This is a genomic window from Agrobacterium sp. 22-210-1 (genome assembly GCF_053522525.1).
Genome location: NZ_JBNWCI010000002.1, coordinates 286,419 through 401,761 on the forward strand (window position 1 = coordinate 286,419; position 115,343 = coordinate 401,761).

Here is a 115,343-nt window from a genome sequence, read left to right on the forward strand (position 1 = left end):
TTCTGGCTTCGTTTCTGGCCTCGATTGCCGCCTCGCTCTATCTGTTCGAGACCCTGCCCTCCAGCTTCTTCCCGCAGGAGGATATTGGCCGCCTTTCCGTGTCGACGCAGGCACGCGAAGACATTTCCTATACTGCGATGCGTGACCTTCAGGCTCAGGTCGCGGACCAGATCCGCAAAAATCCGGCCGTTGTGCATGTCACGTCCATCGTCGGTGGCAATTCCCGCAATCCGCTGAACAACGGTTCGATGTTCGTGGAACTGAAGCCCAAGGAACAACGCGCGCCGCTCAGCCAGGTACTGACGGAACTGGGGCAGGCCACATCGAAAGTCGCCGGCATCCGCACCTATATCAATCCGCAGCAGAGCCTGCGTTTTGGCGGGCGCAGCTCCGCCAGCCAGTACCAGCTCGTCGTTCAGGGCCTGAACGCCGACACCACCAATGACTGGTCGAACAAGCTGATGGAAGCGATGCGCCGCGACCACACCTTCACGTCAGTCACCTCAGATGCCCAGAACGGCGCGATCGCCGCAACGATTTCCGTCGACCCGGAAAAGGCGGCCGCCTTCGGCATCACCAACGACCAACTGCGCAAGACGCTGGAAATGTCCTTCGGCGGTTATACGGCGGCGCAAATCCAGTCGACCGGCGACAGCTATGATGTGATCGTGGAATTCGACAGCTCCAAACAGTGGAATGACGATTTCCTCAGCGATATCAATATTCTCTCGGCCAAGTCTGGCGTTCTTGTTCCGCTGTCCAATTTCGCCACCCTCACCCGCACCCAAGCACCGGTCACCATCAACCAAACCGGCCAGCTCGTCTCCACCACAATTTCCTTCAACTTGCCGGATGGGGTGGCGCTTTCCGATGCCACCAGCCAGATCGATCAGCTCAAGAGCACGATCGGTCTGCCACAGGACGTTTTCACCAGCTATGGCGGCACGGCGGCGATCTTCCAGCAGAGCCAGGGCAATACCGGCATCCTCATTCTGGCGGCGGTGCTGACCATTTATGTGGTTCTCGGCGTTCTCTACGAAAGCTTCATCCACCCGCTGACCATCTTGTCCGGCCTGCCGGCGGCCGCCTTCGGCGCGCTGGTGGCATTGAAGGTGATGGGCATGGATTTTTCGATCATCGCGCTTATCGGCCTGTTGATGCTGATCGGTATCGTCAAGAAAAACGCGATCATGATGATCGACGTTGCGGTGGAGCTGATGCGCGAAAAGGCGGAACCGCCCGTCACCGCCATCCACGAAGCCTGCGTTCGCCGGTTCCGGCCTATCATGATGACGACCTTCTGCGCCCTGCTGGGCGCGCTTCCCATCGCACTCGGCTCGGGCGCGAGTTCGGAGCTGCGCCAGCCGCTCGGCGTTGCCGTGGTTGGCGGCCTCATCGTCTCGCAATTGCTGACGCTGTTCATCACGCCTGTCATCTTCGTGGAGATGGACCGGTTCGGCCATTTTCTCACCGGCCTGTTTTCCCGGAAAAAACCAGCCGGAAAACATGCCGAGCCGCAAAAACCGGAAAGCAAAGGTCAGCCCGATTCCGTTGCTGCCTAACCTCTTTTTCCGAGGCGCTTCAGCGCCTCGGAAAAACCTGCCGTCTGCAGTCGTGGATAAATACGGAGTGCGGCGGGCGCACTCCGTTAAAAATTAACCGGGCGACAGCGGCATCGCCGAGTTTTTCCTACTGCCTGGAGAACCGGCCGAAGGCGCCGCCCGAAAAGCAAAGGGGATCACCATCGCGGTGGGCTGCGCGCAGCACTTCGCCGACGATGATCGTGTGATCTCCCGCATCATGGGCGGCGGCCTGCCGGCATTCAAACCGGGCGAGTGTTCCGGGAATGACCGGCACACCCTCATCGTTCATTTCCCAGTCCAGATCGTCAAAGGCACGGCCGTTGCGGGTGAAGCGGGCGCTCAGCACATCCTGATCGGCGCTCAGCACATGAATGGCGAAATGGGTGGCGCCGCTGAAGGCCGGATAACGCGACGAATTTTTGGCAGGCGACCACAGCACCAGCGGCGGATCGAGCGACACGGACGCAAAGCTGTTGACCGTCATGCCGATCGGGCCTTCCGGGGTTGTGGCCGTCACCACCGTAACCCCCGTCGTGAAGGCGCCAAGCGCGTTGCGAAAACTGCGGCTGTTTTCGCCGCCGGGAACGAATACATGCTCATTGGGCATTTTGATCGCCTCTGCCATTGCCACTGTCATCACGGCACCTCGTTTCCGATTGCGAGTGTATAAAGCTCAAACCATGTCTGGCGGTCGATTGTGACACGCAGGGCGTCAGCCGCCGTTTTGATGCGTTCGATATTGTTGGTGCCGAGCACCGGCACGATCTTCGACGGATGGCGCAAAAGCCAGGCGATGGCGACAGCGGTGGCATCCACGCCCTGCTCCTTGCCGATGCGCTGCAGCGCCGCCATTGTTCCACCATGGGCCCCGGAAAACAGCGAACCGCCGCCAAGCGGCGACCAGGCCATCGGCGAAACCCGCTTTTCCTGCAGGAAGGCGAGATCGCCATTGGTGAAACTATCCGTGGCAAGCAGGCTCATTTCGATCTGGTTCGTCACCAGCTGGTTTTTCATGGCCGATTGCAGCAGCGAGAAGTCCCATGGGCGGAAGTTGGAGACGCCAACGGCCTTCACCTTGCCCGACGCCACCAGTGCGTCGAGCGCCTTGCCGGTTTCCTCCGCATCGATCAGCGGATCAGGGCGATGAATGAGCAGGAGATCGACATAGTCGGTTCCCATGTCGCGCAGGGATGCCTCGACCGAAGCATTGATATGGCCAGCCGTCGTATCGTAATGCTTGACGCGGGCGGCGGAGTGACGGCCGGCAGGCGCGACGATGCCGCATTTGGTGACGATTTCGATCTTGTCACGCAGTCCCGGAGCAGCCTTCAGGCCTCTACCCAGAATGGCTTCCGCCGTGTATCCGCCGTAAATATCGGCCTGATCCATGGTGGTGATGCCCTGCGCCAGGCAGGCTTCGATCTTGGCCTGCACATGGGCGGTCGAGGTGTCCTTATCGTCACCGATGCGCCACATGCCGTAAACGATGCGGCTGAGTTCCAATGTTTCAGAAAGAGCGATGCGTTCCATCAGTGGCGTTCCCCGTTGCCGAGCGGCGTGGCAGGCGTTTCAGAAGGCACCCGGCCATAAGCATGCGGCAGGGAGCAGGTTTTCATCTGCGGCAGAACCTTGCTGCCGAAGTGTTCCGCCTCGTCAATATGCGGATAGCCGGAAAGAATGAAGGCGCGAATGCCCATCTTCTGGTATTCTTCCAGCGTCGACAGAACCTGATCCGTCGAACCGACGAGAGCCGCGCCGCAGCCGGAGCGCGCCCGGCCGATGCCGGTCCACAGATTGGGTTCGACATAACCGAACTTGTCAGCCAGTTCGCGGGCACGCGCCTGATGCGACACACCGAGTGAGCCGCTGTCATGGGCGCGGTTGCGGATCAGCTGGCCATATTCGTCATCGAGCTTCGAGACAAGATGTTCGGCATATTCGCGGGCTTCCTGTTCGGTATCGCGCACCACCATATGGACCCGCAGGCCGTAATCCAGCGTGCGGCCATGGGCGGCAGCGCGTTCATTGGCGGCGCGCATGCGGTCCGCCAGTTGGTCCTTCGTCTCCGGCCACATCAGATAGACGTCGCATTGCGCGCCACAGAGTTCGAGCGCATCCGGCGAATATCCGCCGAAATAAAGCAGCGGTCCGCCATTCTGCTGGTAGGGTCGTGCCGGCTCGGTGGAGACGCCCTTGAACTGGTAGATTTCGCCGTCATGGTCGATGGTGTCACGTGTCCATGCCTGACGCAGTATCTCAACGACCTCATGGCTGCGCTTATAGCGAAACGCGCTGTCGGCCACTTCACCGGGAAAGTCGGAACTGATGACGTTGAGCGTCAGGCGGCCTTTCAGCATGTGGTCGAGCGTAGCCACCGTGCGTGCGAGCATGATCGGCTGCATCTCGCCGCAGCGTATCGCCGCGAGGAAATTGATACGGTCGCTGATCGGCGCGCAGCCGGCGACGAAGCTCAGCGTATCCTGCCCGACCTGATAGGATGAGGGGCAGAGGATGTTGCGGAAACCGAGTTCCTCGGCCTTTTTGACGATATCGGAACAATGCTCAAAACTGGAGCGCAGGTTACCGTCAGGCACGCCCAGATAGGCGTAATCATCGGAGCACAAAGCGGAAAACCAGGAGACCTCGGCAGCATCGAGATCAGCGGATGTAACGGGTACGACGGTCATGCAATTCCTCCTCAGGGCCGCTCTTGTTTTTCTTGCATAACATCAAGAAATATGTAAATCAATGATGTATCAATTTTTGTTTCGGGGAGGAAACGGCATCATGAAACACACTGGCGGCAGCCTGCCCATGTATCTGCAGATCGCTGAAATGCTGGTGCGCGAGGTGGCGGCGGGCCGGCTGATCGACGGCGAAAAGCTGGCGCCGGAACGGGATATGGCTGCCGATCTCGGCATCGCCGTCGGCACGCTTCGCAAGTCGCTCGCAGAACTGCAGGAGCGCGGGTTGCTGGAACGCGTGCAGGGTTCGGGCAATTACATCCGTGCCGTCAGCGATCCGCAAAGCGTTTACGCCTTCTTCCGTCTTGAGATGATCGAGGGCGGCGGCCTGCCGACGGCGGAGGTTCTGGATGTGGCGCGGCTTGCCAAGCCCCCCGCCCTGCCCGCTTTCGGCACCTCAGCGGAAGGACATCGCATCCGCCGCCTCCGGCGCATTGCCGGAAAGCCGGCGGCAATCGAGGAAATCTGGCTTGATGGTTCTTATGTCGACACGATCGCCATCGAGCACATGTCGGAATCCCTCTATCTCTATTACCGCACCCGTCTCAATCTCTGGATATCGAAGGCGGAAGACCGCATCGACCTAGGCGATGTACCCGAATGGGCACCCGAGGCCTTCGGTCAGAAGCCGGGCGCGCCGGTGCCGCGCGTGCTGCGTCTCAGCCAGGCGCAGGATTCCGCGGTGGCTGAAGTTTCATGGACCTGGTTCGACCATACGGTTGCCCGCTACGTTTCTCGCATACGTTGAGATCACCGCATATTCGCGTGATCCACATGGAGGCAAGAATTTGACGGGAGGCAAGGAAGCGACAACCTGCCTTGCGGCGAGTTTCGCCACTATATTTCTTTAAATCAACAACTTAATAGTTTTTGATTTCTGTCAGAAATAAAATTGATACACTATTGATTTCCTTTTTGTGAAAGGTAATATCACGGAATTAGGGAGACAGGCGTTTCGCCATCCCACGCTATCACCTGATAATCGGGACAGATTTTCGACAGAGCGATGCGTGGAACTTGAAGGTTGATACCGGCTTTTGCGTCCATCCGGATTTTGGACGCGCCGGTTGTGAGGAGGAAAATATGGCTTCAGTCAGCCTGCGCAAGCTGGACAAGAGTTACGGTGCCCTGCGCATCGTCAAGGGCATCGACCTTGAAATCAACGATGGCGAATTCGTGGTTTTCGTCGGGCCTTCCGGCTGCGGCAAATCCACGACACTGCGCATGGTCGCGGGGCTGGAGAGCATCAGCGGTGGTGAGGTCATGATCGGCGATCGCGTCGTCAACCGGCTGCCGCCGCGTGAGCGTGACATCGCCATGGTGTTTCAGGACTATGCGCTTTATCCGCACAAGACCGTGCGCGAAAACATGGGGTTCAGCCTGAAAGTGCGCGGTGTGAGCGCCTCGCAGGCCAATGCCAGCATCGATGAGGCGGCGAAGATGCTCGGCATCGAGCATCTGCTTGACCGCCGCCCCGGCCAGCTTTCCGGCGGCCAGCGCCAGCGTGTGGCCATGGGCCGTGCCATCGTGCGCCGTCCCCAGGTCTTTTTGTTCGACGAGCCGCTTTCCAACCTCGACGCCAAGCTGCGCGGGCAGGTTCGCACGGAAATCAAGCGCCTGCACCAGCAGCTCGGCACGACAATCATCTATGTCACCCATGATCAGGTTGAGGCCATGACGCTGGCCGACCGCATCGTTATCCTGCGCGGCGGCGATATCGAGCAGGTCGGCACGCCGGACGAGGTCTATAACCGTCCGGAAAGCGTCTTCGTCGGCGGTTTTGTCGGTGCACCCGCCATGAATTTCGCCCGCGCCAGGGTGAACGGCGACCGGCTGACATTTTCCGACGGCAATTCCCTGCCGATGGGGGCCATCCGGCCAGCGCGCGAAACGGGCCTCGAAGGCCGCGAAGTCATCGTCGGCATTCGCCCCGAACATTTCGGCCCCGCCGAGGGCTTCGATACGCAGCTTGCGGTCAAGGTGCAGGTGGTGGAGCCGCTGGGTTCAGACACACTCGTCCATTTCAGCCTCGGAGATGCGGCGCTGACCGCAAGGATGCCGCCGCAGCTTCGCCCGGCACCGAACGAGGAGCTTAAGATCGGGCTCGATCCGTCCAAGGTTCATCTTTTCGACGCCGCGACGGAACGCTCAATCCACTGATTGCCGGGCGTGGAAACGCTGCGGCCAACGGGTTTAATAACGGGAGGAACACATGAAATTCAAAGCCATAACCGGGGCAGCGCTCTGCGCGACCATGCTCACTTTTTCGGGACAGGCGTTTGCCGATGCCGAACTGAAGATCTTCGTTTCCAGCCAGCACCAGCCGGATGTCTGGCGCAAGGCGCTCGATCAATATGAGGCGAAGACGCCGGGCGTGAAAGTCGTCATCGAGACCGGCGGCAACACCTCGGAAATGCAGGCGCAATATCTCAATACTGTGATGTCGGCCAAGGATTCCAGCCTCGACGTGCTGATGCTCGACGTCATCCGCCCCGCGCAATTCGCCACCGCCGGCTGGACCAGCGATTTCTCCGGCAAGGACATGTCCGCCTATCTGCCGACCTATGCCGAAGCCAACACCGTGGACGGCAAGATCGTGGCGCTGCCGGCCTTTGCCGACTCCATGTTCCTCTATTACCGCAAGGACCTGCTCGACAAATACGGCATCCAGCCGCCGACCACCTGGGACGAGCTGAAAGAAGCCTCCAAGAAGGTGATGGAGGGTGAAAAGAACCCCGAGCTTCAGGGCCTGTCCTTCCAGGGCAAGGCAATCGAAGGCGCGGTCTGCACCTTCCTCCTGCCCTATTGGAGCGAAGGCAAGTCACTGGTCGAAAACGGCAAGCTGAACTTCGACAACAAGGCGGCCGTGGATTCGCTGAAGCTCTGGAAGAGCTTCGTCGATGAAGGCATTTCCAAGAAGAACATCTCCGAAGTGGCGACCGACGACACCCGCAAGGAATTCCAGGCCGGCAAGGTTCTCTTCGCCGTCAACTGGTCCTATGCCTGGACCCATTTCCAGGGCAAGGAATCGCAGGTGAACGACAAGGTCGGCGTCGCCCGCCTGCCGGCCGTCAAGGGCGGTGAGCAGACGACCTGCCTCGGCGGCTGGGAATTCGGCGTTTCGGCCTATTCCAAGCAACAGGATGAAGCCAAGAAGCTGGTGGAATATCTCTCCGGTCAGGATGTGTCGAAGTTCATGGCCATCAACGCCACGCTGCTGCCGACCTATGCCGCGCTTTACAAGGATGCCGACGTGACGAAGGCAATCCCGTGGTTCGCCGATGCGCTGCCCGTGGTGGAAACCGCCAAGGCCCGCCCCGTGACGCCGCGTTACAACGAGGTCAGCGAGACGATCCGCACCACCGTCAACGGCGTGCTTGCAGGTGTCATGACGCCGGAAGACGGCGCAAAGCAGATGGAAAGCCGTCTGCGGCGCGTTCTGCGCTAAGCTTCAAGGCCGGAAAGCGGCATGGTTTCATGCCCTTTCCGGCTGCTTCGACGGACAGGAAAAAACGCGCCCGGGCGGTGCGATAAACGGGCCGGATATGAACCGGTCCGATCGGGAGACGATGACGTGAATCCAGTTGCGGGAGTGGCAGGTGTGACAATGCCGGAAAGAACCATGGTCCGGGTGGACGAAAAGCAGCTGCCGCGCTGGACGCGGTGGCTCGATCTCGGCGACCGGTCGCTTGCCGTGCTTCTGCTGGCGCCTGCCGCCATTCTTCTGTCGCTGATCATCGTCTATCCGGTGGCACGGCTCGTCTATACCTCGTTTTTCAGCCTGTCGCTGACATCGGGCCTGCCGGCGGAATTTATCGGCTTTGAAAACTATACGGCGATGTTCGACGATCCGATCTTCTGGGAAACGACCTGGAACACGGTGCTGATAACGCTGATTACCGTGCCCGGCGCCCTGTTCATGGGCCTCGGCCTCGCGCTCCTCGCCAACTTGCCCTTTTCCATGCAATGGCCGATGCGCCTGTCGCTGCTCATCCCGTGGGCGCTGCCGCTCTCCTTTGCCGGCCTGATCTTTGCGTGGTTTTTCCACTACGAATATGGCGTGGTCAATGATGTGCTGAACCGGCTGGGCTTTGAAGGCGTCATCTGGTTCAACTCCCCCAACTGGGCCTTTGCGGCCATCTGCCTGACGATCATCTGGAAGACATCCTCCTTCATGGCGCTGATGATCCTTGCCGGCCTGCAGACCATTCCGCGCTCGCTTTATGAGGCGGCGGATGTGGATGGTGCCGGCAAAATCCGGCAATTCTTCGAAATCACCCTGCCGCTTCTGAAACCCTCGATCGTCGTCGCGCTCATCTTCCGCACGATCACGGCGCTGCAGACCTTTGATATTCCTTACATGATGACCGGCGGCGGGCCGGGCACATCCACCACGACGCTTGCCATGTATATCCACCAGAACACCGTTTCCTTCCTCGACCTCGGTTACGGTTCGGCCTTGGCGGTCATGATGTTTGCGCTTTCCATGTGCGTCACCGCCGTTTACCTCCGCATCATCAGGACGAAGGACTAAAGCCATGAGCACCGTTGCAAATTCCGGCCTGTCCTCCTTCTTTTCCGGCAAGCCGCTGCGCTTCATCGCGGCCTCCATCCTTCTGGTCAACGGACTGTTTCCGGCAATCTGGATCCTCTTCACCTCGCTGAAGACGGAAGCGGAACTGACGGCGAAACCAATCACCTGGTTTCCGCACGCGCCGACGCTGGCCAACTACATGCAGGCCTTTTCCGACCAGCCGCTGCATCTCTTCCTGTTCAACAGCTTCATGGTGGCGCTGCTTTCGACCGCGCTCACCATTCTGATTTCGGTGCTGGCGGCTTACGCGCTGGCGCGGCTCAACCTCAAATACCGGGCGCTGATCCTCTCGCTCATCATCGCCGTTTCCACTTTTCCGCTCGTGACGCTGCTGGTGCCGCTGTTCGAGATCATGCGGGCGCTCAACCTGCTCAACAGCTGGACGGCGTTGATCCTGCCCTACACCGTGCTGTCGCTGCCGGTCTGCACCCTGATGCTGGTATCCTTCTTCGAAAGCATCCCGCGCGATCTCGAAAACGCCGCCATGATCGATGGCTGCACCCGCATCGGCGCGTTGTTCAAGGTCGTGGTACCGCTCTGCGCACCGGGCGTTTTCACCGCCGGCATTCTCGCCTTCGTTAATGCCTGGGATGAATTCCTGCTGGCGCTGTCCTTCAATTCCAACCCGGCGCTCCGCACCCTGCCCGTCGGCATCCAGCTTTACCAGGGTGAATTCGCCTTCCCCTGGCCGGTCATTTCGGCGGCGCTGGTGGTTGGCATCGTGCCGGTCGCCATCCTGATCGTCATCTTTCAGGAACGGGTTGTCTCCGGCCTCACCGCCGGCGGTCTCAAGGGCTAAACAGGTACAGTCATGCATTTCGAAAAGACCAAAGACGGCTTCACGCTCGCAATCGACGGCCGCACCATCCTGTCCCATTCGCCCGAAAACCCGGCCGTCTTCGCCGGTTTTGGCAAGGAGCGGATGGATATGTATCGCGGCAATTTCGATATCGAGGACTATGTCATCGAACGAACCGCCCTGCGCCACGCCGAGTTCAGCGGCGACGGCGTCACGCTCTCCTCCGCACCCGGACAGGCACCGCGCCTTCGCCTGACGCTGGACGGCAACGCTATCCGGCTGACGGCGCTGGATGAAAGCGTCAACCGCCTCTGGCTGCGCATTGTCGCGGAAATGGATGAGCACATCTGGGGCGGCGGCGAGCAGATGTCCTATTTCGACATGCGCGGACGGCGTTTCCCGCTCTGGACGTCAGAACCCGGGGTCGGCCGCGACAAGACCAGCGAAATCACCTTCAAATCCGACGTCAGCGGCAAGGCAGGCGGCGATTATTACAACACCAACTATCCGCAGCCCACCTATCTGTCATCGCGCAGATATGCGTTGCATATTGAAACCAGCGCCTATTCAGTCTTCGATTTCCGCAATGGCGATTTCCACGAAATCGAGATCTGGGCGATCCCCGAAAAGATCGAGTTCTTCAGCGGCGAGAGTTTCGCCGAGATCGTTTCCGCCCTTTCGCTGCGGTTCGGACGCCAGCCGGAATTGCCGGAATGGGTCTATAATGGCGCGATCATCGGATTAAAGGACGGCGTCAACTCCTTTGCCCGATTGGAGAAAATTCGCGCAGCCGGCACGAAGGTTTCCGGCCTCTGGTGCGAGGACTGGGTTGGACTTCGCCAGACATCCTTCGGCGCGCGCCTCTTCTGGGACTGGCAGGCCAATGAGACCCGCTACCCGCATCTGCGCCAGAAGATCGCCGAGCTTGCCGATCACAACATTCGCTTTCTCGGTTATGTGAACCCTTACCTCTGCGTCGATGGACCGCTTTTCCCTGTCGCGGAAGAGGCCGGTTATTTCGCCACCGGTGCGGACGGCAAGACGGCGCTGGTGGATTTCGGCGAATTCGACTGCGGCGTGGTCGATTTCACCAATCCCGCCGCCGCCGAGTGGTTTGCCGAAGAGATCATCGGCAGGAACATGCTGGATTTCGGCCTCTCCGGCTGGATGGCCGATTTCGGCGAATATCTGCCGATCGACATCAACCTCTCCAACGGCGTCGATGCCAAGCTGATGCACAATGCCTGGCCCACCCTCTGGGCCGAGGTTAACGCGAAGGCCGTCGAAAGCCGGGGCAAGACGGGTGAGGCGCTGTTTTTCATGCGCGCAGGCTTCACCGGTGTGCAGGCCCATTGCCCGCTCATCTGGGGCGGCGATCAGTCGGTGGATTTCTCCCGCCACGACGGGCTTGTCACCGTCATCTGCGGCGCGCTCTCCTCCGGCCTCATGGGCAACGCCTATCACCATTCGGATATTGGCGGATACACCAGCCTGTTCGGTAATGTGAGGACGGCGGAACTCATCATGCGCTGGACGGAGATGGCCGCCTTCACCCCCGTCATGCGCACGCATGAGGGCAACCGCCCGCGCGACAATCTCCAGATCGACCAGGACGAAACGGTGCTTGGCCATTTCGCCCGCATGACGGCGATCTATGTCGCGCTCGCCCCCTATCTGAAATCGCTCTCCGCCGAGGCGGCCAGAACCGGTCTGCCGGTGCAGCGGCCGCTTTTCCTGCATTACGAGGATGACCGGCAGACCTACGCCATTCAGGACTGCTATCTCTATGGAGCCGACATGCTGGTCGCACCGGTCTGGAAAGCCGGCGAAACGCAACGCACGCTCTATCTTCCCGGCAACGAAGAATGGGTGCACCTGTGGAGCGGCGCACGTCATTCCGGCGGGCGTGAGATCACCATCGAAGCGCCACTCGGCCAGCCTGCTGTGTTCTATCGTGCCGAGAGCGGTCACGTCTCCTTGTTTGAACAGCTTCGCAGCATCTGAGCCGTTGACAGCCAGCTAAAAAAGCGACAGTTTCCGACCCATTCCGAGGGGAGCACCTGACGGTGCTGAGATGGCGATGAGCCGGACCCTTGAACCTGATCCGGGTCATGCCGGCGTAGGAACGGAAACTGTTGCACCCTTCAGGCGCTGCCCTTTCTCTTCTCCGCTTGGCCATGATCTCCGTGATTGTCACATCTGGAGACCGAATGATGATGCTGAAACCTTCTGTCCTTCGCACATGGTGCGTTTGCGTCTGAGGTCCGGCTCATGCGTGCCACCCATGCATTGAACGGTATCGGCCTTCTGCTGCTTCTCTGGCAGGCAGGCACGTGGCTGTTTGCGCCGCCGCGCTATATCCTGCCGTCGCCAGCCGATGTCGCCGCCGCCTTCTGGCGCCAGCCCGGCTTCCTGTTCGGGCAGGCCATGGTGACATCAGGCGAAATGGCGTTCGGGCTTGCGGCAGGCATCGCCGCCGGCATCCTCGTTGCCTTTACAGTCGCCGCCATCCCGCGTCTTGGCCGTCTCGTCTGGCCCATGGTTCTCGTGCTGCAGGCGTTTCCGGTTTTCGTGCTCGCCCCCATCCTCGTGCTCTGGTTCGGTTTCGGCATGGCCTCGAAAGTGGTGATGACCGCGATCATCATCTTCTTTCCGGTCGCCTCCTCCTTCACCGATGGCCTGAACCGCACGGATCGCGCCATTCTCGATGCCGCCTCGCTGACGGAGGCGAGCCACTGGCAGATCCTCACGCGGCTGCGCGTGCCGCTGGCGTTGCCATCGCTCATTTCCGGGCTGAGGGTGGCCGCCCCGCTCGCCCCGCTTGGCGCCGTCATTGGCGAGTGGGTGGGCGCATCAGCCGGGCTCGGTTTCGTCATGATCCAGTCCAATGCCCGTATGCAGACCGACACGATGTTTGCCGCCATGGCCATTCTCGCCGTCATGGCGGTGCTGCTGCGGCTCATCGTCGACTGGGCGACCGCCAATCTGGCCCCCTGGGCCAAGGAAACAGAACATACCATTCCTCTCAGATATTTACGGAGACTTTCGGCACCATGAAACGAACGCTTCTTTCCCTCATCATCGCCGCAACAACCGCGCTTGCCCCCATGCAATCGCAGGCAGCCGACAAGCTTACCGTGTTGCTCGAATGGTTCGTAAACCCTGATCATGCGCCGATGGTGATCGCGAAAGAGCGCGGCCTGTTTACCGAGGCTGGGCTGGAAGTCGAGCTGGTGCCGCCGGCCGATCCTTCCGCCGTGCCTCGTCTCGTCTCGGCGAAACAGGCCGATATCGGCGTGCATTACCAGCCGAACCTCTATCTCGATCACGATGCCGGCCTGCCGCTCGTGCGTTTCGGCACGCTGGTCGAAACCCCGCTCAACACCGTCACGGTTCTGGCCGACGGGCCGATCAAAAGCCTGAAAGACCTGAAGGGCAAGAAGGTCGGTTTTTCCGTTTCCGGTTTTGAAGATGCGATGCTGAAGCGCATGCTGGAAAAGGACGGGCTGACGAAGGATGACGTCGAACTCATCAACGTCAATTTCTCGCTCTCGCCATCGCTTATCGCCGGCAAAGTGGATGCGACGCTCGGTGGTTTCCGTAATTTCGAACTGACGCAGATGAAGCTCGAAGGCCATGAAGGCCGCTCGTTCTTCCCGGAGGAGCATGGCGTGCCGGCCTATGACGAGCTGATCTTCGTCACCCATCGCGATCTCGCAAAAGACAGCCGCCTGCCGCGTTTCCTCTCTGCCGTGGAGCAGGCCGCGATCTTCATCACCAACCACCCGCAGGAATCCTGGCAGCTTTTCATCAGGGCCTATCCGAACCTTGACGATGCGCTGAACAAGCAGGCTTTCTTCGACACGTTGCCGCGTTTCGCCAAGCGCCCCGCCGCACTCGACCGCAGCCGTTATGTCCGTTTCGGTGAGTTCATGCGGGATATGCAACTGATCAAACAGGCACCGAAGGCAGACGATATCGCCGTGGAGCTGCAACAGCCATGACTGGCACTTTTCCGACAGCGGCAAAAGCCGCCGACATTCTGGAGCGGGTGCGCAAGACGCGCCCGCGCGTGCATTGCCTGATGAACACCGTGGTGCAAAAATTCACCGCCGACGGCATCACCGTCGTCGGTGGCATTCCCTCGATGACCACTTCTCTGGAAGAAATAGAGAGCTTCGTCACCAAGGCCGATGCACTGACCGTCAATCTCGGCACGCTGGATGCCGAGCGGCGCAAGGTCATCCGGCTGGCAATCGAGATCGCCAATGCATCCGGCAAGCCGTGGATCGTCGACCCGGTACATTGCGACTACTCGCCGTCCCGTCTGGAATTTGCCCGCGAACTCATCGCCCTTTCCCCCACCATCGTGCGCGGTAACCGCGCCGAGATGAGCCTGATCGGCAATGTGCCTGACGCGGTGCGGATCGAAACCGGACCGGTCGATCATCTCCGCGACACGACCCGTCGCGTCAGGATCGTCAACGGTCATCCATGGATGGCGAAGGTGACCGGCACAGGTTGCCTCTCGGGCGGCATCATCGCCGCTTTCATGGCCGTGGAGAAGGATGCGCTGACGGCTGCGGCCGCAGCCCTTGCTGTCACAGGCGTTTCCGCCGAATTGGCTGCAAAACAGGCCAGAGGCCCCGGCACCTTCGAACCGGCATTTCTGGATGCGCTTTCCGAAATCTCGGGGGAAGACATCATCAATCACGCGAGGATAGAGCATGAACAAGGTTGATTACCGCCTCAACGCATTGGTCGATGCCAGCCTTGCCAATGTCGCGCCCTTGGCCGAGCTTGCGTTGGCCGCCGCACTCAACGGCGCGACCATTCTGCAATATCGCGACAAGCACGGCTCGACGCGCGAAATGATCGACAACGCCCGCGCCATTCATGAAGCCATCGCCGGCACCGGCGTCCCGCTTGTTATCAATGACCGCATCGATGTGGCACTCGCCTCCGGCGCGGATGGCGTGCATCTCGGCGCAGATGACATGGATGCAAAGACCGCAAGGCGTATTCTCGGCGAAAAGGCGATCATCGGCCTCACCGTCAAGAACCGCGCCGATGCCGAACGGGCGGCCTCCATGCCCGCCGATTACGCCTGCATCGGCGGCGTTTTCGAGACGGTCTCCAAGGTGAACCCCGACAAGCCGGTCGGTATCGATGGTTTTGCGACGCTTCGCGCCCTTTTGAAGGAATGGCGGCCTGATATGCCTGTTGGCGCCATCGCCGGTATCGACCTTGCCCGCGTGCCATCTGTCATCGAGGCCGGCGCGGACGGTGTCGCAGTCATTTCCGCCATCTTCCGGGCAGGTGATATTGCCAGCGCAACCAGGGGCTTCCGCTCTGCAATTGACGCGGCGCTGAAAGCGAGACAACCATGACATCAATTGCATTGACCATTGCCGGCTCCGACAGCGGTGGCGGCGCAGGCATTCAGGCCGACATCAAGACCTTTTCCGCGCTTGGCGCCTATGCTGCCAGCGTCATCACCGCCATCACCGCCCAGAACACGAAGGGCGTGACGACGGTGGAGGATATTTCGGTCGCCACCATCGTTGCGCAGATGGATGCGGTTTTTTCCGATCTTGCCGTCAATGCGGTGAAGATCGGCATGGTATCGCGGATAGAGACAATCGCCGCCATCGCGGAGCGGCTTCGGCGGCAATCGCAACCGGTGGTGCTTGACCCTGTCATGGTGGCGACATCAGGCGACCGGCTGCTGCATGAGGACGCCATCGAGACATTGCGGCGTGAGCTTTTGCCACTGGCCGCCATCGTCACGCCAAACCTGCCCGAAGCGGCGCTGCTGACCGGCACGCCGATTGCGGAGGCACAGACGGACATCAACCGCCAGGCCGAGACGATCCTCAAGGCCGGTGCAAAAGCCGTGCTCATCAAGGGTGGGCATGGCGATGGGCCTGAGAGCACGGATTATCTGTTTGCTGATGGCACCATGTTGGCGCTTGCCGCACCGCGGGTGGATACGAAGAACGACCACGGCACCGGCTGCACATTGGCGGCGGCGATTACGGCTCATCTTGCCAAGGGTTGTGAGCTGCGAGAGGCGGTAGGGCTGGCGAAGGAGTATCTGAACGGGGCGCTTGAGGCTGGGCGGGGACTTGCCGTTGGGAATGGGCGGGGGCCGGTGCATCATTTTTATCGGTGGTGGTGATGGATAGCGCAGAGGGTGCGGCCACCCCCCTCTGTCCTGCCGGACATCTCCCCCTCAAGGGGGGAGATCGACAAGCGGCTTGCTCACCACATTCCGTAAGCCACGGGATCATTAGTGAGACGGTCGCATGGGACCGAGCGACTGCCGCACCCAATCTCCCCCCTTGAGGGGGAGATGTCCGGCAGGACAGAGGGGGGTAAGCCCCACACTCGACGCTATTTCGCCTTCGGCGTCGCCAACACATTCCGGATCGCAAAACTCGAATGAATCCGCGAAACCCCCGGCAATTTCGACAAAATCTCCTTATGAATTCGCTCGAAATCCCCCGCACTTTCCGCCTCGCAGCGCAGGAAATAATCCGAGCCGCCCGTCATCAGGTAACATTCGCGGATTTCCGGATACCGCCGCACCGCATTTTCGAAACGGTTGAGAAAATCCTCCGTCTGGCGGTCGAGCGTGATCTGCACGATGACCGAGATGACCTCACCACCCGCAAGGCCGCTGGTCAGCGCCGTATATCCGCGAATAATGCCTTCCCGTTCGAGGATATCGACCCGGCGCAGGCAGGCCGAGGCCGAAAGCCCGACTTCCGCTGCCAGTTTTGCATTGCTGATGCGGGCGTTGAGCCGAAGCAGGCGAATGATGTGACGGTCGGTCGCATCAAGTGACGACATAGAAAATTCCAATCAGACAAAGAAAATTGCGCGATTTTGAATTCTATCGCATTTTCTTCGAACAATCGCCAAGAAATTCGATAATCGTTGCAATACTCTCATGGGATAAAAATGAGGGTGAACGACCATGGACATGCAGATCAGCCGCCAGCAGGCAGCCGGTGGTGCAAGCGGCCATCTGACTATCGATCTTGGTGCATTGCGCGACAATTACCTGACGCTTGCGGCGATGGCCCCGGCCTCGCAGACGGCAGCGGTCGTCAAGGCAGACGCTTATGGCCTCGGCGCAGATATCGTCTCGCAAACCCTGTTCGAGGCGGGATGTCGCAATTTCTTCGTTGCCCATATCGATGAAGCGCTGGCGCTCCGGCTTCGTCTGTCGGCGCAGGCGCGGATTTTCGTGCTCAACGGTCTTCAGCCCGGCAATGAGACCTCCTGCGCCGCCATGGCCGTCACCCCGGTTCTGAACTCGCTGGAGCAGATTGCACAATGGTCGGCCCATGCGCGCCATCTCGGCAAGACGCTGCCGGCAGCGGTGCAGATCGATACCGGCATGTGCCGTCTCGGTCTCTCCCCCGCAGAGCTGGAAGTCCTCGCCTCCCAGCCGCAATTGCTCGAAGGTCTCGATATCGCCTTCGTGATGAGCCACCTCGCCTGCGCCGACGAGCCGGAACACCTCTCCAATGCCGCGCAGCTTGCGGTGATGCGAAAGGCCGCCACCGCTTTCCCCGATGCGCCCCTGTGCTTTTCCAATTCCGGCGGCATCTTTCTGGGCAATGATTACCACAATCATCTGCTGCGCCCCGGCATCGCGCTTTATGGCGGCGCGCCGTCCGTTGCCCGCCCCAACCCGATGAAACCGGTCGTGCGTCTCGATCTCGCCGTTATCCAGACCCGCACCGTGCCCGCCGGTTCATTGGTCGGTTATGGCGGTTCTTTCGAAGCCCCAGGCCCTACACGTCTTGCGACAATCGCCGCCGGTTATGCCGATGGTCTGCCCCGCTCACTCAGCAATCGTGGGGCGGCGTGGTATAATGGCATTCGCCTGCCGATTGCCGGGCGCGTTTCGATGGACAGCATCATTCTCGACATATCGGCCCTGCCCGAGGGAACATTAACCCAGGGCAGCCTCGTTCAGATGATCGGGCCTGACCAGACTTTGGAAGACATTGCAAACGACGCGGGCACGATTGCCTATGAAATCCTGACCGGCCTCGGACGCCGTTACCGCCGCAGCTATATCCAACCGGGAGAAACCCCGGCGACCGCTTCAACATCAGTCAATCACAAGTGAGACGATCATGAACGTCACTATCCTCGGAGCCGGCGTCGTCGGCGTGACCTCCGCCTGGTATCTGGCCAAAGCCGGACACAAGGTGACGGTGATCGACCGCCAGCCGGCCGCAGCGCTCGAAACCAGCTTCGCCAATGCCGGTGAGGTTTCTCCCGGCTACTCCTCGCCATGGGCAGCGCCCGGCATTCCAGTGAAGGCGATGAAATGGCTGTTCATGAAACATGCGCCGCTGATCATTCGCCCGACGGCCGATCCGGCGGCCTGGCGCTGGATGAGCCAGATGCTGCGCAACTGCACCTCGGCACGTTATGCCATCAACAAAAGCCGCATGGTGCGCATCGCCGAATATAGCCGCGATTGCCTGATGGCGCTGCGCGACGAAACCGGCATTCAATATGACCAGCGCATGCAGGGCACGCTGGAGGTCTTTCGTACCCAGAAGCAGTTCGACGCCATCGGCAAGGATGTCGACGTGCTGACGGCCGGCGGTGTGCCCTTCGAGATTCTCGACCGCGACGGCTGCGCTGCCATTGAACCCGGTCTGGCGCCCGCCAAGGAGAAGATTGTCGGGGGCCTGCGCCTGCCCGGCGACGAGACCGGTGACTGCTTCATGTTTACCACCGAGCTTGCCCGCATGGCGGAAGAGGCCGGCGTCACCTTCATTTACGATACCGGCATCATGCGTCCCATCGTTGAAGCCGGCCGCATCAAGGCCGTGGAAACCACCAAAGGGCTGGTGGAAGCTGATGTTTTCGTCGCTGCACTGGGCAGCTATTCTCCGCAATTCGTACGCCAGCTCGGCCTTAACCTGCCGGTCTACCCGGTCAAGGGTTATTCCATCACCGTTCCGGTGGTGAAGGAGGAGCGCGCGCCCGTCTCCACCGTGATGGACGAGGCCTACAAGGTGGCAATCACCCGGCTGGGTTCGCGTATCCGCGTCGGCGGCATGGCGGAGATCGCCGGTTTCAGCAAGGATTTGCCGGCCGCACGGCAGGGAACGCTGACCCATTCGGTGGAAGACCTGTTCGGTGGCGCGGGAGATCAGACCCAGGCGAAATTCTGGTGCGGCCTGCGCCCGATGACGCCTGACGGCACGCCTGTCATCGGCGCCACCCGCTACAGCAATCTTTACCTCAACACCGGCCATGGCACGCTTGGCTGGACCATGTCCTGTGGTTCCGCCCGCGTGCTGGCCGATCTCATCAGCGGGACCAAGCCGCAGATCGACACGCACGATCTGGCGATCAGCCGTTACGCCGCATGATCAACGCTTGCCGCGCCGCCACCCGGCGGCGCGGCTTTCGAAAATCGGGACGCGCTCGAATTTCGGCCGTTAACCCGCCACAATTCATTCAGCACCCGTTCAGCAGCGGCGCTATATTTCTTTAACCATCGAATTTGCAACTGGCAGCGCCCCTGCCGTTCTGGATGGAAAAAGACCATGTCGTCCTTTGCAGCTAAAACCGTTCTGGCCGTCGCCGTTGCCGCCGCGACCATCGTTCCTTTCAACACCGCGTCTGCCGACGACTGGGGCCGCCGTGACCGCCGCGACGCCGCCATTCTGGGTGGCGTACTCGGCCTTGCCGCCGGTGTCGCCGTCGGCTCCGCCCTTTCCCGACCGGCACCGGTGGATGATGAGCGCGTCTATATCGACCCGCCGCGCCGTTATGAGCCGAGCTATGTCTATGATGAGCCGGATTACCAGGAATACCGCCCGGCTCCTGTCTACCGCCCCGCGCCCGTCTATCGTCCGGCACCGGTCTATCGCCCGCAGCCGGTTTATGACAGCCGCCCGGTCTATGGCCAGCGCGCCACCTATCGCACCATCGAGCCGTGGACCAACGCCTGGTACGACTATTGCTCGCAGCGCTACCGGAGCTTCAACACACGCACCGGCACCTACACGGATTATGACGGCCAGCGTCATTTCTGCGTCGCGGGCTGAGTGGAAATAAACGCAGCCTCCGGCTTGTTTGCGAGTATAACCTCAAACTCTCCGTCATCCTCGGCCTTGTGCCGAGGATCCATCCACGTATCGTAACTTGATAGGTAGCAGATGCTCGGGACAGGCCCGAGCATGACGGAGGAGAGGTTTTCGGACCTCGCCATAGGCGTTGATGCCTAACGGCCTTTTTTATGCCGCTCCGCTCTTCACATACTCCGCCCGGTTGATACCGTGGCGTTGCAGCTTGTCGTAAAAGGTTTTGCGGGCAATGCCGAGCGTCGCGATTGTCTCCGCCACATCCCCATTCGACTGCACCAGCGTTTCGCGAATGATCCGCGCCTCGATCGCATCCATACGCTCGGGCAAGGTGCCGGACGCGGGAATGGCAGTCTGCGCAACAGGTGCGGCGGCCGCTTCCGTTTCCAGCCCCAGAACCACTCTTTCGGCGAAATGCCCGAGTTCGCGTACATTGCCCGGCCAGTCATGCTCCTGAAGCCGGCGGGAAATGCCGGCGCTGATCTGCGGCACGGCCATGTTGAAACGGTTGGCGGCCTTGGTGACGAAGTGGGAAAACAGCAGCGGAATATCCGCCTTGCGCTCCCGCAACGGCGGGATCGACAGCGTCACCACATTCAGCCGATAATAAAGATCCTCGCGAAAAGTACCGCGCTCAGTCGGATCACCGAGATCGACCTTGGCCGCCGCCACTACGCGGATATCGACCGGCCGTTCCTCGTTTGAACCCAGTGGCGAGACCTCGCGCATTTCCAGCACGCGCAGCATCTTCACCTGCACGGCAAGCGGCATGCTTTCGATCTCGTCCAGAAACAGCGTGCCGCCGCTCGAATGTTCGATGCGGCCGACGCGCTTCTTCTGGGCGCCGGTAAAAGCGCCCGGCTCATGGCCGAAAAGCTCGCTTTCGATCACCGTTTCCGGTAATGCGCCGCAATTAAGAGCCACGAAATTACCCCTGGAGCGCTTTTTACTCCAGCGGTGAAGCGCCGTTGCCACCACCTCCTTGCCGCTACCCGTCTCGCCTGCCACCAGCACGTCCACATCCGTATCGGCAATGTGCCGAAGCGTGGTGCGCAGGCGCTCCATGGCGGGTGTCTGGCCGATCAGCGGCAGATCGTCCTCCGCCTGTCCCGCAGCGCGGCGAAGCGCACGGTTTTCCAATACCAACCGGCGCTTTTCCAGCGCCCGGCGGGCACTTTCCACCATGCGTTCGGCCGGAAAGGGCTTGGCGATGAAATCATAGGCGCCATTGTGCAGCGCATCGACCGCCATCGGCACATCGCCATGGCCGGTAATGAGGATAACCGGCAGATCCGCATCGATCTTGCGGACATGGTCGAAAAATTCGAGTCCGGTCATGCCGGGCATACGCACATCGGTGATGACGACCCCGTCGAAATCCTCGTTCAATGCCGCAAGCGCCTGCTCGGCACGGGAAAAAGAGGTGACCGGCAATCCGTCGAGTTCCAGCGTCTGCACCATCGCCTTGCGCAGCTGGGAATCGTCGTCCACCAGGAATATGGTTCCATCCACCGTCATGTCATGCTCGCTTCAGATAAACGGAAAAAGACGTGCCCGCTTCGCTGCTCGTTACTTCGATACGTCCGCCATAGTCCGAGGCGATGTCGTTGGAGATGACGAGGCCGAGGCCGAGGCCGCTTTCCTTGGAGGTATTGAAGGGTGAAAAAAGCTGGGCGCGGATGTCTTGCGGAATACCCCCGCCATTGTCGCTGACGGAAAGTATCACCATGCCGCCCTCCTCCCGCACACGCACCTCAACGCGGGCTTCGCCAATCTCTTCCGTGGCTTCCAGCGCATTTTGCAGAAGGTTGATGAGGATTTGCTCCAGCCGGATGCGGCTGCCGAGCACTTTCAAATCCTGATCCGGCACGACGATATCCAGCGCGTCCATCTGCCCGGAAAAACGACTGCGCAACAGCATGACCGCACCTTCGATGACCAGTTTGAGGCTGACCGGCTCGGCGGCGGTGCGGCCCTTGCGGGCCAATATTTTCAGGTCGCCGGTAATCGTACCGATGCGCTCGGTCAGCGCGGCGATGTTTTCGAGATTTTCGGTGGCCTCCGACAGACGGTCGCGTTTCAGCAGGGTGCGGGCATTGTCGGCAAAGGCGCGGATGGTCGCCACGGGCTGGTTGATCTCATGCGCCACACCCGCCGCAACCTGCCCCAGAATGGAAAGGCGGTTAGCCTGCACCAACTCATGCTGCACATTGCGCAACTCGCCTGTTGTCTTTTCATGCAGGGCGATTTCAGCCTGCAGATGGTCGCGGGTCTTCGTCAGGTCGCGGGTCCGCTCCTGCACCTTCATTTCCAGCTCGGTGCGGGCACGCTGCTCCTCTTCCTTTTCCTTCAGCGCCTTGTGTCTGCGCCACAGCCACAGGGCCGAAAGACCCATCAGCGGCATCAGCGTCGCCAGCGCCACCACCCGGCCCTCGCGGATGGCGGCGTTCAACGCAGGGGCTACGGGTTGCAGGTAATGCAGGGTCCAGGAGGTGGTCGGCACCGGCATTTCCAGCTGCAGATAATCACCGCGCTCCCGCCCCGGTTCATCGACATGGATAAGCGGAACATCATCGCCCGATGAGCGGGCTGCGCGGAACGGCAGGATCGCCAGCGCCTCATTGCCGAATTGCAGGCTTTCGGAAATGACCTTTCGCCGCGCCTCGTCAATCGGTGCAACGGTCTTGAAGCGCCATTCCGGCACGCTCGTCATCAGCACGACACCGTTTCTGTCGACCACATAAACCGGCTTGCCGCCAATGTTCCAGTCCGATTCCAGACGGTTGAATTCCACCTTGGCGATGACAACGCCGAGCGGCCTTCCGTCCGCCGCATCGATACGGCGGGAGATATAAAGACCGGGCCGGCGGCTGACATTGCCGAGCGCATAATGTTCGGACATGCCGGTCTTCATCGCCGCCTGAAAATATTCGCGGAACGCGTAGTTGGAACCGACGAAGCTGTCCTCCTCCCGCCAGTTGCTGGAGGCGATGGTCAGACCGGTCGGCCCGGTCACATAGATGACCGACGACTGCGTGCCTTCAATCAGCCCCTCCAGCTTGCGGTTCAGCCGGTCGACGGCGACGGCGTCACCGCCATCCAGCGCGGTAGAAAGGTCGGGATCGCCTGACAGAACCAGTGGAATGGCCCGCGGCCGCTCCAGCGCGACATTCAGCAACGCAATCTTCAATTCGGCATCGGTTGACGCCTCGAAACCCGCCGTTCGCATTGCCTGGTGACGGGCGAATTCATCGGCCACCAGCAGGGCACCAAGACTGACGAGCAGCCACAGGCCAGCCAGCGCCAGCCATTGCGCGCGACGTTTCGCCTGAGAATGAGGTGCCTGATCCTGATAGGTCATGCGCTAATTGTGCGGTTTTACACACAGATCGCAAGAGAATTTGTCCGGAATTCCACACAAATGCCTGTGAGCCGGCAAAGCGTCAATAAAAAGTACTTTTTAAATCAGTCAGTTACATCAAATAAGCAAGTCTGGCATGCGTATTGCACATGACTCCGCAATCGGCGCGAAGCCGTCAACGACACGGCGATCCCGGGAGGCCAATAAAGGCAGGGTGAGGCCGAGGAGGAAAAAACATGATCGATAGCACAGCCGTGGCCGCAGGCCACGCCAAGCAGCCATTTTACAAGCACCTGTATTTCCAGGTTCTGGTCGCCATCATCGCCGGTATTGCGCTTGGCCATTTCTATCCGACCTTCGGTGAGCAGCTGAAGCCGCTCGGCGATGGCTTCATCCGCCTCGTCAAGATGATCATCGCTCCCGTCATCTTCCTCACCGTCGCAACCGGCATTGCCGGCATGAACGACATGAAGAAGGTTGGGCGCGTGGCCGGCAAGGCCATGATCTACTTCCTGGTGTTCTCCACCCTCGCGCTCGTTGTCGGCCTCATCGTCGCCAATACCGTGCAGCCGGGCGCCGGCATGAACATCGATCCTTCCACGCTGGATGCCAAGGCCGTCGCGACCTACGCAGACAAGGCCCATGAGCAGACCATCACCGGCTTCCTGATGAACATCATCCCGACCACCATCGTCGGCGCATTTGCCAGCGGTGACATTCTGCAGGTGCTGTTCTTCTCGGTTCTGTTCGGCATCGCGCTCGGCATCGTCGGCGAAAAGGGCAAGCCCGTCACCGATTTCATGCATGCCATGATGTATCCGATCTTCAAGCTGGTCGCGATCCTGATGAAGGCCGCCCCCATCGGCGCTTTCGGCGCCATGGCATTTACCATCGGCAAATACGGCATCTCGTCCGTCACCAACCTCGCAATGCTGATCGGCACCTTCTACATCACATCGGCCTTGTTCGTGTTCGTGGTTCTGGGCGCCGTCTGCCGCTATAACGGCTTCTCCATCGTCGCGCTCATCCGCTACATCAAGGAAGAACTGCTGCTGGTTCTCGGCACCTCGTCTTCGGAAGCCGCCCTGCCGGGCCTGATGAGCAAGATGGAAAAGGCCGGCTGCAAGCGCTCCGTCGTCGGTCTCGTCATCCCCACCGGTTACTCCTTCAACCTTGACGGCACCAACATCTACATGACGCTGGCGGCGCTCTTCATCGCGCAGGCAACCGGTATCCACCTGTCCTTCGGTGAACAGATCCTGCTGCTGCTCGTCGCCATGCTCTCCTCCAAGGGGGCCGCCGGCATCACCGGCGCGGGCTTCATCACGCTCGCCGCAACGCTCTCGGTCGTGCCTTCCGTTCCGGTCGCCGGCATGGCGCTGATCCTCGGCATCGACCGCTTCATGTCGGAATGCCGCGCGCTCACCAACTTCGTTGGCAACGCCGTCGCCACCATCGTCGTCGCTCGCTGGGAAGGCGAACTGGATCAAGACCAGCTTGCCCGCGTGCTCAGCGGTCAGGAAGAAATCTCCGGCATCGCGGACGTGGATATGGCACTGCCGGCATCGGTTCAGCCCGCCGAATAATACGACCTCCCAAGGTCCGGCCTGTCCCGGCCCCGTCCGGACAGGCTCCTACATGAAGGCCGGCGCATCGTGATCGATGCGCCGGCCTTCCATGTTCAGATACCGCAGTGAAAACAGTTCTTATCGCCGGGCAGATGCTGTAGAGCCAGACGGGACCGAATGGATGAACGGAGTCGGCATCACATGAAGAACCTGTTTCTGGCCTGGCAATTCTGGGCGCTGCTTTCGGCGGCCTTCGCTGCCCTCACCGCCATTTTTGCGAAGATCGGCATCGAAAACGTCAACTCCGATTTCGCCACCTTCATCCGCACCATCGTCATCCTCGCCGCCGCCGGCCTGATGGTTTACATCACCGGCAACTGGCAGCAGCCCTCCACCATTTCCGGGCGCACCTGGTTGTTCCTCGTGCTTTCGGGTTTGGCGACCGGCGCATCGTGGATATGTTATTTCCGGGCACTGAAAATCGGCGATGCCGCCCGCGTCGCCCCCATCGATAAGCTGAGCGTCGTGTTCGTCGCCGTCTTTGCTGTGCTGTTTCTGGGGGAAAGACTGTCGTTGCCCAATTGGCTCGGCGTGGTCCTGATCGCCTGTGGCGCGGTGCTCGTCGCCTACAGGGGATAGGCCAGCCGAGCAGGAACGCTCGGCCAGCACAATCGATAAAGTCGTCAGCCGCGGGCGGCCGCGACCTTGTCGAGTCCGCGTTTCACGCCAGCGAACAGTTCATCCAGCTGCTCCGCCGTGATGATCAGTGGGGGGCAGAAGCAGATGGATTCACCGATCGGCCGAGTGATGACACCCTCCTCTTCGATGGCGGCGGCAATGGCGAGCGTCGTATCCCCGGCCTTCAGGCCTTCCCATGGCTTCACCTCCAGCGCCCCAAGGAGACCGACACCACGCGAGGAATGAATGAGCGGGTGATCGGCAAGCGCCTTCAGATGATCGAGAAATTTGCCCTCCAGCCGGGCGACATTGCCGACCAGATCACGCTCCTGAATGATCTTCAGGTTTTCCAGCCCCACCGCAGTCGCGACCGGATGACCGGAGGCGGTGTAACCATGGCCGAAGGAGCCGATACGATCGGACTCATCGGCAATCGGCTGGTAAAAACTGTCATTCATGATGATTGCCGAAAGCGGCATGTAGGACGACGAAATCTGCTTGGAAACGACCAGCACGTCCGGCTTGATGCCATAGGTCTCGCAGGCAAACATCTTGCCGGTGCGGCCAAAACCGCAGATCACCTCGTCAACGACAAGCAGAATGTCGTATTTCTTCAGGATCGCCTGCACGCCTTCCCAGTATCCTTCCGGCGGCAGGAGAACCCCACCGGCGCCCATCACCGGCTCGCCCCAGAAGGCGGCGACGGTTTCGGGGCCTTCGCGAAGGATCAGGTCTTCCAGCTCCTTCAGGATACGCGCGGTGAAATCCGCCTCGCTTTCGCCATCCTTGCCGAAATGCACATAGGAGGGGCAAGCGGTATGCAGCATACGGTCCAGCGGCAGGTCGAAGCTTTCATGGTTGCGAGGCAGGCCGGTGATCGAAGCGGACGCGATGGTCACGCCATGATAACCCTTGATGCGGCCGATGATCTTTTTCTTGTCCTTTTTGCCCAGCGCGTTCGAGCGATACCACACCATCTTGGCGACCAGATCATTCGCCTCGGAACCGGACGACGTGAAGTGCACCTTCGACATCGGCACCGGCGAAAGCTCGATCAGCAATTCGGCGAGATCAACGGATGGGCCATGCGTCTTGTAGGAGAAGGTGTGGTAATAGGGCAGCTTCTGCATCTGCTTCGTTGCGGCATCCACCAGCCGCTGTTCACCAAAACCGAGCGCCACGGACCACAGCCCCGCCATCGCCTCGATGTAACGCTTGCCGCTACTGTCGGTGACATAGATGCCATCACCGCTTTCGATCACCAGACCGCCGGTCTTTTCGAATTTGCGCAGGTTGACGTTCGGGTGCATCTGATAGGCGATATCGCGTGCCTCGACGGAATTCGGCAGAATGGTCATCGATAAAGGCTCCGTTCGGTTGGATGGGTTTGAAGCGTCAGACGTGCTGGCCGCCATTGATGTGAATTTCCGCGCCGTTAATGTAGCTCGACTGGTCCGAGCAGAGGAAATAGATGGTCTGCGCCACCTCCGCCGTGGTGCCAAGCCGGCCGAGCGGCACCTGGGCTTCAACCAGCTCCGCCGTTCCGGGGGAGAGGATGGCGGTGTTGATCTCGCCCGGCGCAATGGCATTGGCGCGCACGCCGCGCGGGCCGAATTCATGCGCCAGTTCCCGTGTCAGCGCCGCAAGCGCTGCCTTCGAGGTGGCATAGGCCACACCGGCGAAAGGATGCACGCGCGAGCCGACAATCGAGGTGACATTAACGATGGAGCCTTTCGCAGCCTCCAGTTCCGGCAAAAGCGCGCGGGCGAGCAATGCCGTTGAAACGAGGTTGACGTTGAGTACCCGCGTCCAGATGTCAGCCGTGGTATCCGCAACACCAAGTCGGCTGCCGCCTTCGCCTTTCGGCGAAATCCCGGCATTATTGACGAGAGCCGCGAGCTTTCCCTCCGGCAGGCGCGAACGCACCTCGGCCGCCAGATCTTCAATGCCGGATAAATCCTCAAGATCGGCCTGGATATGGCTCTCCCGCGCCGATGGCCAGCGGCATTCCTCCGAGAATGGTTGCCGCGATACCGTGAGGATTCTCCAGCCCTTTTCCTGAAACAACTTGACGGTGGCGTGTCCTATTCCACGGCTGGCGCCGGTCAGAAGCATAAAAGGAACTGCCATATGAGAACTCCCGTGCCATGCGGACCGTTGAGCCGATCGAACATTCAGCCCGCATGTTAGAGAGTTACAACCGGTGGACAAGGGCTTTTTTGTCGCGGCGCACCAGCGGCAAACGCCCCACGGGTTAATCCCATTTGATGGGCGCCTTTCACCCGAAGGGAATATTTGAAGCCAGCCGTTTGCCCATAAAATGAAGCCTCCCGAATGTGTGATCTGTATTGGGAGGGGGCAAGAATGCGTATCGACATCATCGACACCGACGCCGGTTTCGAGGCGATCCGGCAAAACTGGGAAGCGGTGTTCATGGCCGATCCCCATGCGCGGCATTTCCTCTCCTGGGGCTGGCTCAGGGATTATATGCCGCGCCGCAAGCGCTGGTTCATTCTGGCTCTGCGCGAACGCCCGGAAGGCTCGCCCTATGTGGCGTTTTTCCCGCTGCGCATCGTCACCGAGCCGGATAAGAAAACCGGCCGCTTCCACGACAGCATCGTCATGGCTGGCAATGCGGCGGCGGATTACACCGGCTTCATCACCCTGCCGGATTATGAAAATCACGCCGTCGCCGGTTTCTGCTCCTACATTCGCCAACAGAACTGGACCGAACTCAAGCTCGATTACCTCTCCGGCCCGCCGGAACGGCACAGTGCGATGGTCCGTGCGCTTCAGGGGCCGCTTGTCATGTTCCGCGACAACATGCCGACCAACCCCTATAACATCAACAATTGCATCTGCCCGGTCGTCAGCCTGCCGGACACTTTCGACAGCTATCTCGACAGCCATATGAGCAGCCAGACCCGCCAGAAGCTCAGGCGCTTTCTGCGGAAAGTGGAGGGCGATGATGAATATCGCATCACTTTCGCAACGAAAGAAACGATCAAACGGGACATGGACATCCTGTTCGACTTCTGGCGCATCCGCTGGGCGCCGCATAAGGGCAAGGAACGCACGGAACTGCTGATCGGCGCAACACGGCAGATGCTGATGGATGTCTATATCCGTGGCGATCTGGAAGTGCCTGTCCTGTGGTTCGGCGACCAGCCGCTGGGCGCGCTTGCCAATATCATCGACCGGCAGAAGAAGTCGGTGCTGTTCTACATCACCGGCCGCGACGAAAACTGGAAGACGCCCTCGCCCGGCCTCGTGCTGCATGGGCACTGCATCCGCAGGGCCATCGAGCAGGGTTTCAAAACCTATGACTTCCTGCGCGGCAACGAGCCGTATAAATATTTCTTCGGGCCGGAAGAGCAAAAGCTCAGCTGCACGCTGTTCCGCACCCGCTCGGGCGACAATCTCGGCGGCACGCTGCATCCGCGCAGTATCCGTTTCGTCTATGAACAGGGCCTCAAATTTTACAAGTCCGGCAGTAAACCGGCCGCCAACATCGCCTTCACCCAGGTATTGGCGGCAGCGCCCGACCATTCCGGCGCGCAGTTTGGTCTCGCCAACCTGACTTTCGACCGGGGTGAGTTTCGGGAGGCGGAAATCGCCTTTCTGGCGCTTCTTGCCAGCGGTCAGGACCCGGTTCTGCTCTGGATGCGCATCGGTGAGGCGCGGCTGGCGCAACAACATTATCACGAGGCATCCGAGGCCTTCCGGCAGGTGACCAATCGCGCTCCGTTCCACCGCGAGGCGCTCTATAAATGCGCCGTCGCCCTCATCGCCGCCGAAAGAGCGATGGAAGGTGCTGAAATCCTCGACAGGCTGCAGCACTATCATTCGGACGACGCCGCGCATCTGGAATATGCCGAGAAAGCACGCGCGGCCCTTGCACGGCTGGAACTGGCCAAACCAAAGGCCGCTATGCCTGCCGATGTCATCACCCTTGCCGCCAAGCCCAAGACAACGGGCAAACGCTGGCACCCGCCAAAGGTTTTGCATTGAAGGCGATGATCTGTAAGTTGCGGCTGGGAAAGCCGACCGCAACTTACAGGGATTTTTATGTTTCTGACCAATAAGGACATGCTCGATCTCGTCGAGCTTCGCCATGATCTGCATCGCCATCCGGAAATCTCCGGCGAAGAAAAGGAAACGGCGGGGCGCATCCGCGCTTTCCTCGAACAGGCAAAACCCGACCGGCTATATGCCGATCTGGGTGGCCATGGCGTTGCAGCCGTCTATGACAGCGGCAAAAGCGGCCCGGCGATCCTGATCCGGTCCGAACTCGATGCGCTGCCCATTCACGAAAAAAGCGAGGCCGACCACCGCTCCGGCACCGACGGCAAGGGCCATCTTTGCGGCCATGACGGACATTCGACCATTTTGACGGCGCTGGCGCTTGGCCTTTCCCGCAACCGACCGCAAACCGGCAGCGTCATTCTCCTTTACCAGCCGGCGGAAGAAACCGGCGCGGGGGCGGCGGCCGTCATCGCCGATCCGCGCTTTGGCGAGATAAAGCCGGATTATTCTTTCTCGCTGCACAATCTCCCCGGCCTGCCATTCGGCCATGTCAGCGTCGTGGAAGGGCCGGTCAACTGCGCCTCACGCGGCATCAAGATCCGTCTTTCCGGCAAGACCGCGCATGCCTCCTCCCCGGAGCACGGCGTCTCGCCGATGCGGGCAATATCAGAACTGATGCCGGCTTTGACCGATCTCGGTTTCGGTTTTCCACCACAGCCCGATTTTTCGATGGTGACGATCACTCATGCCGCCATGGGAGAAGCCGCCTTCGGCATTTCCCCGGCTGATGCGGAAATCTGGGCGACGCTCAGGACGCTGACCGACGACCGAATGGAAAAGCTTTGCGCGGACGCGGAATTGCTGGCGAAGAAGATCGCGGATGATCAGAAGCTGACCCTCGACATCAGCTATGACGATATTTTCCTGCATTGCGAGAATGCACCGGAAGCCGTCGCCTATATCCTGCAGGCGCTGCTGGAAGAGAAAGTTTCAAGCAGCTCGGAAGGTCTGCCCATGCGGGCTTCGGAGGATTTCGGCCGCTTCCGCGCCGTCTCGTCATCGGCAATGTTCTTTTTGGGTGCTGGCAGGGACTACCCCAATCTGCACAATCCCGACTATGACTTTCCGGATGGGCTGATCGATATCGGCGCACGCATCTTCATGCGCATCATCCGCAATCTCACCGACGCGGAATAAGCAGCGGCCACTCTTGGCCGCCGCCGTCAGCCGCCGCCCTGCGGCCCATTGCTTGGTCTGGCCGCGCGGACCGCGGCCAGTCCCCTGATGCCTTCCTTATCGCCGATTGACGTCAGGCTTTCGAAAATCTGCGCAGCATCGGCATAGCGGCGCATGGCAAGGTAGGAATATCCGCGCAGCACCATCAAATCGGTTCGTTCATCGGCAAGCCGCGCCCGTTGATCGAGCAGGAGAAGCGTTTCCGCATAACGTTTCGACTGGAAGGCTGAAACCGCCCTGTCCGCCAGGATCGAGACCTGCAATTCCGTCGCCCGTGGACGCTCCATCTGGGATTTCGTCGCCGAAACGGCCGCATGGTCCGTCAGCCCCATGCGCAGATAGGCAAGACTCTGGCCATAGGCTGCATCGCTTTTGACCGTCGACTGGCCACCTTCAATGGCGGATTCGAAAGCTTTCAGGGCCTCCGCCGGCCGGTTGGTCTCCATCAGGCACCAACCAAGATCGAGTGCCTGCTGCGGCGGCAATCGCTGCGGATCAGGATAGGCTGCGCAGGAACGGGAGCGCGATGCGGCGCTGGCTTCCCGCTGCGCCTGCGCCGGGCGGCGTGCCTGCTTGCGCGAAGGCTCCGGAGCCGATTGCTGAACGGCTGTCTGGCTGTAGACCACCCCCGTCTCCGCCTGCGGCGCATAGGGCGCGGGCGCTGTCATCGGAGAGGTTGCGGCAACAGGCGGTGCGGTTACCGGCGCCATCGGCTGGCCGGACTGGTCCACCATGCGTGCGGTTCCCACATCGGTGATGCGCTGCGAGCGGCTTGCCCATTGCTGCTGGATGCCGCGCAGACCGGCAAGATTGCGCAGGTCATGATAGCTGAGCGCCACACCATAAGCCGAAGGTTCGTCATCCGGTTTCCAGCCTAGCGCCGTACTGAACCATTGCAAGGCAAGCGGCGTCTGCCGGAAGGCGAGCGAATACCAGCCGAATTGCTGTGCCGTTGCCGCATCCTTGCGCGCTACCGTTTCGGCGGCGATGCGTTGCAGCACATCCGGCGGCAGCACGACAGGCGGCTCCAGCGCCAGAAGATTGGCCGTTGCGGCAAGATAGGTGGCGAGCGCGTCATCGGAGGAGGTGCGCCATTTATACATGACGTCCTCGGCCTCACGCGGCTCGTTGCGGTCGATCAAAGCCAGCGCCAACCCTTGCGAGGCAGAAGCGCTGTCTTCTTCCTCCCGCGCCTTGCGGAACCATTTTTCCGCCTCTGTCATGTTCTTCTGGCGAATATTGTACCAGCCGAGCAGCAGAGCGTCGCTGGCCAGCTTGTCGGTCTCGGCAAGTCTTTCAAGCCGCATCAGGTAAGCGGAAGGAACGGAAATGCCTTCCTTCTCCCCCGCCTTTGCCACGAACTGGCGGGCGAGATCGTTCTTGACCGGTTCGAATTCCAGCTGGCCGTCGGCGCCGGGCTTTTCCTTGGCCAGCAGCTCGCTCATCATCTCCGCTGGCAAAAGCGCGGATGCCTTCTGCACCGTGGCGAGCCTGTCGCTTGGCATCGTGCAATTGTTGAGAATGTAGAGATAGGCGTCCCGCGCCCGCCCCATGCGGTCGGTATTGGCAAATGCATCGGCCACCCGCCATAAAACATCGACTTCGCTGCAGGTCAGCAGGCCGGGATTGTTTGCCGCCGCATCAACCACCGTCGCATATTGCTTGAGATCAGACGCATTGACGAGCCGCTGGCGGGCCTCGGCAAGGGAAAGCATGCCCGTCAGATTGTCTGGTGGCTGCCAGCCGGGTTCCGCCTGCTGGCGGTCGGCGATCGCCTTTCTCACTTCGGCGTAGCGACCATCGGTATAAAGCTGCCACATGGCATCGAGTTTCGGATCGCCATTTTCTGGAATGGCGAGAGGATCGGCCGGTGGCGTCCAGTTCGGATAAAGCGTGCGCAGCCGGGCAATTTCGGCCTGAAGGCGCTGGGTATCGCCCCTGGCTGCGAAATAACGCAATGCGCTGAGATCGACTTCAGGCATATCCGCCGAGGCCGGCTGGGCCGCGCGGGATGCGGGTGCCTGCGCCGTCAGTGTCTGCGGTGTCTGCCCACCGGTCTGTGTCATCGGCGGCGGATCGGTCGCCGGCACGGTCACGGGTGGCGTGGCAGGCTGTGTCAGCTGCGCCATCTCTCGGTTTTTGACGAAAGCGTTGATTTGCGCCGGATTGGCCGCTGCTGGAGATATGCGCGGCACCGCGCGGTTGTCGCCCACCGCCGAGGTGTGCACATCAGACACTCGTCCAAGAATGCTGTCGCGCCAGTGGAAGGCGGCAAGCGCAATCAGAAGCAGGATGAGAGCCGAGGTCGACAGTGGCTTGTTCATCGGCATTCCCCGTTATTTCTTGCCAGAAACGACAATGCCAGAAGATGCAATGTGGAAGGATAATAAAGTGTTGGCTGGAAGCTTTTAAGTTCGGCGGGAATGGCCGGGCCACCGGCAACGCAGGCCGCCAGCGCCGGAATGACCCGATAACCGGCATCCGACAGCACATCCTTGACCGCTCCGCTCTTCAAGTCGAAAGTCCCTGCGGCACCGCTTTCCACCGTCATGCCGTCCTTCAGCCGCGCAAGCAGTTCCGGCGCTCCCATTTTTGCCCTTGAGAGGTAAAGCGGTATGCGCACCGCATTATAACCGAATTCCGGAGGAAAACCCGCCGCCGGCTGCGGCTTCGTCTTCACCGATACCCAGTCGGCCGGCAGCTTTCTGTCGCTGAAGGCGAAAGCGCCGACCTGCGCCACGCCGTCATCGGCAAGCGCTTTCCACAGCGGTGATGGCGCAACCAGATCAAGGACCGGAAACGCCTCGAAAATGAGATAGGAGGGGTTGACCACCGGGCCATCGCCTCGGTCATCCTCACCAAAACCGCTGGCAGCCGGCAAAAGCAGCGTTCGCCCGCCGCGCTGCACCACGGTCTTCTTGAGGATGGCGGATGCGATGGCTGCGGATGCCTCGGCATAGTCCTGCCGGTTCCACTGGCCGGCGGCGAGCGCCAGCGCATAGGCGATCAGGATATCGCCATCGGTCGCGTTGTTGATGTCAGTGACGTGCGGCCGGGTGCGCGGATCCCATTTCCAGGCGGAAAGCCCATCGTCGCGCACCAGCAGTTCGGTGCGGGTGAAGCTCCAGATCAGTTCGAAATCGGCAAGGTTGTCGGAGAGCACGGCGAGCCACATGCCGTAACCCTGCCCTTCGCTGTGGCTGATATTGCCGTTGCCGGTATCGATGATGCGCCCGCCGGGATCAAGGAAGGCATTTTTATACGCGGACCACGCCTCCGGCGACACCGACGCGGCGCGGCCGGCGGAGATGCCGGCCGCCAACGCCATCACGGACAGGCAGATAATGCGGGCAAATTTCGAAATCCGGCCCATCATCGATGTCGTCCCATCAGGCGCAGCATCACGAACGTGGCGAAGCCCAGAAGCGACACGAAGCCAATGAATGCCAGCGAATAGGAAAGCACATTGGAGGACAGCCAGTTGGCAGCGATCAATCTCCAGTTCCAGAGCGAAAACGCCCCGGTAATATAGAAATACGGCCGTTCCACCTCGACTGTCTCAACCTTTTCCGCAGCCACGTCGTAAGCGGCGACCCGTCCGGTGACGTCACCCCAGCGGTTCTCGCGCGTCATCGCCGACATGCCGTCGAGAAGCTCTGCCGACGTCGGCGCGGTGGCTAGCGTCCAGACGCCTTCCCCGGAAGGGCTGAGCCCCTGCGCCAGCATGAAGGAGGCGCTGGCAGGCGGGGCATAGGGCTGCTCGGCGGCCGGCAGGAAACGCAGCGTATCCGAACTCAGATCGAAATTCCGCTTCATCCAGTCCTCAAAGGACGAGACCTGCCCCTCCCAGACGCCGCCATCGACCCTCTCCCGCCAGTCGTTGAACAGGGTTTCGCTGTTTTGCGCGGAGGGCTGGACGCCGGTTCCCACTTTCCAGGATATCTGGCTGGAGGGAACGAGATTGAACTGGCTGATCAACGCTTGCGGGAATTGCGAAATCGTTCCCACAAACAGCGCATCCCGGTCGCCGATGACCAAAGGCGAGGCAACGGTCTCGACGTCGATCGGATGTCCCGCAACACTCGCAAGCCGGCTGACGAGAGTTGCCGCCGCAGACATGGTGTCAGTATCGAACCGGTCGAGGGAAAGCGCGACCGGGCCTCCAGCAGCCCTGTAAGGCTGACCAGTGCCGGCCATCGCCGCGAGATCCGGCTTGCGACCGATGCGGGCATAATCCGGAATATGGATTTCGGTGGTGTCGAACAGGGCAAAACGGGGGGTCGTGCTGGCCGGCGCACCCGGCGCGCAGGCCTGATCCTGCGCCGTCATCAACACCGCCTCGATCGTTATCTTGTTTGGTCCCGGCTTCAGGTGGCGCATCGTGACTTTGATGGGCAGATGCCGGAAAATGCCGCCGCCATTGTTGGAGATCGGCACGGTCGAAGCGATCTCGTTATTAACGTAGATGTCGATATGGCTGCCGGGCAAGACCTGCGAGGAATAAGCGGCGTCGAGCAGCAGCGATGCCTCGCCATAGGCTGACGCATAAAAATCGGCTGGCATGCCGATATAAAACTCGTTGCGGAAACGGCGTCCGCCGAATTCGCTGCTCTCAAGGCCGAGTTCGGAAAGCGCGATACGGCGGGCCGAGGTGATGAGCGGAACATCCGGCGCATGCCAGCTGCGGGTCGAAAAAGCCGTTCTCTGGGCGCCGGGGGCGCGCGAGATCGAAGAAAACAGTGTCTCTATCGCCGCCTGCACCGCCTGCGGAGTGGGACCGCTGACGAAAAGCGGCGAGAAACCGCCCGGCGCAGCACTGCCAAATCCGGCGAAGGCGCCTGCCGACGCTTCGGACGGTAACGCGCCGGAGATACCCGCAATCTCACGGGCGGTGCCCACCAGAACCGTCAGTGTTCCGGGCTTGCGCTCGGTGGAAGGGGCTGTCACGAAGCGGATCGACTGGTTCGGCATCAGGGTTCGGAGCGCCAGCGCCTGCGAGAGGCGCAGGAGTGAATCTGCAAATGCCGGATTACCGAGCGACGGCGCGACGATCTCGATCGAGGTCGTGGCTTTACCATCAGGTCCAGTCGCCTGGATGTCGTCTATATTGGCGAAAGCGCCGGCAACATCGGCATTAAAGCCGATATAGGTGTTGGCCGGGTTGACGTCGGTCCACAGATCGTAGGTGGACTGGATCGTGCAATCGGTCCTGTGTCGCTGCTGCACACCGAGCGTCACGACATTTGAGCCGACCTGCAGCACGCCGGGCGGGATTTTCAGGGAGACATTGCCCTCGCCGTCAGGCGCTTCAATGCGCGCCACATCCAGTGGAACATTGTTCAGGCTGACCTGAAAGTTCGAGCTTTCAGGCGCGACCACGATGGCGTTCTGATAACCGATATTAAGTGAAACGGCGGCATTGGCTTGCTCGGGCGTCAGATAGATGCCCCATTGCCGCCGGTCCATCTCACCGGAAAGGCTGAGCTTCTCGTAGGGCAAAATGTAACGGCGGCGGCTATCAGCAGCGGATAAGGGGGTCTGCACCGTGGCTGATCCTGCTCCCTCCTGACGCGGAGGAACGGTAACGGGCGGAGTTAATGCCGGCGGAACGACGGGAGGCTGCTTCGGTTGCGACACGGGTGCCGGTTGAACCACGAAGGGCGGCTGCGCCGGTGGTATGGCCGGAGGCTGGACCGGCGGCGGCTGGCGGGGCGCTGGTGGAATGGCGGGCGGCGGCACTGGTGCGGGGGCAGTCTGCGCCGGCCTTTCGGGCGACATATCAAAGGGTGAGGACTGTGCCATGGCACCGGTTGCGACGGCACCCCACATCAATGCTGTCAGAGAACCCCTGATCGTTTTACCGCCGGTCATTTTACAGCTCCGGCAGGTTTGACGCTTTTGGCGGCGGGCCGGAGCGCCTTGGCCAGATAAAAAAGGCCGCGCTGCGTCTGAAACAGCGATATTGCCAGAAAGATCGCTGTACCGCGAATGAGGCCGGGGTTCCTGCGGCGCACGCGCTGGAACTCGCTCCACTGTTCGGAATTGGCAAAGATCAGGTCGGCGATCAGGCGGTGATCGACGGCACGCTGCGGTGAGAAGGTGCAGCCGATGGACACCAGTCCTTCGCCGCGAACCGTCCGGACCACCTTGACGGGCATGGTTTCCGGCACGCCTTCGCTGTGTGGCTTGACCTTCACGATCGCTGTCGTGTCCTTTTCGACGGTCGTGGCACTGTCGAACAGATTGATCAGCAGCCCATGCACAGACACGTTGTCGATGGAGGCCGGCACCCATGCGTCGCTTCCCTCCAGCTTGACCTCGCAGCGCCGCTTGACGGTGATGCGTCGCGATGCCGACTTGTCACCGCGTTCGGAAACGACACCGAGCGCACAGCCTGCGAAGATGAGGTTGAGCAGGTTCCAGCCGCCGACAACGAGCGTCACATCGGCCTTGTAGGGCTCGCTGTAGATGCGCCAGATGGCAAAGGCCATCGCCACCACCAGAAGCGCGAAAATCACGAAGAACGGGCGGCTGATTTCCGATAGCCGCGCCTCGGCGATGGATTCGTCCTTGGCTGTCACCTTGAAGGTCGGTTTGCCGGGATTGAAGATCACGGACACAACCGCAGGCAGAAGGTGGACCGTCTGCACATATTCATAAAGTTCCGAAATCCACGGCCAGCGGAAGCTGCCATAGAGATAGTTCTGCATCATCAGGTTAACGAGCATGTAGGCCGCCGTATAGGCGAGGAATTCGCCACCCGAAGCCACGAAAATCTGAAGGTCGAAGAACAGGTAGAACAACGGCGCGAACAGGAAGATCGTGCGCGGGAACGGAAACAGCCAGAACAGCGTCGACGACATGTAACAAAGACGCTGTGTGAAGGAGAGGCCACGCTTGAACAAAGGCTGGCGAAAGATGAGGATCTGCATCATGCCCTGCGCCCAGCGGCTGCGCTGGCCGATAAAGCTTGCAAACGTGGCCGGCTGAAGGCCGGCGATCAGCGGCTTGTCGACATAGATACTGTTCCAGCCGCGCGAATGCAGCGCCAACGCAGTTTCGCAATCCTCGGTGATGCTGACACCGCTGAAGCCTTCGGTATCCTGCAGTGCCTCGCGCCGCAGCACGGCGGCGGAACCGCAGAAAAATGCGCCATTCCACTTGTCGAGACCGCGCTGGATGATGCCGTAAAACATCTCGTTTTCGCTCGGCATCGTTTCGAAGGTGCGCAGGTTGCGCTCGATGGGATCGGGATTGACGAAGAAATGCGGTGTCTGCACGAGGAAGAGCCGGGGGTCTTCCTCGAAATAACCAACCGTCTCCAGAAGGAAGTCGCGGGCGGGCGCATGGTCGGCGTCAAACACCGTCACCAGTTCGCCGGTCGAATGGGCAAGACCGTTGTTGAGATTTCCGGCCTTGGCGTGGACATTGCGCTCGCGCGTCAGATAACGCACGTCGAGGTCCTCACAAAGCTTCTTCAGCTCCTCGTGACGACGCTGCGCCGCCTGCGCCTCGACGATGTTGCTGGCATTGCGCTTCTGCACCGAGCCGCCATCGTCCAGCAGCCAGACGGTGAACCGGTCGGCCGGATAATCCATGTTCTTGGCCGCCGCCAGCGTGTTGGCCAGAAGCTCCGCATCCTCATTGTAGCTCGGCACGAAGACATCGACCGTCGGCCGATAATCCGGCGAGCCGGGCCGCGTCTTGCGCGACGGCAGCGGCATGGAGACGATGACCAGGCTGAGGCCCAGCATCAAAACGCTGTACATTTCCGCGAGATAGAGCAGAAAGCCCGGGATGAAGTTCTCGAGCTGGTTGACGGGCGGCAGCGTGCTGGTGGTGCGCCAGTAGACGTAACGCAGAACGATGGCCGTGCCGAAACCCAGCGCCACCAGACGCCAGGCCCCCTGCCCGTTGAACCCTTTGATGGTCGCCAGAAGAACGAGCGAGATCGCGGTCGCGACCAGATGCGTCTGCAGACTGACCGGCATCGTGATGATGGCCAGAACGCAAAGCGACACAAGCAACCAGACAATGACTGTGATGGCCTTGTTCATCCAGAAACTTTCCGTTCTCGTCCCCATCCGGAATTTCGGCCCGGAATTTCCGCTTTATTCCCGGTGATCATCTGCATCCCTGGGCCGCCCCCGAACCAGCCAGGCATGCTGGCGAGGGAATGGACACCTGCGGAACCTGCGATGGCTGCTCGCCGCTCCTTGCCGTTCCGCTCTCAGCGCGCTGGCCCATTGCTGCCGGTCGTGCAGGCTGAACGGGCGCGCCAGCCGATGCGGGTGACGGAATACTGACAGCAGCAACGGGCGGCAGCGGCTGTGGTTCCGGCTGCACCGGCGGTGCAACGGCAGCCGTGCGGCGAACGGGCCGGGGCGGCACGCTGGCAGTCACTTCGCCGCCGGGCCGCATCGGCACATCATCCGTTTTCATGGGATAGACCGGATGGCCCGGCCGTCCGAGATTTTTATCCACCGCCTGCGGCGTGCCGTAAGGGTTCCAGCTTGGCGAAGCGTAGGTGCCGGTGATCGTGTAATTATACATGACCGCCAGCAGCCGCTCGACGCTTGCGCCCGACTGACAAAGGCGCAGACGCACCTTGATGCGGCCGAGATTGCGGAAATCCTGCCGCATGCTTTCCGGCGAGCGTATATCCTGCCAGCCATAAAGGCAGGTATCTTCGCCACGGCCGCTGCCGGCGGCATAGGAAAACGCGCCATAACCATTCTGCAGGTAATTTGCCGACATGGCGATGTTTTGACCCGGAAACTCGGAACGGATTTCCCGCGCGACGGAGGCCGCCCGGAAACCGCTGAAACCAAGAGCGTCGCGATCGGTATCGCCGGCCTGCTGCGGGCCGAAAAACTCCGCCTTGATGTAGTTCTGCCCGGGCGTGGCAGCCTCCGAGCGCAATATGATCTGCTGCGTCACGGCGTCGGAATAGGTGCGATTGACCACAGTGACGATTTCGGGACCACCGGGCGGCGGGAAAACCAGCGCCTCGGAAGCAGACAACATCTGGGGACCCCCGAACGACCGAACGCCCGCGGGAGTATTGCAGCCCGACAGGGCCGCAATGGAGAACAGCAATGAAGTATAGGCAGAAAATTTCACTGCCCTACGCCCCTTTATTTCCCCAACGCCGCCCAGGTTAAAAGGAGACCGAATCACTAATGACCAGACCATTGCTACGAAATACGTGAGGACTACGAATAAGCAATCTCTAATTTTCGTTGTAATTTCTAATACTTTATGCGCAGACGAATCACCAATGCCACTCCATGCTAGCCATGGAAGAAGGTGGAACCAATCGCGCGGCCGGGGGTTGGCTTCCTGTCGGGCCGTTAATTTTGCGGTTGCAGCGCAATATGTCCCATGGTCTACTTGCCTCCAGAATGACGTATTCTTATTGGTCCGCTTTTTATTCAACTGTAAAAACAGAAAGTTGACGTATGACAGTGCAATTTCCGAGTGCCGCTCAGGCGCTTGCCGAAGAAATCGGGACATTACGGAAATGGCTGGATGAGGATGCACTGCCCTTGTGGTGGGAGGCGGGTTCGGCCCGCCCCGACGGCGGCTTTTACGAACGTCTCGGCCAGGATGCCAAGCCGGTTTTTTCTGATGACCGCCGTGCCCGGGTTCAGCCGCGTCAGGCCTATTGTTTCGCCGCCGCCGGCCAGCACGGCTGGCAGGGGCCATGGAAAGACGCGCTCCTGCATGGCCTCGGCTGGTTCGAAAAAGTCTATCGTCTCGACAACGGTCTTTACGGCAACCTCGCCGACCAGACCGGCAGACTGATCGATCCATCCTTCGATCTCTACAATCAGGCCTTTGCGCTTTTCGCCGCCGCCCAGACCGCCGCAAGCCTTCCCGAACGCAAGGACGAGATGCGCGGCCGGGCGCTGGATATTCTTGCCATCCTCAAGCGCGACTACAAACATCCCGTCACCGGTTTCGAGGAAGAAAACCCGCCGCGCACGCCGCTCTGTTCCAATCCGCATATGCATTTGTTCGAGGCGATGCTGGCCTGGGAGGTGCAGGATCCGGATGGTCCGTGGACGGCTTTGGCTGACGAGATCGCCGATCTGGCGCTGACCCGCTTCATCGATGGCGGCAATGGCGGCTTGCGCGAATTTTTCGAGCACGACTGGACGCCGCATAAGAGCGACAAGGGCCGGATCATGGAGCCGGGCCACCAGTTCGAATGGGCATGGCTTCTGGTGCGCTGGGGCAGCCTGCGCCGGAATGGCGAGGCGATCGACAAGGCAAAACGGCTGTTTGCGATCGGCGAAGAGCATGGCATCTGCCCGCGCCGCAAGGTGGCGGTGATGAGCCTCTACGACGATTTTTCGGTGCATGACGGGTTGGCGCGGCTGTGGCCGCAGACGGAATGGCTGAAAGCGGCGGTGCGCCTTGCCAGCGTCACCTCCGGCGAGGAACGGCAGCGTTACCTTGCCTCCGGCGTGCGGGCCATCGGCGCGCTGCAGCCATTCCTTGACACGCCGGTGAAGGGTCTCTGGTTCGACAAATGGCCGGCCGACAGGCCGATGCTCGACGAGCCGGCGCCGGCCAGCACCTTTTATCACATCGTCTGCGCCATCTATGAGGCTGAGGCCGTGCTGGCGGTCAGCGGATAATGTCCGGGCGGGCGAGCGGGCCGGGCGTCCGCTCGGCCCGCTCCGGCCTCAATCAAGCCTTGGCCGGACGCACCACGCGCCAGTCGGGCTTGCCGAGATTGTGCGGCCAGGGGTGCACATCCTTGTCGTTGAAATAGACGACCTCTTCCAGTTTCGGAAAATCCGCCTGTTTCAGCGTCACGTCGTTCATCCAGGGACGGACATAGGAATCGCCGCCTTCATAACCAAGTTCGGCGACCCAGACCGGCCGGTTGAAGGTTTCAACAAGTCCATATCCCTTGCGCAGCAGATCGGAGAATGTCTTCGGTCCGCCATATTCGATCTTGTCGTAATCTTCGAGGCCGAAGACCGAAAGGCCGACAAGATCGGCGTAGTTATCGCCGGGATAATAAGCCTGAAGGCCGTCAAGCCCCTTGGGCGACCACATCACCTTGACGCCGGGAACCGCCCTGCGGGTCATGTCCACCATGCGTTTATAGGCCGTGATATAGTCCCGCGGGTTCCAGCCGGACCACGAGAAGCGGCCGGACGTGTCTTCCATTTCCTGCCCCCAGCGCAGGATCAGCGGGCTTTTCATCGCCGACATGCGTGCTGCTATCGCCTGCATGTTCTTGTCGTAGTCGCCTCCCAGCACCTTGCGGCGCAATTCATCGGAGGTGAGCCGCCAGTTGACGTCCCATGACCAGGGTTCGACGGTGATCAGCACATTGCGCTTGCGTTCCAGGGCATAGGCGTCCGCGAGCGCGAGACTGTCGAGATCCACGTCTTCCCAGGGCAGGAACAGATGTTCCGTCGCCACCCCGGCCTGTCCGGTGAAATCACCGTGCGGATCGTAAGCGCCGAAACGGATACCATCCGCATGCAATGTCGGACGTTTGTCGGCAAGCGTTTTCATGCCCGTGGCGCCCATGGGTGCAACACCCTGCGCATCCAGTTTGAACATGGGGTACATGCTGGCTGAAAAAGCCACGGCAGCCCCGCTTGCGAAGAGAAGTTTTCTTCTTGTTATCTGCATGACACTTTCCTCCCTACCGCGTCGCCGTCATCGCCTTGCCATAGGCGGCGATCTGCGGGGTGACGTCGTCCTTGCGGACAAGTTTCAGGAATTCATCGCCGGGCCTTGGCGGGTTGTGCCGGAACACATACCACTGGCCGCCCTGCTTGCGCTGGTAGAGCACCTTGCCGATGCGGCCATGGTCGAAGCAGGTATCGGCCTTGCCGCTTCCATTGTCGGCTTTCCAGGTGGCGCGCATGCACAGCGTGCCGTTGGCATCGACGGTCCAGATACCCTCACCGACGGATTTTTTGCCTTTTTCTTCCGTCAGGGCGATGAATTTGCGGCCATCGGCAATGAAGCGTCCGCCGCCCGTATCCCATTTCCAGGTCTTGTCGAAGTACATTTCCACGACTTCGCTGGTTCTGAGCGGTTTCGGCGTCTTCGTGCCGCCTGCGGCGTGGACGGCACTGGGCGCGATCACCGCAAGGCAGAGTACGAAAGCGGAGAATCCGCAGTTGCTTATTGTTGTTCTCATCACAGCCTCCTCCTTCTATTGTCCGACCCTATTGTCGGCCAGCATGATTTCTCCGGTTGCCACTGTCGGCGACGGTGCGACGGCCGGTTCCGCCTGCATTTCCCGATAACCGGGCAAGCCCGGCAGGGTGATGCGCAGCTTCACGCGCACCGATCTCGCACCCTCCACACCCGCACCGGCAACCGTAAAGCGCGTTTCGGTGAAGGTGACGTAGGGCTGCCCGTGCGACAGGGCTTCGAGGCCGCCAATCGCATGGGAACTCAGTTCCGCAGCGCTGCCGGCGACGAGCAACAGTGAACAGGCGGCAGCGGTCGCGCCGCCGCGCATGGCCGGCAATCGCGGCAGGCCGTTTTCCATTGCGTGGCGAATGAGCAGAAACACGGAAAGTCCCGCATAGATCGCCACATTGATCGCCCCGAAAATGAAGAAGCCTTCCGCTCCGCTATCGCGTGGCGCCAGCACCATGGCGAGAAGGCTCACCGCCGCCAGCACCATGTAGGGCAAGATTACCCGCAGCGGCAGCGGCGGTTTGGCCTGCGTGCCTTTCGGTGTAATGCGGAAATCGACGAAATCACCACGGATCGTGTCGCGTATCGCCGCCAGCACGCCCATCAGCGACCAGGGCCAGCGCAGGAACAGGAACACCATGCCTTCCCAGCTGAAAAGCTTCGCATCATGCGGGCGGAAAGCGCCTGTTGCCCGCCAGAAGAAGGCAAACACGATCATGATCAGCGAAATGGGCAGGAAATGCGCCAGGAACGCCGGATAGGACGCGTTGACCAGCACATGCCCCCGCATCAGGGCGACAGCGGGAAGCACGAACATCAGTGCCATGAAGCCGGAAAACAGCGGATACCAGAGCTGCGAAAACAGGAACTGGAACTTCAGCCGCAAAGGCAGCTTCGGCACATAATGTCGTGAATATTGCAGCAGGATGGTCATCAGGCTGCGCGACCACTGGAATTCCTGCACGATGAGATCGGCAAAGGTCGCCGGCCCGTCGCCATGGGCGATGGCGTTGACGGCATGAACGCCGCGCCAGCCACCGGCATTCATCAAAAGCGTGGTGGAATGATCCTCGGCAAGCTCGGGTCCGAGACCGCCTACCTCACGCAGCGCCTTGGTGCGCACGGCATAATGCGAGCCGATGCAGAGCGGCGCCCAGCTATTGTTGTAACCGAGTTGCAGCGCGCCGTGCAGGCTTGCCTCCGCATAAAGCCTGCCACGCGCGGCCCAGCTTTCTTCGGCATTGGCATCACAGATGCTCGGGGCGGAGACATATCCAACCGACGGATCGGCAAAGGGACGGATGATCTCGCTCAGATAATCCGCTTCCGGCACGTGATCAGCGTCGAATTGAGCGACGAAATCATAACGGTCATAACCGTAGTGATCGTAGAAATAGGCGAGATTGCCTTCCTTGCAGCGGGTGCGGCGAGGCCATGTCTTGCGGTGATAATCAGCGACACCCTTTCGTGTCGAGACGAAAACGCCATGCGCACCACACCAGGCCAGCGTCTGCGCGTCAGGATCTTCATCCGCGAGCCAGACGTCAAATTCCAGTCCTTTTTGCTCCAACATGGCCAACAGCGTCTTGCGCACCACGGCGAAAGGCTCCGATGGGGCCTTGGTGACGACCATCGCCACCCGGCCCCTGGGCAAAGGGGAGCGCCGGTCGACGACTCTGGCGTTCAAAAAAATGAAGATGAAATAGGACGGCAGCAGCGTGATCCACGCCAGCGTCAGCGTAACGACAGTATAGTAGGGCCAGTCGATCACCCGGTCGCGGTCGAGCCACCACACCCAGAAATAGGCAAGGGTCACCAGCCAGCCACCAATGCCCAGACGATAGGCCATGCGGTTCCAGCCGGTGAAAATCGGGAGCATCCGCAATGCGCCTGCGGCGCTACGTGCCGGTTGAACAGAAGGGGTGGAGCGCACCGTCATGACCGCACCTCCAGTCCGAAACCGGGACCGGCCGTGCGAATGATCGTATCGATATCGGAATGTTTCGGCGCAAAGCCAAGCGTCTGCCTCGCCCTTTCAATATCAGCGAACAGTGCCGGCGGATCGCCTTCGCGCCTTTCGCCGAAATGCACCGGCACTTCCTGCCCCGTGACGCGGTGGATCGCCTGGATGATATCGCCAACCGAGGTGCCGTGACCGGAACCGAGATTGACGCGCAGCGTCTCACCGCCATCGGCCAGATAATTGACGGCGGCCACATGGGCATCGGCGAGATCGCTGACATGAATGTAGTCGCGAATGCAGGTGCCGTCTGTCGTATCGTAATCAGCACCGAAGACATCGAGCCGCGGCAACCGCGCCGCAGCCGCCATCAGCGCCCGGGGGATGAGGTGGGTTTCCGGCTCGTGGCGTTCGCAAAGCTCGCCATCCGGGTCGGCACCGGCCGCGTTGAAATACCGCAGCGCCACGAAACGCAGGCCATAGGCCGCGGCGTAATCATCAAGCGCCATTTCGAAAATCAGCTTGGTGCGCCCATAGGGATTGACCGGCATCTGCGCGGTTTCCTCTCGGATCGGCAATTGCGGCGGTACGCCATAGGTGGCGCAGCTGGAGGAAAACACCAGCCCGCCAATATTCTGATCGAGACAGGCATCCAGCAGCGAAAGGCTGCCGCCGACATTGTTACGGTAATATTTGCGCGGATCTTCGACGGATTCGCCGACATAGGCATTGGCGGCGCAATGGATGACGAATTCCGGTGAGAATTCCTTGAGCCTGGCCTTCAGCAGGCCACGATCAAGAATGTCGCCCTCGATGAAGGGCCCCCAGCGAACCGCGTCCGCATGGCCGGTCGAGAGATTGTCGTATGCGATGGGCTTGAAGCCGGATTTTGCCAGCGCCTTGCAGATGTGGCTGCCTATGAATCCGGCCCCGCCCGTGACGAGGATTGCGCGGGCCATCTCATACGGCCTCCGCCACTTTCCTGCCGGACAGCAACGCATCGAAATAGACGATGGTTTTTTCCAGTCCGATTTCGAGCGGAACACGCGGTTGCCATCTCAGTTGCTCGTTGGCCCGCGAAATATCCGGGCGGCGCTGCTGCGGATCGTCGATCGCGGCCGGCAGATGCACGATGCGCGAGCGGGAACCCGTCATCCGAATGACGATATCGGCCAGCTGCCGCACCGGAATTTCGCTCGGATTGCCGAGATTGATCGGTCCCGTGCAATCCTTCGGCTTGGCCGAAAAACGCAGGAAACCATCGATCAGGTCATCGACATAGCAGAAGGAGCGCGTCTGGCTGCCATCGCCATAAATGGTGATGTCGGTTCCCTTCAGCGCCTGGACGATGAAATTGGAAACCACGCGTCCATCATCGGGTCGCATGCGCGGCCCATAGGTGTTGAAGATTCGCCCCACCTTGATATCGACGCCATAAAAGCGGTGATAATCGAAAAACAGCGTTTCGGCGCTTCTTTTTCCCTCATCGTAACAAGCTCGCGGCCCGATTGTATTTACATTGCCAAAATAGCTCTCAGGCTGCGGATTGACGTGCGGATCGCCATAGACTTCCGACGTCGAGGACTGCACTACGGTTGCACCGCATCGGCGCGCGACCTCCAGCACATTGACGGCGCCAAGCACATTGGTGAGCAAAGTGCCGACGGGATCGCGCTGGTAATCCGGCGGCGAGGCCGGCGAAGCGAAGTTGAAGATCAACGAGACGTCGATGTCATAGGGTTTGCGCACGTCGTGCTCGACCAGCAAAAACCGCTTATTGTCCCGTAAATGCTCCACATTCGCCGTCCGTCCGGTCGAGAGATCGTCGAGACAGACCACTTCGTGGCCGCAGGCCAGCAGACGTTCGCAAAGATGGGAACCAAGGAAACCAGCGCCGCCATTGACGAGAACGCGCTGGCCAGGACGCCATTCCGAGTAGATTGTGACGCCATTATCATGCTCGTTGGGAACGAAATTACGCATTACACACTCCTCCCCATGAGGAATCAGCCCGGCTGATTCACCTTGAACTGGATCAAACTCCCGATTGTGCGGTATCTTGAATATCATCCTCCGGTTTTTATTTCTTCTGGAGGTTTTAATATTTCGATTCGATAGTTTTCAACTTTTATGATAGGCGCGGCGAAAAACAGGTCAACTTCATTTTATCGAAATATTACAATTGATTACCCTGAATTACTAAAAATAGCCCTCGATTTAATACTTTTTAACTACGCCTCCATTATGCCTTTCTTATTGAGCATTAGCGCAAGCTTCGCTCAACCAGTCGGGACTATCCTGGTTTTGTAAGGCTCGGTCCACCGGGACAAAACCGCCCGGCAAGATGCGACAGACAGTCGATTTCAGGGGACATACACGATGAATGAAATGCCTTATTCCAAGAGTGGCAAAGCAGCCAGACGCAATCATTTTGCGCTCGTTGCCGCAGCCCTTGCAGCACTCACTTTCTCGACGGCCTCATGCGCCGTGGTCGAAGACGCTGCTTTCATCAAGACCGCATCAGCGGATGCGACGACAATGAAGACGCGGGTTGCTTCGACCAAGGCCTCCTACGGCTACGACAAGACAGGCAATGCAGCTGTGACGCTTGTTGCCGACGCGTCGTCCGAGACACCTTCGATATCGCGGCATTCCTATTCCGGTTCTTCTCCCTATATTTGCTCGCCGAGCGGATTTGGCCAGAAGTCCCGCTGCTTCCTGAGACCATAAGTCTCAGGCAGGAACATCGGCGGAAACTGGCGCCCGGGCGGCCTCGGCCTGCCTGACCCTCAGTTCTTCCAGCCGGAGAAGGTAGCGTCGTCGCCCTTGTTGAAGAAGCGCGACGCCGCCTCCGTTCTGTTGCGCACGTTCATCTTCTTATAGATGTTGCGAACGTGAACCTTCACGGTGTTCTCGGACAGATGAAGCCTGTCAGCGATGATCTTGTTTTGCGTACCCTTGCAAAGCAGGTCGAGGATTTGCACCTCACGCGTCGTCAGCGCCGCCATTTCGCCCCTGTTTACTGCAAGGGCGTCGGCGCGGTTGGCGATCACGGCGTTGTTCTGAACGCTCTTGCCGCTGACGCCCTGGGAATAGGGAGTGAGCTTACCGAGAAGAGCCGCGGGAAAATGTTCTCCGCCCTTCATCAAAAGGTCGACCGCCGCCATGAACACGTCAAGCCGCAGATTGAGCGGCAACACGCCATCGATGACGCGCATTCCCACCAGCTGCTTCAGCGGTTCCTCAAACCTGTCGATGGTTTCGACCACCAGTGCGATCGGCGCATCCGGGTGCTTCTCGCGGATTGCCGCAAGAACATTATGAAGCCGCTCGCCCGACATGCGATATGGCAGCACCAGCCGGACATTGGCACCGTAGTCGTCATTGATAGTCGCCGACGAAGTAACGCTCACCACCGCGAATGTGGGGAACTTTTTGCCCAGCGCCTCCACGAGGCACTCGGAAAACAGGTCCGGATCCGCTATGATCAATAAAGTTCCATTTATAGGTGAAACGGCGTTTTTTTGTTTTGCCGCATAATCTGAAGTTCCCATGAACATTGACGCCTCCCTAAAGCGCTTACGCATTACATTCTTTTGGTTGTGCGATATGTCGTTCGTCAGGCTACCCTTGAAAACCCAAGGGGCATTTTGACCCTGAAGCCATGTCAACTATCATTAATTACCCGTTAATTAAGGAGGCTAATACGAAAAGCTGTGTAAATAAATGGCCCATACGGGTTATTTTTTACATTAGGCATACAAAATTGATTACGGTGATAAAGAATCATTCACTTTGAAATCACCCGGGGAACAAAGGCGTTGGAAAAGCGTCCGTTCCGGTTTTGCAATCCGAGAAAATATAACTTTTAGTTGAGATCTCTTTGCATACCTACCTGCCGAACGAGCCTCGCGGATGTTCCGTTTCGGGATAAAAGCCCCTTCCCTCCGAAATAAACCATGTTTTTCGAAAAGCCGCTTCCTGTAGCCGAAGCTGCTGTTTTTTTACGGCTGCAGAGGTGGAAGCGCACCTGCATTCGCCCTTTCACATATATATTCGGGGGTAAAGGTGCCGATATGGCTAACCCGAATTGATATCTAGGAAGCGCGATTTTTCTGCGGCACAGTCTGACCGTCGCTGAACGGCGGCTGATTGAAAGACAAGCCCGGCCTTTGACGTGTGTTTGCTAAAGCCGGTTCCTTTTCAAGAAAACATGCAAACGAAAAGACGAAAGCCACCGCGCTCCCCTTTGGAGCGAGGAACGGATTTGTGCGCCTTTTTATCGAGTAGCGCACAAGGGCTGAACGAAAAGAGCCCGGTCACGGGCCGATGCCGAACCGCAGATGAGACGTACCGAGTACATCTGCAAACATCAATCTTTGTGCAACACGGAGCAAGCGCGAAAAAATCCCGTTTGAGATGAGAGGGATTTCGAAAGCTGCTCCGAGCTTTTTCGGAGGAAATCGAAATGGGTTACAATCCACAGCCGGCCGGCGACGACATCACCAAGATCGGCGCGCTTGCCGACGGTTTCGCCAACACCTCGACCAATGACGCCAAGGTGGAAGACAGCAATGTCGGCACCGCAAACGGTGAAAACCGCAACAACGACAACAGCGACAACAGCACCAATGTGGATGTTGACGCCAAGGTCGATGTTTCCGCCAATAACGGCGACAATCGCGACAACGACTATGACTGGAGCTATGACAGCAAGTCCTATAGCGATAACGACACGACCACCAAGACCAGCACCGAAACCAACACCGATATCAAGGTCGATTACGACTGGAGCTACGAAAGCAAGTCGTACAGCGACAATGATACCAATGTGAAGACGATCACGGATACGGACACCAAAACGTCCAACTATTCCGACAACGACACCTCCACCAAGACCACGACGACCTCCGACAGCTTCAACTCCGCGGACAGCTACTACAAGTCGGATGACGACTTCGGTAACATCACCGGCGTCAAGGATGTCGGCAATCTCGGCATCGCCGGCGGGGACCTCACCTTCAACCTGGGTGACGACTTCTCCTTCACGCTCGATGTCGACAACATCCTCAACAGCTCGCTTAACGGCGACGGCAATGACACCGGCTTCAGCATGGTGCAGGCCAACCACCTGGCGGATCAGGATCAGGCCTACGACATCAAGATGCAGAATGGCGGTGCGGAAAACCACCTGAGCGCCAATGCCGGCGACGCCTATGGCGCGGAAGGCATGGACGGCAAGGGATGGGACCTCAAGGCCGGCGACGACGCAGCAGGCACCAGCACTGCGGATGCATCGGCAATCCTTGCAAATTCCGGCTTCCATCTGGAACTGGTGCAGGGCGCCAACATGCTCTCCAATGCCGTTGACGTCACGATCACAGGCGGTAACTCGCATGTGTCTGATGTCGGTGAGGATCACTCCTGATACCCACCTCTTGACGAAAAGAGCTGCACCGGCACCCGCCGGTGCAGTTCGCGGTTGAAGGACCAGTCTGCGCAAACGAAGCACCGCCTTTGAGACGGGTGCCCTGCGCAGCCTCAGGCTCTGCCGCGATGATCAGGGAGGGACCTCCAATGCATATCGACAAGATTTCCGACATGATCGCGCATTTCATCGGCATGTTCGACACGGTGGTCGAGGAAGCGCGTCTGAGAAGCAACTATAGCGAAGGCCCTGCGCATTCCGATCCTGACCGGTTACCGGAGGATGAGGCAGCAAGGCTGCTCGACAAAAACTACGACGTCCCGCTCGAGGATTACGATCCCGGCGTCAAATATCGCTCCGGCTATTACGATTTCGACTACATACGACCGCATTTCGCCCGCGCTGTCGAATACGACATGCAGCAGCTTGCAAATGCCATCCCGGTCGATATTTCCGGCGCGCATTTCCGTTTTCCCGGCCGCCTTTCCTTTGATGAGCGCGAACTGGTGGTTCATACCGGTCCCGGCTCGGTAGCCGGCCATCTTACGCAGGTCAATATTCTCCAGGACGATGACTATCTGAACATGACGGACGGCCCGAATGTGGCGCGCGACACGACCTTCGTGACCGCGCGCACCGTCGAGTTTTACAACGAAGCCGCCGTCTTCACGCCCTTTTCCACCTTCCAGCGCACCGACAGCTACGACGCCTTGCAGGCGCTCGCCAAATCCGCGCACGACTATATCGAACACGCCCGCGACAATGACGTTACCTCGCTTGGCACCGGTGCGGACCAGGATTTCATTCTGGCCGGCAATGATATCAACGGTCTTTATATCAATGGCGCGGTGGCCTACGACAAGCCGACGCTCGATGACTTCATGCCGGACCGCGGCATTGCCAAACCCGCCGAGGCACCGGAAAAAAGCGACGTTTCCCTGCATGAGGATAGCCCGGCCGGCAACAGCCTCGATATCGCAGCAGGCGCCAATGTCGTCGCCAACATTGCCACGCTGGTCAATACCGGCGTCATGACCTCTGTCACCGCCGTCATGGGCGATTATCACCAGATCGACGCCATCACCCAAGCCTATATCTACAGCGACCGGGACGAGATTTCTTCCGTCTTCACGCATTCGGAGGATCAGGCGGCAACGGCCGCTTACAACATCGCCAGCTTTCAGCGCAGTGTCTATCCGGGCGCAGAAAATGCCGCGGCTGACAGCCATGAGAGCGGCGAGCCGCCGATATTCCCCACCGCCTGGCGCGTCAGCGTGCTGGAAGGGGATGTGTCCTTCGTCCACTGGATCGAACAATACCAGTTCATCAGCGACAATGACACGATGACCGTCACCACCTCGGGTGCGAGTGTCAGCCTTTTGACGGGCGGCAATGCCGCGCTCAACATCGCCAATTTCCTCGGCATCGGCATGCAGTACGATCTGATCATCGTCGGCGGCAATGTGCTGGACATGAACCTCATCAGCCAGATTGCCGTGCTTTACGACAATGACTGGGCTCGCGCCAATCCCGATGCGCCTGGTGGCGCCACCATTCAATCCGGCAATAACCTGCTCTGGAACGATGCCAGCATTCACAATGTCGGCAGCAATGACCGTTTCGAGACCATGCCGGACTATATGCACCAGACGGTGAACGCGATCAACGAACGCGATCCCAACATGCCGGATGCGCTCGCCCACGACGCCAACTTCGCCGGCTATCAGGGGCTGAACGTCCTTTACATCACCGGCAACCTTTATGATGTCAGCATCATCAAACAGGTGAGCGTGCTCGGCGATTCCGACGACGTGACCCAGGCCGCCGCCAAAGTCCTCGAAAACAACGACAATGCCACGGTCCATATCGATACCGGCAGCAACGCCGTCGTCAATATCGCACAGATCGTCGATTACGACAGTTTCGGCTCGACCACCTATGTCGCGGGCGGCGTTTATTCCGATGCCATCCTGATACAGGGCGGCATCATCGAAAACGACACGTCGCAGCCGACGCAGCACGGCCAGCTGGCAAACGAGGTCATCGCCTTTCTTCACGACGATCCCGCCACCATCCAGAACGAATCCGACGGCGTCATCAATGGCGGCCACGACCTCTCATGGTCCAATGCCCACCCATCCGACGTCATGCAGACGGTCGTTGCGTAACGTCCGGCGAGCGGGGCGGCAAACACGCCCCGCAATAGCCGAACCCGCAAACACCGCAAGATCACCGGGGACCGACATAAAATGGATCATATCTCAAGGAAAACGATTGCCGACGGACGCTCGCTGGACTTGCCGCTGGATCAGGAAGCGGAAGACAGCAAACTGACGGACGCCTGTATTTCAGCCATCAACGAAGCCGTCGAAAATCTGCGCCAATTGTCCGGCGCGGAACAGGCGGCAAAAATCATTGCATCCCCCACCCAGCCAACACCCCCGCAAACTCCACCCGAACCGCTTGCGAAAACAGGACATCCCGAACAATTGCGGGACGTTCCCCCGGTGAGGCCGGCACCACAGCCGGACCGGCAGCCAGCCTCCCCGGCGCAACCGCAGGCCAAGATTGACAATACAGACCTGCCTTTCGTCAAAACCATCGACAATAATGACGGTCCGATCCGCGAAAACGAACGCCGGCCAGTGACCGGTGGTGGCGGCAAGGAGCCGACGGACAATGGCGGCGGAGGAGGCGGAGGTGGCGGCGGCGGAAGTCAGAGCGGCTTCCACAAGCGCAGCGAGCCGATCAATTTCGCCGCAAGTCTTGCCAAGGGCATCGCTGCCGTTCGCCGCAACATGGTGGTGGTGATGCTGTTCACCATCGCCATCAATATCCTGCTGCTCGCCATCCCGCTTTATCTGTTCCAGATTTCCGACCGGGTGCTGACCAGCCGCTCGATGGACACGCTTGTCATGCTGACGGTGGCCGTGCTTGGCGCGGTTCTGCTGCAGGCTTTCATGGACGCCATCCGTCGCTTTATCCTGATGCGCACCGCCGTCGAGCTTGAGGTGCAGCTTGGCGCGCCGATCCTTTCGGCCGCCGCCCGCGCATCCCTGCATGGCAACGGCAAGGACTACCAGATCCTGCAGGACCTGCAGCAGCTGCGCTCCTTCCTGACGTCGGGAACGCTCATTGCATTTCTCGATGCGCCGCTGATGCCGCTCTTCATCGTGGTGGTCTATCTCGTCCATCCGCATCTCGGCATCATCATCATGGTCTGCTGCGCGGTGCTGTTCATCATCGCCTGGCTGAACCAGCGTTTCACCGCAAGGCAGTTTTCCGAAGCCTCCGGTTATCTGAGCCGGGCCAATTTCCACCTCGATTCCATGTCGCGCAATTCGCAGATCATCAATGCGCTCGCCATGATACCCGAGGCGGTGAAGATGTGGGGCCGTGAAACGGCCGGATCGCTGAAGTCGCATGTGGCGGCGCAGGATCGCAACATCATGTTCTCCGGCGTCTCCAAGGCCGCCCGCATGATCACCCAGGTGGCGCTTCTGGGCTGGGGTGCGCATCTGTCGCTTTCCGGCGAACTGACCGGCGGTATGGTGATCGCGGCCTCTATCATTTCCGGCCGTGCGCTGGCGCCCATCGAAGGCGCGATTGAAGGGTGGCACCAGTTCAACAAATCCGCTGCCTCCTATGGCCGCATCAAGCAGCTTCTCATCAGCTCTCCGCTGAATTTCCCGCGCCTGCGCCTGCCCAATCCGGAGGGGCGTCTCGATGTGGAGCGCATTCTCTTCGTACCGCCGCCGCAAAAGAAGGTGATTTTGAACGGCATTTCCTTTTCGCTGAAAAAGGGGGAATCGCTCGCCATCATCGGCAATTCCGGCTCCGGTAAGACGACGCTCGGCAAGATGCTGGTCGGCTCCATCCTGCCCACCTCGGGCAATGTGCGCCTCGATCTCATGGACCTGCGCAACTGGGACCAGCGGCAATTCGGTGAAAGCATCGGTTATCTGCCGCAGGACGTGCAGCTTTTCCCCGGTACCATCAAGGCCAATATCTGCCGCATGCGCGACGACATCGACGATCGGCAGATTTACGAGGCGGCGGTGCTCGCCGATGTGCATGAGCTGATCGCCGGTTTCCCGCAGGGTTATGAAACCGTGGTCGCCGCCGATGGTGCGCCGCTGTCCGGCGGCCAGAAACAGCGCATCGCGCTTGCCCGCGCATTCTTTGGTGATCCCAAATTCGTGGTGCTGGACGAACCCAACTCCAACCTCGATACACAAGGAGAACAGGCGCTGGCCAAGGCGCTGCTGCACGCCAAGAAACAGGGCATCACCACTGTCACCATCACCCAGCGCCCCGCACTTTTGCAATGTGTCGACAAGATCATGGTGCTGAAGGACGGATCGCTTGCCATGTTCGGTGAAAGGATCGAGGTGCTGAAAGCGCTTTCCGGCAATGGCCGTCCGGCCAACCAGTCCCCGCAGATCGAGGGTTGAGGATCGTCATGTTCAAGAAGAAAAACGCCATTGCCGAAATCAAACCACAGGGCCAGCTGGAATGGTACAGCGAGGTGCCGCGCTCCATCCGCCTGCATAGTTCCATCGGCCTTGCCGTGCTGCTCGCCTCATTCGGCGGCTTCGGATATTGGGCCGGCACCGCACCGCTCTCCTCCGCCATCATCGCCCAGGGCAGCTTTGTCGCCACCGGCAACAACAAGATCGTCCAGCATCTGGAAGGCGGCATCATCAAGGAAATGATGGTCAGCGAGGGCGACACGGTCAAGGAAGGCGACGTACTGCTGACGCTAGACAAGACGACGGCGCTGGCCAATGAGCGCATGTTGCAGCTGCGGCGTCTTCGCCTTGAAACCATCGTGACGCGCCTGCGCGCCGAAGCGCAGGGCGAAAAGAGCTTCAAGGTGCCGGAGATCGTCATGAAGGAAGCCGGCGATCCTGACATCAACTCCATTATCCAGAGCCAGAACATCGTGTTCCACAGCAAAATCGTCAAGCTCGACGAGCAGTTGAACCTGATCGAAAAGAACATCCGCTCTCTGGAATTCCGCTATACGGGTTATAACGGGCAAAAACAGTCCTTCGACCGGCAACTCGCCCTTCTGACGCAGGAACGCGATTCCAAGGAAAGGCTCGCCAAGGACGGCGTCATCCGCAAGACCGATATGCTGGCACTGGAACGCGCGATTGCCGACGCCATGGGCGATATCGCCCGTCTGACCGGCGAAATGAACCAGAGTGAGGCGGAAATCGCCAAGTTCAAGCAGGAAGCGGTCATCGCCGTCAACGCCAACAAGCAGGCAGCGCTCGACGCGCTGGAAACGGCTGAATCTGATCTCGACAGTGTCCGGGAACAGGTGCGCGGCGCCGCCGAGGTGCTGGAACGCACCGTCATCCGCTCCCCCGTCAACGGCACGGTGGTGCGGGCCTATTATCACACCCCTGGCGGCGTCATCACCACAGGCAAGCCGATCATGGAAATCCTGCCCGCCCATGTTCCCCTGATCCTCGAAGCACAGGTGCTCAGAACTTCGATCGACCAACTACACGAAGGCCAGACCGCCGCGATCCGTCTGTCAGCACTCAACCGCCGCACCACACCGGTTTTGAACGGCAAGGTGTTTTACGTTTCCGCCGACAGCATCGAGGAAAATGCCGGCCTTCAGGTCAAGGACGTCTATATCGTGCGCGTGCAGGTTTCCGACGACGAGATCGCCAAGGTCCATAATTTCCACCCCGTGCCCGGCATGCCGGCCGACGTTCTGATCCAGACCTCGGAGCGCACGTTCTTCGAATATCTGACCAAGCCGATCTCCGACAGCATGTCCCGCGCCTTCAAGGAAAGATGAAGAAATATCAGTAACCTATACTGTCTTTTCCGCAGCGCTCAGCATATAATATCCGAATATATTTCGCCGGGGCGGGAGAAGCAGCATGGCGGTGATGTCGGATGTGTTGCTGCTGGTCGGCAGGCTGAATTATGTATGGACCAACACCGAAAGCCTGATGATCTATCTGATCGTCCATCTCCTGAAAGTGGAGAAGGAAGCGGCCATCGTCGTGTTTCTGACGCTCAATACCACACGGGCGCGCATGGACCTCATCGAGCGTCTGGCGAAACTCCCCTCAACGCCGACACAGGACCGCAAGACCATTCTCTCCATCATGGCGCGGCTGAAGAAAGAAGCGCGGACGCGCAACAAATACAATCATTGCATCTATTCCTTCGACGAAAAGGGTGAAATCGCCAGCACCCAGCTGATGCGGCTGGTGGAGGACGACAGCAAGGTTCGTTACGGCAAGGTCGAACGCATGGACGAGAAGGAAATCGAGCATCTGGAAAAGTCGATTGCCGATATCGTCGATGTCAGCAAGGACATGTGGAAATTCATCCACGCCAGCCCGCATGTCTCGGCGGATTACCTCTAGGCTCTCGTCTGCAACCGCATACCGATCGCCGGGTGAGTTTCACCATTCTGCGCCGCTTTCACTGGCAGGCACAGTTTGCCCGCAGCGAAATAAAGGAGGAACGAGCCGATCTGGTAGGGGAAGATGATATCGATCTCCACGAAGGAGCGCACCACGAACAGCGCGCAGATCGCAAAGAGAATAACGCCCTGCGGATCGCTCTTGCGCATCAGCACCGAGCGCAGATGTCCGAGCAGCGTGCCGTAAAGCACCATGCCGAGCAGCACCATTCCGACGATGCCGTTCTCTACCACCGTCTCGATATAGGTATTATGGAAATGGAAGCCGGTGCGGCCGGTAATGAAGAAGTCGTTCCAAAGCCGTTCGGCATCGGCAAAACCCGCCACCCAGAACCCCTGATAACCGACACCCAGGATCGGCGTCTGTTTTGCCGCCTCTATGCCCTGCTGCCAGAGATAGGTGCGGCCGGTAAGCGTCGAATCCTTGCCGAAAACACCGAGAATGGCATCGAGCAGGCCAAATTGCAGGGAGGCTACCACAAGCAGCGCACCAAGGCCGCCAAGCACGAAAAATGTCATCTTGCGATTGGCGGGAGACAGCATGCCGATCGGGATGAAGCCGATGATGAGCGCAACCACAGCCGCCGTGGTGATGGTGGATGTGGCCGATTGCGATGCGATGAGGCTATAGGCCGATAAGAGCCCGGTAACACCGGCAATCGGCAGCCAGATGCCTCTCTGTTTCAGGACCAGCACGGAGGCGGCGGCAAAAATGACGCCAAGCGAGGCATAAAAACCGAGCTGGTTCTTCGATGAGAAGGCGCCAACGAAACTATAGGTGCCGTCAAGCGCATCGAAGAGATAGATGCCGAACAGCAGCGAATAGAGCAGAACCACGGCGATGCCGATCAGCGCGCCGCGCGTCAACGTGCGGATCGAGATGACGCGCATGGCGATCAGGGCGCAGACAATATGCGTCATATATTGGATGGAGGCGCGCATGGTTACCGACGCGGCCTCCGACCAGAAGCTGGACAGCACAGTCAGGATGCCGAAGGCGAATATCCACAGATAACGCGGATAATTGCCGAGCACCTGCCGGTAATTGACCACCACCAGCGGCAGCCACATGCCATAATAGGCCAGAACCGAGATTTGCCCGAAACGCGACGAATAGGCGAACACGAAGAATGACAGCGCAATAGCCGCCATTCCGAAGATTTCATTGCGTTCGGGATCGATCAGCGCCGATTTGGCAATCCGCATGCAAACCTCACTGCATCAGGATTTCGGACGAAACCTTGATGACGTCGCCGGGCTGAAGCAGGGTGTTTTCTTCCACCTTCACTTCCTTCGGCTTGCCATTTTCCTCACGCACCACGAGATAGGTGATGGTCGCGGATTTGCCCGACGGATCGAAGCGGATCGCTTCGGCCGATTGCGCCAGCGCCTCCGACATCAATTCGCGGCTGGTGGTCAGCTGCAGATTGAGCTTGTCGAGTTCCGCTTCGGTGTCCTGCAATTCCTTGGAACGCTGCGCCACCCAGTCGTTGCGCAGGTTGATCTCGTCCTGGGTCGCCTTGTTGATGTCCTGCTTGGCGCGCAGAGACTGCGTATCGATATCAAGAAGGGTGGATTCCACCTCCGCCGCGCGCTCTTCCGCCGAGATACGCCGCTGCGACAGCGCAAGCCCCTGTTCATTCAGCCGGTTGACGCGGTCGCGGTCTTCGTTGGCGAGCTGGAGCTGGCGGTTCTGTGTTTCCGATTTTTTATTCAGCGATTCGACTTCACTCTGCAAAAGGGCATGCAGATCCGTCAACGCCTTCAGCTGAAGCGTATAACGCTCGGTGCGGGATTTCATCAGCGCGCTTTCGCTGGCGAGAAGCGTATCGATCTCGCTGATCTTTTCCATTTCAGGCGTCTTGGCGATGGCCTGATCGCCCTTGACCTCGGCAATCAACCGCGCCTGGCGCGCCAGCAGCCTTGCCCGCTGATTGTCGTAGACGGCGGCATCGCCGCGCGCATTGATGAAGTCGCGGGCAAAACGCTGGCCGGCGTCGGAGCGACGCAGGCCGCCGGCAAGGCTGACGGCCTTCAGCACCGTGAGATTGGCGGCATAGGGATATTCGCCCGGCGTCTGCACGTCGCCGCTGAGAAAGATCGGCCGGAACTGGGCGATTTCGACGGAAGCCGAGGGAAGGTTGCGAAGTGCGAATTTGCTCTGAAGCTGGGCGCCGATCGCCTCACCGACTTCCGAAGGCGTTTTCCCCGAAACATCCAGCTGGCCGATAAATGGCAAGGACAGCGCGCCGGATGGGCCGACGGAATAATCGCCATTGATGACGTCCCAGTTGCGGATGCTGCCATCGGCCGGCTGCCATTCGGCAACACGGATGCGCAGCTTGTCGGCGGTGCCGAGCTTATATTGCCCACCCTCTGCCGCCATTGCGGGGAGCGGTGCGGCCAGGGCGACGGAAGCGGCAAGCACGAGGGCGGCAAGCGGACGGCGGGGGGTGGCAAAAAGGCCGTTCATCGGGAGACTCCCTGTTTGCTGATCGCCATGCAGGCGATCAGACGATAGGCAACCGGGCAAGCCCGGCTGCGCAGCGCCGCAAAAGCGGCCGCTATTGTTAGCACCAATGACGCACCCGAAGACCGGACTTGGGATCCCGGTCGGGTGCGTGTCGAAACGAAAATCGATAAAGCCGAACTCAATATTGATTTCAGTAGCTGCCGCGCGACAGGCACACGGCGGGAATGGTCTTGACAATGATGAAGACATCCTGCCGCATCGACCAGTTCTGCACATATTGCGTGTCGAAAGCCACGCGGGTCTTGTAGGATACGTCGTTACGGCCGCTGATCTGCCACAGGCCGGTCAGGCCCGGACGGGTGCTGAGATAATAAGCGGCAGCGCTTTCATAATAGCTCAGCTCCTCGTCAACGACGGGGCGCGGGCCAACCACGCTCATTTCACCACGGATGATGTTGAGGAGCTGCGGCAGTTCATCAAGGCTAAGCTTGCGTAGCACGGCGCCGACGGCGGTGACACGCGGATCGTTCTTGAGCTTGCGGGTCGCGCGCCATTCCTCGGCGGCTTCCGGGTTGGCGGCAAGATATTGCCGCAACATCTCGTCACCGTTCATCGCCATCGTCCTGAATTTCAGGCAATGGAAATAGCGGCCATTATGTCCCACACGCCGGTGACCATAAAAGATCGGACCGGGATCGGAAAATTTCACCAGAGCGGCGATCAGCAGGAAAATCGGGCTGAAGATGAGCAGCGCAAGTGCAGCCGATGCCATATCGAAGCTGCGTTTTGCGATGCCCCCGATAGGGAAACTGACATCGAAATCTTCGGAACTGAGTGTCTGTTCAGCCGATTGGGTCGCGGACTTCATAGAGAGAACTCCATTTATGTTTTGCGATTGGTCGGTGCCCGAAGGCGCGTCTTTCCGTCTAAAGGAGATAACAAGTCTGTGTTCGGAATTTGATGCTAATGGATTTTTTGTAAGGCACATTGCCCATGACCGTCTATGCGATTTCTTGCGGCGGCGGTCGATCAACCTCCGGGCAATATTAAGCGTTGCATAAAAAAGAAACAAATGCGCTTACGGCCATGTGCGTAGAGCATGGGTGGCCTCCTGGCATGTATTGTATTTTCGACCGCCTACAGTCTTTTCTTATATGTTTCTTATGGCTTAATCGGATGACACAGGAACGCCAAGAACAGCCATGCGTGTAACAGACTATTAAATTTTTTTGCGCCGCAGCAAGATTGCGGCAATGCATATAAAATTTGACATATTAGCCAGGATTTTTTTACCCGACACTCGGCCTTCGCCAAGAAAAAGCGATGGAAAAATTGCAAGAGCGGCGCAAAAGCGGCAAAACAATGGCAAAAAACCGCGCTGGAGCCGCAGAATATCTTCAAAATATTCGAGCCCCGGCTAGGATTCGGCTCCGCTTGCGATAAGCAGAGTGCTCTGCAACCCTCACATCAAGCAGAACGCTGTGGAATCAGAAGGTGGGCGGCGTACAGGCGCTGATGACTTCACAGGGCACGGGACCGACGCAGCGGAAGCGATGCGGCCTGCGGCTCTCGAAATAATAGGCATCGCCCGGCCCCAGCACCCGCCGCTCCTCATCAACCGTCACTTCCAGACGCCCGGAGAGGATGATGCCCCCCTCCTCGCCATCATGCACCAACGGCACCTTGCCGGTATCGGCACCCGGCTGGTAACATTCCTTCAGGATTTGCAGGCTGCGGCCGAAGACGTTGTCGCCCACCTGCCGGAAGGAGATCGGCCCCTTGCCGATTTCGACCAACTCATCCGCCCGATAGAAGGCCTTGCGGTTTGTCTCCGGCTCGAAGGCGAAAAATTCGGCGAGGCCGATCGGTATACCGTCCAGAATACGCTTCAGCGCTCCGACGGACGGGTTGGAGGTATTGCTCTCGATCAGCGAAATCGTTGAATTGGTCACACCGGCGCGCCTTGCCAGTTCACGCTGGGAAATGTTGTGACGCAGCCGTAAATGGCGCAAACGCCCGCCTATATCCACCGACATGCTGCCGCCCCCGTTACCGTTGTTCGAAATATCGAAAACACTGCATTTCGCCTACAGCATTTTCAATGACTTGGCCACAGAGAGAAAAGGGCTTGTTCGCTCTGAAAAATAGCTTTCAATCATCGGCAACGAACAGGAGAACCATGATGGACAACCCCAGCCGATCCAATTCCACCTCACTCGACAGCTACTGGATGCCATTTACCGCCAACCGGCAGTTCAAGGCCAATCCCCGCCTGCTGACGAGCGCCGAGGGCATGTATTACACCAGCAATGACGGCCGTCAGGTTCTCGATGGCACGGCTGGCCTGTGGTGCGTCAATCTCGGCCACGGCCGCCAGCAGATTGCCTCCGCCGTCAAGCACCAGCTTTCGACCATGGATTACGCGCCCTCCTTTCAGATGGGCCATCCCGTCGCCTTCGAATTCGCCGAGCGGCTGGCGGAAATCGCCCCCGGCCCTGAAGGTGCAAAGCTTGATCGCGTTTTCTACACCGGCTCCGGCTCGGAATCGGTCGATACGGCCCTTAAGATCGCCATCGCCTATCAGCGCGCCATCGGCCAGGGCACCCGCAGCCGCCTGATCGGCCGTGAGCGCGGTTATCACGGCGTCGGTTTCGGCGGCATCTCCGTCGGCGGCCTCGTCAACAACCGCCGGGTTTTCCCGCAGATACCCGCCGACCATCTGCGTCATACCCATGATCCTGCAAGGAACAGCTTCGTGAAGGGCCAGCCCGAGCACGGCGCAGAACTTGCCGACGATCTGGAGCGGCTGGTCGCCCTGCATGGCGCGGAAACCATCGCTGCCTGCATCGTCGAGCCGGTGGCCGGCTCCACCGGCGTGCTGGTGCCGCCGAAGGGTTACCTGGAGCGCTTGCGTGCCATCTGCGACAAGCACGGCATTCTGCTGATCTTTGATGAAGTCATCACCGGTTTCGGTCGCATGGGCTCATCCTTCGCAAGCAACTATTTCGGTGTTACGCCTGATATCGTCACCACCGCCAAGGGGCTGACCAATGGCGCGATCCCCATGGGCGCGGTCTTCACCAGCCGCAAGGTGCATGATGCGCTGATGCATGGCCCGGAAAGCCAGATCGAGCTGTTCCACGGCTATACCTATTCCGGCCATCCCGTCGCCTGCGCCGCCGGCATTGCCGCGCTCGATATCTATCGCGATGAAGACCTTTTCACCCGCGCATCCGAATTGCAGGATGTCTGGCACGACGCCATCCATTCGCTGAAGGGCCTGCCGAACGTTATCGACATCCGCACCATCGGCCTCATCGCCGGCATCGAGCTGCAATCGCGCGACGGCGCCATCGGCGCGCGCGCCTATGATATCTTTGTGGATTGCTTCGAGCGCGGCCTGCTTGTCCGCGTCACCGGCGACATCATCGCCCTCTCGCCGCCGCTGATCGCCGAAAAATCCCATTTCGACGACATCGTCTCGATCCTCGGTGACGCGCTGAAACGCGCAAATTAAAAGTATAAATTTCTAATATAGGAAAGGCTGCAATACAAATTGCAGCCTTTTTTCGCTTTTATCAAAATCAGCCCGCAAATAGATCATTTATTAAGCATGTTCTATTATTTTTCCGCAGTATAACCAACAGCGCGGGAACGTCTCCATGGCGTCGATTCAGAAAAAGATAATATTGGCAAGCATTGCGATCTTTTCCATCACCGGCGCCGCCACGGGCGTTGGCATGTGGGCAACGGAAACGCTAAACCGTAACAGTGAATATGTCGCACTTTCGGCCGAAGTGCTGCGCAACCACATGCAAGCGGACATGATGCATGATGCATTGCGCTCCGACGTACTTGCCGCCATTCTTTCCACCAATGCCAGCATGGGCCTCGACCTTAAGGCGGTTGAGGCTGACCTTGGCGAACATGAAGCCAGCTTCCGCGAAATGATCGAGGCCAACAGGTCCCTGTCAGCAGGCACAAACGTCAAGGCCGTGATTGATGGCGTCGAAAAACCACTGCTCGCTTATATGGAAGCGGCCAATGCGGTTGTCGGCCTTGCGGGTTCCCGCCCGGAAGAGGCGATCAAGCTGATGCCCGAGTTCATGCGGCAATTCTCGGCGCTGGAAAAAGCGATGGAAGTGGCCGGCGACCAGATCGAGGCCCTGTCCGATGCCGCCTCGGCCGAAAGCGAAAAGACCAAGGCGACGATCAACCTTGCCTTGAAGGTCCTGCTGGTTCTGGCGGCAATCTTCTCCGTCGGGCTTTTCCTTCTCACCCGCAGATCGGTTATCCAACCCATCCTGCAATTGTCAAAGAACATGGAAACATTGGCGGGCGGCGATACGTCTCAGCCACCCTCCGGCATCGATCGCAAGGATGAGATTGGCTCCATGTCCGGCGCGGTCGAAATATTCCGACAGGCGGCAATCGCCAATCAAGTACTTGAAGAACAGGCGGCGGCAGCCCGCCGGCAGGCGCAAGCCGATCAGGAAGCAGCACGCCAGCAGGCCGAGGAGGACGCTTCCGAACGATTGCGCATTGCCACATCAGGCCTCGCTAGCGGTCTGAAGCGGCTGGCTTCGGGCGATCTGGCCTTCCAGCTCGATCAGGCCTTCGCCCCGCAATTCGAAACCCTGCGGCATGATTTCAACAGTTCTGTCCGGCAGCTGGCCGAAACATTGTTTGCGATTTCCGATGGCATCGGCACGATCGACGGCAGCAGCCGCGAGATTGCCGCCGGCGCCTCTGACCTTTCCCGCCGCACGGAAAATCAGGCAGCCTCCCTCGAACAGACCGCCGCAGCGCTCGAGGAAATCACGGCCAATGTTTCAAACGCCAACAAACGCACTTCAGAAGCGCGGCTTGCCGCCACCGACGCCAACCATAGCGCCCTGAAATCGGTCGAGGTGGTCAGCCACGCCGAAGAGGCGATGCGCCGCATCGAGACATCATCGCGACAGATTACCGGCATCATCGGCGTCATCGACGAAATCGCCTTCCAGACCAATCTTCTGGCGCTGAATGCCGGGGTGGAGGCCGCCCGCGCCGGCGAGGCTGGTAAAGGTTTTGCCGTGGTGGCGCAGGAAGTGCGTGATCTTGCCCAGCGTTCCGCAAAGGCCGCAAGCGAAATCCGTGACCATATCCGCCAATCATCGGCAGAAGTGGAAAGCGGCGTGAAGCTGGTTCTCGATACCGGTACGGCGCTGAAGGATATCGGCGAACGCATCGCCGGCATCGACCAGCACATGACGGCGATTGCGACATCAGCCGCCGAACAATCGACGGGACTCGCCGAAATCAACGCGGCCGTGAACTCCATGGATCACGCCACCCAGCAGAATGCGGCCATGGTGGAGCAATCCACCGCAGCTTCGGCCACGCTTGCCGCGGAAACGGCAAAGCTGCGCGCGCTGGTTTCACGTTTCCGTCTGGATATGGAAGATGTTGGTGGCCATGACATTATCCGTCACGTGGCCTGAGGCGGAAGCATTGCGTTGCCATCCGTCCATCGTTTCCAGCCGCTGATTTCAGCGGCTGGAAATTCTTGTCTATCAGTAAGTCTGAACCGGCTGCGACAGGCCGTCGCCAACAACGCCATTGCCATATTGGGCAACGGGCACGCCTTCCTGGCCGATCGGCACGCCCTGCTGCGCCGGGCCAAGCGCCGTCACCACGATCGGCGTACCATCCGGCACGCGATTATAGAGATCGACGATATCCTGGTTGATGAGGCGCACGCAGCCTGATGATACCGACTTGCCGATGGTCCACCATTCGGGCGAACCGTGCAGGCGGTAGATCGTGTCCTTGCCGTCCTTGAAGATATAGAGCGCACGCGCGCCGAGCGGGTTCTTGAGGCCCGGCTCCATGCCGCCATTGCGGCTGCTATAGGGCTCCAGCTCCGGCTGACGGGCAATCATTTCATCGGGCGGTGTCCAGCGCGGCCATTGGCGCTTGTACTGGATGACGCCGCGGCCGGCCCATTCGAAACCGGCGCGGCCGAGGCCGACGCCATAACGCATGGCCTGACCGTTCTCATAGGTGAGGTAAAGGAAATGGTTGGCCGTATCGACGACGATGACGCCGGGACGCTCGCCCGTGGGATTGGCCACCATCTGCCGCAGGAACTGGCGCGGAATCCGCTTATAGGGAATTTCCGGCAGCGGAAACTGTTCGTCCGGCTTGGGGCCGTACATCAGCGCATACATCGGATCTTCTGCGGGGGCGGCCGGCCGTGCGGCTTCACGCGCCGTGGTGTTGCAGCCGGCAAGGCCGGCAAGCGCCAATCCACCTGCTCCAAGCAGGAAACCCCGCCGGGTCGTTGTCGTCTCGTTCAATTGAAAAACCTCATTTACGTCATCTCACACTGGCAAAGGGGTCTGCCAGCGCCGCATCGGGGCGGCTGATAGGGTACTTCGTGCCGGAAACCTGCGATGCCATGGACTTGGCGCCGCTGGACTTCAGAATGGCACGGAAGCTCGGATGCATGCCGCCGTCTACATACGCGCTGAGAGGTACGGAAGTTCCCTCGTTCATCGCGGCGGCAATTTTTTGTTGTTCCTCGGCCAGTTTCGACGCCACCGCCGGGTCCGGCTGATTGGTGGCTGGCGGGCAGGCCGCCAGAGGATCAGCAGGCTCGCCTTCGGCGAATTCGCTGTTGAAGACATATCGCCGGCCGCAAACGGAGACCTTGGGCTGGCGTCGCGTCACCTCGAAATAGTCGTAGCCTTCCTTGAGCGTACGCCAGAAGGGCATGTTGGGATCGTCGCGATGCGCCACCATGTTTCGTGCGCTCATGCGGAAGGGATAGGCCTGTACCTGAAAACGATCCTGCCCGCCCTGCAGCGCACGCGCCACGACGGCGTAAATCTCGCCCACCTGTTGATCGGTCATGGCGTAACAGCCGGACGACGAACAGGCGCCATGCACCATCAGCGCTTCGCCGGTGTAGCCAAGCGCCGATTCCAGCCGGTTGGGATAACCGAGATTGAAGGAGACGTAATATTGCGAATTCGGATTCAGCATGCCGGCCGAGACGTGATAAAAACCTTCCGGCGCCTGCCGGTCACCGGTCTTCATCTTCGGCCCGAGCTTTCCGGACCAGCGGCACATGGGATAGGTCTTCAGCAGCGAATAGCTTCCGGTCTTGTCGACCTTCCAGACCTCAAGTTCGCTTTCCTGCTTGAAAATACGAACGAGGACCGGGCTTTCCGGCCGCATGCTCTTGGCAGACATCTGCGCCATCATCTTGGACGACAGCTTCGGCGGGTCCTTCTTGACGCTATCGAGACCCATGGAGGTGCACGCAGCAAGACCGCCGCCGATCGCGACGACCGCAGCTACTCTTACCCCCGCCATCACCTTCAGCCGTAACCCCGCAACCGCGAAATCCAGCAATGCCTTCATGTCCATGGATCGTTCTGCCCGCCTGATTTGCCCGCCTTTCCGGCAGACGCTTAACTAGCGAAGGTGGCCATAACGCGGCAACCTCGCACATGGACAAAGTCTCGTGAACAGACGTTACCCTTTCGTTAATCATAGGGACACAAGCCCGTGAGGAGCGGGGTAGACGGATGCACTTATCGAAGCAGCCCCTGCCCGCCATCGATCCATACCGGCGTGCCGGTAATATGGCGTGACGCGTCCGAAGCCAGAAAACCGATCAGCGCGGCGACATCGTCGCTCGACCCCGCCACGCCGCCGGTCACGGGAATATCGCCAGCCGGAAAACGAACCGGCACCTCGGTCTTTTCGCGTCCGCGTATATCGGTGTTTTCGTCAATTGCCGTTTCAATCTCGCCCGGACAAACGGCATTCACGCGGATGCGGTGACGCCCAAGCTCCAGCGCCAGTTGCTGGGCCATGGCAAGCTGCCCCGCCTTGGTCACGGAGTAGGCGGTAGCACCGGGGGAGGTAAAGGTGCGGGTGCCGTTGATCGAGGAGACGATCACGATGGAGCCGCCACCGGCCGCCTTCAGATGCGGTACGCTGGCATGCACGGTGAGATAGGTGCCGCGCAGGTTGATGCGGATCGTATCGTCCCACTCGGAAGGCTTCAACTCATCGATGGGCGCCCAGACACCGTTGACGCCAGCGTTCGCCACCACGACATCGAGGCGACCGAAATCCTCCACGAGCGCTGCGACCGCGTGTCGCATGGCCGCCTCGTCCGAAACATCGGCGAGAAGAACTTTGGAAGAGCCGGATGCGGTCTTTATCTCCTCGGCCACGGCCTGCAGTTCGGATTCGGTGCGGCCGAGCAAGCCAACCGAAAAACCTGCCGCAGCCAGATGAAGGGCGGCGGCACGTCCGATGCCGGAACCTGCGCCGGTGACGAGAGCAACTTTGCGATGAGCCAATGTCACACCCCGCCTTTTCTCGAGGCTATCGAGGTGACCGTGGCCGAAACCGGATCGCTGGCTGGAAAGCTGTCTTCCAGTCCCTCGTCCAATTCCTCTTCCAGAATATCGCGATCCTTCGCGGTGCGGGCGCTTGCCTGACCATGCGGAACATCACCCTGCGCCGTTCCAAGCGCGGAAAACTGCGACGACGCATCAGCGCCGTGGCGGGTGCCGAAAGCTGTCAGCTGAACCATCACCGCACTGGCGCGCTTGATGGCCTCTGCATCATCTATCCCTTCCAGTCCGTCGGCGAGGCGGACGGAGACCTGGTCGCCGTCGCTGCCGACGAACTCGACGGATATGACGCCGTTATTGCGTTTTACATAGGTCGTGGAAAGTTGCATGACATGCCCTCCGATTTGAAAAGTATCGGCTTATCCAGCCGATGCGGTAACACTGAAACCTGAATTCACAACGACGGCAGAGCGGAAGGGGTTCCAGATGAATCAGGCCTTTAGCCCGGAAATGCAGGCGAATTTCTTCAAGCGTGACGCGCTGGATGTGGCCCGCGCGCTCATCGGTGCGGAATTTCGCGTCGGCAATGCCGGTGGCATCATCGTGGAAACCGAAGCCTACCATCCGGACGACCCGGCATCCCACGCCTTCAACGGGCAGACCCCACGCAACAGGGCGATGTTCGGCCCGGCCGGCCATCTTTATGTCTACCGGTCCTATGGTATTCACTGGTGCGCAAATTTCGTGTGTGCGCCCGGCTCTGCCGTGCTTCTGCGGGCGATCGAACCGCTGACCGGCCTGGACATGATGAAACTGCGGCGGGGAACGGACAAGCCAAAACTTCTGTGTTCCGGCCCCGGCAGGCTTTGTCAGGCCATGGCCATTACCGGCGACATGGACGGCATGCCGCTCGACGCCCCTCCGTTTTTTCTGCGTTTGCCGAAGGAAGCCGCAGCGGTTACCAGCGGCAGGCGCATCGGCATCAGCCGCGCGGTGGATTATCCGTGGCGCTTCGGGCTTGCAGGCTCGTCCTTCATCAGCAAGAAGTTCGAAAATCCGGGAACGCAGGAAGTTTAAAGCACTTTCGGCGGCTGATCGTTTTCGTCGGGATTGGGGGTCGGAATTTCATCCGGCAGCCTGTCGGGTTCCGGCTCTTCCACCGGCGGAATATCCGGCTGCGGCGGCACCGGCATTGGTGGTTCGGGATAGGGTTCGACGGGAACGGTCGACATCGCGGCCTCCTGATATAAATGCGCGACCCAAACCGGATTACGCTTTCATCTATCGGGACAACGCGCCTGCGCCGTCGCCATTCAGGCGGCGCAACGCACAAATTCGCCCATCGGTCATATGCCGATCAGGTCCCTCCGGTCCGGTTGCGCCGCCCCGTGGTTGTACAGGGAAAACGCCGGGACCGGCCGTCCGTTCCTTTTTTTTGAAGAAGCTTTTTTTACGGCTCAGGCAAAACCGAGCGCGCTACGGGAAATATCGCGGTTTTCGCAATAATCGCGGGAGTGGGCCTCATGGCCATGCTCACGGGCGGTCGAACGGGTCAGTTCCGGGCTTGGAACATTGAGCAGCGCGTCCGCGTAGGTGCCGGTCGCTTCCACATCATCAATCACAGGCTGCTGTTGCGGTTTTAAAAATTCAAACATCCGTCGTCCTCCTTCGACACGTCCCCTCAACGCGCCGGCCCAAGTCCTGTTCCATAACGAACACGACTGCTTCGATTATACATGAGATGTCGCCGCCGTATAGATGACGAAAGGCGAACGCTATCAACTGACGTTCACAAAATGGAGTGGAATCAGTGAGCTATGCCGACAAGCTCAGGCAGGCCCAACCGACTCCCGCAGGATCAGTTCCACCGGCCACAATTCCTGCACTTCGCGCACCGCCCTGCCGCCGATGATCTGCAAAAGCAGGTCCGTCACCCGCATGCCGGCCATGCGCATGGGGGAGCGGGTGGTGGAAAGCGGCGGCATCATGCTTCCCGGGGTGAGATAGGGAAACACGTCATCATGGGCGATGACGGAGACGTCCTTGCCGATCGTCAGACCCAACTGGGTCGCCGCGCGATACACACCTTGCGCCGTCATCATCGCACCCGCAACGAAGGCCGTCGGACGCGGTGTCTGCTCCAGAAGCGAGCGGGCGAAGCGAAAAGCTGTCTCCTCGCTGAAATGCTCGCTAATCATGAAACGCGGATCCGGCGTGATGCCATGGGTCGCCAGCGCATCGCGAAAACCCTGTTCCCGATCCTGCACGAAGGTACGGCCGACCGGACCGTTGATGAGAGCAATCCGCCTGTGTCCACGCTCCAGAAAATGGATCGTCGGACGATAGGTCACGTCATGATTGTCGATATCGAGCCAGGCATGTTCGAAGGGTGTCTTCGAGCGGCCATGCACGATGAACGGCACACCCAGCCGGTTGAGCAGCGCAATGCGCTCATCCTCCGGGCGCGGTGAATGCACGATGATACCATCCACCCGTCCGCTCGACGCAAGCCTGCTGAAAATCGCCAGTTCCTCGTCAAGGTCATTGTCGACAGTCACGCTGACGAGGATGTCGGTCTCTTCCCCTTCCAGCCGGGTCGCCATTCCACCCATGAATTCCGAGAAGAAATGCCCGCCGCCTGAACGACCCATGACGACACCGATGGCACCCGCCCTGCCGGTTGCCAGCCTGACCGCGTTGGCATTGGGCCGGTAGCCGTATTTCAGCGCAGCCTCCATCACCCGCTGCCGCGTTTCCTCGCGCACCTCGGGATAGCCGCCAAGCGCCCGGCTGACGGTGGTGGGCGACAGCCCGACCTTCTCTGCGAATTCCTTGAGCTTCATATTTTTTGCCAATTTGCCCCTGCATGCGTTGCCGCTGCGGATTTTTCAAGCCGACAAAAATTGAAAACGATTTCAATTTTCTTTCAACTGAAACCTTACAGTTGGATTTCCTGAAAGGCAAAGCCGAAAAATTCCAGACGAAAACGCCCAATTCTCGCTCAATTAGAAAGAGTATTGACAGATTGTCTAGCTTTTGCGAGCTTTCCGTCAGTCAAAAGCGCTTTCAATTTTGAGGATAATCGGGAGCGTCAACGGAGGAGTTTGACAATGAATATTTCCATGAAGACTTTGTTCCTGTGCGGAGTGGTGTTTTCTGCCGCTGCTTCCGCGCAGGCAGCTGAACTTTCCATCGCCGCCAATTCGACCGGCAAGAACGTCGCGTTCTTCCGCGAACGCATCGCCGCCTTCGAGAAAGAAACCGGCCACAAGGTCAATCTCGTCACCATGCCGTCATCATCAAGCGAGCAGTTCAGCCAGTACCGGCTTTGGCTTGCCGCCGGCAACAAGGATGTCGACGTCTACCAGACGGACGTGATCTGGGCGCCGCAGCTGGCCGAGCAATTCGTGGATCTGACCGCAGCGACCAAGGATGTCATCGGCGATCATTTCCCCTCCATCGTCGCCTCGCAGACGGTTGACGGCAAGCTCGTCGCCATGCCGATGTTCACCGACGCGCCGGCGCTGTTTTACCGCAAGGACCTTCTGGAAAAATACGGCAAGCAGCCGCCGAAAACCTGGAAGGAACTGAGCGAGACCGCCAAGGAAATTCAGGACAAGGAACGCGAGGGCGGACAGAAGGACCTCTGGGGCTTCGTTTTCCAGGGCAGCGCCTATGAAGGCCTGACCTGCAACGCGCTGGAATGGATCGCCTCCGCCGGCGGTGGCCATATCGTCGAAAGCAACGGCGATATCTCGATCAACAACGAGAAGGCTGCAGCCGCTATCGAAACAGCCAAGGGCTGGGTCGGCACCATCGCGCCGCAGGGCGTGCTTGCTTATAAGGAAGAGGAAGCGCGCGGCGTCTGGCAGACCGGCAATTCCGTCTTCATGCGCAACTGGCCCTATGCCTATGCGCTCGGTAACGGCGCCGACAGCGCCATTAAAGACAAGTTCGGCGTCACCCCGCTTCCGGCCGGTGCAGAAGGTGAAGCCCCCGCCTCGACACTCGGCGGCTGGAACCTCGCCGTTTCGAAATATTCCGACGATCAGGAAGCGGCCATCCAGCTCGTGAAATTCCTGGCATCGAAGGACACCCAGAAGCTGCGCGCGATCCAGCTTTCCAACATGCCGACGATCGCCTCGCTTTACGACGACAAGGATGTCGCGGCCGCCCAGCCCTTCATGCCGACATGGAAGCCGATCTTCCAGACCGCCGTTCCGCGTCCATCCGCCTCGGCCAAGGTAAAATACAACGAGGTTTCGGCCAAGTTCTGGGGCGCCGTGCACAACACGCTCTCCGGTAACGGTACGGCGGCGGAAAATCTCGAACTTCTCGAGGTTGAACTGACCGATCTCAAAGGCAACGGCTGGTAATCCGGCCCGCGCGGGAGGCGGTCTCGTCTGATCGTTTTCCGCGCCCCAACCGCGAGATATCCCCATGAACGACATCGCCCTTCAAAGGCCGGTCGCGGCATCCAGCACCGGCTCCGACCTGCAGTCGGAACGACTGAAATCCGCCTGGCTGTTTCTTGCCCCCACATTTCTGGTGCTGGGACTCGTGGCCGGCTGGCCGCTCGTGCGCACCGTCTGGTTCAGCCTCACCGACGCCTCGCTCACCAATCTCGAAGGTGCGCAGTTCGTCGGCCTCAAGAATTACCTGACATGGATCACGCTCAGCAGCGGCCGCACCATCTATCGCGGCCTGCTAGCCGATCCCGCATGGTGGGGCGCAGTTCTCAACACGCTGAAATTCACCGTGGTTTCGGTCAGTCTCGAGACAGTGCTCGGCCTCATCGTCGCGCTGGTGCTGAATGCCGAATTCAAGGGACGCGGCCTCGTGCGCGCCGCCATTCTCGTGCCCTGGGCCATTCCGACCATCGTCTCGGCGCAGATGTGGGCATGGATGCTGAACGACCAGTTCGGCATATTGAACGACCTGTTCCTCAATCTCGGGCTGATCTCCAGCAAGATCGCCTGGACCGCCAATCCGGAAACCGCGATGGTCGCCGTCTTGATCGTCGACATCTGGAAGACAACGCCTTTCATGGCGCTGCTCATTCTCGCCGGCCTGCAAATGGTGCCGAAGGATATGTATGAGGCAGCCAAGGTGGATGGCATTCATCCGGTCAAGGTGTTCTTCCGCGTCACCCTGCCGATGATCCGACCCGCCCTCATGGTCGCCGTCATCTTCCGCATGCTGGATGCGATGCGCGTCTTCGACCTCATCTATATCCTGACACCGAATAATGCCCAGACCCGCACCATGTCGGTGCTGGCTCGTGAGAACCTGTTCGATTTCGACAAGTTCTCCTACGGTGCTGCCGCCTCCACCATGCTGTTCCTCATCATCGCCTCGATCACCGTGATTTACATGTGGCTCGGGCGCGTCAACACCGATGGAGCCGCGCGATGACCCTGCCCAGCATCCTGAAAACCACCGCCTTTTATGCGCTGGTCGCCATCATCATGGTGATTTCGGTATTCCCGTTTTATTATGCGATCCTGACGAGCCTGAAATCCGGCTCGGCGCTGTTCCAGGTCAACTACTGGCCGCGTGACTTCTCGCTGACCAATTACAGCTTCGTCATCGGCAACGGCACGTTCCTGCGCAATCTCGGCAATTCGCTGTTCGTTGCATCTTCCGTCGTCATATTGTCGCTGTTCCTTGCGGTAACGGCGTCCTATGCACTGGCCCGTGTCCGCTTTCGTGGCCGCTCGCTGCTGCTGCTCACCATCCTGTCGGTTTCGATGTTCCCGCAGATCGCCGTACTCGCCGGCCTGTTTGAACTGATCCGCTGGGCGGGCATCTTCAACACGCCGCTGGCGCTGATCTTTTCCTACATGATCTTCACCCTGCCCTTCACGGTCTGGGTGCTGACAACCTTCATGCGTGACCTGCCGATCGAGATCGAGGAAGCAGCGATTGTCGATGGCGCGACGCCATGGGTCATCATCACCCAGGTGTTCATGCCGCTGATGTGGCCCGCACTCGTCACGACAGGGCTTCTCGCCTTCATCGCAGCGTGGAACGAATTCCTTTTCGCGCTCACCTTCACCTCATCGAACGAGCAGCGCACGGTGCCCGTCGCCATCGCGCTCCTGTCGGGCGGCTCGCAGTTCGAAATCCCCTGGGGAACGATCATGGCCGCGTCGGTCATCGTCACCGCCCCGCTCGTCGTCCTCGTTCTGATCTTCCAGCGACGCATCATCTCCGGCCTCACCGCCGGCGGCGTCAAAGGCTAGGAGAAACCAAATGACCACCATTCAACTGCGCGATCTTCGCAAATCCTTCGGAGCCTTCGATGTCATCAAGGGCATCGACATGGATATCCGCTCCGGCGAGTTCATGGTTTTCGTCGGCCCCTCCGGCTGCGGCAAGTCCACGCTTCTGCGCCTCATCTGTGGGCTGGAGGAAATTTCCAGTGGTACGCTCTCCTTCGATAGCGAAACGGTGAACCGCCTGCCGCCCGCCAAGCGTGGCGTCGCCATGGTCTTCCAGTCCTATGCGCTTTATCCGCATATGACCGTGTTCGAAAACATGGCCTTTGGCATGAAACTCTCGGGCGCGGACAAGGAACAGCGCAAGAAGCGCGTGGAGGCAGCAGCCGAGATGCTGCAGCTCACACCCTATCTGGAGCGCCTGCCGAAGCAGCTTTCCGGCGGCCAGCGCCAGCGTGTCGCCATCGGCCGCGCCATCGTGCGCGATCCCAAGGTATTCCTGTTCGACGAGCCGCTTTCCAACCTCGATGCGGCATTGCGCGTTGCCACCCGTCTGGAAATCGCCAGGCTGCACCGCTCGATGCATGACACGACGATGATTTACGTCACCCACGACCAGGTGGAGGCGATGACGCTCGCCGACCGCATATGCGTGTTGCGCGACGGTCGGGTCGAGCAGATCGGCACACCGCTGGAGCTTTACGAAAGCCCTGTCAACACCTTCGTCGCCGGCTTCATCGGCTCGCCGAAGATGAACTTCCTGTCCGGCAAATATGCCGAATCCGAAGGCGCAAAAACCATCGGCATCCGACCCGAACACATCACCATCGCCACCGATGGCAGCGGCTGGAGCGGCGAAATCGTGCATTCGGAAATGCTGGGATCGGACAGCTATATCTATGTCGAGATCGGCGCGGGTGAACCCGTCGTCGTTCGCGAAGAGGGCGTCACCAACCGCACGGCTGGCGAACGTATCGCCATCGTGCCGGATGCGGCGCAGATCCACCGTTTCGACGCCGAAGGCCGGGCGCTTGCCCGCAACCCCGCCCGTGGTGCCGCCTGAAATTTCCACTTTCGCCGGGATCACCCAAGGTCCCGGCTTTCACCGAGGAGCATGAAAATGACCATCAACACCGTTGTATGGGGCGAAAATATCCACGAACACATCAATGAGACGGTGCGTTCGATCTATCCAAACGGCATGCACAATACCATTGCCGACGCGCTGAACCAGAACCCCGAGATCAACGCCACCACCGCCACGTTGCAGGAGCCGGAACACGGGCTTTCGCAGGAGCGCCTCGACAAGACCGATGTTCTGGTCTGGTGGGGCCACAAGGATCATGGCGCGGTGCAGGATGAAATCGTCGAGCGTGTCGCCAAGCGCGTCTGGGAAGGCATGGGCCTGATCGTCCTGCATTCCGGCCATTTCTCCAAGCCGTTCAAGCGCCTGATGGGCACGCCCTGCGCGCTGAAATGGCGTGAGGCGGGTGAACGCGAGCGCCTGTGGACCATCAATCCGCGCCACCCGATTGCAGCCGGCCTGCCCGAGCATTTCGAGCTGGAAAACGAGGAAATGTATGGCGAACAGTTCTCCGTGCCGGAGCCTCTGGAAACGGTGTTCATCTCCTGGTTCCAGGGCGGTGAAGTCTTCCGTTCCGGCCTCACCTGGCGTCGTGGCGCAGGCAACATCTTCTACTTCCGCCCCGGCCACGAGACCTACCCTACCTATCACGATGCCAATGTCCAGAAGGTCATCAGCAATTCGGTGAAATGGGCCTATAATCCCGTTGGCGCACTGAAAAGCATTCACGACGCCCCCAATGTTCCCGTCGACAAGGCTCTGGAGCCGATCGAGGAACGCGGCCCCAAGCTGCACAAGGCAGGCGAAGCAGGTTACAGGTAAACAGCCATGAGACTTCTCATTCTCGGAACCGGCGGCATGGCCAACAACCATGCCACCTATTTTTCGCAAATCCCCGGCGTCGAACTCGTCGCAGCGGTGGATGTGGACGATGTCGTGGTGCGCGGCTTTGCGCTCCGCCACAACATCCCGCTCTCCTTCACTTCGCTGGATGACGCCATTGCCTGGGGTGAATTCGATGCGGCAGCCAATGTCACGCCGGATGCCATCCACCATCCCACCAGCCTGAAGCTGCTGGCGGCCGGCAAGCATGTCTTCTGCGAAAAGCCGCTGGCGGAAAACTACGCCAAGGCCGCTGAAATGGCCGATACCGCTGAAAAGGCCGGCCTCGTCGCCATGGTCAACCTCACCTATCGCAACGTCGCCCCCTTGCAGGCGGCGCGCGAGATGGTACTGGCCGGCAAGATCGGCAAGGTGCGGCATCTGGAAGCCTCCTATCTCCAGAGTTGGCTCGTTTCCAAGGCCTGGGGCGACTGGATGACGGAGAGCAAGTGGCTGTGGCGGCTTTCCACCAAGCATGGCTCGAACGGCGTGCTGGGCGATGTCGGCATCCACATTCTCGACTTCGCGTCCTATGGTGCGGGCAGCGATGTGGAGCGCATCTTCACGCGGCTGAAAACCTTCGACAAATATGAAGGCAACAAGATTGGCGTCTACGACCTCGACGCCAATGACAGCTTCACCATGACCGCCGAGCTTGAAAACGGCGCCATGGGCGTCATCCATGCCAGCCGCTGGGCGACGGGTCACCTCAACGAACTTCGTCTGCGCATCCATGGCGACAAGGGCGCATTGGAAGTGATCCACACCCCGGATTATTCCAGCCTGCGCGCCTGCATCGGCGAGGATGTGGAAAAGGCGATCTGGAAGACCATCGATGTCGACCCGGTGCCGACGAATTACGAAAAATTCGCCAAGGCCGTCATGGAAGGCGGCCCCGCCGACCCGGATTTCCGCCACGCGGCCAATCTGCAGAAGGTGCTCGATCTGTCGATCATCGCGGATCGGGAGAGGCGCGAGCTGGCCGTTTCGGCTTGATGCGAAAGAACAATATGCGGCACGACGTTGCCGCGTATTTCTTCTCCCCAAGGGGGAGAAGGTGGCCCGAAGGGTCGGATGAGGGGGCAAGCTCTCCGAATATCGCTGACGTTACCCCCTCATCCCGCTGCCGCGACCTTCTCCCCGGCGGGGAGAAGAAGCAAGTGGCACCCGCTCCCTCAATCCGCTATGCGCTTTCTTAAAGACGCGGACTACGGCGTGGAATTTCACTCCCGCACAATCTACACGCCGCGCTTATTCCCCCACAACAGCACATGCAGCTGCGGCAGCACGCGGGCGGAAAACCAGTGGTCTTCGCTGACCTTGTCCACCAGCCACAACATCCGGTCCATCACCCCATCGATATCAACACGCGCATCGTCATCATCCGGTGGCGGCGGAGTGTGGTTTCCCGGCTGGAGATAAACCGGCAGATGCGGGAAACGCGCCGATGCCGCCTTGGCATAGGCATAATCCGCATCGTCAAACACCACGATCTTCAGCGCCACCTGCGGTCCATCGCCGGCGCCGGCAAGACAGTCTTCGAAAGCCCGCCAGTCCGTTTCCATGCCGCTCGATGGCGGCTTGGGGCTCAGAACCAGATGGTCGAGATCGGCAAACCAGTCTTTGGCGATGCTGCCCTGCGTTTCCAGCGCGAAACGATACCCCTCGCCCTGCCCTTTTGCGATCAGCGACCCCAGCGGCTGGATGGCGGGATTACCGCCTGACAGTGACACCGTCAGCGGCACGCCGCCGGAAAGCCGCCGTACCTCCTGCCAGATCGCTTCGACCGACAGCGGTTTCCATGTGTCGCGATAGGCGCTGTCGACCGCATGCAGCGTATCGCACCAGGAACAGCGGTAATCGCAGCCACCGGTACGCACGAAGACGGTCGGCAGACCGATCAGCACGCCTTCGCCCTGAATGGTCGGACCGAAGATTTCGCTGATGCGGATCGTGGTTTCCTTCGCTGCAATCTTTTGTGCAGCCGCCGTCATGGCCGGTATTCCGCCCAGGTCTTGGCGGTTTCGCTGACCCGCACGGCGCTGGTTTCCGGCAGGCGATCCTTGCACCAGTCGTAGAAATGCTTCGCCAGGCATTCCGCCGTCACCCGATCATGGCCGATAACGTCGTTCAGGTGGCGATGGTCGAAATGATCGTCGATATAGTGCTTCAGCGGCGCAAGCTCGTGATAGTCACGCACGAAACCGTGCTCGTTCAGGGCTTCGCCCGATAGCTCGACCTCAACGATATAATTATGGCCGTGCAGACGGTTGCACTGGTGATCCGACGGCAGGCTTTTCAGCTGATGCGAGGCGGAGAAGTGAAATTCCTTGGTAATGCGGAACATCAGCGCACCTCCTGTGCCGCAAAGGCATGGGTGGCCGCTACCCAGAAGTCCGGATCCTCATAATCAGTCGGATCGGTAACACCGGCCAGATGAAAGGCCTCGCGTCGTTCGACACAGGTGCCGCAACGACCGCAATGGGTGAGACCACCCTTGTAACAGGACCATGTTTCGCCAAACGGCGTGCCGTATTTCACCGCATCGGTAACAATTGCCGCCTTGGAAACCGTGACATAGGGCGCAAACAGGGTGACATCGGCATAACCTTCCAGCGCATGCGCCTGCATGGCATTGAAGCTGTCGATGAAGCCCGGCCGGCAATCAGGATAGATGAAATGATCGCCGCCATGCACGGCAATCGCAACGGCATCCGCCTGCTGCGCGGCAGCAAGGCCGAAGGCGATGGTGAGCATGATGGCATTGCGGTTCGGCACCACGGTGGAGCGCATGGTCTCTTCCGCATAATGCCCATCCGGCACCGCAATGTCGTCCGTCAACGCCGAACCGGTGAGATGCGCGCCGATGGTTCTGATGTCGATGACATGATGCGGCACGCCGAGCCGTTTGGCACAATCGGCGGCGAAATCCAGCTCCTTCCTGTGGCGCTGTCCATAGTCGAAGGAGACGAGAGCGAGAAGTTCGTGTTCCGCCGCGATTTTATGCGCAAGCGAAACGGAGTCCAATCCGCCGGAGCAGATGACGATGGTTTTCATAATTTTGGATCCCTTGTTTTGACCGGGTGGGCTGCGACCGGATACGGCGCGGCTTTAAACCAAAGCGAAGGGATTGTGAAGGGCTGCAGCAAAAACAGGAAAGCGGCGAAGTCGCCCTCGCCGCTTTCCTGATAACGAACGCGTCAACGCAGCAGCGCCTGCGCCTCTTCTATGCCAAGTGCCGCAGGCTGGGTGCAGGTCGTCGTCATCTCGATGAAGCGGCCTTCCTCGCCGGACTTCAGGATCGAGGTCATCACGTCGATGCCATGCAGCGAGCGATCGAGCGAGCAACGGGCATCACGGCCTTCAAGGATTGCAATCGCCATATCGGCAAGGCCGGCGGTGCGGTAATTGGCGCGCGGGCCGTTCGGGCTTTCCTGATTGGCGACACCGAAGGGATGCGCCCAGTCTTCCAGCGGCTGGATGTTCTTGTCGCGACCACTGGCTTCGACCACGCCGCCAAAGAAGTTCGGGTCCGGCACGTAGATCGAGCCTTCCGTGCCGTAAAGCTCCATATTGGCGTGGCGATGCGACCACACATCCCAGCTGGCTGAAAGCGTGATCGTCGCTCCGTTCACGAATTCCAGAAGCGCGTGGATGTTGGTTGGCGTTTCGACCGGAATGATCTCACCATTCAGCGGCTGGCTGGTCACCGTACGGGTGGGGTTTGCCATGGAGGTCAGTGCGCCGACGCGTTTGACCGGGCCGATGAGGTTGATGAGGTTGGCGACGTAATAGGGACCGAGATCGAGGATCGGCCCGCCGCCCTTCAGGAAGAAGAAGCCCGGGTTCGGGTGCCACATTTCCATGCCGGGGCTCATCACATGGCAGGTGCCGGAAGTGATGCGCCCGACCTTGCCGTCATCGATATATTGCCGGGCAAGCTGATGCGCACCGCCGAGGAAGGTATCCGGCGCGCAGCCGACGGAGAGGTTCCTCTCCCGGGCGATGCGCCGCAGCTCCTCGCCTTCCTCCAGCGAAAGCACCAGCGGCTTTTCCGAATAAACGTGCTTGCCCGCTTCGAGGGCGGCTTTCGACACCGGAAAATGCGCGGCGGGAATGGTGAGGTTCACCACCACATCGATATCCTTGTTGGCGAGCAGTTCCTCTATGGACTGCGCGACGACACCGAATTCTTCCGCCCTCAGCTCCGCCGCATTGCGGTTGAGGTCGGCGCAGGCGAGCACCTTGATACCCTTGAAGAGCGGTGCCAGCGAAAAGTAAGCAGACGAGATATTGCCGCATCCGATGATGCCGACGCCAAGATCCCTGGCCATGATGAAAACTCCGAAAATTGAAACTCAGTAGGTTTTGAAGGATGCGATCGAGCGGGTGATCAGCCGGTCGATATCTTTCGGATTGTCGTGCTCAACCACGAAATGTTTCGTGGCGGATTTCGCCTTCAGCGCGGCGACAAGGCCCTTCCAGTCCACCGTGCCATGGCCGACATCCGCCCAGCCGTCCTCATCCGCATTTTCCCCAGATGGTGCGATATCCTTCACATGCACGGCGGTGATGCGCTTGCCATAGCTTTCTATCCAGGCGAGCGGATCGGCATTGCCCCTGATAATCCAGGCGATATCCGCTTCCCACTTCAGGTCTGGTCCACCGGCAAGAATCTGCTCCTGCGGGGTGGAACCATCGGCAAGCGCCTTGAACTCGAAATCGTGGTTGTGCCAGCCGAAGGTAAGCCCGGCATCCACGAAGGGCTTGCCGGCTTCCTGCAGCCGCTTGCCGAAGGCGAACCAGCCTGCGGCATCCGCCGGGCGCTGGTCGGGCATCAGGTAAGGGCAATAGATCGCCTCCACGCCCAGAACCTTGGCAATATTGAGCGCCTTTTTCGGATCGCCTTCCAGAAGGTCGAGGCCGAAATGGCCTGTTGGCATGGAAAGACCGTTGGCGTCGAGTTCGGCGCGCAGGGCCTTCAAACCGGCATCATCCAGCGACGCATACATGGCGCCGTAACCTTCTACCTGTTTGTAACCCGCCGCCGAGAGCTTCTTCAAAATATTGGAAAAAGGCTGGAAATTGCGGGCGCTGTAAAGCTGAAAACCGAGTTCTGTCATTGTCTCCTCCATAGAGATGTGGGGTCTTGGGATTGTGTGTGGGGGAATTATCGAGCCTCTAAAGCCGATCCTCGCTCTCGGCGTCGAACAACGAGGCCATGGTCAGGTCGAGGCCGAGGCGAACCTTGGTGCCCGGCGAAAACCGCCTGTGGCCGCCGACACGCACCGACATGGTGTGGCCGGCATGTTTCAGCCAGATCAGATTGTCGGCACCCATCGGCTCCTCGATATCGACGATCGCCTCATGCACCTCACCGGCGACGATATCGGCATCGACCCGCACATGTTCGGGGCGCACGCCGAGAACCACGGCGCGGCCGGCTGCGAGCGGCGCCTCCGGCTGATATCCGTCCAGCGAAAAGGTGACGCCATTGGTGGTGAAGACCACCTTGCCGTCCTTCTCGATCAGCTCGCCCCGCAGGAAGTTCATCGAGGGTGAACCGATGAAGCCGGCGACGAAGAGGTTCTTCGGCTTGTTGTAAATGGTAACGGGATCGGCGAGCTGCTGGATGACGCCGCTTTTCATGATGGCGATGCGGTCCGCCAGCGTCAGCGCCTCGATCTGGTCATGCGTCACATAGATCATGGTGTTCTTCAGCGACTGGTGCAGCCGCTTGATTTCGACACGCAGTTCCGAGCGCAGCTTGGCGTCGAGATTGGAGAGCGGCTCGTCGAACAGGAACACATCCACATCGCGCACCAGCGCCCGGCCGATTGCCACGCGCTGGCGCTGTCCGCCGGAAAGCTCGGCCGGCTTGCGCTTCAGCAGAGGTTCGATCTGCAGGATGCCGGCCGCCCGTTTCACACGCCGCTCGATTTCCTCCTTCGGCACCTTCGCGACCTGAAGGCCGAATGACAGGTTCTTCTCCACCGTCATCTGCGGATAAAGCGCATAGGACTGGAACACCATGCCGATACCGCGATCCTTCGGCTCTTCCCAGGTGACGTTGCGGTCCTTGATGAAGATCTGCCCGTCGGTCGGCTCCAGAAGGCCCGCAATGCAGTTGAGGAGCGTCGACTTGCCGCAGCCGGAAGAGCCGAGCAGCACGAGGAATTCACCGTCGTAAATATCGAGATTGAGGTCTTTCAGCACGGTAACGGCACCGAAGGAGAGGGAAAGATCGCGGATGGAAACGCTTTTATTCATATAGCTCAACCTTTTACTGCGCCTGCGGCAATGCCGCGCACGAATAGCCTGCCGGAGACGAAATAAACGATCAGCGGCACGGCACCCGTCAGAAGGGTGGCAGCCATGTTGACGTTGTATTCCTTCACGCCCTGCACGGAGTTGACGATGTTATTGAGCTGCACCGTCATCGGGTAATATTCCGGCCGCGTGAACACCACGCCGAACAGGAAGTCATTCCAGATGCCGGTCACCTGCAGGATCATCGCCACAACGAAGATCGGCAGCGACATGGGCAGCATGATGCGGAAATAGATCTGCCAGAAATTGGCGCCATCGATGCGCGCCGCCTTGAACAATTCTTCCGGCAGAGAGGCGAAGTAGTTGCGGAACAGCAGCGTCAGGATCGGCATACCGAAGATGGTGTGCACGATGACGAGGCCGGTCAGCGTGCCATAAACGCCCATTTCCCGCAGCACGATGACAATCGGATAGATCATCACCTGATAGGGGATGAAAGCGCCGATGATGAGGATCGAGAAAAACAGCTCCGATCCCCTAAACTTCCAGTTGGCCATGGCGTAGCCGCTGACGGAAGCGACAACGATCGAAATGACGACGGAAGGCACGAGAATACGCACCGAGTTCCAGAAGCCGCGCGACAGCCCGTCGCAGTTCAAGCCCGTGCAGGCATTCGCCCAGGCTTTCACCCAAGGCTCAAAGGTGATTTCCACCGGCGGCGCAAAGATGTTGCCGAGACGGATTTCCGGCATGCCCTTCAGCGAGGTGACGACCATCACGTAAAGCGGCAGCAGGTAGTAGGCGGCGGCGACGAACAACGTGCCGTAAAGAATGATGTTGCGGCGGGAAAAGGTTTTCCTCGGCTTCCTGCCGCGCGGGCCGGAAAGGTCTTTGGCAACCGCATCGGTGGCGGCAACGACCGTGTTTAGTGTGCTGATATTAGCCACGCTTCTTGCCTCCGAATTCGAGGTAGGCCCATGGAATGACGATGATCGCGACCGTCAGGAGCATCATTGTCGATGCCGCGAAGCCCTGCCCCAGATTCTGCGCCTGGAACATGTAGTCATAGACGTATTTCGCGGGCACTTCAGACGCGATGCCCGGCCCGCCGCTGGTCTGCGCCACGACAAGATCGTAGACCTTGACGATGCCGCTGGCGATGATGACGAGGGTGGTGATGAACACCGGCCGCATCATGGGAATGATGATGAGGATATAGGTCTTCCACATCGGAATGCCGTCGACGCGCGTCGCCTTCCAGATATCCTCATCGATACCGCGAAGACCCGCCAGCATGAGGCACATGACCAGTCCCGTGCCCTGCCAGAGCGCTGCAATCAGGATGCCGTAAATGACGATCTGCGAATTATAGAGCGGATCGAAGGTAAAGCTTTCCCAGCCGAGCGAACGGACCACGGACTGGATGCCGAATTCCGGGTTCAGCAGCCATTGCCAGACAAGGCCGGTAACGATGAAGGACAGTGCAAAGGGATAAAGGAATATGGTGCGGAAGGTGTTTTCGAACCGGATTTTCTGGTCCATCAGCGCCGCCAGCACGAAGCCGATGACAAGGCTGAAGATCAATGACAGAACGCCGTAGATCGCCAGATTCTGGATGGAAACAATCCAGCGTGGTGCTGCCCACAGCCGCTCATACTGGTCAAAACCGATGAAGCTTGCCCGCGGAAGAAGCTTGGAATTGGTGAAGGAATAAATCACCGTCCAGACCGTGCCGCCGAGGAAGATCACCATGGCGGTCAATATCATGGGAATGGAGGCAATCTTGGAATTGAGATTGCGAAAAAGCTGATTGGGACGCCTGGAGCGCGTTTGACCTGCCATGTTACCTCCTCCTGTAACGTTACAGTCAACGGTCAGGCAAAAGCCCTACCGCATGAAACCCCTGCCCGCACTGGTGATTATTGCACGGACCGGACGTTGGAGCGGGGAGCGGCGAACCGCTCCCCGACCCGGAGAGATCACAATCAGTCAGCTGAACCGATAAGGTCCGCGAAGCGCTTCTGGCCATCTGCCGCCGACATCGAGCCGGCGAAGAATTCCGCCATCAGGTCTTCCTTCTGTTTCTGCGTATCGGCGGAAATCAGCTGGTCGGTGCTGGTGAGCGCATTGCCCTTGGCCAGGATTGCCAGACCCTTCTTCATGCAGTCATTGGCGGCGTTGAGATCGACGTCGCCGCGGATCGGCAAGGAGCCCTTCTTCAGGTTGAAGGCGACCTGCGTTTTCGGATCGACGATGGTTTCGGCCAACACGTCCTGCGCCTTGGTTTTCGCCTCGTCTTTCAGGACCGGGAAATAAAAGGCGTCGCCGCCGGTGGTGATATAGTCATTGAGGCCGAGACCCGGCAGGCAGGAGTAATCCGTACCCGCTTTCTGGTTTGCAAGCTGGAATTCGCCCTGCGCCCAGTCGCCCATGATCTGGCCGCCAGCCTTGCCTGTTATGACCATGTTGGTGGCCTGGTTCCAGTCCTGAACATTGGTGCCCTTGGCCATATCACGGGCCTCGACGGCCGCTGCGAAAATCTTCGCCATCTCCGGCCCGGCTGCCGCCTCGGCATCCTTGTCGCCATAGACCTTCTGATAGAGGTCTTTGCCGCCGATCGAAAGCGTCAACGTGTCGAACAGGCCGTTCGCCTGCCAGGCCTGACCGCCGAGCGCCAGCGGCTGGATGCCGGCCTTTTTCAGCGCCGGTGCGGCTGCAACGAATTCCGTCCAGTTCTTCGGAACCTCGACGCCCGCCTTCTTGAAGGCTTCGTTGGAAAGCCACAGCCATTGCCAGGAATGGATATTGACCGGTGCGCAATAGATCTTGCCGTCGATGGTGCAGCTGTCGAGCAGACTTGCCGGCTTGATGACTTCTTTCCACTTGCCCTTTTCGGCAACGTCCGACAGGTCGCGCATCAGGCCGGCCTGCACCAGCTCTTCCGCCTGCCGACCATGGTTGAACTGCGTTGCGCCCATCGGGTCGCCGCCGGTGATGCGGCTGATCATGATCGGACGGGCGGTGCCTCCCGAACCGGCAATCGCGCCATCCACCCATTTATTACCGGTGGCATCGAAAGCCTTGGCAAGCTCGGCCACCGCTGCGGCTTCGCCGCCCGATGTCCACCAATGGGTCACCTCAAGATCGGTGGCCCCGGCAATACCCGCTGGAATCATAACACTGGCCAAAAAGGCCGCAGAAATAACACGCATTCGCATGAGTCTCCTCCCTCACTGAAACGTTGCAGTTGGAACGTATGCGAAGATTTTTGATTAGGCAACCGCCCGAGATACGAATCTCACCATCCTTCTTGTGAGGTGTTTCGAACGGCCGGAAAATGCGGAACGACCGGGCGAAACGCAGGAGCGAGCGGCGTAACTTACCGGCAATGCCCATCCTCTACTGTATCGGGACGGACACCGGCAGAAGACCGGGTGAGCAACAAGGTAAAGCGGGCAGAATGACCATGAAACGTTGGCATATTCTTTTGCTTATCGGTTTGGCCGGTGTGGCATCGCTTTTACTGGCGGGTTTCGAGCAGCTTGCGCCGGGAATGCAATTTTCACTCGCGATGCGCCTGTTGATGCTGATCCAGCCGGCAATTCTGACCGTTGCGGCAGTCTCGGTCGGCCAGGCTCTGGCCGCAAAAGTTGGGCTTGGCGCGCCGCTGGTCGATGCCTGGCTGCAGGGAGGTAGCCTCCGCACAATACTGCGAAGGCAGATGCCGCCCGCACTGCTGGTGGGTCTCGCAGTCAGCCTGCTGATGATCACCTATGTGCGGGTAATCCTGCCATCGGTCACGGATGCGGTGACCATGGCAAAGATGACCGCTTTTCCCGTTCCGCTGACAACCCGCATTCTTTACGGCGGCATAACGGAAGAGTTGCTGACCCGATGGGGCCTGATGTCATTTTTCGCATGGGCACTCTGGCGCTTGAGCGGCAAGGGTGAAGTCCGACCGGCCATTTTATGGGCCGCCATCGTGCTGGCCGCCGCCCTCTTCGCCGCCGGTCATCTGCCGCTTCTGTTCACGATTGCCGCGCAGCCGCAGCCGCCGCTGATCATTGCAATCCTGCTCGCCAATTTTATCCCCGGCCTGTTGTTCGGGTGGCTGTTCTGGCGTCGGGGACTGGAGGCAGCAATATTTTCCCACGCCTTCGCCCATTGCGTGAATGCGCTCGCATCCTGAACGGAAAACGGCAGTCTGCACGACTGCCGTTTTTGGCTTTTAGAATATAGCCTTAGCCCACAACATCTAGTCTCGCTTGTAATCATCCTCGATGCGGATGACATCATCCTCGCCGATATAGGCCCCGGTCTGGATTTCGACCAATTCTAGCGGGATCTGCCCCTCATTGGCCAGCCTGTGCGGCTGGCCGATCGGGATATAAACCGACTCGTTTTCCGTCAGCAGCTTCGTCTCTTCGCCAATCGTCACCGTCGCCGTTCCCTTGACGACGATCCAGTGTTCCGAGCGGTGATAATGTTTCTGGAACGAGATGCGGTGGCCGGGATCGACCGTGATGTGGCCAACCCGGTAACGCTTATCCACATACATGTGTTCGATATAACCCCAAGGGCGATAAACGCGCTTGTGCGCCTGCGTCTGAGGCGCATGGTCGCCGTCCTTCAGCGTCTCCACCAGACCCTTCACATCCTGCACCCGGTTTTTCGGCACCACCAGAACCGCATCCTTGGTGGCCACCACCACCAGATCCTTGGCGCCCACCACCGTCGTCAGCAATTGCGTGGAGTGAATGAGGCAGCCCTCGGAATCGATGAACACACCATCACCCTCGAGCGCATTGTCATTGCCGTGCTTGTCGGCAATTTCCCAGATCGCGTCCCAGCTGCCGATATCCGACCAACGGAAATGGCCATGCACCACCGCCATGCGCTTGGTTTTTTCAATAACCGCATAATCGATGGAGTTTTTCGGCGAGGCCTCGAAGCTTGCCTGATGCAGGCGCACGAAACCTAGGTCGCTTTCATATTGCTCGACCGCCTGCGTCACCGCCGCCAGAATTTCCGGCGCGAAGGCCTTGAGTTCGGCGATCATCACGTCGGAGCGGAACAGGAAGTTGCCGGAGTTCCACAGATAACCTTTTTCCAGATAGGAAATCGCCGTCTTTACATCCGGCTTTTCGACAAAGGCATCGACGGTGCTGAGATCGGCCTCGCCGTCTATCGCCTCACCCGGCTTGATATAACCGTAGGAGGTACGCGGCTCGGTCGGCACCAGACCGAAGACGACGATATTGCCCTGATCGGCGGCCTTGGCACCAAGTTTCACGGCATCGGAAAACTTGTCGGCATCCAGCACCACGTGGTCGGCGGCAAGCGCCAGTACCAGACATCCGGGCTCCCGGCGTTCCGCCAGCACGGCGGCAGCGGCCATCGCGGCGGCGCTGTCGCGGCGGGCAGGTTCAAGCACCACCGTTGCCGGCAGATCGATCTCTTCCGCCTGACGGCGGGCGAAAAAACGGAAATCCTCGTTGGTGATGACAAGCGGCTCGGCGTAAAGCCCCTTGTCGCCCACCCGCATCAGTGTCTGCTGATAGGTCGAAAGATTGCCGACCAGCGGCTGGAACTGCTTGGGCAACTGGTCGCGCGAAACAGGCCAGAGCCGAGAGCCCGCGCCGCCTGCAAGAAGAACCGGCGTGATCTTTCGAGAGTGTTCCTTCACAATAAAACCTTTCCAACTCTAAAAAATTTCCCGGCGCGCCGGACAATATACATTTTTGCCAATGCTGCCATCTTCGGCTCACGGGCAGACAAGCACAAGCTCATAAATTCGCCCTGTGAAAGCTTGGTGAACGGATGGCGGGGGCAGCTGAAGGGCATGTGGATTGCCTGCGGGCTCCTTCCGCTAACGCGAGGTGGCTTGTGAGGTTCCATCCGAGCCGGCACCAAATATCGCGAAGTATCAAAGGCCGCATCTGCAGCCTGAATGATGATGGATCGAACCTGCCGACCCCGCGCCGGGTGAAGAATATTGACTTAATCGATTGAATCGGCCGCAAATTTCATCACGCTTAAATTTGCTGCGCTGAACAACATTCAACGCTTGGCAGGCGTGCAAAAAATACCATAACAACAACGAATATTTTTATACTGATAACGACAGGAAAGCGCACACAGCCCATGTCCGACACGCCAAAACCCACCAGCACCAGAACATCGGTTACGGATCAGGAAGCCCTGGATTTCCACGCGCAAGGCAGACCGGGGAAACTGGAAATCACCCCGACCAAGCCGATGGCAACGCAGCGGGATCTGTCGCTTGCCTATTCGCCTGGCGTGGCTGTGCCGGTGAAAGCCATCGCCGAAAATCCGGCGAGTGCTTACGATTATACGACGCGCGGCAACATGGTGGCGGTCATCTCCAACGGCACCGCGATCCTCGGTCTCGGCAATCTCGGCGCGCTCGCCTCCAAGCCAGTCATGGAAGGCAAATCGGTTCTGTTCAAGCGCTTCGCCGATGTCGATTCCATCGATCTAGAAGTCGATACCGAAGATGCCGATGAATTCATCAATTGCGTGCGCTACCTCGGCCCCTCCTTCGGCGGCATCAATCTGGAAGACATCAAGGCGCCGGAATGTTTTATCATCGAAAGCCGCCTGCGCGAGCTGATGGACATTCCCGTTTTCCATGACGACCAGCACGGCACCGCCATCATCGCCGCCGCCGGTCTCATCAACGCCATCGAACTGACGGGCCGCGATTTCAAGACCACGAAGCTGGTCTGCAATGGCGCGGGCGCCGCGGCCATCGCCTGCATGGACCTCATCAAGGCCATGGGGTTCAACCCCGAAAACATCACGCTTTGCGATACCAAGGGCGTGATCTATCAGGGCCGCACCGAAGGCATGAACCAGTGGAAATCCGCCCATGCGGTCAAGACCAATGATCGCACGCTGGCGGAAGCCATGAAGGGTGCGGATGTCGTTTTCGGCCTCTCCCAGAAGGGCGCTTTCAGCGAAGAGATGATCCGCTCCATGGCGCCGAAGCCGATCATCTTCGCCATGGCGAACCCCGATCCGGAAATCACGCCGGAAGAAGTCTCGCGCATCCGCGACGACGCCATCATGGCGACCGGACGCTCGGATTATCCGAACCAGGTCAACAACGTCCTCGGCTTCCCCTATATCTTCCGCGGCGCGCTCGATGTGCGCGCCCGGCAGATCAATGATGCGATGAAGATCGCCGCCGCGCAGGCGCTGGCCGATCTTGCCCGTGAGGACGTGCCTGATGACGTCGCAGCCGCCTATCAGGGCAATCGCCCGCGTTTCGGGCCGCAATATATCATTCCCGTTCCCTTCGATCCGCGTCTGATCTCGGCCATTCCGGTGGCCGTGGCGAAAGCAGCCATCGAAACCGGCGTCGCCCAGCGCGAACTGCCTGACCTCGACGCCTATGCCCGCGAGCTATCCGCCCGCCGCGACCCGATGGCTTCGACGACGCAGCGTCTCTACGAGCGCGTGCGCCGCTCGCCGAAGCGTGTCGTTTTTGCCGAAGCGGAAGAAGAACAGGTCATGCGTGCGGCAATTTCGTTTACCGCTCAAGGTCTTGGCACCGCCATCCTCCTCGGCCGCGATGATATCATCAAGGCCAATGCGGAACGTGCCGGCATCGATCTCGACCGCGCCAATATCGAGATAACCAATGCCCGCCTCTCCAGCCGCGTCGATGCCTATGTCGATTATCTCTATGCGCGGCTGCAGCGCGGCGGCTTCCTGCTGCGCGACGTGCAACGCCTGATCCACAATGACCGTAACCACTTTGCCGCCTGCATGGTGGCGATGGGCGATGCGGATGCCGTGGTAACCGGCGTTACCCGCAACTATTCCACGGCGCTGGAAGATATCCGCCGCTGCATCAACACCAAGCCCGGCCACCGCGTCATCGGCGTTTCGCTGGTCGTTTCGCGCAACCGCACCGTCTTCGTCGCCGATACCGCCGTGCATGACATGCCGTCCGCCGAAGACCTTGCCGATATCGCCGAAGAGGCGGCCGGCCTCGCCCGCCGTTTCGGTTACGAACCGCGTGTGGCGATGCTTGCCTACTCCACCTTCGGCCAGCCGACCGGCGAACGGTCCGACAAGGTGCGCGAGGCGGTGAAAATCCTCGACCGGCGCAATGTCAACTTCGAGGTCGACGGAGAAATGTCTGCCGATGTGGCGCTCAACCATCATCGCATGCAGAGCCAGTATCCCTTCGCCCGGCTTTCCGGCCCCGCCAACGTTCTGGTCATGCCCGCCATCCATTCCGCCTCCATCTCCACCAAGATGCTGCAGGAACTGGGCGGCGCAACCGTCATCGGCCCGTTGCTCGTCGGCCTCGACAAGTCGGTGCAGATCACCTCGATGGGTGCGAAGGACAGCGATATCGTCAACATGGCGGCGATTGCAGCCTATAATGCCGGGCGGTGACGACGGGCTGGGACATTGCAGCACGTTTCTTCTCCCCGAGGGGAAGAAGGTGGCCCGAAGGGTCGGATGAGGGGGCAACGTCAGCGATAGATCGCCCCCTTGCCCCCTCATCCCGCTGCCGCGACCTTCTCCCCGACGGGGAGAAGAAACAAGCGGCACGCGCTCGCTCCGCATGTGGCCATCCGATCCTCAGCAACATCCGGATTACTCTCCCGCCCCTGACGGATGGGCAAACAGCAACGGGCGGAAAGAACAGGATTCTACAATTCTAGATTATTAGGATATTTTTTCGCGATCAAAGCTTTATTGGAACACGATTTTATTCATAGTATTTTTTGCGCAATGCCAATTCTCGCTCTTGGCGGGTGCCTCATGTAGTTTCCATCCACAATCAAAAGGAAATACCCATGGCCCTCTCTTTTTCCAGATTTGCCGCAAAACTCATCGCCGGAACCGTCGTCATCGCTTCGATGGCCTCTGCCGCTCATGCGGACGCAACGCTTGACCGTATCAAGGGTCGCGGCAAGCTCACCGTCGGTGTCATCCTCTCCGGCGCGCCTTTCGGTTTCATCGATCCGAAGACGCAGGAACAGAAGGGCCTCAATATCGATGTCGCCAAGGCGCTGGCCGCCGGCCTCGGCGTCGAGCTGGTCACCGAAACCGTAACCCCGCCCAACCGCGTGCAGTTCCTGCAGCAGGGCAAGGTCGATATTCTCATCGCCAACATGCAATACACCGAAGAACGCGCCAAAACTCTCGATTATGTGCCCACCCCCTATGACCGCCAGGGCGGCGCCGCCATCGGCCGCAAGGACAGTGGCATCAAGGACTGGTCAGACCTGAAGGGCAAGATCGCCTGCGTTTCGCAAGGCTCGAACTACACCCAGCCGCTGATCGAGCAATATGGCGCACAGGTTAAGGCCCTGCCGAGCCAGCCGGAATCGCTGCTGGCGCTGAAGGGTGGCAATTGTGATGTTTCCGTTCACGTCAACGGCACGCTGAGCCTGATGCTGCAGGACCGCGCCGACGAGTGGAAGGATTACGGCATCCTTATCCCCACCGACCTCATCCCTTCCGATTCCGTGATCTGGCTGCGCAAGGGTGAGGCTGACACGCAGGCCGCTCTGGACAAGATCGTCAAGGAGCTGCACGCTTCCGGTAAGATGATCGAATTCGCCAAGGCAAACCGCCTGCCAAGCATCGGCTACATGGAAGAGCAGCAGAAGAAGCTTTCCGCCGCGCAATAAGCCAGGCGCAGGGTCTCTCCGTTCCATGCCTGTCCTCACCGAAGGGTGAGGATGATGCCGAACAGGCGGAATGGTTTCCCATGACCATCAGGAACGGCCGGTTTCGCCTGCCGTTCTTTTCTGCTTTATAACAAGGCAGGCCATTCTGGCGCCGCCCACCCAGCGGTTCCGCGATAACAGCATGGATTTCCGATGCAGGATTCATTTACAGCGCGCTTCATTGAACTCGCCGCGCATCTCGGCCTCAACTATGATTTTCTGAACAGCGGTTACGAGGTTCAGATCTGGCTTGATGGCATGAAGATGACGCTCATCCTCGTCGCCGTTACCTTGCCGCTCAGCCTCATCTTCGGCTTCATTTTCGCGGCCATGCTGACGTCAGGCAAAGTCTGGCTCGCCGGCCCGGTGCGCGCCTATGTGGAACTGACGCGCAACACGCCGACGCTGGTGCAGCTGATGTGCGGTTTCCTCGTGCTCAACATGCTGATTTCCAATGCGCTGGGCGGCGCGCAGAACAACCCGCTGACGCCGTTCTTCTGGGTCGTCGCCATTACCGGCCTGCACATTGCCGCCTTCCATGCGGAGGCGTTGCGCGGCGGCATCGAGGCGGTTCCAGCCACCACCATCGAGGCGGCACGTGCGATCGGTTTCAGCTCCTTCGAGGTTTTGCGTTACGTGGAGTTTCCGCTGGCGATCCGCACGGCGCTGCCCTCCATCATCAACAACCTCGTCAATCTGGTGAAGCTCACCACGGTCGGCTCGGCAATTGCGGTCGGTGAAATCACCTATGCCTCGATCTTGATCTGGACGCAGCGCGACAATGTGGTCGAGCTGATGCTCGTCATTCTGATCTTCTTCAGCGTCATCAATTTCATCGTCGCAAGGGCCGGTCTCTGGCTTGAGCGACGTCTTGCGGTTCCGGGGTTCGGTCAATGAGCGCGGTGGTTTCTCAAACGCGGGCGGCAAAAAAGCTGCCCTTCGGCACCATTCTGCTGCTCGGCGTGCTGATTGCCGTCGTGTCATGGCTGGTTCTCGATCCCTCGCTCGGCCAGGTGCTGCTGCAATGGCTGCCCTATCTGGCCAAGGGTTTTGCCATGAATGTGCTGATCAGCATTCTGGCGATCGCCATCGGTACTTTCATCGGCGTCCTGCTCGGCATCATGGAGCTTGCGCCCTATCGTCTGGTGCGGGCGCCGGCGCTCACCTATGTGCAGATTTTCCGCAACGCCCCGCATCTGGTGCTGATCTTCGCCGCGACTTACATTTTCCCCTTCGAGATCGTCGCCTTCGGCAACTACATTCCGTTTCCGGACTGGATCAAGGCCGTGGTCGGGCTTGCCATTCCGGCCAGCGCCCATATCGCCGAAATCACCCGCGGCGCCATCCAGTCCATCCCCACCGCGCAATGGGAGGCCGCGCAGGGCCTTGGTTTTTCGCGCAATCAGACGCTGCGCTGGATCATCCTGCCGCAATGCGTGAAACGTTCGCTGCCGCCATGGATGAACCTTTATGCCTCCATCACCATGGGCACGGCGCTTGCCTCGCTGGTTGGCGTACATGAGCTTCTGCATGCCGCGACAGATGCCAGCACCGCCGTGCAGCGCAATGACTTCACCGTCGTCGTTTATCTCACCGTTCTGATGGCGTTCTTCCTGTTCTGCTATCCCGTCTCCCGTTTCACGCAGCGCCTCGAGCGGCGCTTCGCTTCCCGCTGATTGGAACAAGCCATGTCCGCACCCGCACCACAAACCAACGCAAAAGCTCTGGTAGAACTGGAAGGCATACACCTGTCCTTCGGTGACAATCAGGTTCTGAAGGGCATCGATCTTACGGTGAACAAGGGCGACGCCGTCTCCATCATCGGCCCTTCCGGCTCCGGCAAATCCACGATCCTGCGCTGCATCAACGGCCTGCTCATTCCGCAATCCGGCAAGATCACCGTCGGCGGCACCCGTGTCGACCTGCTGAAAACCGAGGCCGAGCGCATAGCGCTGCGCAAGCGCATCGGCATCGTCTTCCAGCAGTTCAACCTCTTCCCGCATCTGACCGTCATGGAAAACATCACCATCGCGCCGATCAAAATCCTCGGCACGCCGAAGGCGGAAGCAGAACGCCACGCCCGTGAACTACTGGAAAAAGTACGCCTCTCCCAGAAAGTCGATGCCTATCCCGGCCAGCTTTCCGGCGGCCAGCAGCAGCGCGTGGCCATCGCCCGTGCATTGGCCATGCGGCCGGAACTGGTGCTGTTCGATGAGGTTACTTCCGCGCTCGATCCGGAAACCGTGGGCGAAGTGCTCGCCGTCATCCGCGATCTCGTCAATGACGGCATGACCAGCATTCTCGTCACGCACGAAATGCGTTTTGCCGAGGAAATCAGCGACAATATCGTTTTCACTGAAAATGGCCTGATCGTTGACCAGGGCACGCCTGACCATATCTTCTACAAGTCGACCAACCCGCGCATCAACGCCTTCGTCAAGGGTCTGGGAGGACAGGCGGCACGGCTCAATGATGGCGAAGGGATCTGACGCCATGGCCGCCGAGGAAAAACTCACCCTTCATCTGGCCGAAGCCATCGCCGCTTCCGATCCGCTGCGCGACGATGAGGCCGTGACGATTGCCCGCACGGCGCTGATCGATTTTTTCGCCTGCGTACTGGGCGGTGCTGCCGACAGAAGCACCAAAATCCTGATCGACAGCTTTACCTCGGGCACCTCAGGCACGGCGGGCATTATCGGCCACGATCTGCGCACCGATGTCTTTACGGCCGCCCTCATCAACGGCCATTCCGGCCATGTGCTTGATTATGACGATGTGCATGGCAGCGTGCGCGGTCACCCCACCGTCGCCATCATTCCCGCACTTCTGACCGTTGCTGTCGAGGAAAATTCGACGGCGGATGCCCTCATCGCCGCCTATATTGTCGGGCTGGAGACGATGGCGCGGATTGGCCTGTCGCTCGGCACCAAACATTACGAAAATGGCTTTCACGCAACCGCGACGCTCGGTCCCATCGGTGCTGCCGCTGCCATCGCCCATCTCCTGAAATTCGATCCGCAGACCACAGCTGTCGCACTTGGCCTCGCCGCCACGCAATCGGCCGGGCTGCGTCTGCAATTCGGGTTCGATGCCAAGCCGCTGCATGCCGGGCTTGCCACCCGCGCCGGCCTCACCGCCGCGCGGCTGGCGCGGTCAGGGTTTCAGGGCGCCCCGGATTTTCTGGAAAACCCCATCGGCTTTTATTCCGCCTTCGCCTTCGGTGCAGAGCAACCAAAACGGGTCTTGTCTGGCTGGGGCGCACCCTGGCAGATCGTCTCGCCCGGCTTGACGCTCAAGGCCTTTCCCTGCTGCACCGCCGCCCACCCCGTCGCTGTCGGCGCGCTGGCACTGCGCAGCGCGCATGATCTGACGCCGGACGAGATCGCAACTGTTATCATCACCTTCCCGCCGGGCGGCGATGCGGCCCTCGTCGGCCCCGCCACGCCCACGACCGGCATCGATGCGCGCTTCAGCGCCGAATATGTTTTTGCCGCAGCGCTTGCGGATGGAGCACTCGGGATTGGCCATTTCGACGAGCGCCCGGCACGCGCCGACTTGCTTACACTTTCGGCAAAAGTCTCGCGCCGGCATGATGAAACAGCCCGTCGCCTGTCCCCCGATCCGACCACCCGTTTCGTGGTCATCGATGTGACAAAGAAAGACGGCACGTTGCTGTCACGCCGCATCGACGGCCTGCCCGGCATCGACGATCCAACGGAGAAATTCGCCGATGCCACCGGCGGCAATAAGAAATTCGCCGAAATTCCGGCACTGGTGCGATCCATGAAAACCGCAGCCGATCTCAGGAAGCTCGAAACGCTTCTGGCAACTGAAATATAACTCGACCGACATGAAGGCATGACCCCATGACTACGACCCGCAAAAGACAAATGCATCTCGGCCTTTTCCTGCAGGGCGCGGGGCACCACGTTTCCGGCTGGCGTCACCCCGATGCGGAAGCTGGCAGCGAGAATTTCGATCTGCTCACCCGTGTTACCAAAATGGCCGAGGCGGCGAAGTTCGACATGGTTTTCCTCGCCGACGGCCTGACCAGCGGCGTCGACGCCCATCCGTCGATGATAGCCCGCTTCGAGCCGCTGACCCTGCTTGCCGCACTTGCCATGGTGACCGACAAGATCGGGCTGGCCGCCACCGCCTCCACCACCTATGGCGAGCCCTATCACACCGCCCGCGCCTTCGCTTCCATCGATCATCTCAGCCACGGTCGCGCGGCCTGGAACATCGTCACCACCTCCTATGCCCGCACGGCGGCAAACTTCTCCAAGGACCACCCTGAGCATGACGAGCGCTATGCGGTGGCGGAAGAATATGTGAATGTCGTTCGTGGCCTGTGGGACAGCTGGGATGACGACGCCTTCGTCAAGGACAAGCAGACAGGCCGTTACGTCGATCCGGAAAAGGTCCATATCCTCAATCACGAAGGCAAATATTTCACGGTCAAGGGACCGCTCAATATTCCGCGCTCGCCGCAGGGGCACCCTGTGCTCATTCAGGCCGGCTCTTCCGGCCCGGGACAGGATCTCGCCGCCCGCACCGCCGATATCGTCTTCACCGCCCAGCAGGCGATTTCCGAAGCACAGGCCTTTTATACGAGCCTTAAAGCCCGCGTGGAGAAATTCGGCCGCGATCCGGCAAGTGTGGCCGTGATGCCGGGCTTCATGCCGATCATCGGCAGAAGCTTCGAAGAGGCAGGTGAAAAGCTGAAGGAACTGAACCGCTGGACGGACATCAAGAACGCCATGCCACTGCTTGAGGAACGCATCGGCCACAGCCTTACTGAATACGATCTCGACGGCCCGTTGCCGGATTTGCCGATCTCCGACCAGCTGCGCAGCCGCGCCGAACTGCTGACCGAGCTGGCACGCCGGGAGAATCTGACGATCCGCGAACTCGCGCTGCGTGTCGCCGCCGGCCGCGGCCACCACATTGTCATGGGCACGGCGAAAGACGTGGCCGACCGAATGCAGCAATGGTTTGAAAATGGCGCCGCCGATGGCTTCAACGTCATGCCGCCCTTCTTCCCCGGCGGGCTGGAAGAGTTCAACCGCGAAGTCGTGCCGCTTTTGCAGGAGCGCGGCCTGTTCCGCAGGGATTACGAGGGTACGACGCTGCGCGACCATCTCGGCATCGACCGTCCGGCATTGCGGGCATAACGGCGCGCGGACGCCTTTGACCGGAGGCATCCGCATCACCAAATCTCATAGACAAGTCAGGGCGGGCAGATGCCCTGCCCTGTCACGCCGCAGCGCGCCCCGCCTGTTGATCGCGCCGGCCGGCATTTGAAAATTCCGACCGGACGGACGATCCGTCTTCACGCTGAACGTTACGGCGGTTCAGTTTGAACAGGCTGACAAGCTGCGCAAGCACATCGGCACCCTGAGCCAGCGTGGCGCTGATTGCGGTGGTGCGCGCACTCATCGCCGCATTTTCCTGCGTCATCCGGTCGAGCCGGTTGACCGCCTTGTTGATTTCGCTGATGCCAACGGCCTGTTCGTCGGCCGCCTTTGAAATCATCTCGACATTGCCGTCGATGTGTCTGACCAGCGCGTCGATCTGCTTCAGAGCCTCGCCGGTCTCCCCGACCAGCCTGACGCCTTCGAGAACCTCGCTGCCGGAATTGTTGATGAGCGCCTTGATTTCTTTGGCGGCATTGGCGGAACGCTGCGCCAGTTCGCGCACTTCCTGCGCCACCACGGCAAAGCCCTTGCCGGCATCACCCGCCCGCGCCGCCTCAACGCCGGCATTCAGCGCCAGAAGGTTGGTCTGGAAAGCAATCTCGTCGATAACACCGATGATCTGGCTGATTTCGCGCGATGCCGTCTCGATGCGCTGCATCGCATTCACCGTCCGCTCAACCACTTCCGTGGAGGCTACCGTGGATGTCCGCGCGCTCTGCACGAGTTTGCGTGTCTCTTTCATGTTCTCGGTGGACGAGCGAACCGTCGCGGTTATCTCTTCAAGCGCTGCCGAGGTCTCTTCCAGCGCCACCGCCTGCTCGCGGGAGCGCTCGGCAAGATTGACGGAGGCTTCGCTCACTTCCTGGCTGCTGCGGGTCAGGTCGCCGGTCTGGCCGAGAACATTCTCCAGCGTCTTCTGGAATTCCGCGATGGACTTGTTGAAGTCCCGCCGCAGCCCCTCGAACTCGCCGACAAACGGCTTGTCCAGCGTGACGCGGATGTTGCATTGGGAAAGCCGCTCCAGCGCCGCGCCGAGCTCTTCCACGGCATGCACCCGGTCCGACACGTCAAAGGCGAATTTGGCAACCTTGAAGACCTGCCCCCGATCATCGAGGATTGGATTATACGATGCCTGGATGAAGATGCGTTTGCCATCCTTGCCAAGCCGCATGAACTGGCCGGTGGAGAAACGGCCGGTTCGCAGTTCTTCCCAGAAGGTGCGGTATTCCGTCGACCTGGCATAAGAAGGTTCGCAGAACATGGAGTGGTTCTTGCCGATGATCTCCTGCGCCTGATATCCCATCGCTTCGAGGAAATTTTCGTTGGCGCTGAGGATCGTTCCATCCGGCGAAAACTCGATCATGGCCTGGGCACGGGAGAGTGCCGCGAGCTTGCCGTTGTCATCGGCGCTCTGGCGCTTGATGGCCGTAATGTCGGTCGCGATCTTGACCACCTTGTAGGGCTTGCCGAAACGAAAAACCGGATTGTAGGAGGCTTCGATCCAGATATCCGCGCCGCTTTTCGCGCGCCGACGATATTGCCCCTTGTCGTGCTCGCCGCGGGCCAGTTTTTCCCAGAAAGCCTTGTACGACGCAGACGCCGCATCTTCGGCGGAAAGGAACGTGCGGTGATGGAGCCCGACGATCTCGTTTTGGCTATAGCCGATGGCCTTGCAGAAATTATCGTTCGCTTTGAGCACCTTGCCGGTCAGATCAAACTCGATGATGGCCTGTGAGCGGTTCAGGGCTTCCAGCACTGCAGATGCATCCAAACCAAATTTAGAAAAGTGAGACATGCTTTCGAACCCCCAACAATGACCAGTTTGCGGACCTCCTCAACCCTGAATAAACAAGAGATGAAACCGATCGGTCTGCCCGCAGGCAAACTAGCGGGACACCGTTAAATAGCGATTAATGATGAGTTATAACCATCGTCTCAAAGGCCGAATTTGCTGACAAAAAACCGAGAGGCCCCAACCCTCCAGCATGTGGCATCTCCTCAGATGTGGACCGCTTATTTGCCACAGTGCTGATATTTCTGCGGCTGGGGCGCAATGCGGCCTTTCATTGAAACCGCATTCATTGTTATGGCGGGCTTGAAAGATTTGTGTTGCAGGAGCGCTAATGACCAAAACCCTGAAATGCGACGTGCTGGTGATCGGCACCGGCATTATCGGTTCCATGGCGGCGCTTTACCTGCAAAATGCCGGACGTGAGGTTGTTCTTCTGGAACGCGGCGAAGTTGCCCGCGGCGCAAGTTCCGGCAATGCCGGCATCCTGGCCTTTCCGGAAATCATCCCCATACCCTCACCCGGCATCATGAAGAAAGCACCACGCTGGCTTTTCGATCCGCTCGGCCCGCTCAGCGTGCCACCAGCCTATGCCGCAAAGATTGCCCCCTGGCTCTGGCGTTTCTGGCGTGCCAGCGCCGAGCGCAACTTTCGTCATGGGCTGAGGGTACTCAGCGAGATCAACCGGCTGGCCGCCAATGAAATGGCGCATGTCGCCGCCATGCCGGAGCTTTCATCCTTCGTTTCAAAAACCGGTACACTCGATCTCTATGACAGCGAAGCAAGCTTGAATGCCGCGGCAAGGGACTGGGATGAAAAGCAACGCGCGGGTTTCTCCTTTGAGCGTGTCGGCCGTAATGAGATAGACGAACTGCAGCCGGGCCTTGCACCGCAGTTCCGCCATGCCATGTTCTCACCTGATGGCCTGCAGGTCTCCGACCCCTTTGATTTCACCCGCGCCATTTTCGATCTGGTGATTGCCCGCGGCGCAAGCCTGCGCAAGGGTGAGGCGGAACGCATCGACGCCGTTGGTGAAAGCACGATCGTCACCCTGGAAAATGGCGACAAGATCGATGCCGACAGGGTGGTAGTCGCCTGCGGCGCCTGGTCGAAGAAACTTGCCGCGACGCTTGGCAATATCGTGCCGCTGGAAACCGAGCGCGGTTACAACACCACCCTGCCCGCAAGCGCCTTCAACCTGACGCGCCAGCTCTATTTCAACGATCACGGCTTTGTCGTGACACCGCTTTCTTCAGGCATCCGCGTCGGCGGCGCGGTCGAGCTCGGTGGGCTGGAGCTGGAGCCGAACTTCAAACGGTCGGAAGCGATGCTGAAAAAGGCGGGGCGCTTCCTGCCGGGTCTCAAGATGGAAGGCGGAACGCAATGGATGGGTTTCCGCCCGTCAATGCCGGACTGTCTTCCCGTCATCAGCACCGCGCGTACCACACCCTCCGTCATCTACGCCTTCGGCCATGGCCATCTCGGACTGACGCAATCAGCTGCCACTGCCCGCCTCGTGACCCAGCTGGCGAACGGCGAAGAGACCACGATTTCGGTCGATCCTTTCCGACCCGGGCGTTTTTCGTAAGCGAAGAACGAGGAGCCCGTCCCAAAGCTGCACTGACAGCAATATGCGGGTTATTTCACCGGCTGCATGGAATCGTCAGGGAATTCCACCGTGGCGAAGGACGGATAGACTTTTCGCAGGATCGTGACCTGCTGCTGATCGCTCACACGCAGCAGATACCAGTCCGTGCCGTCCATCAAGGCCAGTGTATGGGATTTTGCCTCGATCGTCTGCCCGCCGGTTTCCATCACCGTCTTTGTCGGAATGAGCGCATAGGGCGTTCCATCAGGCGTTTGCTCAACGCTGATCGCGCCTTTATCCATGGTGAATTCGGTTATCTTGACCGCTGCGAGCGCCATCTGCATCTGCGTCGTCAAGGCGCTGCGCAATTGCTCGACGGTCACGCCCGCATCGCTTGCGATAAATTCGAAGATTTTGGGCGGTACCGTCTTGCCGACGGTTTCGAAATCCTGTCCGTTCAAGGCGGCGCTGAACCGTTCAATCTGCGTATGCAGCCTGTCCTGCTCAGACGGCAAAAGATCCCGCGACAGAACGGGCTGTGAAAGCACCGCGAACAGGATCAGGCAGGATATCAGGCGTTTCATGGCTGGCCTTTCCGATGTCCGGCGTCACCGGGTTTCCGCACCGGGAAACCGCTCGCGAAGGAGATCGTTCAGCGCAGCAGAATAAAGCCTGCGGCAGAAAGCACGAGAAACACGATAAGACCGCCAAGAAAACCCGCGGACGCGAAGAAACCAGCGACCATGGCCAGCATCAGCACGCACAGAAGCATGGTGCCGTATTTCGTCAAAGCCAGAAAACCGTTATAGGTCTTTTCATGCTCGGCGTAATTCATCTCGGCACCAACTTCGACCGGGCCTGTGTGGTGTTCGCTCATTCCGCTTCCCCTTTTGCTCCATCCGACATTCCCGTATCGCGAGGGAACTTGGCCTGCCCGCGATCACGGGCATACGCCGGATTCTCCGGAGCCAGAGGTAACATGAAGTCGCTGAAAAGTGCAATGGATCATCAACCCACCCGGCTGGTTCCGACATCCGTGGAAAAACGAATTTTAATCCGCAGCAGAAGGGCCATGCTGTAGCGCCCAAGGCAAAATCAGTGCACGATAAATCATTGCAAGTGCTTGCCATACGGGGTTCTCGGAGGATGACCATACCGTTCTGAGTTGCTTTTTGAAAAGCGGTTCAATAAGCACCTGCAAACAACAAAAAACGAACTTGCCTGGCGGCAAGTTCAATAAGCCGCCACTAAAAAAGCCGCGGTCCGGACCTTGTATCTGGTCCTGAGGAGGGGAAAGTGAAATTTTTTTTGGGAATCAGCCGGGCCGTTGATACGGTCACCACGGTTATCGGTCAGTCTGTGTCCTGGTTGTTGCTGGCAGCCGTCCTGATCAGCGCCACCAATGCCGTCGTGCGCAAGATGTTCGACATGTCGTCAAACGCATGGCTCGAGGTGCAATGGTATCTCTACGGCACCGTTTTCATGCTGGCGGCGGCTTACGCGCTTCTGAAGAACGAACATGTAAGGATCGATATCCTGTCGTCCACATGGTCGAAGCGCACGCGCGACATCGTCGATTTCGTGCTTCACATCATTTTCCTCGTCCCATTTGCCGGATTGATGACCTATCTGGCATGGCCGTGGTTCTGGGTCTCCTTCAAATCCGGAGAAATGTCGTCCAACGCCGGCGGGCTGATCATCTGGCCCGCAAAACTTGTCGTCCTGCTGGGCTTTGCTCTGCTTCTGCTTCAGGCGTTTTCGGAAATCATCAAGCGATATGCAGTGATTGCGGGATATATTGATGATCCCCGCGAAACGGTGCTGTCCGATTCCGAAACAGAAACCCACGGCACGGCAGGGAACTGACATGATAGACTTGATTGCGCACAACCTGCCGCTGGTCATGTTCAGCAGCGTGATGCTGATGCTGTTGCTCGGTTATCCCGTTGCCTTCACCCTGGCCGCCGGCGGCCTCATCTATTTCGCTCTGGGCGTGGAGCTATCGTGGATTTCTCCGGAAATCCGCCTCTTCTGGCCATTATTGCAATCTCATCCGGAACGCATCTACGGGATCATGTATAATGATACCCTGTTGTCGATCCCGTTTTTCACCTTCATGGGCATCATTCTCGAGCGTTCCCGCATGGCGGAGGATCTTCTCGATACGATAGGCCAGCTTTTCGGTCCGATCCGTGGCGGCCTTGCCTATGCGGTCATTCTCGTTGGCGCGTTGCTCGGCGCCACCACCGGCGTCGTGGCGGCTTCCGTCATGGCGATGGGCCTTATCTCGCTGCCGATCATGATGCGTTACGGCTATAACCGTCCGCTCGTCGCGGGCACGATCGCCGCCTCCGGAACACTGGCACAGATCGTCCCGCCGTCTCTCGTCCTGATCGTCATGGCGGACCAGCTCGGCCGTTCGGTGGGTGACATGTATGTCGGCGCACTCTACCCCGCGCTTTTGATCGTCGCGACTTATTGCGCCTACATCTTCGCCATTTCGATTTTCAAACCAGCGCTCGTGCCCGCGCTTCCAAAAGAAGCCCGCACTCTCGGAAACGGCGTCACTTCGCTGCTGGTGATGATCGCACTTTCAGTGGCGCTTTATTTCCTCGGCATGCATGTGCTCTTCAGCGGCATAACAAGCCCGGAATGGCGGCTCGTCACAGCGCTCGCCTTCGCCGTATTTGCGGTTTATCTCGTTGCTATTTTTAATAGCACCGCCAGCAAGAAGGTCATTTCTCGCCTCGCCGAACAGGTCATCATCGTTCTGGTGCCGCCACTGGCACTCATATTCCTGGTCCTCGGCACCATCTTCCTCGGCATTGCCACGCCGACCGAAGGCGGCGCGATGGGCGCAACCGGCGCGCTTATCCTCGCGCTCGCCAAAGGCAGACTTTCGCTTGCGATCGTCAAGAACGCGCTGGATGCAACGACGAAGCTTTCCGCCTTCGTCATGATGATCCTCATCGGCGCCCGCGTTTTCGGCCTGACCTTCTATGGCATCAACGGCAATGTCTGGATTGAGGAATTGCTGCTTGCCCTGCCCGGTGGGGAATACGGCTTCCTGATCGTTGTCACGATCATCATTTTCATTTTGGGCTGTTTCCTCGACTTCTTTGAAATCGCCTTCATCATGGTGCCGCTGCTCGCCCCGGTAGCCGACAAGCTCGGGATCGATCTCGTCTGGTTCGGCATCATTCTCGGCATCAACCTCCAAACCTCGTTCCTGACCCCGCCCTTCGGTTTTTCGCTTTTCTTCCTGCGCTCAATCGCGCCCAACTCCACCTGGGTGGACAAGGTAACGGGCAAAAAAATGCCCGGCGTGAAAACAACGGAAATATACAAGGGTGTATTCCCCTACATCGTCATCCAGTTTGTGATGATCCTGGTCGTCATTGCATTCCCCGGTTTGGTCCTGACGTACAAGAGTGGCCACACCAGCGTTGATCCCAGCACCATCAAGATCGAGATACCCGGCGGGCCGGGAAGCAACGGCCTGTCATTGCCTCCGCTCGGCGGCGGTGCTCAGCAACAGCCATCCATGGGCCTGCCGCCGCTCAACCTCGGCGGGCCGGCTCCAGCCCCATCCGGCCAGGAGAACCAGGCTCCGGCGGCACCGCCGGCGCTCGGTTTGCCACCACTCAATTTGGGCGGACCGCAACCTCAGCAGCCCGCGCCGACCCAACCCGACCTTAGCCAGCCACCCAAGATCGGGCCATAAAAGCACGGCCGGCGCAGCGCGGCGGTGATCGAGAGCGATCCGCGAAACGCTGCGCCGACCCATTGCGCGTCCAGGCATCAGGCACGCGGATGCCGCAAATTGAACAATGCCTGGTGACAGGCCAACGAGGCCGCAATTCCTGCTGAAAAACAAAAAGCCCCGGAGACCGAAGTCCCCGGGGCTTTCTGCCGGTCCGCCTCTACCGAAAGATCAGAGCTTTCCGTTGCGCTGCTGAATCATCATGAATGTATCAAACGTATATTCCGCAAGCTGCATCCACAGATAGCCCTCTCGCTTGAAGGCCACCTGGTCCTCGTAAATCTTTTTGAAGTCGGGGTTGGATGCCGAGATATTGGCATAGACTTCCAGCGCAGCCTTGTAGCAAGCTTCGAGGATTTCCTGGCTGAACGGCCGCAGAACAGCTCCTTCAGCCACCAGTTGCCGCACCGCCGTCGGGTTTTTAGCGTCATATTTCGCCATCATGCTGGTGTTGGCGAAGGCGCAGGCATCCTGCAACACCGTCTGGTAGTTCTTCGGCAGGCTGTTCCATTTGTCCAGATTGACGAAGGAATGGATGACCGGGCCGCCTTCCCAGAAGGCCGGGTAATAATAATATTTCGCAACCTTGTAGAAGCCGAGCTTGTGGTCGTCATAGGGACCAACCCATTCGGCAGCGTCGATGGTGCCTTTTTCCAGTGCCGGATAGATGTCGCCGCCGGCGATCTGCTGCGGCACGACGCCAAGCTTTTCCACCACCTTGCCGGCGAGGCCGGCAATGCGCATCTTCACGCCCTTGAAATCTTCGACGGTGTTGATTTCCTTGCGGAACCAGCCACCCATCTGCGCGCCGGTATTACCGGAGATCATGCCGTAGAGATTGTGCTTGGCGTAAAATTCGTTGAGCAGCTTGTTGCCGTTGCCTTCATAGAACCAGGAATTGGTCAGGCGGGCGTTGAGACCGAAGGGTATCGCCGTGCCGATGGCAAAGGTCGGATCCTTGCCGACGTAATAATAGGAACAGGTGTGGCACATTTCCACCGTGCCTGATGACACGGCATCGGCCGCCTGCAGGCCGGGCACGATTTCGCCGGCGGCAAAGGGCTGGATGGTGAAATTGCCATCGGTTGCGGCGGCAACGTGCTTGGCAATATCCTCGGCACCGCCATAGATGGTGTCGAGCGATTTCGGAAACGACGACGTCAGACGCCAGGTGATCTTGGTATTCTGCTGTGCAATGGCAGGCGCGGCCAGAGCCGTCGCGGCTCCCGCAAGCGCACCTTTTTTCATAAAGGAACGGCGATCCATCTATATCCTCCCAGATATGAACGCTGCCCGCAGCTTTGAATTCCCCTCTTGCTGTTCAGGCATCACAGCAAAGTAAGCACGGTTACCGCCTGGCTGACAAGCGCCCGCGACGAGAATTAATCGCGGAAAACCGGCCTTTTCGGAAAGTCTCCTTCGTATTTTATTTGCAACTGAAATATCCTCGCGACGCCTTATACTTTAGGCGCATCCATTACCGGCAAAACGCAAAACACCTGCTTGACTTGGCTCACCTGCAGTCGCACAAATTTCGGAGATTCGTCCCGGAGCCACCATGCCAAAACCCATCATTGCCGTTCCCGCCGACATAAGGCATTTCGCCGGAGCCGACTGGCACGCCGCGCAGAACCAGTATCTTTCCGCAGCGTTGAAGGTTGCCGGCGTCATGTCCTTCATCGTTCCGGCTTTCGAGGACGGTAACGAGGTCGACGCCATTCTGGACCGGGTAGACGGCCTGCTCGTCTCCGGCTCGGCAACCAATGTTCACCCTGCCCTTTACGGCAAAGAGGCACGGGAAAGCGACGGCCCCTTCGATCCCGCCCGCGACGCGACCAGCCTGCCGCTCATTCGCCGCGCCATCGAACGCGGCATTCCGATGCTGGCCATCTGTCGCGGCATTCAGGAATTAAACGTTGCGCTCGGCGGCACGCTTGCTTCGGAAATTCAGGAGCAGCCCGGCGTCTGGGATCACCGCAAACCCGAACATGACGACCGTGACGTGGCCTTTGCCATTCGCCAGCCGGTGCAGGTGCGTGAAGGCTCCTGCATTGCGCAGCACCTCGGCATGTCGGGCGAAATCCAGATCAATTCGCTGCACCGGCAGGCAATTGCCGAGACAGCGCCGCGCCTGCAGGTCGAAGCTACGGCGGCCGACGGTACCATCGAAGCCGTTTCCGTCATCGACGCCAAGGGCTTTGCGGTCGGCGTGCAATGGCATCCGGAATATTGGGCCGAGACGGATGCGCCATCGCGCGCCTTGTTCGAGGCCTTCGGCAAGGCTGTTCACGAATACCGAAACAGCAAGACCTAAAAATCGCCCCCTGCCCTCCAACGCAAACCGCGTATCCGAGGCCAGCGCATAAAAAAGGGGCAAGCCTGAAAGCTTGCCCCAAGTCCGGGAGGAGGAGTGCTTAGCGCTTTGCGCGTTTCTTCTGTCGGTAAACGTCGGCGACGACGGCAGCCACGATGATCAGGCCTTTGACGATCTCCTGGTAATAGGCATCGACCCTGAGGAACGTGAAGCCTGATGTCATGACGCCAAGAATGATGGTGCCGATGACCGTTCCGGTGATGCGGCCTGCGCCGCCGGCAAGCGACGTGCCGCCGATAACGGCTGCGGCGATGGCGTCGAGTTCGTACATCACGCCCATGCCGGCCTGCGCCGTCTGTGCACGGGCGGCGGTGACGACACCGGCAAGACCAGCAAGCATGCCGGCGATGGCATAGACCTTGATCAGATGCGCCTCGATATTGATACCGGAAACACGTGCCGCCTGCTGGTTAGCGCCGATCGCATAGGTGAACTTGCCATAACGCGTGTAACGCAGCGCGATGTGGAAGATGGTGGCAACGACGAGGAAAACGACGACCGGCCAGATGCCCGTGCCGATGAAGTTGAAGCCATCGGTCAGGCCGGAAATCGGCTGGCCCTTCGTGTACCACTTGGAAAGACCACGCGCCGTCACCATCATGCCGAGTGTTGCGATGAAGGGCGGTATTTTCGTGCGCGCAATCAGCTGCCCGTTGATGAACCCGGCCAAAGCCCCGGCCAATATGCCGACAGCGAGCGGTATGAAGAATGGCAGGTCGGTGAGGCCAGGATAAAGCGCCCGCGGCCACGTGGAAGATTGCGCCACGCTGGCAGACAGCATCGCCGTCAGGCCGACAACCGAACCGGAGGACAGGTCGATGCCGCCGGTAATGATGACCTGCGTCACGCCAACGGCGATGATGCCGATCACTGACACCTGCAGGATCATGATCGTCAGCCGCTGCTGGTTCATCAGGAAGCTCTGGCCGATGAAAATCCAGCCGAGTATTTCATAGACCAGCGCGATGCCGATCAGCACGAAAAAGATATTGGCTTCCGGCGGTATGCGCCTGTGCGGCTTGCGTCCGGATTTTGCATCCAACTCTGCGTTGGCGGTGGCGTTCGTATTCATAATCGTTCCTCCTCGAGAAATCCCGGCGCGCCTCACCGCGATGCGAGATCCATCACCTTCACCTGCGTGGCTTCACTTCTGTCAAGGAAACCCGTCACTCGACCCTCATGCATGACCATGACACGGTCGCTCATACCCAGAACCTCCGGCATTTCGGAGGAAATCATGATGACGGCGACGCCTTGGCGCGCCATCTCGCAAACCAGCTTGTGAATCTCCGCCTTGGCCCCGACATCGATGCCGCGCGTCGGCTCATCCAGAATGAGGATGCGCGGCTTGGTCAGCATCCAGCGGCCGATCAGCACCTTCTGCTGGTTACCGCCGGACAGGTTTTCGATACGCTCGTATAGATGCGGCGTCTTGACCCGCAGCTTGCGGCACATCTCTTCGCAGGCATCCGAAAGGGCGCTTTCCTGCACGAAGCCGTTGGCGACATATTTGTCCTGCAGGACGGCGATCTGCATGTTCTCCAGAATGTTGAGGATCAGCAGACATCCCGTATCCTTGCGGTCCTCGGTCAGGAACGCCATGCGGTGGCGGATGGCCTCTGTCGGGCTGTCGATCGCAACCTGTTTACCGTCGATTGCAACGGTACCAGAGGAGGCAGGCGTGACGCCGAACACCGTCTCGGCAACATTGGAGCGTCCCGAGCCGACAAGACCAGCAACACCCAGAATTTCGCCGGCGCGGACATCGAACGACACATCATGGAACACGCCATCAAGCGTCAGGTTCTTGACCGACAGCACCACATCGCCGATCGGAACCTCTTCCTTCGGAAACATCTGCGTGATTTCGCGGCCCACCATCATGCGGATGATGTCGTCACGCGTCACATCGGTGGACGCGTGTGTGCCGATATATTTGCCGTCGCGGAAAACGGAGAATTCGTCGGCGATCTCGAACAGCTCGTTCATCTTGTGGGTGATGTAGACGATGCCGATACCACGTTCCCTGAGGTCGCGGATAATTCGGAAAAGATGCTCGACCTCGCGCTCGGTCAGCGCCGATGTCGGCTCGTCCATGATCAGAACGTCGGAATCGTAAGAAACTGCCTTGGCGATCTCGACCATCTGACGGCTCGCGACCGACAGTTCGCCGACGCGTGTTTCCGGGTCTAGGTCGATGCCGAGCCTTTCAAGCAGCGTCTCCGTGCGGCGATACATTTCACCATGGTCGATGAAACCAAACCGGTTTTTCGGCTCGCGGCGGATCCAGATGTTTTCGGCCACCGTCATATAGGCCATCAGGTTGAGTTCCTGATGGATCATGGCAATACCGTTTTCGAGCGCATCGAGTGGGGAATCGAGGCGTATCGGAGCACCTTTCAGGCGGATTTCACCAATGTCCGGCTGGTAGATACCAGCGAGAATCTTCATCAGCGTCGATTTGCCGGCGCCGTTCTCGCCCATCAGCGCATGCACGGTGCCGCGCTTGAGATGGAACGACACATCATCAAGCGCCACGACACCGGGAAATTCCTTGCGTATACCGTCCGCTGCCAGAAGAAATTCTGCATTCGGCACGGCGCCGCTGGCGCGCACCGCGGCCATTGTCGATGGACTGACGACCATCTCACCCTCCACAATAGACAAAAATGACCGGAAAATGGGCCTGCGAAATCGCGGCCTTCCTCCGGGGAGGCTTACAGCGCCGTGTCAACAAAGACAGGCATGGGCGCTGTAACACTTTGAATTCACTGAAATTATATTTTCCACATCAGCCCGCAGGCTGGGCCTTCCGTTGGCGTCCGGGTCCGGCACCTGCTCCCGATGTTATTTCAATCGAGCACAGATGCCGAAACGGGATCGTCAGTTCTTGGCCACGTAATCCTTGACGTTCTCAGGCGTGACGAGCTGGAAGGGAATGTAGACCTTCTTGTCGACCTTGTCGCCCTTGACGAGCTTCAGCGCCGCGTCGAGAGCGCCCTTGCCCTGGCCGGCAGCATCCTGGAAAACAGTCACGTCGAGATCGCCCGCCTGCATGGCAGCAAGAGCGTCCTGGGTGGCGTCAACACCGGCGACGACATAGTCCTTCATGTCCTTGCCGGCGGCTTTCAGCGCCTGAACCGCGCCGATCGCCATTTCATCATTGTTGGCGATAACGGCGTTGAATTCGATACCGCTGGAGAGCCAGTTGGTGACAAGGTCGGAACCCTGCGTGCGCTGCCAGTTGGCGGTCTGCTCTTCAACAACCGAAATGCCCTTGCATTCGTCGGTCTGCAAAACATCCTTTGCAGACTGTGTGCGCATGCGTGCCGCCTGGTTCGAAAGCTCGCCCATCATGATGACGGCCTTGCCCTTGCCACCGAGAAGGCGGCAGACTTCTTTTGCTTCAAGCGTGCCGGCCACGGTCTCGTCAGAGGCGACGAATGCCTGTCCATCCGGCAGGGTATCGACGTTTACCGGCTGACGGTTGACGTAGACCAGCGGAATCTTGGCTTCAGCGGCAAGCTTCGACATGGCCGCCGTCGCATCCGTATCAACCGGGTTGACGATGATCGCATCGACCTTGGAAGCGATGAAATTCTGGATCTGGCTCTGCTGCTTGGCAACGTCGTTCTGAGCGTCTTCAACCTGCAGGGTAACGCCCTTCAGTTCCTTGGAGTAATCCTGCATGCCGTTGCGCAGCACGGTCAGGAAGTTGTCGTCGAACAGGGCCATCGAAACACCGACGGTCTCCGCATGAGCCGCCGTGCCCAGAAGCACAGACATGGCCGCACTGATGATAAGCTTCTTCATTGTTTTTCTCCTCCATGGTGTCCGGCGCCACCTCTCCCAGCCGGAAGCGGACCCGAAAGCCCGCCGCTACCTCATCCAGAAAACGGAATAATGAAACCGATTTTCTGCCGTTCGATATATTTATTCCATTTTTGGTTCGAACGTCAATGTTTTCTTCGCGGTCTGACAGCGAACCGGCACACAAGGCGGTGATGACGGGAGTTTTAAGGAGAACCGGGTACTGAGACCGGAGGCCGAAAGGCGTGCCAAATCTTCCCGTGTCATCCCCGCCCTTGAGGCGGGGATCCATAAGCCGTTGAAATTATGGATGCTCGGAACGAGCCAGAGGAGGATGTCGAGCGAGGTGCAAGGTCTGCCGTCAATATCGGGCGCTTCGCCGCCGAGACGGACGTCGCCGCAAGCGCGGCCTACCCGTGCGAGCCGGGCATCACATCCGCAGGAATGGGGCAGACATAGTCGCCGCCTTCCGTCTTTTCCCGCCATTCCCTTTTAGCGCTGGCAAGCAGTTCAGGCGAGGTCATCAACGAAAGACCGGTCGATGCCAGCGTCTTGGCGGCATGCGCCATGGCCTTGTGGGCGGCGGGGCTTTTGCCCTGTGCCACCACCTGCCAGGTATGCGGATTGGTCCCGATCGCCCAGGCCGGCGTCCAGCACTGCGCCGTCGGCGTGATCCAGCTGACGTCGCCGACGTCGGTGGAACCCGCCCGAAAATGCGACTCGCCCTCGAAATCACGCAGGCCGAGATGCAGGGGCGTCGATCCGTCGACCTTCCGGTTGGAAAAGACGTCACCCTTTATCTGGTAGAGCCGGATGCTGCTTTTGATCGCTTCTTCGGTAAACGTATCCTGTATGCGTTTGGCGAAGTCGATATCCGCGTCATCAAAGGCGATGGGGCCAAGCGTCACCATGTTTTCATGCATCGCCGTTTCCAGCGTTATGTTGGGCAGAAGGTTGGTGGAGGCGGTATCGAAGACGATCTCCACCTCGGTTTCGGTCATCATCGCCGCGCCGCGCGCGACTTTGTCCACCCTTGCTGCGAGGTCGAGTGCCTGGCGCATTTCCGGCGCGCGGATCAGATAGAGGACTTCCGCCTTCGCCTGCACCACATTCGCCGCCTTGCCGCCGGTGTCGGTGATCGCATAATGCACCCGGCAATCCTGCGGCATGTGTTCACGCAGGAAATTGACGCCGACATTCATGAGTTCGACGGCATCGAGCGCCGAGCGGCCGAGATGGGCGGCGTTGGAGGCATGGGCCGCAACACCCTTGAAACGATAAAAATATTCTAGTACGGCCAGATTGTTGGTGGAACGCACGCCGTTGAAGGGTGCCGGATGCCAGGTCAGAGCCGCATCGACATCGTCGAACAGGCCGGCGCGCACCATGAAGGTCTTGCCGGAACCGCCCTCCTCGCCGGGGCAACCGTAGTAACGCACCGTGCCGGGCAGATTGTTCGCTTTCAGATGCCGGGCCAGCGCAATGGCGGCCATCAGCGAGCCGACGCCGAGCAGGTTGTGACCGCAGCCATGGCCTGTGGCGCCCGCCTCGCGCGGCTGCACCTGCGCCACATCGGCCAGCTGGCTCATGCCGGCCAGCGCATCGAATTCACCGAGGAAAGCGATGACCGGCTTGCCGCTGCCGAATTCGCCGATGAAGGCCGTGTCCATGCCTGCCAAGCCGCGACGAACCGCAAAACCGTTTTCCTCAAGTGCTTTTGCCAGAACGCCGGCGGATTGCCGTTCTTCGAATTTCAGCTCGGCAAAATCCCAGATTCTGTCGCTCAAGGTGGTGAAATCGGGCTTCATTGCCTCGACTTCGGCGGCAATCGACATCACGGCATCACGGTTCATGGCTTGTCCTCGCATTTCCGCCCTTTGCGGGCACGCGCAAGCACTTCGGCGGAGGCACCGCCAAATCCTTACGCTCTATGATGGAAAGCCCGCGCCGGGGTCCGCCTCCGGCGCGGGCGATAGTGGATCAGTTGTCGACCGAGACTTCCCAGAGGCGGGCGTTCGACTGCCAGACCGGCTGGCCCTTCAACTTCTTCGTCGCGCCCCAGACATCGACCATGTCGTAAAGGAAGATGCCCGGCATTTCCTTCAGCATCAGTTCATGGAACTCGTCGAAAATCTTCTGGCGCTTCGTCTGGTCGGCCTCAACATAGGCCGCCTTCATCAGCTCGATCGCTTTCGGATCGTCCCACATCAGCGAGGCGTTCTTGTCCTTGTTGCCGACATAGAAGGCATACATCAGCGCCGGGTCGAGACGCGGGGCGACCGACTGCGAGATCACCTGATAATTGCCGGAGCGACGGCGATCCACCTGCGTGGCATAGTCCAGCACCTCGATCTGCACATTGAGACCCGCCTGCTGCATCATGGCCTGCGCCATGACGGCAGCCGGGAAGCTCGGTACGTTGCCGCGCTTGTTGGCGATGATGGAGATCGGCTCGCCCTTGTAACCGGCGGCCTCCAGTTCCTTCTTCGCGGCCTCGACATCATAGGCCGGGCGCTTTTTCTGGGCCTCGTCATAATAAACCGAGTCCTGCGAGACCATCGAACCGTTCGCCTCACCCGTGCCGTTGGATGCGGCGGCGACCAGTTCATCGAGATCGAGCGCCATCGCCATGGCGCGGCGTACGCCGGGATTGCTCAGAACCTTGTCGCGGGTCTGGATGTAGAAGAGGTTCTTGCCGTTGTTGCGGGCAACGATGAGCTGCATCTTGTCGTTGGTCTTGAACTCAGGAATGAGATCGGGAGAAATCTCGGCCGTATCGAGGACGCCGGATTCAAGCCCGGCTTTCACGGTCGAGGCATCGGGAATGACCATGAACTTGATGCCGTCGGCCAGCGGCCGCTTGGAACCGACCATGCCATCCGGCTTGCCGTCATTTGCCGGCGAAACATAATCGGCAAATTTGGCGAGGCGGATATATTCGCCCTTCTTCCACTCGTCCCACTGGAACGGCCCAGTGCCGATCGGCTTGACGAAGTTGCCATCGGCAGCAACCGATTCCGGCGAGATCATGCCGGTATAACCGCATTCCGGCCGCGACATGAGGCCGAGGAAAACGGCGGAGGGTTTTTCAAGGGTGATCTCGACCGTCGATGCATCGCTGGCCTTGACACCGGTGACGTGTGCTGCCCCGCCATCGGCGAAATCGTTGAGGCACGCCCATTTCGTTTCCGGCTTCAGGTAACGTGTCCAGTTCCAGACGACATCCTCTGCGGTGAGCGGCTTGCCATTGTGGAATTTCACGTCCTTGCGCAGCTTGAAGGTATAGGTCAGGCCGTCAGGCGCAACCTCGACACTCTCGGCGAGCAGCGGCTTCACCTCGCCGGCATTGTTATAACCGACAAGGCCTTCAACGATGTGCAGGATCACCCCGTCCGTATTGCCGTCGCGGTTCACCCCCGGATTGTTGCTGCGCAGATCCGAACTTTGCGCGATGGTGATATCGCGTGCAGCCGCGATATTGGCGGTCACGAGCAGGGCAACGCCTGCGAGAAGAAGTTTTTTCACTGTTCTACCCTCTTTGTTGTCGTTGATTGTGATTGATTAAAACCCGTCCCAGCAGCCTTGTGCCAGCCGGCCGATCGTTTCGAGCGCGATGGTGTATCCCGGAGTGCCATCAGGCATCACCTGCGGCACCTCATCCGTATAGGTGGTGATGATGAAGGACGGCGCGCCATTTCTGTAGACGATGCCGGCATCCATGCGACCGCGCTTGCCGCGGCCGCTCTTGCTGGCCACCACGGCCTCGAAAGGCAGGCGGGAGCGAATTCCATACCGCAAAATCTGGTTTTTCAGCGTCTGCATGGCCCATTCGCACAATTGCGGGCTGCAACCGAGCTTTGCCTGCGCCTCCGGTGAGGACTGGGCATCGAGAATGGTTTGCAGCAGAAGCACCTGATCCGCCGCCGAGGTGGTGGTGACGGTTTTCAACGGATGGTCAGCCGCCAGCGCCAGCGGCGGAATGAGGAAACGATGATGGGTATTGGCCATGCCGAGCGATTTGCAATAGCCGTCCACCTCTTCCAGCGTCAGCCGTTCCAGCACCATCTTGGTGCAGACATTGTCGCTCAGCACCATCATGCCGGCGACGGCATCGCGTAGCGAAATGACGATGCCCGGCGTCATATAACGGAACATGCCGCTCGCGACCTCTTCCGCCAGCCGCTTTTCATAGGTAACGGGCTGGTCGAGATCGATCCGCCCTTCGCTTGCGGCCTTGAGCACGGCCATCATGATCGACGTCTTGCGGGTGCTGCCCGATGGCGTCTCCTCGTTTTCTCCCCGCCCGATCTCTTCGCCGGTCAGGAGATTGCGCACCATGAAGCGCGTCACGAAAGGCTGTGCATCACAGATCGCATTCAGTTGGGCAGCCACGGTCATTGTCATCTTCCTGTTAAACTTCATCTTCCAGACGCCATTTGAGTGTCACGCCGCCCTTTTCATTCTGGTCGAGGGCGGGAATGGCCGAGAGGAGCCGGCGCGTATAGGCCTCTCTCGGACTGTCGAAAATCGTGTCGCGGTCACCCTCTTCGATGATGCGGCCGTCCTGCATGACGACGACACGGTCGGCCACCTGCTCAACCACACCGAGATCGTGGCTGATGAACAGGCAGGAGAAACCGTAACGTTTCTGCAGATCGGAAAAGAGATCGAGCACCTGTGCCCGCACCGTCACGTCGAGCGCGGACACCGGCTCGTCGGCGATCAGGAAGCGCGGACGACGGGCAATGGCGCGGGCAATGGCCACGCGCTGGCGCTGGCCGCCGGAAAGTTCGTGCGGGTAACGGGTCGCGTAATCCGCGTCCAACCCCACCTCTTCCAGCGTTTCGAGCGCCCGCTTGCGCTTGGCGGCCTGATCGAGGTCAGGCACGAGGCGCAGCGCCTCTTCCACAAGTGCCAGAATGGTCATGCGCGGATCGAGCGAGGAATAGGGATCCTGAAACACCATCTGGCAATTCAGGCGATAGTCCTTCCAGTCCTCGTTGCGCTCCCGCCCCTGAAAGCGGATATGCCCTTCGCTTTCCTGCACGAGCCCGGCAAT

General features: G+C 59.6%; 98 protein-coding genes and 1 riboswitch (2 of these 99 cut by a window edge). Of the genes, 47 read left to right on the forward strand and 51 right to left on the reverse strand.

Going from position 1 to position 115,343, the window contains the following annotated elements:
- Positions 1-1,562: the end of an efflux RND transporter permease subunit gene (locus tag ACQZ5F_RS14305; protein ID WP_225338544.1), read on the forward strand. 1,579 nt of this gene lie to the left of the window's left edge; the window shows 1,562 of its 3,141 coding nt (coding positions 1,580-3,141); its start codon lies off the left edge, out of view; it ends in the stop codon at positions 1,560-1,562.
- 127 nt (positions 1,563-1,689) lie between these two features.
- Here the strand turns inward: ACQZ5F_RS14305 and ACQZ5F_RS14310 are convergent, their stop codons facing one another.
- Genes ACQZ5F_RS14310 through ACQZ5F_RS14320 form a run of 3 tightly spaced genes read right to left on the reverse strand, consistent with a single transcriptional unit; the run spans position 1,690 to position 4,270 of the window.
- On the reverse strand, positions 1,690-2,214 hold the full coding sequence (locus ACQZ5F_RS14310) for a flavin reductase family protein (RefSeq protein ID WP_046801089.1): 525 nt from the start codon (positions 2,212-2,214) through the stop codon (positions 1,690-1,692).
- A 5-nt stretch (positions 2,215-2,219) separates the two neighbouring features.
- Entirely contained in the window at positions 2,220-3,113 is an 894-nt protein-coding gene (locus ACQZ5F_RS14315; protein WP_225338545.1) for an aldo/keto reductase, read from the reverse strand.
- Entirely contained in the window at positions 3,113-4,270 is a 1,158-nt protein-coding gene (locus tag ACQZ5F_RS14320; protein WP_225338546.1) for an LLM class flavin-dependent oxidoreductase, read from the reverse strand. The genes ACQZ5F_RS14315 and ACQZ5F_RS14320 overlap by 1 nt, the downstream gene beginning before the upstream one ends.
- A 100-nt stretch (positions 4,271-4,370) precedes the next feature.
- Here ACQZ5F_RS14320 and ACQZ5F_RS14325 point away from each other — a divergent pair, with 100 nt between their 5' ends.
- The 11 genes from ACQZ5F_RS14325 to thiD all read left to right on the forward strand — a co-directional run bounded on the left by ACQZ5F_RS14325 (position 4,371) and on the right by thiD (position 15,901).
- On the forward strand, positions 4,371-5,075 hold the full coding sequence (locus ACQZ5F_RS14325) for a GntR family transcriptional regulator (RefSeq protein WP_448730632.1): 705 nt from the start codon (positions 4,371-4,373) through the stop codon (positions 5,073-5,075).
- 335 nt (positions 5,076-5,410) lie between these two features.
- A complete protein-coding gene (locus tag ACQZ5F_RS14330; RefSeq protein ID WP_225338548.1) occupies positions 5,411-6,487 on the forward strand; it encodes an ABC transporter ATP-binding protein in 1,077 nt (358 codons plus the stop codon).
- 52 nt (positions 6,488-6,539) lie between these two features.
- A complete protein-coding gene (locus tag ACQZ5F_RS14335; RefSeq protein WP_225338549.1) occupies positions 6,540-7,775 on the forward strand; it encodes an ABC transporter substrate-binding protein in 1,236 nt (411 codons plus the stop codon).
- 174 nt (positions 7,776-7,949) lie between these two features.
- Positions 7,950-8,861 carry a carbohydrate ABC transporter permease gene (locus ACQZ5F_RS14340; protein ID WP_003519885.1) on the forward strand — a complete coding sequence of 304 codons (912 nt, stop codon included), beginning with the start codon at positions 7,950-7,952 and terminating at the stop codon, positions 8,859-8,861.
- 4 nt (positions 8,862-8,865) lie between these two features.
- Positions 8,866-9,720 carry a carbohydrate ABC transporter permease gene (locus ACQZ5F_RS14345; protein ID WP_035220846.1) on the forward strand — a complete coding sequence of 285 codons (855 nt, stop codon included), beginning with the start codon at positions 8,866-8,868 and terminating at the stop codon, positions 9,718-9,720.
- A gap of 12 nt (positions 9,721-9,732) precedes the next feature.
- Positions 9,733-11,724, forward strand: a complete 1,992-nt coding sequence (locus tag ACQZ5F_RS14350; RefSeq protein WP_225338550.1) for an alpha-glucosidase — start codon at positions 9,733-9,735, stop codon at positions 11,722-11,724.
- Positions 11,725-11,760: 36 nt separating this feature from the next.
- A riboswitch (TPP riboswitch) is annotated at positions 11,761-11,863 on the forward strand.
- A 128-nt stretch (positions 11,864-11,991) separates the two neighbouring features.
- The gene (locus tag ACQZ5F_RS14355) at positions 11,992-12,777 is read left to right on the forward strand and encodes an ABC transporter permease (RefSeq protein WP_225338551.1); all 786 of its coding nucleotides are present in this window, start codon (positions 11,992-11,994) and stop codon (positions 12,775-12,777) included.
- Positions 12,774-13,724: an ABC transporter substrate-binding protein gene (locus ACQZ5F_RS14360; RefSeq protein WP_225338552.1), complete on the forward strand. Its 951-nt coding sequence runs from the start codon at positions 12,774-12,776 to the stop codon at positions 13,722-13,724. Before ACQZ5F_RS14355 ends, ACQZ5F_RS14360 begins: the two co-directional genes overlap by 4 nt.
- Positions 13,721-14,461 carry a hydroxyethylthiazole kinase gene (locus tag ACQZ5F_RS14365; RefSeq protein WP_225338553.1) on the forward strand — a complete coding sequence of 247 codons (741 nt, stop codon included), beginning with the start codon at positions 13,721-13,723 and terminating at the stop codon, positions 14,459-14,461. Before ACQZ5F_RS14360 ends, ACQZ5F_RS14365 begins: the two co-directional genes overlap by 4 nt.
- Positions 14,448-15,110: a thiamine phosphate synthase gene (thiE, locus tag ACQZ5F_RS14370; protein WP_225338554.1), complete on the forward strand. Its 663-nt coding sequence runs from the start codon at positions 14,448-14,450 to the stop codon at positions 15,108-15,110. Before ACQZ5F_RS14365 ends, thiE begins: the two co-directional genes overlap by 14 nt.
- Positions 15,107-15,901 (forward strand): bifunctional hydroxymethylpyrimidine kinase/phosphomethylpyrimidine kinase, encoded by a 795-nt coding sequence (thiD, locus tag ACQZ5F_RS14375; RefSeq protein WP_225338555.1) that lies wholly within the window; start codon positions 15,107-15,109, stop codon positions 15,899-15,901. The genes thiE and thiD overlap by 4 nt, the downstream gene beginning before the upstream one ends.
- Positions 15,902-16,116: 215 nt before the next feature.
- On the opposite strand, the gene ACQZ5F_RS14380 is transcribed toward thiD, so the two are convergent.
- Positions 16,117-16,575 (reverse strand): Lrp/AsnC family transcriptional regulator, encoded by a 459-nt coding sequence (locus ACQZ5F_RS14380; RefSeq protein ID WP_046800773.1) that lies wholly within the window; start codon positions 16,573-16,575, stop codon positions 16,117-16,119.
- Positions 16,576-16,702: 127 nt separating this feature from the next.
- Between ACQZ5F_RS14380 and alr the strand changes: the two genes are divergently transcribed.
- The 3 genes from alr to ACQZ5F_RS14395 all read left to right on the forward strand — a co-directional run bounded on the left by alr (position 16,703) and on the right by ACQZ5F_RS14395 (position 19,814).
- Positions 16,703-17,869, forward strand: a complete 1,167-nt coding sequence (gene alr, locus ACQZ5F_RS14385; RefSeq protein WP_225338556.1) for an alanine racemase — start codon at positions 16,703-16,705, stop codon at positions 17,867-17,869.
- 7 nt (positions 17,870-17,876) lie between these two features.
- A complete protein-coding gene (locus ACQZ5F_RS14390) occupies positions 17,877-19,133 on the forward strand; it encodes a D-amino acid dehydrogenase (RefSeq protein WP_137086425.1) in 1,257 nt (418 codons plus the stop codon).
- A 177-nt stretch (positions 19,134-19,310) separates the two neighbouring features.
- Positions 19,311-19,814, forward strand: coding sequence for a BA14K family protein (locus ACQZ5F_RS14395; RefSeq protein WP_052819027.1), 504 nt, complete (start codon positions 19,311-19,313; stop codon positions 19,812-19,814).
- A 189-nt stretch (positions 19,815-20,003) separates the two neighbouring features.
- Here the strand turns inward: ACQZ5F_RS14395 and ACQZ5F_RS14400 are convergent, their stop codons facing one another.
- Together ACQZ5F_RS14400 and ACQZ5F_RS14405 are read right to left on the reverse strand one after the other, a co-directional pair.
- A complete protein-coding gene (locus ACQZ5F_RS14400) occupies positions 20,004-21,368 on the reverse strand; it encodes a sigma-54-dependent transcriptional regulator (protein ID WP_225338557.1) in 1,365 nt (454 codons plus the stop codon).
- Between the two features lies 1 nt (position 21,369).
- Positions 21,370-23,211: an ATP-binding protein gene (locus ACQZ5F_RS14405; RefSeq protein ID WP_225338558.1), complete on the reverse strand. Its 1,842-nt coding sequence runs from the start codon at positions 23,209-23,211 to the stop codon at positions 21,370-21,372.
- A gap of 236 nt (positions 23,212-23,447) precedes the next feature.
- On the opposite strand from ACQZ5F_RS14405, the gene ACQZ5F_RS14410 reads away from it, so the two are divergent.
- Positions 23,448-24,797, forward strand: coding sequence for a dicarboxylate/amino acid:cation symporter (locus tag ACQZ5F_RS14410; RefSeq protein WP_309581034.1), 1,350 nt, complete (start codon positions 23,448-23,450; stop codon positions 24,795-24,797).
- Between the two features lie 183 nt (positions 24,798-24,980).
- Entirely contained in the window at positions 24,981-25,418 is a 438-nt protein-coding gene (locus ACQZ5F_RS14415; RefSeq protein WP_046800765.1) for an EamA family transporter, read from the forward strand.
- Between the two features lie 44 nt (positions 25,419-25,462).
- Here the strand turns inward: ACQZ5F_RS14415 and ACQZ5F_RS14420 are convergent, their stop codons facing one another.
- Both ACQZ5F_RS14420 and ACQZ5F_RS14425 read right to left on the reverse strand, forming a co-directional pair.
- Positions 25,463-26,815, reverse strand: coding sequence for an aspartate aminotransferase family protein (locus ACQZ5F_RS14420; RefSeq protein ID WP_448730631.1), 1,353 nt, complete (start codon positions 26,813-26,815; stop codon positions 25,463-25,465).
- A 37-nt stretch (positions 26,816-26,852) separates the two neighbouring features.
- Positions 26,853-27,587: an SDR family NAD(P)-dependent oxidoreductase gene (locus ACQZ5F_RS14425; protein WP_046800763.1), complete on the reverse strand. Its 735-nt coding sequence runs from the start codon at positions 27,585-27,587 to the stop codon at positions 26,853-26,855.
- Positions 27,588-27,821: 234 nt separating this feature from the next.
- On the opposite strand from ACQZ5F_RS14425, the gene ACQZ5F_RS14430 reads away from it, so the two are divergent.
- Entirely contained in the window at positions 27,822-29,468 is a 1,647-nt protein-coding gene (locus tag ACQZ5F_RS14430) for a GNAT family N-acetyltransferase (protein ID WP_448730630.1), read from the forward strand.
- 57 nt (positions 29,469-29,525) lie between these two features.
- Positions 29,526-30,680 (forward strand): amidohydrolase, encoded by a 1,155-nt coding sequence (locus ACQZ5F_RS14435; protein WP_448730629.1) that lies wholly within the window; start codon positions 29,526-29,528, stop codon positions 30,678-30,680.
- A gap of 26 nt (positions 30,681-30,706) precedes the next feature.
- On the opposite strand, the gene ACQZ5F_RS14440 is transcribed toward ACQZ5F_RS14435, so the two are convergent.
- The 5 genes from ACQZ5F_RS14440 to bcsN all read right to left on the reverse strand — a co-directional run bounded on the left by ACQZ5F_RS14440 (position 30,707) and on the right by bcsN (position 39,746).
- Positions 30,707-33,049 carry a cellulose synthase gene (locus ACQZ5F_RS14440; RefSeq protein ID WP_448730628.1) on the reverse strand — a complete coding sequence of 781 codons (2,343 nt, stop codon included), beginning with the start codon at positions 33,047-33,049 and terminating at the stop codon, positions 30,707-30,709.
- Positions 33,040-34,095, reverse strand: a complete 1,056-nt coding sequence (locus ACQZ5F_RS14445; RefSeq protein ID WP_448730627.1) for a glycosyl hydrolase family 8 — start codon at positions 34,093-34,095, stop codon at positions 33,040-33,042. The genes ACQZ5F_RS14440 and ACQZ5F_RS14445 overlap by 10 nt, the downstream gene beginning before the upstream one ends.
- Positions 34,092-36,590, reverse strand: coding sequence for a cellulose biosynthesis cyclic di-GMP-binding regulatory protein BcsB (locus tag ACQZ5F_RS14450; protein ID WP_448730626.1), 2,499 nt, complete (start codon positions 36,588-36,590; stop codon positions 34,092-34,094). Before ACQZ5F_RS14450 ends, ACQZ5F_RS14445 begins: the two co-directional genes overlap by 4 nt.
- The gene (gene bcsA / locus ACQZ5F_RS14455) at positions 36,587-38,776 is read right to left on the reverse strand and encodes a UDP-forming cellulose synthase catalytic subunit (protein ID WP_046800757.1); all 2,190 of its coding nucleotides are present in this window, start codon (positions 38,774-38,776) and stop codon (positions 36,587-36,589) included. The genes ACQZ5F_RS14450 and bcsA overlap by 4 nt, the downstream gene beginning before the upstream one ends.
- Before the next feature lie 67 nt (positions 38,777-38,843).
- On the reverse strand, positions 38,844-39,746 hold the full coding sequence (gene bcsN / locus ACQZ5F_RS14460) for a cellulose biosynthesis protein BcsN (RefSeq protein WP_312359510.1): 903 nt from the start codon (positions 39,744-39,746) through the stop codon (positions 38,844-38,846).
- A gap of 434 nt (positions 39,747-40,180) precedes the next feature.
- On the opposite strand from bcsN, the gene ACQZ5F_RS14465 reads away from it, so the two are divergent.
- Positions 40,181-41,365, forward strand: a complete 1,185-nt coding sequence (locus ACQZ5F_RS14465) for an AGE family epimerase/isomerase (RefSeq protein WP_448730625.1) — start codon at positions 40,181-40,183, stop codon at positions 41,363-41,365.
- A 52-nt stretch (positions 41,366-41,417) separates the two neighbouring features.
- Here ACQZ5F_RS14465 and ACQZ5F_RS14470 read toward each other — a convergent pair whose 3' ends face one another.
- The 5 genes from ACQZ5F_RS14470 to ACQZ5F_RS14490 are packed head-to-tail and all read right to left on the reverse strand — an operon-like array spanning position 41,418 to position 46,848.
- Positions 41,418-42,380 (reverse strand): glycoside hydrolase family 26 protein, encoded by a 963-nt coding sequence (locus tag ACQZ5F_RS14470; RefSeq protein ID WP_225338567.1) that lies wholly within the window; start codon positions 42,378-42,380, stop codon positions 41,418-41,420.
- Positions 42,381-42,393: 13 nt separating this feature from the next.
- Positions 42,394-42,897 (reverse strand): DUF995 domain-containing protein, encoded by a 504-nt coding sequence (locus tag ACQZ5F_RS14475; RefSeq protein ID WP_046801331.1) that lies wholly within the window; start codon positions 42,895-42,897, stop codon positions 42,394-42,396.
- Positions 42,898-42,912: 15 nt separating this feature from the next.
- Positions 42,913-44,844 carry a glycosyltransferase family 2 protein gene (locus ACQZ5F_RS14480; RefSeq protein ID WP_448730624.1) on the reverse strand — a complete coding sequence of 644 codons (1,932 nt, stop codon included), beginning with the start codon at positions 44,842-44,844 and terminating at the stop codon, positions 42,913-42,915.
- A complete protein-coding gene (gene galE, locus ACQZ5F_RS14485) occupies positions 44,841-45,824 on the reverse strand; it encodes a UDP-glucose 4-epimerase GalE (protein WP_225338569.1) in 984 nt (327 codons plus the stop codon). The genes ACQZ5F_RS14480 and galE overlap by 4 nt, the downstream gene beginning before the upstream one ends.
- A gap of 1 nt (position 45,825) precedes the next feature.
- A complete protein-coding gene (locus tag ACQZ5F_RS14490) occupies positions 45,826-46,848 on the reverse strand; it encodes a UDP-glucuronic acid decarboxylase family protein (RefSeq protein WP_046801334.1) in 1,023 nt (340 codons plus the stop codon).
- Between the two features lie 396 nt (positions 46,849-47,244).
- Here ACQZ5F_RS14490 and ACQZ5F_RS14495 point away from each other — a divergent pair, with 396 nt between their 5' ends.
- Positions 47,245-47,595, forward strand: coding sequence for a hypothetical protein (locus tag ACQZ5F_RS14495; protein ID WP_225338570.1), 351 nt, complete (start codon positions 47,245-47,247; stop codon positions 47,593-47,595).
- A gap of 59 nt (positions 47,596-47,654) precedes the next feature.
- Here ACQZ5F_RS14495 and ACQZ5F_RS14500 read toward each other — a convergent pair whose 3' ends face one another.
- Positions 47,655-48,425, reverse strand: coding sequence for a helix-turn-helix transcriptional regulator (locus ACQZ5F_RS14500; protein ID WP_225338919.1), 771 nt, complete (start codon positions 48,423-48,425; stop codon positions 47,655-47,657).
- Between the two features lie 908 nt (positions 48,426-49,333).
- On the opposite strand from ACQZ5F_RS14500, the gene ACQZ5F_RS14505 reads away from it, so the two are divergent.
- The 5 genes from ACQZ5F_RS14505 (at position 49,334) to ACQZ5F_RS14525 (ending at position 56,694) form a co-directional block, all read left to right on the forward strand.
- A complete protein-coding gene (locus ACQZ5F_RS14505; protein WP_046801337.1) occupies positions 49,334-50,293 on the forward strand; it encodes a hypothetical protein in 960 nt (319 codons plus the stop codon).
- A gap of 149 nt (positions 50,294-50,442) precedes the next feature.
- A complete protein-coding gene (locus ACQZ5F_RS14510) occupies positions 50,443-52,461 on the forward strand; it encodes a hypothetical protein (protein WP_225338571.1) in 2,019 nt (672 codons plus the stop codon).
- An 81-nt stretch (positions 52,462-52,542) separates the two neighbouring features.
- Positions 52,543-54,747 (forward strand): type I secretion system permease/ATPase, encoded by a 2,205-nt coding sequence (locus tag ACQZ5F_RS14515; protein WP_225338572.1) that lies wholly within the window; start codon positions 52,543-52,545, stop codon positions 54,745-54,747.
- Positions 54,748-54,755: 8 nt separating this feature from the next.
- Positions 54,756-56,114, forward strand: coding sequence for an HlyD family type I secretion periplasmic adaptor subunit (locus ACQZ5F_RS14520; RefSeq protein WP_046801340.1), 1,359 nt, complete (start codon positions 54,756-54,758; stop codon positions 56,112-56,114).
- A gap of 85 nt (positions 56,115-56,199) precedes the next feature.
- Complete coding sequence (locus ACQZ5F_RS14525; RefSeq protein WP_046801341.1) at positions 56,200-56,694, forward strand: hypothetical protein; 495 nt, start codon at positions 56,200-56,202, stop codon at positions 56,692-56,694.
- Here the strand turns inward: ACQZ5F_RS14525 and ACQZ5F_RS14530 are convergent.
- The 4 genes from ACQZ5F_RS14530 to ACQZ5F_RS14545 form a co-directional block, all read right to left on the reverse strand.
- Complete coding sequence (locus ACQZ5F_RS14530; protein WP_225245678.1) at positions 56,691-57,959, reverse strand: O-antigen ligase family protein; 1,269 nt, start codon at positions 57,957-57,959, stop codon at positions 56,691-56,693. The two genes, ACQZ5F_RS14525 and ACQZ5F_RS14530, sit on opposite strands and share 4 nt — an antisense overlap.
- A 7-nt stretch (positions 57,960-57,966) precedes the next feature.
- Complete coding sequence (locus ACQZ5F_RS14535; protein ID WP_225338573.1) at positions 57,967-59,226, reverse strand: polysaccharide biosynthesis/export family protein; 1,260 nt, start codon at positions 59,224-59,226, stop codon at positions 57,967-57,969.
- Positions 59,227-59,416: 190 nt separating this feature from the next.
- Positions 59,417-60,094, reverse strand: coding sequence for a sugar transferase (locus ACQZ5F_RS14540; RefSeq protein ID WP_046801344.1), 678 nt, complete (start codon positions 60,092-60,094; stop codon positions 59,417-59,419).
- Between the two features lie 619 nt (positions 60,095-60,713).
- On the reverse strand, positions 60,714-61,262 hold the full coding sequence (locus ACQZ5F_RS14545; protein WP_045018487.1) for a cupin domain-containing protein: 549 nt from the start codon (positions 61,260-61,262) through the stop codon (positions 60,714-60,716).
- Between the two features lie 146 nt (positions 61,263-61,408).
- Between ACQZ5F_RS14545 and aptA the strand changes: the two genes are divergently transcribed.
- A complete protein-coding gene (aptA, locus tag ACQZ5F_RS14550; RefSeq protein WP_137086452.1) occupies positions 61,409-62,743 on the forward strand; it encodes an omega-aminotransferase AptA in 1,335 nt (444 codons plus the stop codon).
- 145 nt (positions 62,744-62,888) lie between these two features.
- A complete protein-coding gene (locus ACQZ5F_RS14555) occupies positions 62,889-64,709 on the forward strand; it encodes a methyl-accepting chemotaxis protein (protein ID WP_448730623.1) in 1,821 nt (606 codons plus the stop codon).
- A 72-nt stretch (positions 64,710-64,781) separates the two neighbouring features.
- On the opposite strand, the gene ACQZ5F_RS14560 is transcribed toward ACQZ5F_RS14555, so the two are convergent.
- The 4 genes from ACQZ5F_RS14560 to ACQZ5F_RS14575 form a co-directional block, all read right to left on the reverse strand.
- Entirely contained in the window at positions 64,782-65,567 is a 786-nt protein-coding gene (locus ACQZ5F_RS14560; RefSeq protein WP_046801347.1) for a L,D-transpeptidase, read from the reverse strand.
- A 19-nt stretch (positions 65,568-65,586) separates the two neighbouring features.
- Complete coding sequence (locus ACQZ5F_RS14565) at positions 65,587-66,642, reverse strand: L,D-transpeptidase family protein (protein WP_448730622.1); 1,056 nt, start codon at positions 66,640-66,642, stop codon at positions 65,587-65,589.
- 167 nt (positions 66,643-66,809) lie between these two features.
- On the reverse strand, positions 66,810-67,595 hold the full coding sequence (locus ACQZ5F_RS14570) for an SDR family oxidoreductase (RefSeq protein WP_046801349.1): 786 nt from the start codon (positions 67,593-67,595) through the stop codon (positions 66,810-66,812).
- Complete coding sequence (locus tag ACQZ5F_RS14575; protein WP_046801350.1) at positions 67,592-67,975, reverse strand: hypothetical protein; 384 nt, start codon at positions 67,973-67,975, stop codon at positions 67,592-67,594. The genes ACQZ5F_RS14570 and ACQZ5F_RS14575 overlap by 4 nt, the downstream gene beginning before the upstream one ends.
- Before the next feature lie 97 nt (positions 67,976-68,072).
- Here ACQZ5F_RS14575 and ACQZ5F_RS14580 point away from each other — a divergent pair, with 97 nt between their 5' ends.
- A complete protein-coding gene (locus ACQZ5F_RS14580; RefSeq protein WP_448730621.1) occupies positions 68,073-68,663 on the forward strand; it encodes a DNA-3-methyladenine glycosylase in 591 nt (196 codons plus the stop codon).
- On the opposite strand, the gene ACQZ5F_RS14585 is transcribed toward ACQZ5F_RS14580, so the two are convergent.
- The 3 genes from ACQZ5F_RS14585 to ACQZ5F_RS14595 all read right to left on the reverse strand — a co-directional run bounded on the left by ACQZ5F_RS14585 (position 68,660) and on the right by ACQZ5F_RS14595 (position 70,429).
- On the reverse strand, positions 68,660-68,818 hold the full coding sequence (locus ACQZ5F_RS14585) for a hypothetical protein (protein ID WP_080842802.1): 159 nt from the start codon (positions 68,816-68,818) through the stop codon (positions 68,660-68,662). The genes ACQZ5F_RS14580 and ACQZ5F_RS14585 overlap by 4 nt on opposite strands.
- Positions 68,819-69,043: 225 nt before the next feature.
- Positions 69,044-69,241 carry a hypothetical protein gene (locus ACQZ5F_RS14590; RefSeq protein WP_035243556.1) on the reverse strand — a complete coding sequence of 66 codons (198 nt, stop codon included), beginning with the start codon at positions 69,239-69,241 and terminating at the stop codon, positions 69,044-69,046.
- A 174-nt stretch (positions 69,242-69,415) separates the two neighbouring features.
- Positions 69,416-70,429 carry a substrate-binding domain-containing protein gene (locus ACQZ5F_RS14595; protein ID WP_137086458.1) on the reverse strand — a complete coding sequence of 338 codons (1,014 nt, stop codon included), beginning with the start codon at positions 70,427-70,429 and terminating at the stop codon, positions 69,416-69,418.
- Positions 70,430-70,696: 267 nt separating this feature from the next.
- Here ACQZ5F_RS14595 and ACQZ5F_RS14600 point away from each other — a divergent pair, with 267 nt between their 5' ends.
- From ACQZ5F_RS14600 to ACQZ5F_RS14625, 6 genes are all read left to right on the forward strand, one after another.
- Positions 70,697-71,962: an ABC transporter substrate-binding protein gene (locus ACQZ5F_RS14600; protein WP_225245673.1), complete on the forward strand. Its 1,266-nt coding sequence runs from the start codon at positions 70,697-70,699 to the stop codon at positions 71,960-71,962.
- 64 nt (positions 71,963-72,026) lie between these two features.
- Positions 72,027-73,001: a carbohydrate ABC transporter permease gene (locus tag ACQZ5F_RS14605; RefSeq protein ID WP_448730620.1), complete on the forward strand. Its 975-nt coding sequence runs from the start codon at positions 72,027-72,029 to the stop codon at positions 72,999-73,001.
- Entirely contained in the window at positions 72,998-73,831 is an 834-nt protein-coding gene (locus tag ACQZ5F_RS14610) for a carbohydrate ABC transporter permease (RefSeq protein WP_046801356.1), read from the forward strand. Before ACQZ5F_RS14605 ends, ACQZ5F_RS14610 begins: the two co-directional genes overlap by 4 nt.
- A gap of 10 nt (positions 73,832-73,841) precedes the next feature.
- Positions 73,842-74,870 carry an ABC transporter ATP-binding protein gene (locus ACQZ5F_RS14615; protein ID WP_225338580.1) on the forward strand — a complete coding sequence of 343 codons (1,029 nt, stop codon included), beginning with the start codon at positions 73,842-73,844 and terminating at the stop codon, positions 74,868-74,870.
- Between the two features lie 57 nt (positions 74,871-74,927).
- The gene (locus tag ACQZ5F_RS14620) at positions 74,928-75,713 is read left to right on the forward strand and encodes a ThuA domain-containing protein (protein ID WP_046801358.1); all 786 of its coding nucleotides are present in this window, start codon (positions 74,928-74,930) and stop codon (positions 75,711-75,713) included.
- Positions 75,714-75,719: 6 nt separating this feature from the next.
- Entirely contained in the window at positions 75,720-76,769 is a 1,050-nt protein-coding gene (locus tag ACQZ5F_RS14625; protein ID WP_225338581.1) for a Gfo/Idh/MocA family protein, read from the forward strand.
- Positions 76,770-77,011: 242 nt separating this feature from the next.
- Here the strand turns inward: ACQZ5F_RS14625 and queE are convergent, their stop codons facing one another.
- The 9 genes from queE to ACQZ5F_RS14670 all read right to left on the reverse strand — a co-directional run bounded on the left by queE (position 77,012) and on the right by ACQZ5F_RS14670 (position 85,261).
- Positions 77,012-77,767, reverse strand: coding sequence for a 7-carboxy-7-deazaguanine synthase QueE (queE, locus tag ACQZ5F_RS14630; protein ID WP_225338582.1), 756 nt, complete (start codon positions 77,765-77,767; stop codon positions 77,012-77,014).
- Positions 77,764-78,120, reverse strand: a complete 357-nt coding sequence (queD, locus tag ACQZ5F_RS14635) for a 6-carboxytetrahydropterin synthase QueD (protein ID WP_137086464.1) — start codon at positions 78,118-78,120, stop codon at positions 77,764-77,766. Before queD ends, queE begins: the two co-directional genes overlap by 4 nt.
- The gene (queC, locus tag ACQZ5F_RS14640) at positions 78,120-78,830 is read right to left on the reverse strand and encodes a 7-cyano-7-deazaguanine synthase QueC (protein ID WP_137086466.1); all 711 of its coding nucleotides are present in this window, start codon (positions 78,828-78,830) and stop codon (positions 78,120-78,122) included. The genes queD and queC overlap by 1 nt, the downstream gene beginning before the upstream one ends.
- Before the next feature lie 143 nt (positions 78,831-78,973).
- Entirely contained in the window at positions 78,974-80,107 is a 1,134-nt protein-coding gene (locus ACQZ5F_RS14645; RefSeq protein ID WP_225338583.1) for a Gfo/Idh/MocA family protein, read from the reverse strand.
- 24 nt (positions 80,108-80,131) lie between these two features.
- Complete coding sequence (locus ACQZ5F_RS14650; RefSeq protein WP_225245666.1) at positions 80,132-80,896, reverse strand: sugar phosphate isomerase/epimerase family protein; 765 nt, start codon at positions 80,894-80,896, stop codon at positions 80,132-80,134.
- 58 nt (positions 80,897-80,954) lie between these two features.
- On the reverse strand, positions 80,955-82,043 hold the full coding sequence (locus ACQZ5F_RS14655; protein WP_046801477.1) for an ABC transporter ATP-binding protein: 1,089 nt from the start codon (positions 82,041-82,043) through the stop codon (positions 80,955-80,957).
- Positions 82,044-82,048: 5 nt separating this feature from the next.
- Positions 82,049-82,990, reverse strand: a complete 942-nt coding sequence (locus tag ACQZ5F_RS14660; protein ID WP_046801365.1) for a carbohydrate ABC transporter permease — start codon at positions 82,988-82,990, stop codon at positions 82,049-82,051.
- Positions 82,983-83,885, reverse strand: coding sequence for a carbohydrate ABC transporter permease (locus tag ACQZ5F_RS14665; protein ID WP_046801366.1), 903 nt, complete (start codon positions 83,883-83,885; stop codon positions 82,983-82,985). The genes ACQZ5F_RS14660 and ACQZ5F_RS14665 overlap by 8 nt, the downstream gene beginning before the upstream one ends.
- Before the next feature lie 143 nt (positions 83,886-84,028).
- Positions 84,029-85,261 carry an ABC transporter substrate-binding protein gene (locus ACQZ5F_RS14670; protein ID WP_046801367.1) on the reverse strand — a complete coding sequence of 411 codons (1,233 nt, stop codon included), beginning with the start codon at positions 85,259-85,261 and terminating at the stop codon, positions 84,029-84,031.
- Between the two features lie 248 nt (positions 85,262-85,509).
- On the opposite strand from ACQZ5F_RS14670, the gene ACQZ5F_RS14675 reads away from it, so the two are divergent.
- Positions 85,510-86,232 (forward strand): CPBP family intramembrane glutamic endopeptidase, encoded by a 723-nt coding sequence (locus tag ACQZ5F_RS14675; RefSeq protein WP_225338920.1) that lies wholly within the window; start codon positions 85,510-85,512, stop codon positions 86,230-86,232.
- Positions 86,233-86,298: 66 nt separating this feature from the next.
- On the opposite strand, the gene ACQZ5F_RS14680 is transcribed toward ACQZ5F_RS14675, so the two are convergent.
- Positions 86,299-87,729, reverse strand: coding sequence for a mannose-1-phosphate guanylyltransferase/mannose-6-phosphate isomerase (locus tag ACQZ5F_RS14680; RefSeq protein ID WP_052818990.1), 1,431 nt, complete (start codon positions 87,727-87,729; stop codon positions 86,299-86,301).
- A 458-nt stretch (positions 87,730-88,187) separates the two neighbouring features.
- On the opposite strand from ACQZ5F_RS14680, the gene ACQZ5F_RS14685 reads away from it, so the two are divergent.
- From ACQZ5F_RS14685 to ACQZ5F_RS14715, 7 genes are all read left to right on the forward strand, one after another.
- A complete protein-coding gene (locus ACQZ5F_RS14685; RefSeq protein ID WP_225245664.1) occupies positions 88,188-90,476 on the forward strand; it encodes an NADP-dependent malic enzyme in 2,289 nt (762 codons plus the stop codon).
- Positions 90,477-90,883: 407 nt separating this feature from the next.
- Positions 90,884-91,723, forward strand: a complete 840-nt coding sequence (locus tag ACQZ5F_RS14690) for a transporter substrate-binding domain-containing protein (RefSeq protein WP_046801370.1) — start codon at positions 90,884-90,886, stop codon at positions 91,721-91,723.
- 192 nt (positions 91,724-91,915) lie between these two features.
- Positions 91,916-92,659, forward strand: a complete 744-nt coding sequence (locus ACQZ5F_RS14695; RefSeq protein ID WP_225338584.1) for an amino acid ABC transporter permease — start codon at positions 91,916-91,918, stop codon at positions 92,657-92,659.
- The gene (locus tag ACQZ5F_RS14700) at positions 92,656-93,438 is read left to right on the forward strand and encodes an amino acid ABC transporter permease (RefSeq protein ID WP_052818986.1); all 783 of its coding nucleotides are present in this window, start codon (positions 92,656-92,658) and stop codon (positions 93,436-93,438) included. The genes ACQZ5F_RS14695 and ACQZ5F_RS14700 overlap by 4 nt, the downstream gene beginning before the upstream one ends.
- A gap of 12 nt (positions 93,439-93,450) precedes the next feature.
- The gene (locus ACQZ5F_RS14705) at positions 93,451-94,251 is read left to right on the forward strand and encodes an amino acid ABC transporter ATP-binding protein (protein ID WP_052818985.1); all 801 of its coding nucleotides are present in this window, start codon (positions 93,451-93,453) and stop codon (positions 94,249-94,251) included.
- Between the two features lie 4 nt (positions 94,252-94,255).
- Positions 94,256-95,602, forward strand: coding sequence for an MmgE/PrpD family protein (locus ACQZ5F_RS14710; protein WP_225338921.1), 1,347 nt, complete (start codon positions 94,256-94,258; stop codon positions 95,600-95,602).
- A 26-nt stretch (positions 95,603-95,628) separates the two neighbouring features.
- Entirely contained in the window at positions 95,629-96,936 is a 1,308-nt protein-coding gene (locus ACQZ5F_RS14715) for an LLM class flavin-dependent oxidoreductase (RefSeq protein ID WP_225338585.1), read from the forward strand.
- An 82-nt stretch (positions 96,937-97,018) separates the two neighbouring features.
- On the opposite strand, the gene ACQZ5F_RS14720 is transcribed toward ACQZ5F_RS14715, so the two are convergent.
- Positions 97,019-98,755: a methyl-accepting chemotaxis protein gene (locus ACQZ5F_RS14720; protein ID WP_225338586.1), complete on the reverse strand. Its 1,737-nt coding sequence runs from the start codon at positions 98,753-98,755 to the stop codon at positions 97,019-97,021.
- Positions 98,756-99,083: 328 nt separating this feature from the next.
- Here ACQZ5F_RS14720 and ACQZ5F_RS14725 point away from each other — a divergent pair, with 328 nt between their 5' ends.
- The gene (locus tag ACQZ5F_RS14725; RefSeq protein WP_225245660.1) at positions 99,084-100,337 is read left to right on the forward strand and encodes an NAD(P)/FAD-dependent oxidoreductase; all 1,254 of its coding nucleotides are present in this window, start codon (positions 99,084-99,086) and stop codon (positions 100,335-100,337) included.
- A 50-nt stretch (positions 100,338-100,387) separates the two neighbouring features.
- Here ACQZ5F_RS14725 and ACQZ5F_RS14730 read toward each other — a convergent pair whose 3' ends face one another.
- The gene (locus ACQZ5F_RS14730) at positions 100,388-100,921 is read right to left on the reverse strand and encodes a hypothetical protein (RefSeq protein ID WP_225338587.1); all 534 of its coding nucleotides are present in this window, start codon (positions 100,919-100,921) and stop codon (positions 100,388-100,390) included.
- A gap of 68 nt (positions 100,922-100,989) precedes the next feature.
- Complete coding sequence (locus tag ACQZ5F_RS14735; protein WP_046801378.1) at positions 100,990-101,214, reverse strand: aa3-type cytochrome c oxidase subunit IV; 225 nt, start codon at positions 101,212-101,214, stop codon at positions 100,990-100,992.
- Between the two features lie 419 nt (positions 101,215-101,633).
- On the opposite strand from ACQZ5F_RS14735, the gene ACQZ5F_RS14740 reads away from it, so the two are divergent.
- Positions 101,634-102,203 carry a TRAP transporter small permease subunit gene (locus ACQZ5F_RS14740; RefSeq protein ID WP_312361174.1) on the forward strand — a complete coding sequence of 190 codons (570 nt, stop codon included), beginning with the start codon at positions 101,634-101,636 and terminating at the stop codon, positions 102,201-102,203.
- Between the two features lies 1 nt (position 102,204).
- Positions 102,205-104,061, forward strand: coding sequence for a TRAP transporter large permease (locus ACQZ5F_RS14745; RefSeq protein ID WP_225245659.1), 1,857 nt, complete (start codon positions 102,205-102,207; stop codon positions 104,059-104,061).
- Positions 104,062-104,271: 210 nt separating this feature from the next.
- Here the strand turns inward: ACQZ5F_RS14745 and ACQZ5F_RS14750 are convergent, their stop codons facing one another.
- Positions 104,272-105,366, reverse strand: coding sequence for a TRAP transporter substrate-binding protein (locus ACQZ5F_RS14750; RefSeq protein ID WP_046801381.1), 1,095 nt, complete (start codon positions 105,364-105,366; stop codon positions 104,272-104,274).
- 292 nt (positions 105,367-105,658) lie between these two features.
- Between ACQZ5F_RS14750 and ACQZ5F_RS14755 the strand changes: the two genes are divergently transcribed.
- The gene (locus ACQZ5F_RS14755; protein ID WP_046801382.1) at positions 105,659-106,414 is read left to right on the forward strand and encodes a gamma-glutamyl-gamma-aminobutyrate hydrolase family protein; all 756 of its coding nucleotides are present in this window, start codon (positions 105,659-105,661) and stop codon (positions 106,412-106,414) included.
- A 100-nt stretch (positions 106,415-106,514) separates the two neighbouring features.
- On the opposite strand, the gene ACQZ5F_RS14760 is transcribed toward ACQZ5F_RS14755, so the two are convergent.
- From ACQZ5F_RS14760 to ACQZ5F_RS14790, 7 genes are all read right to left on the reverse strand, one after another.
- A complete protein-coding gene (locus ACQZ5F_RS14760; RefSeq protein ID WP_046801383.1) occupies positions 106,515-107,546 on the reverse strand; it encodes an ABC transporter permease in 1,032 nt (343 codons plus the stop codon).
- 32 nt (positions 107,547-107,578) lie between these two features.
- A complete protein-coding gene (locus ACQZ5F_RS14765; protein ID WP_052818979.1) occupies positions 107,579-109,120 on the reverse strand; it encodes a sugar ABC transporter ATP-binding protein in 1,542 nt (513 codons plus the stop codon).
- Positions 109,121-109,357: 237 nt separating this feature from the next.
- On the reverse strand, positions 109,358-110,287 hold the full coding sequence (locus ACQZ5F_RS14770; protein ID WP_052818978.1) for a sugar ABC transporter substrate-binding protein: 930 nt from the start codon (positions 110,285-110,287) through the stop codon (positions 109,358-109,360).
- 407 nt (positions 110,288-110,694) lie between these two features.
- Complete coding sequence (locus ACQZ5F_RS14775; RefSeq protein ID WP_448730619.1) at positions 110,695-112,137, reverse strand: M20 family metallopeptidase; 1,443 nt, start codon at positions 112,135-112,137, stop codon at positions 110,695-110,697.
- Between the two features lie 127 nt (positions 112,138-112,264).
- The gene (locus tag ACQZ5F_RS14780) at positions 112,265-113,809 is read right to left on the reverse strand and encodes an ABC transporter substrate-binding protein (protein WP_225338589.1); all 1,545 of its coding nucleotides are present in this window, start codon (positions 113,807-113,809) and stop codon (positions 112,265-112,267) included.
- A gap of 36 nt (positions 113,810-113,845) precedes the next feature.
- On the reverse strand, positions 113,846-114,682 hold the full coding sequence (locus ACQZ5F_RS14785; RefSeq protein ID WP_175414589.1) for a serine hydrolase: 837 nt from the start codon (positions 114,680-114,682) through the stop codon (positions 113,846-113,848).
- 13 nt (positions 114,683-114,695) lie between these two features.
- Positions 114,696-115,343 carry the 3' portion of an ABC transporter ATP-binding protein gene (locus ACQZ5F_RS14790; protein ID WP_225338590.1) on the reverse strand. It continues 987 nt past the right edge of the window, so the window shows 648 of its 1,635 coding nt (coding positions 988-1,635); its start codon lies off the right edge, out of view — the gene reads right to left on this strand; its stop codon occupies positions 114,696-114,698.

What these genes read in the sequence shown, in the direction of transcription:
- ACQZ5F_RS14315 (WP_225338545.1), bottom strand. Translation starts at nt 3,113, where the DNA reads ATGGAACGCATCGCTCTTTCTGAAACATTGGAACTCAGCCGCATCGTT.
- ACQZ5F_RS14320 (WP_225338546.1), bottom strand. Translation starts at nt 4,270, where the DNA reads ATGACCGTCGTACCCGTTACATCCGCTGATCTCGATGCTGCCGAGGTC.
- ACQZ5F_RS14325 (WP_448730632.1), top strand. Translation starts at nt 4,371, where the DNA reads ATGAAACACACTGGCGGCAGCCTGCCCATGTATCTGCAGATCGCTGAA.
- ACQZ5F_RS14330 (WP_225338548.1), top strand. Translation starts at nt 5,411, where the DNA reads ATGGCTTCAGTCAGCCTGCGCAAGCTGGACAAGAGTTACGGTGCCCTG.
- ACQZ5F_RS14335 (WP_225338549.1), top strand. Translation starts at nt 6,540, where the DNA reads ATGAAATTCAAAGCCATAACCGGGGCAGCGCTCTGCGCGACCATGCTC.
- ACQZ5F_RS14340 (WP_003519885.1), top strand. Translation starts at nt 7,950, where the DNA reads ATGGTCCGGGTGGACGAAAAGCAGCTGCCGCGCTGGACGCGGTGGCTC.
- ACQZ5F_RS14345 (WP_035220846.1), top strand. Translation starts at nt 8,866, where the DNA reads ATGAGCACCGTTGCAAATTCCGGCCTGTCCTCCTTCTTTTCCGGCAAG.
- ACQZ5F_RS14350 (WP_225338550.1), top strand. Translation starts at nt 9,733, where the DNA reads ATGCATTTCGAAAAGACCAAAGACGGCTTCACGCTCGCAATCGACGGC.
- ACQZ5F_RS14355 (WP_225338551.1), top strand. Translation starts at nt 11,992, where the DNA reads ATGCGTGCCACCCATGCATTGAACGGTATCGGCCTTCTGCTGCTTCTC.
- ACQZ5F_RS14360 (WP_225338552.1), top strand. Translation starts at nt 12,774, where the DNA reads ATGAAACGAACGCTTCTTTCCCTCATCATCGCCGCAACAACCGCGCTT.
- ACQZ5F_RS14365 (WP_225338553.1), top strand. Translation starts at nt 13,721, where the DNA reads ATGACTGGCACTTTTCCGACAGCGGCAAAAGCCGCCGACATTCTGGAG.
- thiE (WP_225338554.1), top strand. Translation starts at nt 14,448, where the DNA reads ATGAACAAGGTTGATTACCGCCTCAACGCATTGGTCGATGCCAGCCTT.
- thiD (WP_225338555.1), top strand. Translation starts at nt 15,107, where the DNA reads ATGACATCAATTGCATTGACCATTGCCGGCTCCGACAGCGGTGGCGGC.
- ACQZ5F_RS14380 (WP_046800773.1), bottom strand. Translation starts at nt 16,575, where the DNA reads ATGTCGTCACTTGATGCGACCGACCGTCACATCATTCGCCTGCTTCGG.
- alr (WP_225338556.1), top strand. Translation starts at nt 16,703, where the DNA reads ATGGACATGCAGATCAGCCGCCAGCAGGCAGCCGGTGGTGCAAGCGGC.
- ACQZ5F_RS14390 (WP_137086425.1), top strand. Translation starts at nt 17,877, where the DNA reads ATGAACGTCACTATCCTCGGAGCCGGCGTCGTCGGCGTGACCTCCGCC.
- ACQZ5F_RS14395 (WP_052819027.1), top strand. Translation starts at nt 19,311, where the DNA reads ATGTCGTCCTTTGCAGCTAAAACCGTTCTGGCCGTCGCCGTTGCCGCC.
- ACQZ5F_RS14400 (WP_225338557.1), bottom strand. Translation starts at nt 21,368, where the DNA reads ATGACGGTGGATGGAACCATATTCCTGGTGGACGACGATTCCCAGCTG.
- ACQZ5F_RS14405 (WP_225338558.1), bottom strand. Translation starts at nt 23,211, where the DNA reads ATGACCTATCAGGATCAGGCACCTCATTCTCAGGCGAAACGTCGCGCG.
- ACQZ5F_RS14410 (WP_309581034.1), top strand. Translation starts at nt 23,448, where the DNA reads ATGATCGATAGCACAGCCGTGGCCGCAGGCCACGCCAAGCAGCCATTT.
- ACQZ5F_RS14415 (WP_046800765.1), top strand. Translation starts at nt 24,981, where the DNA reads ATGAAGAACCTGTTTCTGGCCTGGCAATTCTGGGCGCTGCTTTCGGCG.
- ACQZ5F_RS14420 (WP_448730631.1), bottom strand. Translation starts at nt 26,815, where the DNA reads ATGACCATTCTGCCGAATTCCGTCGAGGCACGCGATATCGCCTATCAG.
- ACQZ5F_RS14425 (WP_046800763.1), bottom strand. Translation starts at nt 27,587, where the DNA reads ATGGCAGTTCCTTTTATGCTTCTGACCGGCGCCAGCCGTGGAATAGGA.
- ACQZ5F_RS14430 (WP_448730630.1), top strand. Translation starts at nt 27,822, where the DNA reads ATGCGTATCGACATCATCGACACCGACGCCGGTTTCGAGGCGATCCGG.
- ACQZ5F_RS14435 (WP_448730629.1), top strand. Translation starts at nt 29,526, where the DNA reads ATGTTTCTGACCAATAAGGACATGCTCGATCTCGTCGAGCTTCGCCAT.
- ACQZ5F_RS14440 (WP_448730628.1), bottom strand. Translation starts at nt 33,049, where the DNA reads ATGCCGATGAACAAGCCACTGTCGACCTCGGCTCTCATCCTGCTTCTG.
- ACQZ5F_RS14445 (WP_448730627.1), bottom strand. Translation starts at nt 34,095, where the DNA reads ATGATGGGCCGGATTTCGAAATTTGCCCGCATTATCTGCCTGTCCGTG.
- ACQZ5F_RS14450 (WP_448730626.1), bottom strand. Translation starts at nt 36,590, where the DNA reads ATGACCGGCGGTAAAACGATCAGGGGTTCTCTGACAGCATTGATGTGG.
- bcsA (WP_046800757.1), bottom strand. Translation starts at nt 38,776, where the DNA reads ATGAACAAGGCCATCACAGTCATTGTCTGGTTGCTTGTGTCGCTTTGC.
- bcsN (WP_312359510.1), bottom strand. Translation starts at nt 39,746, where the DNA reads ATGTTGTCTGCTTCCGAGGCGCTGGTTTTCCCGCCGCCCGGTGGTCCC.
- ACQZ5F_RS14465 (WP_448730625.1), top strand. Translation starts at nt 40,181, where the DNA reads ATGACAGTGCAATTTCCGAGTGCCGCTCAGGCGCTTGCCGAAGAAATC.
- ACQZ5F_RS14470 (WP_225338567.1), bottom strand. Translation starts at nt 42,380, where the DNA reads ATGCAGATAACAAGAAGAAAACTTCTCTTCGCAAGCGGGGCTGCCGTG.
- ACQZ5F_RS14475 (WP_046801331.1), bottom strand. Translation starts at nt 42,897, where the DNA reads ATGAGAACAACAATAAGCAACTGCGGATTCTCCGCTTTCGTACTCTGC.
- ACQZ5F_RS14480 (WP_448730624.1), bottom strand. Translation starts at nt 44,844, where the DNA reads ATGACGGTGCGCTCCACCCCTTCTGTTCAACCGGCACGTAGCGCCGCA.
- galE (WP_225338569.1), bottom strand. Translation starts at nt 45,824, where the DNA reads ATGGCCCGCGCAATCCTCGTCACGGGCGGGGCCGGATTCATAGGCAGC.
- ACQZ5F_RS14490 (WP_046801334.1), bottom strand. Translation starts at nt 46,848, where the DNA reads ATGCGTAATTTCGTTCCCAACGAGCATGATAATGGCGTCACAATCTAC.
- ACQZ5F_RS14495 (WP_225338570.1), top strand. Translation starts at nt 47,245, where the DNA reads ATGAATGAAATGCCTTATTCCAAGAGTGGCAAAGCAGCCAGACGCAAT.
- ACQZ5F_RS14500 (WP_225338919.1), bottom strand. Translation starts at nt 48,425, where the DNA reads ATGTTCATGGGAACTTCAGATTATGCGGCAAAACAAAAAAACGCCGTT.
- ACQZ5F_RS14505 (WP_046801337.1), top strand. Translation starts at nt 49,334, where the DNA reads ATGGGTTACAATCCACAGCCGGCCGGCGACGACATCACCAAGATCGGC.
- ACQZ5F_RS14510 (WP_225338571.1), top strand. Translation starts at nt 50,443, where the DNA reads ATGCATATCGACAAGATTTCCGACATGATCGCGCATTTCATCGGCATG.
- ACQZ5F_RS14515 (WP_225338572.1), top strand. Translation starts at nt 52,543, where the DNA reads ATGGATCATATCTCAAGGAAAACGATTGCCGACGGACGCTCGCTGGAC.
- ACQZ5F_RS14520 (WP_046801340.1), top strand. Translation starts at nt 54,756, where the DNA reads ATGTTCAAGAAGAAAAACGCCATTGCCGAAATCAAACCACAGGGCCAG.
- ACQZ5F_RS14525 (WP_046801341.1), top strand. Translation starts at nt 56,200, where the DNA reads ATGGCGGTGATGTCGGATGTGTTGCTGCTGGTCGGCAGGCTGAATTAT.
- ACQZ5F_RS14530 (WP_225245678.1), bottom strand. Translation starts at nt 57,959, where the DNA reads ATGCGGATTGCCAAATCGGCGCTGATCGATCCCGAACGCAATGAAATC.
- ACQZ5F_RS14535 (WP_225338573.1), bottom strand. Translation starts at nt 59,226, where the DNA reads ATGAACGGCCTTTTTGCCACCCCCCGCCGTCCGCTTGCCGCCCTCGTG.
- ACQZ5F_RS14540 (WP_046801344.1), bottom strand. Translation starts at nt 60,094, where the DNA reads ATGAAGTCCGCGACCCAATCGGCTGAACAGACACTCAGTTCCGAAGAT.
- ACQZ5F_RS14545 (WP_045018487.1), bottom strand. Translation starts at nt 61,262, where the DNA reads ATGTCGGTGGATATAGGCGGGCGTTTGCGCCATTTACGGCTGCGTCAC.
- aptA (WP_137086452.1), top strand. Translation starts at nt 61,409, where the DNA reads ATGGACAACCCCAGCCGATCCAATTCCACCTCACTCGACAGCTACTGG.
- ACQZ5F_RS14555 (WP_448730623.1), top strand. Translation starts at nt 62,889, where the DNA reads ATGGCGTCGATTCAGAAAAAGATAATATTGGCAAGCATTGCGATCTTT.
- ACQZ5F_RS14565 (WP_448730622.1), bottom strand. Translation starts at nt 66,642, where the DNA reads ATGGACATGAAGGCATTGCTGGATTTCGCGGTTGCGGGGTTACGGCTG.
- ACQZ5F_RS14575 (WP_046801350.1), bottom strand. Translation starts at nt 67,975, where the DNA reads ATGCAACTTTCCACGACCTATGTAAAACGCAATAACGGCGTCATATCC.
- ACQZ5F_RS14580 (WP_448730621.1), top strand. Translation starts at nt 68,073, where the DNA reads ATGAATCAGGCCTTTAGCCCGGAAATGCAGGCGAATTTCTTCAAGCGT.
- ACQZ5F_RS14585 (WP_080842802.1), bottom strand. Translation starts at nt 68,818, where the DNA reads ATGTCGACCGTTCCCGTCGAACCCTATCCCGAACCACCAATGCCGGTG.
- ACQZ5F_RS14590 (WP_035243556.1), bottom strand. Translation starts at nt 69,241, where the DNA reads ATGTTTGAATTTTTAAAACCGCAACAGCAGCCTGTGATTGATGATGTG.
- ACQZ5F_RS14595 (WP_137086458.1), bottom strand. Translation starts at nt 70,429, where the DNA reads ATGAAGCTCAAGGAATTCGCAGAGAAGGTCGGGCTGTCGCCCACCACC.
- ACQZ5F_RS14600 (WP_225245673.1), top strand. Translation starts at nt 70,697, where the DNA reads ATGAATATTTCCATGAAGACTTTGTTCCTGTGCGGAGTGGTGTTTTCT.
- ACQZ5F_RS14605 (WP_448730620.1), top strand. Translation starts at nt 72,027, where the DNA reads ATGAACGACATCGCCCTTCAAAGGCCGGTCGCGGCATCCAGCACCGGC.
- ACQZ5F_RS14610 (WP_046801356.1), top strand. Translation starts at nt 72,998, where the DNA reads ATGACCCTGCCCAGCATCCTGAAAACCACCGCCTTTTATGCGCTGGTC.
- ACQZ5F_RS14615 (WP_225338580.1), top strand. Translation starts at nt 73,842, where the DNA reads ATGACCACCATTCAACTGCGCGATCTTCGCAAATCCTTCGGAGCCTTC.
- ACQZ5F_RS14620 (WP_046801358.1), top strand. Translation starts at nt 74,928, where the DNA reads ATGACCATCAACACCGTTGTATGGGGCGAAAATATCCACGAACACATC.
- ACQZ5F_RS14625 (WP_225338581.1), top strand. Translation starts at nt 75,720, where the DNA reads ATGAGACTTCTCATTCTCGGAACCGGCGGCATGGCCAACAACCATGCC.
- queE (WP_225338582.1), bottom strand. Translation starts at nt 77,767, where the DNA reads ATGACGGCGGCTGCACAAAAGATTGCAGCGAAGGAAACCACGATCCGC.
- queD (WP_137086464.1), bottom strand. Translation starts at nt 78,120, where the DNA reads ATGTTCCGCATTACCAAGGAATTTCACTTCTCCGCCTCGCATCAGCTG.
- queC (WP_137086466.1), bottom strand. Translation starts at nt 78,830, where the DNA reads ATGAAAACCATCGTCATCTGCTCCGGCGGATTGGACTCCGTTTCGCTT.
- ACQZ5F_RS14645 (WP_225338583.1), bottom strand. Translation starts at nt 80,107, where the DNA reads ATGGCCAGGGATCTTGGCGTCGGCATCATCGGATGCGGCAATATCTCG.
- ACQZ5F_RS14650 (WP_225245666.1), bottom strand. Translation starts at nt 80,896, where the DNA reads ATGACAGAACTCGGTTTTCAGCTTTACAGCGCCCGCAATTTCCAGCCT.
- ACQZ5F_RS14655 (WP_046801477.1), bottom strand. Translation starts at nt 82,043, where the DNA reads ATGAATAAAAGCGTTTCCATCCGCGATCTTTCCCTCTCCTTCGGTGCC.
- ACQZ5F_RS14665 (WP_046801366.1), bottom strand. Translation starts at nt 83,885, where the DNA reads ATGGCAGGTCAAACGCGCTCCAGGCGTCCCAATCAGCTTTTTCGCAAT.
- ACQZ5F_RS14670 (WP_046801367.1), bottom strand. Translation starts at nt 85,261, where the DNA reads ATGCGAATGCGTGTTATTTCTGCGGCCTTTTTGGCCAGTGTTATGATT.
- ACQZ5F_RS14675 (WP_225338920.1), top strand. Translation starts at nt 85,510, where the DNA reads ATGAAACGTTGGCATATTCTTTTGCTTATCGGTTTGGCCGGTGTGGCA.
- ACQZ5F_RS14685 (WP_225245664.1), top strand. Translation starts at nt 88,188, where the DNA reads ATGTCCGACACGCCAAAACCCACCAGCACCAGAACATCGGTTACGGAT.
- ACQZ5F_RS14690 (WP_046801370.1), top strand. Translation starts at nt 90,884, where the DNA reads ATGGCCCTCTCTTTTTCCAGATTTGCCGCAAAACTCATCGCCGGAACC.
- ACQZ5F_RS14695 (WP_225338584.1), top strand. Translation starts at nt 91,916, where the DNA reads ATGCAGGATTCATTTACAGCGCGCTTCATTGAACTCGCCGCGCATCTC.
- ACQZ5F_RS14700 (WP_052818986.1), top strand. Translation starts at nt 92,656, where the DNA reads ATGAGCGCGGTGGTTTCTCAAACGCGGGCGGCAAAAAAGCTGCCCTTC.
- ACQZ5F_RS14705 (WP_052818985.1), top strand. Translation starts at nt 93,451, where the DNA reads ATGTCCGCACCCGCACCACAAACCAACGCAAAAGCTCTGGTAGAACTG.
- ACQZ5F_RS14710 (WP_225338921.1), top strand. Translation starts at nt 94,256, where the DNA reads ATGGCCGCCGAGGAAAAACTCACCCTTCATCTGGCCGAAGCCATCGCC.
- ACQZ5F_RS14715 (WP_225338585.1), top strand. Translation starts at nt 95,629, where the DNA reads ATGACTACGACCCGCAAAAGACAAATGCATCTCGGCCTTTTCCTGCAG.
- ACQZ5F_RS14720 (WP_225338586.1), bottom strand. Translation starts at nt 98,755, where the DNA reads ATGTCTCACTTTTCTAAATTTGGTTTGGATGCATCTGCAGTGCTGGAA.
- ACQZ5F_RS14725 (WP_225245660.1), top strand. Translation starts at nt 99,084, where the DNA reads ATGACCAAAACCCTGAAATGCGACGTGCTGGTGATCGGCACCGGCATT.
- ACQZ5F_RS14730 (WP_225338587.1), bottom strand. Translation starts at nt 100,921, where the DNA reads ATGAAACGCCTGATATCCTGCCTGATCCTGTTCGCGGTGCTTTCACAG.
- ACQZ5F_RS14735 (WP_046801378.1), bottom strand. Translation starts at nt 101,214, where the DNA reads ATGAGCGAACACCACACAGGCCCGGTCGAAGTTGGTGCCGAGATGAAT.
- ACQZ5F_RS14745 (WP_225245659.1), top strand. Translation starts at nt 102,205, where the DNA reads ATGATAGACTTGATTGCGCACAACCTGCCGCTGGTCATGTTCAGCAGC.
- ACQZ5F_RS14750 (WP_046801381.1), bottom strand. Translation starts at nt 105,366, where the DNA reads ATGGATCGCCGTTCCTTTATGAAAAAAGGTGCGCTTGCGGGAGCCGCG.
- ACQZ5F_RS14755 (WP_046801382.1), top strand. Translation starts at nt 105,659, where the DNA reads ATGCCAAAACCCATCATTGCCGTTCCCGCCGACATAAGGCATTTCGCC.
- ACQZ5F_RS14760 (WP_046801383.1), bottom strand. Translation starts at nt 107,546, where the DNA reads ATGAATACGAACGCCACCGCCAACGCAGAGTTGGATGCAAAATCCGGA.
- ACQZ5F_RS14765 (WP_052818979.1), bottom strand. Translation starts at nt 109,120, where the DNA reads ATGGTCGTCAGTCCATCGACAATGGCCGCGGTGCGCGCCAGCGGCGCC.
- ACQZ5F_RS14770 (WP_052818978.1), bottom strand. Translation starts at nt 110,287, where the DNA reads ATGAAGAAGCTTATCATCAGTGCGGCCATGTCTGTGCTTCTGGGCACG.
- ACQZ5F_RS14775 (WP_448730619.1), bottom strand. Translation starts at nt 112,137, where the DNA reads ATGAACCGTGATGCCGTGATGTCGATTGCCGCCGAAGTCGAGGCAATG.
- ACQZ5F_RS14785 (WP_175414589.1), bottom strand. Translation starts at nt 114,682, where the DNA reads ATGACCGTGGCTGCCCAACTGAATGCGATCTGTGATGCACAGCCTTTC.